98 protein-coding genes and 2 pseudogenes (1 of these 100 cut by a window edge) are annotated in these 112,876 nt (G+C 73.2%); 50 read left to right on the top strand and 50 right to left on the bottom strand.

Features of this window, described 5'->3' with window-relative positions:
* The 3 genes from ACIGXJ_RS27325 to zapE all read right to left on the bottom strand — a co-directional run.
* A protein-coding gene (locus ACIGXJ_RS27325) for a SulP family inorganic anion transporter (RefSeq protein WP_399650471.1) crosses the window boundary here: on the bottom strand, positions 1–219 show its beginning. 1,293 nt of this gene lie to the left of the window's left edge; the window shows 219 of its 1,512 coding nt (coding positions 1–219); it begins with the start codon at positions 217–219; its stop codon lies off the left edge, out of view.
* 25 nt (positions 220–244) lie between these two features.
* Positions 245–826 (bottom strand): carbonic anhydrase, encoded by a 582-nt coding sequence (locus ACIGXJ_RS27320; protein WP_399650467.1) that lies wholly within the window; start codon positions 824–826, stop codon positions 245–247.
* A 329-nt stretch (positions 827–1,155) separates the two neighbouring features.
* The gene (gene zapE, locus ACIGXJ_RS27315) at positions 1,156–2,259 is read right to left on the bottom strand and encodes a cell division protein ZapE (protein WP_399650464.1); all 1,104 of its coding nucleotides are present in this window, start codon (positions 2,257–2,259) and stop codon (positions 1,156–1,158) included.
* 37 nt (positions 2,260–2,296) lie between these two features.
* Here zapE and ACIGXJ_RS27310 point away from each other — a divergent pair, with 37 nt between their 5' ends.
* The 7 genes from ACIGXJ_RS27310 (at position 2,297) to ACIGXJ_RS27280 (ending at position 8,480) form a co-directional block, all read left to right on the top strand.
* Complete coding sequence (locus ACIGXJ_RS27310; protein ID WP_399650461.1) at positions 2,297–3,106, top strand: pyrimidine reductase family protein; 810 nt, start codon at positions 2,297–2,299, stop codon at positions 3,104–3,106.
* A gap of 154 nt (positions 3,107–3,260) precedes the next feature.
* The gene (locus ACIGXJ_RS27305) at positions 3,261–3,734 is read left to right on the top strand and encodes an indole-3-glycerol phosphate synthase (RefSeq protein WP_399650458.1); all 474 of its coding nucleotides are present in this window, start codon (positions 3,261–3,263) and stop codon (positions 3,732–3,734) included.
* A gap of 178 nt (positions 3,735–3,912) precedes the next feature.
* Positions 3,913–5,301: a UDP-N-acetylmuramate--L-alanine ligase gene (murC, locus tag ACIGXJ_RS27300; protein ID WP_399650455.1), complete on the top strand. Its 1,389-nt coding sequence runs from the start codon at positions 3,913–3,915 to the stop codon at positions 5,299–5,301.
* A gap of 28 nt (positions 5,302–5,329) precedes the next feature.
* Positions 5,330–5,737, top strand: coding sequence for a peptide-methionine (R)-S-oxide reductase MsrB (gene msrB / locus ACIGXJ_RS27295; RefSeq protein WP_399650452.1), 408 nt, complete (start codon positions 5,330–5,332; stop codon positions 5,735–5,737).
* A 255-nt stretch (positions 5,738–5,992) separates the two neighbouring features.
* Positions 5,993–7,150 carry an ABC transporter ATP-binding protein gene (locus ACIGXJ_RS27290; RefSeq protein WP_399650450.1) on the top strand — a complete coding sequence of 386 codons (1,158 nt, stop codon included), beginning with the start codon at positions 5,993–5,995 and terminating at the stop codon, positions 7,148–7,150.
* Positions 7,147–7,815: an ABC transporter permease gene (locus ACIGXJ_RS27285; RefSeq protein WP_399650447.1), complete on the top strand. Its 669-nt coding sequence runs from the start codon at positions 7,147–7,149 to the stop codon at positions 7,813–7,815. The genes ACIGXJ_RS27290 and ACIGXJ_RS27285 overlap by 4 nt, the downstream gene beginning before the upstream one ends.
* The gene (locus ACIGXJ_RS27280; protein ID WP_399650444.1) at positions 7,812–8,480 is read left to right on the top strand and encodes an ABC transporter permease; all 669 of its coding nucleotides are present in this window, start codon (positions 7,812–7,814) and stop codon (positions 8,478–8,480) included. The genes ACIGXJ_RS27285 and ACIGXJ_RS27280 overlap by 4 nt, the downstream gene beginning before the upstream one ends.
* A gap of 16 nt (positions 8,481–8,496) precedes the next feature.
* Here ACIGXJ_RS27280 and ACIGXJ_RS27275 read toward each other — a convergent pair whose 3' ends face one another.
* The 4 genes from ACIGXJ_RS27275 to ACIGXJ_RS27260 are packed head-to-tail and all read right to left on the bottom strand — an operon-like array spanning position 8,497 to position 12,686.
* Positions 8,497–9,096, bottom strand: a complete 600-nt coding sequence (locus ACIGXJ_RS27275) for a GTP-binding protein (RefSeq protein WP_399650441.1) — start codon at positions 9,094–9,096, stop codon at positions 8,497–8,499.
* Positions 9,083–9,511 carry a DUF742 domain-containing protein gene (locus ACIGXJ_RS27270; protein WP_399650438.1) on the bottom strand — a complete coding sequence of 143 codons (429 nt, stop codon included), beginning with the start codon at positions 9,509–9,511 and terminating at the stop codon, positions 9,083–9,085. Before ACIGXJ_RS27270 ends, ACIGXJ_RS27275 begins: the two co-directional genes overlap by 14 nt.
* Before the next feature lie 23 nt (positions 9,512–9,534).
* On the bottom strand, positions 9,535–10,029 hold the full coding sequence (locus ACIGXJ_RS27265) for a roadblock/LC7 domain-containing protein (RefSeq protein ID WP_399650435.1): 495 nt from the start codon (positions 10,027–10,029) through the stop codon (positions 9,535–9,537).
* Positions 10,026–12,686 carry an ATP-binding protein gene (locus ACIGXJ_RS27260; RefSeq protein WP_399650993.1) on the bottom strand — a complete coding sequence of 887 codons (2,661 nt, stop codon included), beginning with the start codon at positions 12,684–12,686 and terminating at the stop codon, positions 10,026–10,028. The genes ACIGXJ_RS27265 and ACIGXJ_RS27260 overlap by 4 nt, the downstream gene beginning before the upstream one ends.
* A 186-nt stretch (positions 12,687–12,872) precedes the next feature.
* Here ACIGXJ_RS27260 and ACIGXJ_RS27255 point away from each other — a divergent pair, with 186 nt between their 5' ends.
* Entirely contained in the window at positions 12,873–13,832 is a 960-nt protein-coding gene (locus ACIGXJ_RS27255) for an ABC transporter substrate-binding protein (RefSeq protein WP_399650433.1), read from the top strand.
* Positions 13,833–13,913: 81 nt separating this feature from the next.
* Here the strand turns inward: ACIGXJ_RS27255 and ACIGXJ_RS27250 are convergent, their stop codons facing one another.
* Together ACIGXJ_RS27250 and ACIGXJ_RS27245 are read right to left on the bottom strand one after the other, a co-directional pair.
* Positions 13,914–14,339, bottom strand: a complete 426-nt coding sequence (locus tag ACIGXJ_RS27250) for a DUF6114 domain-containing protein (RefSeq protein ID WP_399650431.1) — start codon at positions 14,337–14,339, stop codon at positions 13,914–13,916.
* A complete protein-coding gene (locus ACIGXJ_RS27245; protein WP_399650428.1) occupies positions 14,336–15,016 on the bottom strand; it encodes a DUF6230 family protein in 681 nt (226 codons plus the stop codon). The genes ACIGXJ_RS27250 and ACIGXJ_RS27245 overlap by 4 nt, the downstream gene beginning before the upstream one ends.
* Positions 15,017–15,410: 394 nt before the next feature.
* Here ACIGXJ_RS27245 and ACIGXJ_RS27240 point away from each other — a divergent pair, with 394 nt between their 5' ends.
* Both ACIGXJ_RS27240 and ACIGXJ_RS27235 read left to right on the top strand, forming a co-directional pair.
* The gene (locus ACIGXJ_RS27240) at positions 15,411–16,058 is read left to right on the top strand and encodes a Tat pathway signal sequence domain protein (RefSeq protein ID WP_399650425.1); all 648 of its coding nucleotides are present in this window, start codon (positions 15,411–15,413) and stop codon (positions 16,056–16,058) included.
* A gap of 313 nt (positions 16,059–16,371) precedes the next feature.
* Entirely contained in the window at positions 16,372–18,174 is a 1,803-nt protein-coding gene (locus ACIGXJ_RS27235; RefSeq protein ID WP_399650422.1) for a S8 family serine peptidase, read from the top strand.
* Positions 18,175–18,313: 139 nt separating this feature from the next.
* Here the strand turns inward: ACIGXJ_RS27235 and ACIGXJ_RS27230 are convergent, their stop codons facing one another.
* Together ACIGXJ_RS27230 and ACIGXJ_RS27225 are read right to left on the bottom strand one after the other, a co-directional pair.
* On the bottom strand, positions 18,314–19,513 hold the full coding sequence (locus tag ACIGXJ_RS27230) for a cytochrome P450 (RefSeq protein WP_399650991.1): 1,200 nt from the start codon (positions 19,511–19,513) through the stop codon (positions 18,314–18,316).
* 131 nt (positions 19,514–19,644) lie between these two features.
* The gene (locus ACIGXJ_RS27225) at positions 19,645–20,430 is read right to left on the bottom strand and encodes an alpha/beta fold hydrolase (protein WP_399650420.1); all 786 of its coding nucleotides are present in this window, start codon (positions 20,428–20,430) and stop codon (positions 19,645–19,647) included.
* 199 nt (positions 20,431–20,629) lie between these two features.
* Between ACIGXJ_RS27225 and cyc2 the strand changes: the two genes are divergently transcribed.
* Positions 20,630–22,786 (top strand): germacradienol/geosmin synthase Cyc2, encoded by a 2,157-nt coding sequence (gene cyc2, locus ACIGXJ_RS27220; protein ID WP_399650417.1) that lies wholly within the window; start codon positions 20,630–20,632, stop codon positions 22,784–22,786.
* Positions 22,787–22,879: 93 nt separating this feature from the next.
* Here cyc2 and ACIGXJ_RS27215 read toward each other — a convergent pair whose 3' ends face one another.
* Entirely contained in the window at positions 22,880–23,782 is a 903-nt protein-coding gene (locus ACIGXJ_RS27215; protein WP_399650415.1) for an RNA polymerase sigma-70 factor, read from the bottom strand.
* 230 nt (positions 23,783–24,012) lie between these two features.
* Between ACIGXJ_RS27215 and ACIGXJ_RS27210 the strand changes: the two genes are divergently transcribed.
* Entirely contained in the window at positions 24,013–24,585 is a 573-nt protein-coding gene (locus ACIGXJ_RS27210; RefSeq protein WP_399650412.1) for a PDZ domain-containing protein, read from the top strand.
* Here the strand turns inward: ACIGXJ_RS27210 and ACIGXJ_RS27205 are convergent.
* Positions 24,578–25,333: a metallophosphoesterase gene (locus ACIGXJ_RS27205; RefSeq protein WP_399650410.1), complete on the bottom strand. Its 756-nt coding sequence runs from the start codon at positions 25,331–25,333 to the stop codon at positions 24,578–24,580. The two genes, ACIGXJ_RS27210 and ACIGXJ_RS27205, sit on opposite strands and share 8 nt — an antisense overlap.
* Before the next feature lie 212 nt (positions 25,334–25,545).
* Here ACIGXJ_RS27205 and ACIGXJ_RS27200 point away from each other — a divergent pair, with 212 nt between their 5' ends.
* Both ACIGXJ_RS27200 and ACIGXJ_RS27195 read left to right on the top strand, forming a co-directional pair.
* Positions 25,546–26,673 (top strand): aminopeptidase P family protein, encoded by a 1,128-nt coding sequence (locus tag ACIGXJ_RS27200; RefSeq protein ID WP_399650407.1) that lies wholly within the window; start codon positions 25,546–25,548, stop codon positions 26,671–26,673.
* 63 nt (positions 26,674–26,736) lie between these two features.
* Positions 26,737–27,654: an aminoglycoside phosphotransferase family protein gene (locus ACIGXJ_RS27195; protein WP_399650405.1), complete on the top strand. Its 918-nt coding sequence runs from the start codon at positions 26,737–26,739 to the stop codon at positions 27,652–27,654.
* Positions 27,655–27,787: 133 nt separating this feature from the next.
* Here ACIGXJ_RS27195 and treZ read toward each other — a convergent pair whose 3' ends face one another.
* Complete coding sequence (gene treZ / locus ACIGXJ_RS27190) at positions 27,788–29,536, bottom strand: malto-oligosyltrehalose trehalohydrolase (protein WP_399650402.1); 1,749 nt, start codon at positions 29,534–29,536, stop codon at positions 27,788–27,790.
* A gap of 211 nt (positions 29,537–29,747) precedes the next feature.
* Between treZ and ACIGXJ_RS27185 the strand changes: the two genes are divergently transcribed.
* The 3 genes from ACIGXJ_RS27185 (at position 29,748) to ACIGXJ_RS27175 (ending at position 32,180) form a co-directional block, all read left to right on the top strand.
* Entirely contained in the window at positions 29,748–30,299 is a 552-nt protein-coding gene (locus ACIGXJ_RS27185) for an FHA domain-containing protein (RefSeq protein WP_399650399.1), read from the top strand.
* Positions 30,300–30,417: 118 nt separating this feature from the next.
* A complete protein-coding gene (locus tag ACIGXJ_RS27180; protein WP_399650988.1) occupies positions 30,418–31,770 on the top strand; it encodes a M14 family zinc carboxypeptidase in 1,353 nt (450 codons plus the stop codon).
* On the top strand, positions 31,767–32,180 hold the full coding sequence (locus tag ACIGXJ_RS27175) for an SSI family serine proteinase inhibitor (protein WP_399650396.1): 414 nt from the start codon (positions 31,767–31,769) through the stop codon (positions 32,178–32,180). The genes ACIGXJ_RS27180 and ACIGXJ_RS27175 overlap by 4 nt, the downstream gene beginning before the upstream one ends.
* A 27-nt stretch (positions 32,181–32,207) precedes the next feature.
* On the opposite strand, the gene ACIGXJ_RS27170 is transcribed toward ACIGXJ_RS27175, so the two are convergent.
* From ACIGXJ_RS27170 to glgX, 3 genes are all read right to left on the bottom strand, one after another.
* Positions 32,208–33,458, bottom strand: coding sequence for a M14 family zinc carboxypeptidase (locus ACIGXJ_RS27170; protein ID WP_399650394.1), 1,251 nt, complete (start codon positions 33,456–33,458; stop codon positions 32,208–32,210).
* Between the two features lie 498 nt (positions 33,459–33,956).
* Positions 33,957–36,323 carry a malto-oligosyltrehalose synthase gene (treY, locus tag ACIGXJ_RS27165; RefSeq protein ID WP_399650391.1) on the bottom strand — a complete coding sequence of 789 codons (2,367 nt, stop codon included), beginning with the start codon at positions 36,321–36,323 and terminating at the stop codon, positions 33,957–33,959.
* Between the two features lie 329 nt (positions 36,324–36,652).
* A complete protein-coding gene (glgX, locus tag ACIGXJ_RS27160; RefSeq protein ID WP_399650389.1) occupies positions 36,653–38,776 on the bottom strand; it encodes a glycogen debranching protein GlgX in 2,124 nt (707 codons plus the stop codon).
* Positions 38,777–38,967: 191 nt separating this feature from the next.
* Here glgX and ACIGXJ_RS27155 point away from each other — a divergent pair, with 191 nt between their 5' ends.
* From ACIGXJ_RS27155 to ACIGXJ_RS27140, 4 genes are all read left to right on the top strand, one after another.
* Positions 38,968–39,807, top strand: a complete 840-nt coding sequence (locus tag ACIGXJ_RS27155; RefSeq protein ID WP_399650387.1) for a Tat pathway signal sequence domain protein — start codon at positions 38,968–38,970, stop codon at positions 39,805–39,807.
* 78 nt (positions 39,808–39,885) lie between these two features.
* Positions 39,886–41,208: a copper amine oxidase gene (locus ACIGXJ_RS27150; RefSeq protein ID WP_399650386.1), complete on the top strand. Its 1,323-nt coding sequence runs from the start codon at positions 39,886–39,888 to the stop codon at positions 41,206–41,208.
* 103 nt (positions 41,209–41,311) lie between these two features.
* The gene (locus ACIGXJ_RS27145) at positions 41,312–42,559 is read left to right on the top strand and encodes an SAV2148 family HEPN domain-containing protein (protein WP_399650383.1); all 1,248 of its coding nucleotides are present in this window, start codon (positions 41,312–41,314) and stop codon (positions 42,557–42,559) included.
* 107 nt (positions 42,560–42,666) lie between these two features.
* Positions 42,667–43,398 carry a 3'-5' exonuclease gene (locus ACIGXJ_RS27140; RefSeq protein ID WP_399650380.1) on the top strand — a complete coding sequence of 244 codons (732 nt, stop codon included), beginning with the start codon at positions 42,667–42,669 and terminating at the stop codon, positions 43,396–43,398.
* A gap of 77 nt (positions 43,399–43,475) precedes the next feature.
* On the opposite strand, the gene ACIGXJ_RS27135 is transcribed toward ACIGXJ_RS27140, so the two are convergent.
* Entirely contained in the window at positions 43,476–44,339 is an 864-nt protein-coding gene (locus ACIGXJ_RS27135) for a phosphotransferase (protein WP_399650378.1), read from the bottom strand.
* A gap of 162 nt (positions 44,340–44,501) precedes the next feature.
* On the opposite strand from ACIGXJ_RS27135, the gene ACIGXJ_RS27130 reads away from it, so the two are divergent.
* The 4 genes and pseudogenes from ACIGXJ_RS27130 (at position 44,502) to ACIGXJ_RS27115 (ending at position 48,815) form a co-directional block, all read left to right on the top strand.
* Positions 44,502–45,434 (top strand): carbohydrate ABC transporter permease, encoded by a 933-nt coding sequence (locus ACIGXJ_RS27130; RefSeq protein WP_399650376.1) that lies wholly within the window; start codon positions 44,502–44,504, stop codon positions 45,432–45,434.
* A complete protein-coding gene (locus tag ACIGXJ_RS27125; protein WP_399650373.1) occupies positions 45,431–46,264 on the top strand; it encodes a carbohydrate ABC transporter permease in 834 nt (277 codons plus the stop codon). Before ACIGXJ_RS27130 ends, ACIGXJ_RS27125 begins: the two co-directional genes overlap by 4 nt.
* On the top strand, positions 46,264–47,541 hold the full coding sequence (locus ACIGXJ_RS27120) for an ABC transporter substrate-binding protein (protein ID WP_399650369.1): 1,278 nt from the start codon (positions 46,264–46,266) through the stop codon (positions 47,539–47,541). Before ACIGXJ_RS27125 ends, ACIGXJ_RS27120 begins: the two co-directional genes overlap by 1 nt.
* Positions 47,531–48,815: pseudogene (locus ACIGXJ_RS27115) on the top strand (glycosyltransferase). Before ACIGXJ_RS27120 ends, ACIGXJ_RS27115 begins: the two are co-directional and overlap by 11 nt.
* A gap of 52 nt (positions 48,816–48,867) precedes the next feature.
* Here ACIGXJ_RS27115 and ACIGXJ_RS27110 read toward each other — a convergent pair.
* The gene (locus tag ACIGXJ_RS27110; RefSeq protein ID WP_399650366.1) at positions 48,868–49,848 is read right to left on the bottom strand and encodes a hypothetical protein; all 981 of its coding nucleotides are present in this window, start codon (positions 49,846–49,848) and stop codon (positions 48,868–48,870) included.
* A 128-nt stretch (positions 49,849–49,976) separates the two neighbouring features.
* A complete protein-coding gene (locus tag ACIGXJ_RS27105; RefSeq protein ID WP_399650364.1) occupies positions 49,977–52,220 on the bottom strand; it encodes an MMPL family transporter in 2,244 nt (747 codons plus the stop codon).
* A gap of 352 nt (positions 52,221–52,572) precedes the next feature.
* Here ACIGXJ_RS27105 and ACIGXJ_RS27100 point away from each other — a divergent pair, with 352 nt between their 5' ends.
* From ACIGXJ_RS27100 to ACIGXJ_RS27090, 3 genes are read left to right on the top strand one after another with little or no spacing between them, the layout of a single operon-like run.
* Positions 52,573–53,121 carry a DUF1697 domain-containing protein gene (locus ACIGXJ_RS27100; protein ID WP_399650361.1) on the top strand — a complete coding sequence of 183 codons (549 nt, stop codon included), beginning with the start codon at positions 52,573–52,575 and terminating at the stop codon, positions 53,119–53,121.
* Positions 53,122–53,133: 12 nt separating this feature from the next.
* Positions 53,134–54,159 (top strand): ketopantoate reductase family protein, encoded by a 1,026-nt coding sequence (locus ACIGXJ_RS27095; RefSeq protein WP_399650359.1) that lies wholly within the window; start codon positions 53,134–53,136, stop codon positions 54,157–54,159.
* Positions 54,160–54,207: 48 nt separating this feature from the next.
* Complete coding sequence (locus ACIGXJ_RS27090; RefSeq protein WP_399650356.1) at positions 54,208–54,825, top strand: DsbA family protein; 618 nt, start codon at positions 54,208–54,210, stop codon at positions 54,823–54,825.
* Positions 54,826–54,865: 40 nt separating this feature from the next.
* On the opposite strand, the gene ACIGXJ_RS27085 is transcribed toward ACIGXJ_RS27090, so the two are convergent.
* Complete coding sequence (locus tag ACIGXJ_RS27085) at positions 54,866–56,143, bottom strand: MFS transporter (protein WP_399650354.1); 1,278 nt, start codon at positions 56,141–56,143, stop codon at positions 54,866–54,868.
* Positions 56,144–56,199: 56 nt separating this feature from the next.
* Here ACIGXJ_RS27085 and ACIGXJ_RS27080 point away from each other — a divergent pair, with 56 nt between their 5' ends.
* On the top strand, positions 56,200–57,180 hold the full coding sequence (locus tag ACIGXJ_RS27080; RefSeq protein WP_399650352.1) for a helix-turn-helix domain-containing protein: 981 nt from the start codon (positions 56,200–56,202) through the stop codon (positions 57,178–57,180).
* Here the strand turns inward: ACIGXJ_RS27080 and ACIGXJ_RS27075 are convergent.
* From ACIGXJ_RS27075 to ACIGXJ_RS27005, 15 genes are all read right to left on the bottom strand, one after another.
* Positions 57,177–58,019, bottom strand: coding sequence for a sirohydrochlorin chelatase (locus ACIGXJ_RS27075; protein ID WP_399650350.1), 843 nt, complete (start codon positions 58,017–58,019; stop codon positions 57,177–57,179). The two genes, ACIGXJ_RS27080 and ACIGXJ_RS27075, sit on opposite strands and share 4 nt — an antisense overlap.
* Positions 58,020–58,024: 5 nt before the next feature.
* On the bottom strand, positions 58,025–58,930 hold the full coding sequence (locus ACIGXJ_RS27070) for an ABC transporter permease (protein ID WP_399650348.1): 906 nt from the start codon (positions 58,928–58,930) through the stop codon (positions 58,025–58,027).
* On the bottom strand, positions 58,917–59,702 hold the full coding sequence (locus tag ACIGXJ_RS27065; protein WP_399650346.1) for an ABC transporter ATP-binding protein: 786 nt from the start codon (positions 59,700–59,702) through the stop codon (positions 58,917–58,919). The genes ACIGXJ_RS27070 and ACIGXJ_RS27065 overlap by 14 nt, the downstream gene beginning before the upstream one ends.
* A gap of 36 nt (positions 59,703–59,738) precedes the next feature.
* On the bottom strand, positions 59,739–60,845 hold the full coding sequence (locus tag ACIGXJ_RS27060) for an aliphatic sulfonate ABC transporter substrate-binding protein (protein WP_399650343.1): 1,107 nt from the start codon (positions 60,843–60,845) through the stop codon (positions 59,739–59,741).
* Positions 60,846–61,066: 221 nt separating this feature from the next.
* Positions 61,067–62,401, bottom strand: a complete 1,335-nt coding sequence (locus ACIGXJ_RS27055; protein ID WP_399650341.1) for a sulfate adenylyltransferase subunit 1 — start codon at positions 62,399–62,401, stop codon at positions 61,067–61,069.
* A 2-nt stretch (positions 62,402–62,403) separates the two neighbouring features.
* Positions 62,404–63,339 (bottom strand): sulfate adenylyltransferase subunit CysD, encoded by a 936-nt coding sequence (cysD, locus tag ACIGXJ_RS27050; protein ID WP_399650338.1) that lies wholly within the window; start codon positions 63,337–63,339, stop codon positions 62,404–62,406.
* The gene (cysC, locus tag ACIGXJ_RS27045) at positions 63,336–63,896 is read right to left on the bottom strand and encodes an adenylyl-sulfate kinase (protein WP_399650335.1); all 561 of its coding nucleotides are present in this window, start codon (positions 63,894–63,896) and stop codon (positions 63,336–63,338) included. Before cysC ends, cysD begins: the two co-directional genes overlap by 4 nt.
* Positions 63,893–64,603 (bottom strand): phosphoadenylyl-sulfate reductase, encoded by a 711-nt coding sequence (locus tag ACIGXJ_RS27040; protein ID WP_399650332.1) that lies wholly within the window; start codon positions 64,601–64,603, stop codon positions 63,893–63,895. The genes cysC and ACIGXJ_RS27040 overlap by 4 nt, the downstream gene beginning before the upstream one ends.
* A complete protein-coding gene (locus tag ACIGXJ_RS27035; protein WP_399650330.1) occupies positions 64,600–64,779 on the bottom strand; it encodes a hypothetical protein in 180 nt (59 codons plus the stop codon). The genes ACIGXJ_RS27040 and ACIGXJ_RS27035 overlap by 4 nt, the downstream gene beginning before the upstream one ends.
* Positions 64,776–66,476: a nitrite/sulfite reductase gene (locus tag ACIGXJ_RS27030; protein WP_399650327.1), complete on the bottom strand. Its 1,701-nt coding sequence runs from the start codon at positions 66,474–66,476 to the stop codon at positions 64,776–64,778. The genes ACIGXJ_RS27035 and ACIGXJ_RS27030 overlap by 4 nt, the downstream gene beginning before the upstream one ends.
* A 124-nt stretch (positions 66,477–66,600) precedes the next feature.
* On the bottom strand, positions 66,601–66,684 hold the full coding sequence (locus tag ACIGXJ_RS27025) for a putative leader peptide (protein WP_309486338.1): 84 nt from the start codon (positions 66,682–66,684) through the stop codon (positions 66,601–66,603).
* A 127-nt stretch (positions 66,685–66,811) separates the two neighbouring features.
* Entirely contained in the window at positions 66,812–67,384 is a 573-nt protein-coding gene (locus ACIGXJ_RS27020) for a GNAT family N-acetyltransferase (protein ID WP_399650325.1), read from the bottom strand.
* 131 nt (positions 67,385–67,515) lie between these two features.
* Complete coding sequence (locus ACIGXJ_RS27015) at positions 67,516–68,739, bottom strand: hypothetical protein (RefSeq protein ID WP_399650322.1); 1,224 nt, start codon at positions 68,737–68,739, stop codon at positions 67,516–67,518.
* Between the two features lie 148 nt (positions 68,740–68,887).
* Positions 68,888–70,162 (bottom strand): GAF domain-containing protein, encoded by a 1,275-nt coding sequence (locus ACIGXJ_RS27010; protein WP_399650984.1) that lies wholly within the window; start codon positions 70,160–70,162, stop codon positions 68,888–68,890.
* Positions 70,163–70,492: 330 nt separating this feature from the next.
* Positions 70,493–72,127, bottom strand: coding sequence for an acyl-CoA dehydrogenase family protein (locus tag ACIGXJ_RS27005; protein WP_399650319.1), 1,635 nt, complete (start codon positions 72,125–72,127; stop codon positions 70,493–70,495).
* A 112-nt stretch (positions 72,128–72,239) separates the two neighbouring features.
* On the opposite strand from ACIGXJ_RS27005, the gene ACIGXJ_RS27000 reads away from it, so the two are divergent.
* On the top strand, positions 72,240–73,391 hold the full coding sequence (locus ACIGXJ_RS27000; protein ID WP_399650316.1) for a YihY/virulence factor BrkB family protein: 1,152 nt from the start codon (positions 72,240–72,242) through the stop codon (positions 73,389–73,391).
* 47 nt (positions 73,392–73,438) lie between these two features.
* Here the strand turns inward: ACIGXJ_RS27000 and ACIGXJ_RS26995 are convergent.
* Positions 73,439–73,983 (bottom strand): annotated as a pseudogene (locus ACIGXJ_RS26995) (hypothetical protein).
* An 80-nt stretch (positions 73,984–74,063) separates the two neighbouring features.
* On the opposite strand from ACIGXJ_RS26995, the gene ACIGXJ_RS26990 reads away from it, so the two are divergent.
* Together ACIGXJ_RS26990 and ACIGXJ_RS26985 are read left to right on the top strand one after the other, a co-directional pair.
* A complete protein-coding gene (locus ACIGXJ_RS26990; RefSeq protein ID WP_399650314.1) occupies positions 74,064–74,999 on the top strand; it encodes a cupin domain-containing protein in 936 nt (311 codons plus the stop codon).
* Positions 75,000–75,004: 5 nt separating this feature from the next.
* The gene (locus ACIGXJ_RS26985; RefSeq protein ID WP_399650312.1) at positions 75,005–75,676 is read left to right on the top strand and encodes a helix-turn-helix domain-containing protein; all 672 of its coding nucleotides are present in this window, start codon (positions 75,005–75,007) and stop codon (positions 75,674–75,676) included.
* Here the strand turns inward: ACIGXJ_RS26985 and ACIGXJ_RS26980 are convergent.
* From ACIGXJ_RS26980 to ACIGXJ_RS26970, 3 genes are all read right to left on the bottom strand, one after another.
* Positions 75,665–76,066: a VOC family protein gene (locus ACIGXJ_RS26980; protein ID WP_399650309.1), complete on the bottom strand. Its 402-nt coding sequence runs from the start codon at positions 76,064–76,066 to the stop codon at positions 75,665–75,667. The two genes, ACIGXJ_RS26985 and ACIGXJ_RS26980, sit on opposite strands and share 12 nt — an antisense overlap.
* A 64-nt stretch (positions 76,067–76,130) precedes the next feature.
* A complete protein-coding gene (locus tag ACIGXJ_RS26975) occupies positions 76,131–76,757 on the bottom strand; it encodes a VOC family protein (protein ID WP_399650306.1) in 627 nt (208 codons plus the stop codon).
* A 104-nt stretch (positions 76,758–76,861) separates the two neighbouring features.
* Positions 76,862–77,905: a LacI family DNA-binding transcriptional regulator gene (locus ACIGXJ_RS26970; protein ID WP_399650305.1), complete on the bottom strand. Its 1,044-nt coding sequence runs from the start codon at positions 77,903–77,905 to the stop codon at positions 76,862–76,864.
* A gap of 296 nt (positions 77,906–78,201) precedes the next feature.
* Between ACIGXJ_RS26970 and ACIGXJ_RS26965 the strand changes: the two genes are divergently transcribed.
* On the top strand, positions 78,202–79,794 hold the full coding sequence (locus tag ACIGXJ_RS26965; RefSeq protein WP_399650303.1) for a carboxylesterase/lipase family protein: 1,593 nt from the start codon (positions 78,202–78,204) through the stop codon (positions 79,792–79,794).
* Between the two features lie 673 nt (positions 79,795–80,467).
* Positions 80,468–81,376, top strand: coding sequence for a homocysteine S-methyltransferase (mmuM, locus tag ACIGXJ_RS26960; protein ID WP_399650300.1), 909 nt, complete (start codon positions 80,468–80,470; stop codon positions 81,374–81,376).
* Positions 81,377–81,422: 46 nt separating this feature from the next.
* Here the strand turns inward: mmuM and ACIGXJ_RS26955 are convergent, their stop codons facing one another.
* Positions 81,423–83,102, bottom strand: a complete 1,680-nt coding sequence (locus tag ACIGXJ_RS26955; protein WP_399650298.1) for a rhamnogalacturonan lyase B N-terminal domain-containing protein — start codon at positions 83,100–83,102, stop codon at positions 81,423–81,425.
* 194 nt (positions 83,103–83,296) lie between these two features.
* Between ACIGXJ_RS26955 and ACIGXJ_RS26950 the strand changes: the two genes are divergently transcribed.
* From ACIGXJ_RS26950 to ACIGXJ_RS26940, 3 genes are all read left to right on the top strand, one after another.
* Complete coding sequence (locus tag ACIGXJ_RS26950) at positions 83,297–84,340, top strand: rhamnogalacturonan acetylesterase (protein WP_399650295.1); 1,044 nt, start codon at positions 83,297–83,299, stop codon at positions 84,338–84,340.
* 141 nt (positions 84,341–84,481) lie between these two features.
* Positions 84,482–85,243 carry an isocitrate lyase/phosphoenolpyruvate mutase family protein gene (locus ACIGXJ_RS26945; RefSeq protein WP_399650293.1) on the top strand — a complete coding sequence of 254 codons (762 nt, stop codon included), beginning with the start codon at positions 84,482–84,484 and terminating at the stop codon, positions 85,241–85,243.
* A 335-nt stretch (positions 85,244–85,578) separates the two neighbouring features.
* Complete coding sequence (locus ACIGXJ_RS26940) at positions 85,579–86,418, top strand: GNAT family N-acetyltransferase (protein WP_399650291.1); 840 nt, start codon at positions 85,579–85,581, stop codon at positions 86,416–86,418.
* Here ACIGXJ_RS26940 and ACIGXJ_RS26935 read toward each other — a convergent pair.
* The gene (locus ACIGXJ_RS26935) at positions 86,406–86,984 is read right to left on the bottom strand and encodes a TetR/AcrR family transcriptional regulator (RefSeq protein WP_399650289.1); all 579 of its coding nucleotides are present in this window, start codon (positions 86,982–86,984) and stop codon (positions 86,406–86,408) included. The genes ACIGXJ_RS26940 and ACIGXJ_RS26935 overlap by 13 nt on opposite strands.
* Before the next feature lie 186 nt (positions 86,985–87,170).
* Positions 87,171–88,400, bottom strand: coding sequence for an FAD-binding protein (locus ACIGXJ_RS26930; RefSeq protein ID WP_399650286.1), 1,230 nt, complete (start codon positions 88,398–88,400; stop codon positions 87,171–87,173).
* A 99-nt stretch (positions 88,401–88,499) separates the two neighbouring features.
* Between ACIGXJ_RS26930 and ACIGXJ_RS26925 the strand changes: the two genes are divergently transcribed.
* From ACIGXJ_RS26925 to ACIGXJ_RS26905, 5 genes are all read left to right on the top strand, one after another.
* Positions 88,500–89,171, top strand: coding sequence for a pyridoxamine 5'-phosphate oxidase family protein (locus tag ACIGXJ_RS26925; RefSeq protein WP_399650283.1), 672 nt, complete (start codon positions 88,500–88,502; stop codon positions 89,169–89,171).
* 58 nt (positions 89,172–89,229) lie between these two features.
* Entirely contained in the window at positions 89,230–90,567 is a 1,338-nt protein-coding gene (locus tag ACIGXJ_RS26920) for a radical SAM protein (RefSeq protein WP_399650281.1), read from the top strand.
* 222 nt (positions 90,568–90,789) lie between these two features.
* On the top strand, positions 90,790–91,887 hold the full coding sequence (gene rsgA / locus ACIGXJ_RS26915) for a ribosome small subunit-dependent GTPase A (protein ID WP_399650278.1): 1,098 nt from the start codon (positions 90,790–90,792) through the stop codon (positions 91,885–91,887).
* A gap of 80 nt (positions 91,888–91,967) precedes the next feature.
* Complete coding sequence (locus ACIGXJ_RS26910) at positions 91,968–93,377, top strand: DNA-3-methyladenine glycosylase 2 family protein (RefSeq protein ID WP_399650981.1); 1,410 nt, start codon at positions 91,968–91,970, stop codon at positions 93,375–93,377.
* Positions 93,374–93,988 (top strand): methylated-DNA--[protein]-cysteine S-methyltransferase, encoded by a 615-nt coding sequence (locus ACIGXJ_RS26905; RefSeq protein ID WP_399650275.1) that lies wholly within the window; start codon positions 93,374–93,376, stop codon positions 93,986–93,988. The genes ACIGXJ_RS26910 and ACIGXJ_RS26905 overlap by 4 nt, the downstream gene beginning before the upstream one ends.
* Here ACIGXJ_RS26905 and ACIGXJ_RS26900 read toward each other — a convergent pair.
* Together ACIGXJ_RS26900 and ACIGXJ_RS26895 are read right to left on the bottom strand one after the other, a co-directional pair.
* Positions 93,936–94,418: a DUF456 domain-containing protein gene (locus tag ACIGXJ_RS26900; RefSeq protein ID WP_399650272.1), complete on the bottom strand. Its 483-nt coding sequence runs from the start codon at positions 94,416–94,418 to the stop codon at positions 93,936–93,938. The genes ACIGXJ_RS26905 and ACIGXJ_RS26900 overlap by 53 nt on opposite strands.
* Before the next feature lie 54 nt (positions 94,419–94,472).
* Positions 94,473–95,456 (bottom strand): helix-turn-helix domain-containing protein, encoded by a 984-nt coding sequence (locus ACIGXJ_RS26895; protein ID WP_399650270.1) that lies wholly within the window; start codon positions 95,454–95,456, stop codon positions 94,473–94,475.
* 450 nt (positions 95,457–95,906) lie between these two features.
* Between ACIGXJ_RS26895 and ACIGXJ_RS26890 the strand changes: the two genes are divergently transcribed.
* The 3 genes from ACIGXJ_RS26890 (at position 95,907) to ACIGXJ_RS26880 (ending at position 99,973) form a co-directional block, all read left to right on the top strand.
* Positions 95,907–97,589 carry a protein phosphatase 2C domain-containing protein gene (locus ACIGXJ_RS26890; protein WP_399650267.1) on the top strand — a complete coding sequence of 561 codons (1,683 nt, stop codon included), beginning with the start codon at positions 95,907–95,909 and terminating at the stop codon, positions 97,587–97,589.
* Positions 97,590–97,663: 74 nt separating this feature from the next.
* Complete coding sequence (locus ACIGXJ_RS26885; RefSeq protein ID WP_399650264.1) at positions 97,664–99,406, top strand: pyruvate dehydrogenase; 1,743 nt, start codon at positions 97,664–97,666, stop codon at positions 99,404–99,406.
* Positions 99,407–99,541: 135 nt separating this feature from the next.
* Entirely contained in the window at positions 99,542–99,973 is a 432-nt protein-coding gene (locus ACIGXJ_RS26880) for an ATP-binding protein (protein WP_399650261.1), read from the top strand.
* Positions 99,974–100,078: 105 nt separating this feature from the next.
* Here ACIGXJ_RS26880 and ACIGXJ_RS26875 read toward each other — a convergent pair whose 3' ends face one another.
* Complete coding sequence (locus ACIGXJ_RS26875; RefSeq protein WP_399650258.1) at positions 100,079–101,125, bottom strand: DUF2637 domain-containing protein; 1,047 nt, start codon at positions 101,123–101,125, stop codon at positions 100,079–100,081.
* Positions 101,126–101,378: 253 nt separating this feature from the next.
* Entirely contained in the window at positions 101,379–102,212 is an 834-nt protein-coding gene (locus tag ACIGXJ_RS26870) for a (2Fe-2S)-binding protein (protein WP_399650256.1), read from the bottom strand.
* Between the two features lie 166 nt (positions 102,213–102,378).
* Between ACIGXJ_RS26870 and ACIGXJ_RS26865 the strand changes: the two genes are divergently transcribed.
* The gene (locus ACIGXJ_RS26865) at positions 102,379–103,182 is read left to right on the top strand and encodes a GntR family transcriptional regulator (protein ID WP_399650254.1); all 804 of its coding nucleotides are present in this window, start codon (positions 102,379–102,381) and stop codon (positions 103,180–103,182) included.
* Positions 103,183–103,272: 90 nt separating this feature from the next.
* Here ACIGXJ_RS26865 and ACIGXJ_RS26860 read toward each other — a convergent pair whose 3' ends face one another.
* Together ACIGXJ_RS26860 and ACIGXJ_RS26855 are read right to left on the bottom strand one after the other, a co-directional pair.
* Positions 103,273–104,049 (bottom strand): hypothetical protein, encoded by a 777-nt coding sequence (locus ACIGXJ_RS26860; protein WP_399650252.1) that lies wholly within the window; start codon positions 104,047–104,049, stop codon positions 103,273–103,275.
* A 147-nt stretch (positions 104,050–104,196) separates the two neighbouring features.
* Entirely contained in the window at positions 104,197–105,897 is a 1,701-nt protein-coding gene (locus ACIGXJ_RS26855; protein ID WP_399650250.1) for a PucR family transcriptional regulator, read from the bottom strand.
* 379 nt (positions 105,898–106,276) lie between these two features.
* On the opposite strand from ACIGXJ_RS26855, the gene ACIGXJ_RS26850 reads away from it, so the two are divergent.
* The 4 genes from ACIGXJ_RS26850 to ACIGXJ_RS26835 all read left to right on the top strand — a co-directional run bounded on the left by ACIGXJ_RS26850 (position 106,277) and on the right by ACIGXJ_RS26835 (position 111,781).
* Positions 106,277–107,170 carry an FAD binding domain-containing protein gene (locus tag ACIGXJ_RS26850; RefSeq protein WP_399650248.1) on the top strand — a complete coding sequence of 298 codons (894 nt, stop codon included), beginning with the start codon at positions 106,277–106,279 and terminating at the stop codon, positions 107,168–107,170.
* Positions 107,170–107,712, top strand: a complete 543-nt coding sequence (locus tag ACIGXJ_RS26845) for a (2Fe-2S)-binding protein (RefSeq protein WP_399650245.1) — start codon at positions 107,170–107,172, stop codon at positions 107,710–107,712. The genes ACIGXJ_RS26850 and ACIGXJ_RS26845 overlap by 1 nt, the downstream gene beginning before the upstream one ends.
* A gap of 2 nt (positions 107,713–107,714) precedes the next feature.
* Positions 107,715–110,102: a xanthine dehydrogenase family protein molybdopterin-binding subunit gene (locus tag ACIGXJ_RS26840; RefSeq protein ID WP_399650243.1), complete on the top strand. Its 2,388-nt coding sequence runs from the start codon at positions 107,715–107,717 to the stop codon at positions 110,100–110,102.
* Between the two features lie 212 nt (positions 110,103–110,314).
* A complete protein-coding gene (locus ACIGXJ_RS26835; protein ID WP_399650240.1) occupies positions 110,315–111,781 on the top strand; it encodes an NCS2 family permease in 1,467 nt (488 codons plus the stop codon).
* A 271-nt stretch (positions 111,782–112,052) separates the two neighbouring features.
* Here ACIGXJ_RS26835 and ACIGXJ_RS26830 read toward each other — a convergent pair whose 3' ends face one another.
* Complete coding sequence (locus ACIGXJ_RS26830) at positions 112,053–112,493, bottom strand: SRPBCC family protein (protein ID WP_399650237.1); 441 nt, start codon at positions 112,491–112,493, stop codon at positions 112,053–112,055.
* Positions 112,494–112,876: the final 383 nt, after the last annotated feature.

Raw genomic sequence — 112,876 nt, 5'->3', positions numbered from 1 at the left:
GGCCTCGAAGACCAGCACGGTCAGCCCGGCCGCCGGGCCGGACACCTGCAGGCTGCTGCCGCGCATCACACCGGTGACCAGGCCGCCCACGATGCCGGTGACCAGGCCCAGTTCGGCCGGCACACCGGAGGCGACGGCCACGCCGACGCAGAGGGGGAGAGCGACCAGGAACACCACGAGCGAGGCGAGGAAGTCCTGCTTGAGGTGGGGGTTCTTCATGTGGGGGTGTATGGACACGGTGGCCTCACAGAGCCTCGAAGGCGTCGGACTCGGCGCGGTGTTCGCGCACGGCCCCGGTGTGCACCTCGTAGTACCAGGCGTGGGTGCGCAACCGCCCTTCGGCCAGGGCCCGTTCCACACAGGGGTAGGAACGCAGCCGCATCAGCTGGGCGAGGACGTGGTGCTGCACCGCGTCGGCGACGGTGGGGTCGTCGCGGTCCGCGGCGGCCGGTTCCCCGGCCGCGTGCGCCAGCCAGTCGCGCACGGCGGGCACCGCGTCGAGGTCGTCGCCGCGGACCAGCGCCCCGACCGCTCCGCAGTGCGAGTGGCCGCAGACGACGACGTCCTGGACGCCCAGCACGTCCACGGCGTACTCGATGGTGGCCGCCTCGGCGGTGGGGCGGTGGGGGTCGTGGGGCGGGACGATGTTGCCCGCGGTGCGCAGCTCGAACAGCTCGCCGGGGCCCGCTCCGGTGATCAGGGCCGGTACGACCCTGGAGTCGGAGCAGGTGATGAAGAGAACGGTGGGCGACTGGCCCTCGGCGAGCCTGGCGAACTCCTCAGGGCGCTGTCCGAACGTACGGGCGTTGTCGATGAGGGGTTGCATGGTTGGCCTCCTGGAGGCACGGCAAAGCAGTATGCCGCGTCCCAATGGTTGGTCAACAGATGGTCAAGAAACACGTTAGCCGTGCAAAGTCGCTTGCAGGGTGAACGCCATGTTTCCGACCAGAAAGCGCCGCAGGAGCGCGGCTCGGTGGCCTGAACCCGCCCTTGAGCAGGCGGATTATCTGATGTTCCGAAAATCCGTCGGCTCGCTGAAGGGCGCCGTCGGCACTCGGTCCACCGCGTCGGTCGGTGCGTGAGCCGCGCTCGAGCCGGGACGCGAGCCGGGACGCGAGCCGTGGCGCGAGCCGTGACGCGGGCCGGAACCTCGCGTCAGTGCTCCACGAGGCGCTTGGCGTCGCGGGCCAGCGCGGTCAGACGGGAGATGGCCCGGAAGTACTTCTTCCGGTAGCCGCCGTTCAGCATCTCCTCGCTGAACAGCCGGTCGAACGGCAGCCCCGAGGCCAGCACCGGCACCTCGCGGTCGTAGAGCCGGTCGGCCAGGACGACCAGCCGCAGCGCCGTCGACTGGTCCGGGACGGGCGCCACGCCGGTGAGGCAGACCGCCTCGAGGTCGTCGGTCAGCGCGCCGTAGCGGCTGGGGTGGACCCGGGCGAGGTGCTCCAGCAGGTGCGGGAAGTCGTCGAGCGAGGCGCCCGGGGTGGCGTAGGCGGCCTTCGTCACCTGCTCGTCGGAGTACGGCGCCGGCGCCTCGGGCAGGCCGCGGTGGCGGTAGTCCTCGCCGTCGATGCGCAGGGGGCGGAAGTGGGCCGACAGGCCCTGGATCTCGCGCAGGAAGTCGGCCGCCGCGAACCGGCCCTCGCCGAGCTTGCCCGGCAGGGTGTTGGAGGTGGCCGCGAGCGCGACACCCGCCTCGACCAGCTTGCCGAGGAGGGTGGAGACCAGGACGGTGTCGCCCGGGTCGTCCAGCTCGAACTCGTCGATGCACAGCAGGCGGTGGCCGGAGAGGGTCTTCACCGTCTGCTGGAATCCGAGCGCGCCGACCAGGTTGGTCAGCTCCACGAAGGTGCCGAAGGCCTTCAGGGAGGGCTCCGCCGGGGTGGCGTGCCACAGGGAGGCCAGCAGGTGGGTCTTGCCGACGCCGTAGCCGCCGTCCAGGTAGACGCCGCGCGGGCCCGCCGGGGCCTTGGGCGTCCTCGCCCTGCCGAAGCCGAAGAAGCCGCGCCGCCCGGCGCCGGTGGCGTGCGCTCCGCCCAGTCCGGCCGCGAAGTCCTCGAGGACGCGGACGGCCTCGGTCTGGCTGGGCTGGTTCGGGTCCGGGATGTACGTGCTGAAGCGCACCGAGTCGAACCGCGGCGGCGGCACCATCTCGGCGACCAGCCGGTCCGCCGGGACGTGCGGCTCGCGGGCGCACAGGGACAGCGGAGCCGCGTCGGCTATCGGACGGAGGCCGGAGGAGGCGGTGGAGGACGACACGGTTCCCCAGCTTAAGCGGCGTGGAACACTGCGGAACATGCGACGCCTGTTCCCTGTGACCGACGAAACAGCAGCCCCGGCCCCGGACCCGGCCTCGAAGACGCCGGAAGGGGGCGACCACGAGTGGAGCCTCGGCGAGCTCGCCGCCGCCTACGCCTACCCGGCGACCGGCCCCGGCGGCCCCGAGGCGTGGCTGCGGGCCAACATGGTCTCCACGCTCGACGGCGCGGCCCAGCACGAGGGCCGCTCGCAGCCCATCTCCAACGCGACCGACATGCGGATCTTCGGCACGCTGCGGGCGCTGGCCGATGTGATCGTCGTCGGTGCTGAAACGGTACGCCAGGAGGGATACCGTCCGGCACGCGTGCGTGAGGAGTTCGCCGCCGCGCGCGAGGCCGCAGGTCAGGGCCCCGCGCCCGCGATCGCCGTGGTCACCGCGAGCCTGGACCTGGACTTCTCGCTGCCGCTGTTCACCTCACCGGCCGTACCCACGCTCGTCCTCACCGGCGCGGCCGCCGCGCCCGACCGCAGGGCCGCCGCCGAGAAGGCCGGCGCCCGGGTGGTGATCGCCGGCGACGGAATGGGCGTGGACCCGGTGCGTGCCGTGCAGGTGCTGGCCGGGCTCGGCCACACGCGGCTGCTGACGGAGGGAGGGCCGCGGCTGCTGGGCCAGCTGGTCGCCGCCGGCGTACTCGACGAGCTGTGCCTGACCGTCTCGCCGATGCTCACCGCGGGCGACGCGCAGCGGATCGCGGGGGGCCCGTCCGTGACCGTTCCGCGCCACTTCGAACTCGTGTCCCTGCTGGAAGAGGCCGGGTTCCTGTTCAGTCGCTACCGTCGGTCGTGAAATCAGCGGAATGTGTCGTTCCGTTTAGCTTCCGCTGGGCAAACTTAGACCGGCAGTACCCGTGCGATCACGGGGCAGGATGGTTTCCGCAGGGCCGTGCACGGCCCACGCAGGACGGAGGGCCCACGGGGCCCTCGAACAAGAAGGGGCGCTGGTGTTCACAAGCGTTTTGATGATCGAGAAGGCCCTGACGTCCGCCGACGTGGAGTTCGTCACGACCTTGCACGGGGACGAGCAGGTCTCCTTCCACGTGCTCCTCCAGCCGCGCGGGGAGCAGGCGGACCGGCTGCTGCGGGCCATCGACGACATCGCCCTCGGAGAGATCGACGAGGCGGTGCGGGAGGGCTCCACGCCGGAGGGCGAGGTGGCGATGACCGTCGGCGAGAAGGCGCTGGAGGTGTCCCTGACGGCACTGCGCGCCGCGGGGTCCGAGGCGGAGGGGCGGCTCGTGGACGACCACCCCCTGGAGGCGCTGAAGGGCCTGGTCGCCGAGGTGGGGGCCGATGAGGTCATCGTGCTGACCGACCCCCACTACGTGGAGGAGTTCTTCCACCGGGACTGGGCTTCCCGGGCCCGGCACAAGGTGGGGGTGCCGGTGCTGAAGCTGTTCTCGCACAGCAAGGCGTAACCGCGCGGGGCCCGTGCGGCGCCGGACGCGGGCGCGGGGCGACCGGTGCCGGCCCGCCGCGCCCGCGCGGCGGCGCCGCGGACCGCCGCAGCCCGCGCCCCCGGGCCGGCGCCCTCCCGCCAGGCAATAGGCTGGGAGCGCTTCAGTCTCGTACGCACCACTTCCTTGGAGATCTCGCATGGCACCCGGCATCCCTTCCGCCATGGAGCGGCCGCACTTCATCGGTATCGGCGGGGCCGGGATGTCCGGGATCGCGAAGATCCTCGCCCAGCGCGGGGCCCGGGTCGCCGGGAGCGACGCCAAGGAGTCGGCGACCGCGGAGGCGCTGCGGGCGCTCGGCGCCACCGTGCACATCGGGCACGCGGCCGAGCACCTGGCGGACGACGCGAGCTGCGTCGTGGTGTCGTCGGCGATCCGGGCGGACAACCCGGAGCTGGCGCGGGCGGCGGAGCTGGGAATTCCGGTGGTGCACCGGTCCGACGCGCTCGCGGCGCTGATGGAGGGCCTCAGGCCGATCGCGGTCGCGGGCACCCACGGCAAGACGACCACCACCTCGATGCTGGCGGTGTCCCTGAGCGAGCTGGGCCGTGAGCCGTCGTACGCCATCGGCGGCGACCTGGACGCGCCCGGCTCCAACGCCCTGCACGGCGACGGGGAGATCTTCGTCGCCGAGGCGGACGAAAGCGACCGCAGCTTCCACAAGTACGCGCCCGAGGTGGCGATCGTGCTCAACGTGGAGCTCGACCACCACGCGAACTACGCGTCCATGGACGAGATCTACGAGTCCTTCCAGACCTTCGCGGACCGGATCGTGCCCGGCGGCACGCTGGTGATCTCCGCAGACCACGAGGGCGCGCGGGAGCTGACCCGGCGGGTCGCGGGCACCGTGCGGACCGTGACGTACGGGGAGGCGGCGGACGCGGACGTGCGGGTGCTGTCCGTCGTGCCGCAGGGGCTCAAGAGCGAGGTCACCGTCCTGCTGGACGGCGAGGAGCTCACCTTCACGGTGTCCGTCCCGGGCCGGCACTACGCGCACAACGCCGTCGCCGCCCTGGCGGCGGGCGTGGCGCTGGGCGTCCCCGCCGCCGAGCTGGCGCCGGCGCTGGCCGCGTACACCGGCGTCAAGCGGCGTCTGCAGCTCAAGGGCGAGGCGAACGGCGTGCAGGTGATCGACTCCTACGCGCACCACCCGACCGAGATGACCGCCGACCTGGAGGCGATGCGGGCCGCGGCCGGGGACGCGCGCATCCTGGTCGTCTTCCAGCCCCACCTGTTCTCCCGCACCCAGGAGCTGGGCAAGGAGATGGGCCAGGCGCTGGCGCTCGCCGACGCGTCGGTGGTCCTCGACATCTACCCGGCCCGCGAGGACCCGATCCCCGGCGTCACCAGCGAGCTGATCATCGAGGCCGCGCGGGCGGCCGGAGCCGACGTCACCGCCGTGTCCGACAAGGGCGAGGTGCCCGAGACGGTGGCGGGAATGGCCAAGCCGGGGGATCTTGTTCTCACCATGGGCGCGGGCGACGTCACCGACCTCGGCCCGCGCATCCTGGACCGTCTGGCCCAGTGATCCCACGCATCCCGGAAGTGAGGGGCTCATGTCGTACGACGTCGAGAAGCCGGACGAGCAGTGGCGCGCGGAGCTGACCCCGTCCGAGTACGCGGTGCTGCGGCAGGCCGCCACCGAGCCCGCGTTCACCGGTGAGTACACCGACACCCGGACCAAGGGCGTCTACTCCTGTCGCGCCTGCGGCGCGGAGCTGTTCACCTCGGACACCAAGTTCGAGTCGCACTGCGGCTGGCCGAGCTTCTACGACCCGCGGGACTCCGAGGCGGTGGAACTGATCGAGGACCGTTCGCACGGGATGGTCCGCACCGAGGTGCGCTGCGCCCGCTGCGGATCCCATCTCGGGCACGTCTTCGAGGGCGAGGGCTATCCGACGCCGACGGACCAGCGCTACTGCATCAACAGCATCGCGCTGCGTCTGGCGCCGGACGCGGACTGACCCCGGGCAGGGCGGGCACCGGCGGGCGGGTCACCGGGTGAACCGCTTCCCGGACGACAGGGCGGTGTCCGCCGCTTCGCGCCAGCCGTGGTCGATCGTCAGGGCGTGGCCGCGGCCGGCCAGTTCCGTGATCTCGGTGACCGCGGACGCGTGGGTGCCGGGCAGTCACGGGACACGTGTCCACACCGCCGCAACACCCGCGGTCTAGACTCACCCGGCGACAACCCGCTGCCCCATCACCGGAGGGTCCCCGTCTTGATACGGATGGATTCAGTCACCAAGCGGTACCCGGACGGCACCGTGGCGGTCGACCGGCTCTCCCTCGACATACCCGACCGCGCGATCACGGTCCTGGTGGGCCCCTCCGGCTGCGGCAAGACGACGACCCTGCGCATGATCAACCGCATGATCGAGCCCACCGACGGCACGATCGAGCTGGACGGGGTCGACATCCGGCAGCAGCCCGTCAACGCCCTCCGCCGGTCCATGGGTTACGTCATCCAGAACGCCGGCCTGTTCCAGCACCGGACCATCCTCGACAACATCGCCACCGTGCCCCGGCTGCTCGGCTGGGGCCGGGCCAAGTCCCGCGAGCGCGCCCGCGACCTCATGGAACGGGTCGGCCTGGACGCCGCGCTCGCCCGGCGCTACCCCTACCAGCTCTCCGGTGGACAGCAGCAACGCGTCGGCGTCGCAAGGGCGTTGGCAGCCGACCCGCCGGTACTGCTGATGGACGAGCCGTTCTCCGCCGTCGACCCCGTGGTGCGCAAGCAGCTCCAGGACGAACTCCTCAGGCTCCAGGACGAGTTGGGCAAGACGATCGTCTTCGTCACCCATGACATCGACGAGGCCGTCAAGCTCGGCACCATGGTGGCCGTGCTGCGCACCGGCGGCCGGCTCGCCCAGTTCGCCCCGCCCGCCGAGCTGCTCTCGCACCCCGCCGACGCCTTCGTGGAGGACTTCCTCGGCGCAGACCGCGGCATCCGCAGGCTGTCCTTCTTCGGCTCCGCCGGACTCGGCCTGCTCACCGCGCCGATCGTCGCCGTCGACTCCACCGCCGAACAGCTCGCCGCCCGGGACGGCGCCGACTTCCCCTACCTCCTCGTCACCGACCTGGACGGCCGGCCGCTCGGCTGGGGCGAGCGGGGCGAGCTGGTCGCGGGGGAGATCGACACCGGCCGGCTCCTGTCGTACGGGAGGCCGTTCGTGCCGGGGGAGGACTCGCTGCGCGCGGCCCTCGACTGCGCCGTGCTGTCGCCGACCGGCTGGGCCGTCGCCGTGGACGCCGAGGGCCGTGCCGTCGGTGTCGTCTCCCAGACGGCCATCGGCGAGGCCATCCGCGGCGCCCACGCGGCCGGCCGGGACGGCGGGGCCGGGGCGTACGGCCGCAGCGACGCCAAGGTCGCCCGATGAACCGCTTCTTCGACATCCCCAGCGACCTTCAGCACAGCTGGGCCGGGCTGATCGGACTGCATCTGCGCGAGGCGCTGCTGCCGGTCCTCGCCGGGCTGCTGCTCGCGCTGCCGCTGGCCCAACTCTGCGTGCGCCTGCGCTGGTTGTACGCGCCCGTGCTCGCGGTGACGACCGTGCTCTACGCCATCCCCTCGCTGGCCTTCTTCGTCGTCCTCATCGACTACACCGGCCAGAGCGAGCTGACGGTGATGATCCCGCTCACCGTGTACACCCTCGTCGTCCTCGTCCCGGCGATCGTCGACGGGGTGCGCTCGGTGCCGCCGGAGACACTCGCCGCCGCCGAGGCGATGGGCTTCGGGCCGCTGCGCCGTTACGCACAGGTGCAGTTGCCGATCGCGGTGCCCGCGATCATCGCCGGACTGCGGGTGGCGACCGTCTCCAGCATCTCCCTCGTCAGCGTCGGCATGCTGATCGGCAACCAGGGCGCCCTCGGGAACCTGCTGCACGACGCGAGCATCTACAACCGGCCCGAGCTCGCCTGGAACGCCGTGCTCACCATGGCCGCCCTCGCCGTCCTCGCCGACGCCGCACTGGTCGCCGTACGCGCCCTGCTGACCCCCTGGATGCCACGAGGGGCCCACTCCGGGAAGGACAACGGCCGGTGAACATCCTCGACTTCGCCCGCGCCTTCTTCAGCGACGGCGCCCACTGGCACGGCTACGACGGCATCCCCACCCGGCTGGCCGAGCACATCCGGTACACCCTCCAGGCGCTGGCGCTCGCCGCCGCGATCGGGCTCCCGGTCGGGCTGGTCACCGGCCACTACGGCCGCGGCGGCAACGTCCTCGCCCTGATCGCCACCGCGGGGCGCGCCCTGCCCACCTTCGGCCTGCTGGTGCTGCTGACCATGACGCTGGGCTTCGGCATGCTCCCGGTGATGGTCCCGCTGGTCGTGCTGGCCGTCCCGCCGATCCTGGTGACCACCTACGAGGCCGTGCGCTCGGTCGACCCCGCCCCGGTGGACGCCGCCCGCGGCATGGGGATGCGCGAGCGGGACATCATGCTGCGCGTGGAGCTCCCCGAGGCGCTGCCGCTGGTCCTCGGCGGGCTGCGCACGGCCGCCGTGCAGATCGTCTCCACGGCCACCATCGCCGCGTACGTCAGCTTCGGCGGCCTCGGCCGTTACATCATCGACGGCCTCTACCAGCGCGACTACGAGAAGGTCGTCGGCGGCGCCACCCTGGTCGCGGGCCTGGCCCTCGCGACCCTCGCCCTGTTCTGGGCGGTGGGCCGGCTCGCCGTGTCACCGGGGGTGCGCAGAAGCGCCTAGGCCCTACCGGGAGCGGTCAGGCCTCCTGCCGGGCAAGGGCCACTTCCAGTACGGCCAGCAGCGCGTCACGCACCGAGCCGCGGTCACGGGCGTCGAAGACGAGGACCGGGACGCCCGCGGAGACGTCCAGGGCCCAGCGGACCTCCTCCAGGGTGTGCTCGACGCGTCCGTCGAAGGCGTTGACGGCGACCGCGAAGGGGATGCCGCGGTGCTCGAAGTAGTCGACGGCGGCGTAGCAGTCGTCCAGGCGGCGGGTGTCGACGACCACCAGCGCGCCGACCGCGCCCTCGGTGATGTCGTCCCACATGAACCCGAACCGCTCCTGGCCGGGCGTGCCGAACAGGTACAGCTTCAGCGTGGGGTCGATGGTGAGGCAGCCGAAGTCCATCGCCACGGTGGTGGTGGCCTTGCGCGGGACGTGGGTGAGGTCGTCCACGCCCGCCGCCACCTCGGTGATGGGGGCCTCGGTGGTCAGCGGCTCGATCTCGGAGATCGCGCCGACGGCGGTGGTCTTGCCCACGCCGAACCCGCCCGCGATCACCAGCTTCACCGGCAGCGGCGGGCGGGCCGCGGTCCGGCCGGCCGGGGAACCGGCGAACTGCTCAGTCGGAGTCACGCAGTGCCCCTCGGGAGTCGGGGATGGCGCGCAGGCCCTCGATGACCCGGCGCAGGACGGACGCGTCGTGGGTGGCGGCCGTGTCGGGCACGTGCACCGTCAACTGCCCGGCCGCGCGCAGGTCTTCGGCCAGCACCCGGACGACGTTCAGATGCAGCCGCAGCCGGGCCGCGAGCTCCGCGACGGACAGCGGCTGCCGGCAGGCGGCGACGATGTCGTGCCGCTCGAAGGAGAGCCCGTCGAGCGCGGCGAGCCCGTCCGCGGTGGCCACCACCTGGGTCTCGACGGGCATCGGCCGGCCGGTCGCGGTGGGCGCCACCCGGCCCGCGGTCAGCAGGAACGGCCGTACGGCGGGAACAGGGCCCTCGGGCTCGGGCAGGTGTCCCTCCGCACCGGTGCCGCGGTCCGCCGCCATGGGGGTCTGCGTCCTCCCGTCCGTCAGCCGGGCCGCACCGCGCCGACGCTGTTCTTCAGCTCCAGCACGAGCTGCGGGCTGAGCGCGGCACCGGCGCGGTTGGCGAACAGGGTCATCTCATAAGCGATGTTGCCGAGCTTGGCCTCCTTGTCGGCGACCACGCCGAGCACGGCTCCGGAGCCGATCGCCGAGACCAGCACATGGCCGCCCTCCAGGTCGATGATGACCTTGTTGAGCGCGCCGAGGCCGTAGTTGCCGGACGCCCCCGCCGCGAGGCTTGTCAGGCCCGAGACGATCGCCGCGAGCCGCTCGGAGTGGGCGCGCTCGCGCAGCTGGGCCACCGCGATGAGCAGCCCGTCGGAGGACACGGCGATGGCGTCCACCACGCCCGCCGTCTCCGTCGCGAACCGGTTCAGCAGCCAGGTGAAGTCCGCCGCGGCCGCCCGCAGGTCCTCCGGTGCCGCCGGTTCCTCTGGTGCGGCGCCCCTCGTCGGGCTGCCGCCTGTGGACGTGCTCACTGCTCCGCTCCTTCCGGGGGGTCGGCCTCTGGACGCGCGCTGCCACTCTGTCCGGCGCTGTCACGGTGGGCGCGCTCCACCGCGGCCTCGAACTCCTCCAGCTCACTGCGCACGACGTCCGCGTCGACCGGTCCCGCGCCGTCGCGGCCGCCGTCGCTCCGGCCGGGCGCCCGGTGGCCGGCCTCGGGAGCCGTGGTCGTACGAAGGGACGCACCCCGTACCCGGCGCCGCAGGGCCGTGCCCGGGGCCGGGCCGGCCTCGGTGCGGGCCCTCGGGATCAGCGCGGCCCCGCCCTCGCCCCCGGCAGGCTCCGCACGGCGCGGGACACGGCGGGGCAGCGGGGGGTTGTCCTGGACGGGGCCGTCCCCGGCGCCGGGGGCCTGGGCGGGGGGCCGCGGCGCAGCCACCGAGGCCGCCTCACCGGCGCCGGCACCGGCATCCCCATCCGCACCGGCACCCGCATTCGCGTCGGCACCCGTACGCGAACCGCCCCCCGCCGTCGCAGGGCTCGGGCCCGACGGCAGGCCGGCCTCGGCCGACGTACCGCTCGCCACCGTCTCGGACGCCGTGTCCCGAGAGACGTGCGCGTCCGCCGAGCCGCCCACGCGCGCCGAGCTCCCCGTCTCCGCCGGGGCCCCCGCTCCCGCGCCCGGCCCCTCCGGCACCAGCAGTGCGCCCGGTACCGCCACCTCCGCCGTGACGCCGCCGCCCCGGGTGCGGGACAGGGTCACGCCGATGCTCCAGCGGCGCGCCAGCGTGCCGACCACGAACAGGCCGAGCACCTTGGTGGGGACGAGGTCCAGCCGCTCACGCCGTACGAGACGGGCGTTCTCCTCCGCCAGCCGCTCGGCGCTCAGGCCCAGGCCGTGGTCGGCGACGGTGACGATCGCCCCGTCCGCGCCGGCGGCGACGGTCACTTCCACCGGGCTGCCCGAGGGCGAGAACCGTACGGCGTTGTCGAGGAGTTCGGCCACCATCAGGGTCAGGTCGCCGGACACGTCCGGGGACGCAAGAGCCTCGGTACCGGCGTGCAGGGCGACCCGCTGATAGCCCTCGATCTGCCCGAGCGCGGCCCGTACGACGTCGCTGAGCCGGACCGGGCCGGAGTCCAGGACGGTCTCGCGCAGGCCGGCCAGCAGCATCAGGCTGTCGGCGTTGCGGCGCAGCCGGACCGCGATGTGGTCGATGCGGTAGAGGCGTTCGAGCAGCGCCGGGTCGGTCTCGCCGCGCTCGACCGCGTCGATGAGGGCGAGCTGCCGGGTGGTGAGGTTGCTGACCCGGCGGCCCACGTTGCCGAACATCTCGGCGACGTTGCGGCGGCTGAGCACCTGGCGTTCCAGCAGGGCGGCCGCGGTGGTCTGCACGTGGTTGAAGGCGTCGGCGAGCTCGCCGATCTCGTCGCGCGCGGTGACGGGCATCGCGCGCAGCTTCGGCGGGCTCTCGTCCTCGGCGTCGTCGTCGGCGACCCGGGCCAGTTCCCGCCCGGCGACCTCGGCGACCTCCCGCGCGGCCGCGGTGAGGGACCGGACCGGGCGTACGACCGAGCGGCGCACGACTACCGACAGGGCGAGCCAGGCGAGACAGCCGAACACGGCGAGGCCGAGCAGCAGGCCCGCGCGCCACTGGGCGTCCGTGGCGGCGCGGTCGGCCCGGTCGGCGACCTGCCCGATCAGCGAGGTGGTGACGCCGAGCCGGACACCGGCCTGCGCGCGGTAGTCGGGGTAGTCGGCGAGAGCCCGGCGGAAGGCGGTGCGCACCTCGGGCGGGGACGCCGCCTGCACCCCGCTCGGGTCGATGCGCAGCTCGGCGTAGGTCAGGGTGATGGCGGCCTGGGCGCTGTTGTGCTCCATGCCGCGCAGCTCCTCGGCCTGCTCCTCGGTGGCCAGCCGGGTGAACCGGTCGGCCTGGTGGGTGTACAGCTCGAACGAGCCGACGGCGGCGAGGAGTTGGGTGAGCGCGTTGGAGTCGCGGGTGCTCGCGGCGAAGACACCGGTCTCGAAGGAGCCGTGCGCGGCACCCGCGCGCAGCAGGGAGTCCAGCAGGCTGCCGGTGACACCGGCGGCTAGCGCGGGGTCGCGGCCGAGGCCGAGTCCGTCGATGAGGCCCCGGGCGGCGCCCGCGTAGGCCGGGTCGATGTTGTCGGCCGGCAGATAGCCCTGCTCGACGGTGGCCCGCAGTCCGTCCAGGCCCTCGACCTCGCGCAGGGCCTGCGCCTCGGTGAGCGGCAGGCGGTCCCCGAACGCCCGGCGCACCTCGGCGATCTGCCGGTCCACGACCTTCTGCGCGTCGCGGTAGGCCGCGACGGAGGGCGGGGAGACGCCCTCGGCGGCCTCATGGCGCACCGACAGCAGGATCGCCTGCTGGTGCTCGGCCTCCAGCCGGTCCACCAGCCGGGCCACCTGGGTGCTGTCCCGCACCAACTGCGCCGCCTCGCGGGCGCGCCGGGACTCCTGGAGCAGATCGGTGACGAGATACGCCAGCAGCAGCGCGATGACGGCGAGCGGGACGCCGAGCAGCACGTCGAGCTTGCGGCGCAGCGGCCACCGATCGGCGAAGCCGCGCAGGCCGCTCCGCTCCTTCGGGGACACAGCGCCTCCTGGGGGGTGGGCGTCAACTCCCGGGAGAGTACCGCCTCTTGAGGCGGCCGGCGGTCCCATCTCAGACACAACCGGTCACTCCCCGATGCCAATTGGTGACCAGGCTGCTCTTGACTGACCGCAAACCCGCTGGATTGGATCGACGGGTGAGCGGAGCCCGCACCCCGCGCACGCCCACGGCAGCCCCGCACGCACGCACCGAACGCCCGGCCCCGACCACCGACTTCCGAGCCCGGAACGGACATTGTGACTTCTACCGAGAAGAGCAGCTGGACCCTCACGAGACACCCCGGCGTCGCCGTGGCGACGCTCGCCGTCATGGCGACGCTCGTCGCGGGATGCGGCTCGGACGACGGAACCTCCGACAACCCGCTCGTGGGCGGCAAGGCCGAGGGCGACTCGGTCGTCGTCGGCTCCAACAACTTCGCCGAGAGCATCCTGCTCGCCGACATCTACGGCGAGGCCCTGAAGGCCAAGGGCATCGAGGTCACCTACAAGCCCAACATCGGCAGCCGCGAGACGACGTACGGGCTGCTGAAGAACGGCACGATCACCGTGCTGCCCGAGTACAACGGCTCCCTGCTGGCCTATCTGGACCCCAAGGCCGAGCAGAAGTCAGCCGAGGCGGTGAACAGCGCCGTCAAGGCCAAGCTGGACCGCAAGCTGACGCTGCTCCGGTCCTCGCCGGCCGAGGACAAGGACTCCGTGTCCGTCAACGCCGAGACGGCGGAGAAGTACGGCCTCACCGAGCGGTCGACGCTCGCCGACCTCAAGGACATCGCGCCGGAGCTGGTGATCGGCGGCTCGCCGGAGTTCCAGACCCGCCACCAGGGCCTGGTCGGCCTGGAGTCCGAGTACGGGGTGAAGTTCAAGTCCTTCAAGGCGCTGGACGCGGGCGGTCCGCTCACCCAGGCGGCGCTGAAGAAGAACACCGTGCAGGCGGCGGACATCTTCACCACCGACCCGATCATCACCAAGGAGAAGTTCGTCGTCCTCCAGGACCCGGAGAACCTCTTCGGGTTCGCCAACGTCACCCCGCTGGTGTACAAGAGCGGGCTGTCCCAGGAGGGCGTCGCCGCGCTGAACGCGGTCTCCGCCAAGCTCGACACCAAGACACTGCTGGAGCTGGACTCCCAGGTGCAGCTGGAGAACAAGGACCCGCTGGACGTGGCGAAGGCCTGGCTGAAGTCGGCCGGTCTGGACTGACGCCCCGGCCGACCGCCCCGTACACGCACGGGAGGCAAGGCCGCGGGGAACGGCGTACGGCCTTCCCCGCGGCCTTCTCGTTCAGTGCGCGGCAGCCGCCCGCGCCTCCCTGCGGCGGCGGCGCCGGCTGCGGCGCGGTTCCTGGTCGGGCAGCCAGCCGAAGGCCAGGCAGCTGCCGGCGCAGCCGAGGAGCAGGCCGAGCAGGAAGCCGCCGAGGTTGGACGTGGCCCAGGTGCCGAGCGAGAGCAGCAGACCGGTGAGGGAGTAGAAGAGGCGCTGGCCGGGGCTGCAGAGCAGCAGCAGGCCGCACAGCACCATCAGCGCCGGCAGCAGGTAGCCGGCGAGGCCCTGCATGCCGACATGCAGGACGACCTTCAGCGACGCCTTCATGGTGAGCAGGATCTCCGCCCCGGCGAGGGTCAGCAGCAGCCCGCCCCAGAAGGGCCGGCGGCCCCGCCAGTGGCGGAACGCGGCCCGCGCCCCGGTGCGCTCGCCCGCCTGGCTCACGGACAACCCGACTCGCTGAAGCCGAGCTTGAGACCGGGAAGCCGGAACACCGCCGCCGTGGTGGCGTAGTTGGTCTGGCGCAGGTTGTCGATGTGCACGGTGTCGGCCTGCTGGCTGAACACGCCGATGGGGCCCTTGGTCCTGACCTTGTCCAGGGTGCTGGCGTCGTTGCCGATCTCGATGTTGCGGAACGCGGCGTCGCCGGACAGCTGGGTGGAGTCGGTGGTGAGGCCGCTCGCCTTCACCTTCTCCTTGCCCCAGCCTGCCTTGATCAGCAGGTTGGTGCCACCGAGGTCGACGCTCTGGCACAGGTCCGTCAGCGTGGCGTCGTCGATCACGGAGGTGACGACCAGCACCTGACCGCCGGTGTCACCCTCGTTGGGGCTGCCCTCCGCCATGTTGTCCAGCCCGCCGAACTGGGCGAAGCCCGTGCCGTCGAGCGAGCTGGCGGTGACGGTGAAGGGCATGCCGGAGATCGCGAACTGCACGCCGAGCGCGCCCTGCGCGGTGAGGATCGCCAGCGCGGCGACTGCGGCGACGGCCCCGACGGCCGGCACCGCGGCCCGCCGCAGCCGGACCCGGCCGTGCCTCTCGGGGCCCTGCGCGGGCGCCGCGGCGCTGTCGCCGTCCGGTGGTTCGGGCGTGGGGTGCGGGGTGTGGTCCGGGGACGAGGCCATGACTGCTCCCAGTGCGGATGAGTGCGGTGTGGGTTCCAGTGGCGCGGTGTCCTGGCGCGGACGCCGGCCACGGCGGTGCCTCCGCTCGCGAACTCCCGGTGTTCGCAAGGGCTTTCTCGTGCGCCGCTGTGGCCGTATCGGGGAAGTTACCCGGGGTTACATGTGCGGTCAACCGTTCGTGCGCAACTACTGGACTTCGCGTCAGCAGGAGCCGCCGATTTTATTGTCTCGGGGTCAAGTTCCGTTCGAACCATTGACGTTGACTGGTTGTCAGCTCTACAAACTCCCTTGCTTCTCCCGGATCCGTGGCGCCGGATCCGGACCGTCCCGCGGCACGGCCGCGTACCCGGACCGGCACGGCCGCCACCCCCATTCCGGAAGCAGAGGCATCCGCATGCGTACTCGCACCCTTCTCCCGATCGCCGCCGCAGCCGCGGCGTTAACCCTCCCGCTGGCCGCCCCCGCCGGCGCGGCCGCCGGACCCGTCCTCACCACGGGCGGACTCGGCGGCACCCCCGTCGCCACCGGCGCCGTGCTGAACGCCTCCCTGGCCTCCGGCACCACCGCCACCTTCTACTCCAGCACCACCGGCACCAGCGGGGTGAGCTGCGCGACCTCGCAGTTCTCGGCCACCGTCACCGCCAACCCGACCGCGCCGGGCACCGCCACCGAGTCGCTGACCGCGCAGACCTTCGGCTCCTGCACCAGCAATGTCACCGGGGTCACCGGCGTCAACGGCATCACCGTCCAGAACCTGCCGTACACGGCCACCGTGACGTCCGCCGGAGTCCTCACCGTGACCCCGCCGGCCGGCTCCACCATCCGCACCACGGTCTCGCTGCGCACCCTGCTGGGCAACGTCTCGTGCGTCTACCAGGGCTCCAGCCTGACGGGCGCGGCGAGCAACGCCGACAACAGCATCACCTTCTCCAACCAGCCCTTCACCAAGGTCTCCGGCTCGTCCCTGTGCTTCTCCAACGCGTACTTCAGCGCCAAGTACGCGCCGGTGACCACCGGAGGTGCCGCGGTCTACGTCAACTGACCCCGCGGAGCACGTGGATCCTCCGGCGCGTTCTCGCGCCGGGGGATCTGGATGAAGAGGGGCAAAGCAGGTCGGCCGGGGGACGGCAAGGGTGGGATTCCGGCCGGATCGAGGGTTTCCCCTGTACCCCTACGCACACGCCTTTCCCTATCGTTCGAACACAGCCGACCCCCAGGTAACCCCCACGACGGGTCGGCGTAACGCGCCTGGCCGGCCATACGCGAACGCTTTTCGAACAGCCCCCCTCCGCTTCGAGGACGAAGCGCCAGTCCACCGCTCCGCCCTGCTCGGAGCGGTCACGAAAGGCAAGCCCTTGCGTACCTCTGCCCCCACCCGGCGAAGACTGGTCTCCGCCGCCGCCGTCACCGCGGCCCTGTTCACCGCGGCCACCGCCACGGTCGCCGTCGCCCAGGACACCGCCTCCCCGACCCCCTCCGCCGACCTCGCGGCCCGCACCGAGGCCGCCCCCGGCACCCCGGCCGAGCGTCTGATCGTCGGCTACAAGTCCGGTGCCGCCGAGGCCAACTCCAACGCGGCCGCCGAGGCCGACGCCGCCGCCAAGGGCAAGGAGGCCGGCGAGGACCTCGACTTCCAGCGCCGCCTCGGCACCGGTGCCGCCCTCGTCGACCTGGGCGAGGACCTCACCCGGGCGGACGTCGCGGACGTCATCGCCGAGTACCAGGCCGACCCGCAGGTCGCCTACGTCGTCCCGGACCGCCTGAACACCCCCAAGGCCGACCCGAACGACACCGACTACGCCAAGCAGTGGGACCTGTTCGAGACCACCGCCGGCATGCGCGTCCCGGGTGCCTGGTCGACCGCCACCGGCTCCGGCGTGACCGTCGCCGTCATCGACACCGGCTACGTCGCCCACTCCGACCTCGCGGGCAACATCGTCGGCGGCTACGACTTCATCTCCGACACCGCCGTCTCCGTCGACGGCGACGGCCGTGACTCCAACCCGGCCGACCCGGGCGACTGGTACGCCGCGGGCGAGTGCGGCACGGGCGTCCCCGCCAGCAACTCCTCCTGGCACGGCACCCACGTGGCCGGCACCATCGCCGCGGTCACCAACAACAGCAAGGGCATGGCCGGCATCGCCTACGGCGCCAAGATCTCCCCGCTGCGGGTGCTCGGCAAGTGCGGCGGCTACGACTCCGACATCATCGACGCCATCACCTGGGCGTCCGGCGGCACCGTCACCGGCGTCCCCGCCAACACCAACGTCGCCAAGGTCATCAACATGAGCCTCGGCGGCGACGGCGCCTGCACCTCGGCCACCCAGTCCGCGATCAACGCGGCCGTCAACCGCGGCACCACGGTCGTCGTCGCGGCGGGCAACGAGAACGACAACGTGGCCAACCACTCGCCCGGCAACTGCAGCAACGTCATCTCCGTCGCCGCGACCGGCCGCACCGGCTCGAAGGCCTCCTACTCCAACTACGGCTCCCTGGTCGACATCTCCGCGCCCGGCGGCGAGATGAGCACCGGCACCGCGAACGGCATCTACTCCACGCTGAACTCCGGCACCAAGACGCCGTCCACCGAGTCCTACGCCTACTACCAGGGCACCAGCATGGCCACCCCGCACATCGCGGGCCTGGTCGCGCTGATGAAGTCGGCCAACTCCACGCTGACCCCGGCCCAGATCGAGTCGGCCATCAAGACCAACGCCCGCGCGCTGCCCGGCACCTGCTCCGGCGGCTGCGGCGCCGGCCTCGCCGACGCCACCAAGACCGTGCAGGCGGTCGCCGGCGGCACCAGCACCGGCACGACCTTCTCCAGCACCTCCGCGGTGGCCATCCCGGACGGCGGCGCGGCGATCACGTCCCCGATCACCGTCTCCGGCATCAGCGGCAACGCGCCCTCCACCCTCAAGGTCGGGGTGAACATCACCCACACCTACCGCGGTGACCTGGTCATCGACCTGATCGCCCCGGACGGGTCGGCGTACCGTCTGAAGTCCTCCAGCTCCTCGGACTCCGCGGACAACGTCAACACCACCTACACGGTGAACGCCTCCACCGAGGTCGCGAACGGCACCTGGAAGCTGCGCGTCCAGGACGTCTACTCGGCCGACAGCGGCACGCTCAACAGCTGGAACCTCACCTTCTGAGGCACCCGGCCCGAACGGGCCACCCGGCCCGGACGGGCCACCCGGACAGACGGGCCGGCCGGTGCGGATGGGCGCCGGCCGGCCCGTCATGAGACCTTCCCCGCCCAGGCCCGGGGCGGGGAAGGACGATTCGGCGGCGTCAAGTCACGTACAGGGGGAGTGACTTGACGCCGTTGATGAAGTTGGAGACCAGCCGCCTCGGCTCCCCGGCCGTCCACGGCCCCGGCAGCGCCCGCAGCGCCTCGCGGTACAGCACCCGCAGCTGGAGCCGCGCGAAGTGCGCGCCCAGGCAGACGTGCGGACCGTCCCCGAACGACACATGCGGGTTCGGCGCCCGCGACAGGTCCAGCCGACCGGGCTCGGCGAAGACCCGCTCGTCCCGGTTGGCGGAGGCGTGGAGGACGACCACCTTCTCGCCCGCCCGGATCCTCCGCCCGCCCAGTTCGGTGTCCCGTACGGCGGTACGCCGGAAGGTGAGGACGGGTGGATGCCAACGCAGCAACTCCTCGACCGCGCTCGCGAGTTCGTGCCTTCCGTCCCGCAACTCCTGCTGTGCGCCGGGATGCTCCGCCAGCGCAAGCAGTCCGCCCGGCGCGGCGCTGCGCACGGTGTCGTTCCCGGCGACCGTGAGCAGGAAGAAGAACATCTCCAGCTCGGCCCCGTCGAGTTCGGCGTCGTGCGCGAGCACGGTCAGCACGTCGTCGCCCGGCTGCCGCCGCTTGTGCGCGGCCAGTTGCCGCGCATAGCCGAACATGTCGCGCAGCATCGCGGGCGAGCGCGGGTTCACCGGCCGGCCCCGGTCGTCGAGCACCGGCGTCCCCGCCTCGTCCGGGTCCTGGTAGCCGATGACCCGCTGCGTCCAGTGCAGCAGCAGCCCCCGGTCGCTCTCCGGCACACCGAGCAGATCGGCGAGGTTGAGCAGAGCGTAGTCGTCGGTGACCGCGGCGACCACGTCGACCGCGCCGCCGTCCTCCCGGGCCAGGCGCACGGCCTCACCCCACAGGCCGCGGGCCCGCTCCTCCGCGACCGCGGTGAACCGCTCCATCCGCCCCGGTGTGAACGCCCGGCTCACCAGCCGCCGCAGCCTGCCGTGGTGCGGCGGATCCTGATTGAGCATCATCCGCCGGATGAACGGCAGGTCCTCCGGGTCGGGATCACGGATCTGCGTCGCTCCGGCGTACGACGAGAAGGAGGCGGCGTCCTTCAGCACCCGCACCACGTCCGCGTGCCGGGTGACCGCCCAGAACCCCGGCCCGGCCGGCCAGCCCAGCACCTCGGGCTCCTCCTGCCAGGCCACCGGGTGATGGTCGCGCAGGACGCGGTAGTCGCCGTAGGGCACGGCGGTGGCGTACCGGCGGGGGTCGAAGACGTCGGGGACCGGGAGACCTGCGGCCGGGGTCTCGGCTACCGGCGTCTCGGCGGCGGGGGGCTCGGGGGCCGGGGGGCGGCGGGGCGCGGTCCCGCGGTCCGTCACGCCCGGTCGTCCTCGTCGTCGGCGCGCAGGAAGTCCTCGGCCACGCGGACCAGTTCGAGGGGCGTCTCGTCCATGGCGTAGTGCCCGGCGGACGCCAGCTCGTGCAGGGCGGCGCGCGGGTACCAGGCCATCCACGTCTGCCGCATGACGTCCGCCGACAGGGCCGGGTCGAGCGCGCCGGTCAGCGCCAGCGCGGGTACCGGCGCGCCCTCCACCCGGGCGTGGAAGTCCTCCCGGGCCCAGGAGTCCAGCCAGACGCGGAAGGCCTTGGCGTCGCTGACCGCCAGGGACCGGGCGACCATGCGGTCCAGCCAGGCGCCGGGACGGCACCCGCCGGTGGTGAAGTCGATGATGGCCCGCCGGTTCTCCGGCCGGTGCGCGGCGTCCGCGAACAACTCCCACTGCTCGGGCGGCAGCGCGAGCCCCGACGCCGGGACCGGCGACACACCGACGATCCTGCGCAGCCGGTGCGGTGCCACGGCCAGCAGCCGCTGGGCGACCGCCCCGCCCATGGAGTGCCCGACCACCGAGAAGCGGTCCCAGCCCAGCCGGTCGGCGAGTTCCACCAGGTCCAGCGCCGCCTCGCCGGTGGTGTACGAGCCCGTGGCGGCGGCGGCCCGCCCGTAGCCGCGCAGATCGACCAGCGCGTACTGGAAGGACGTGCGGTCCAGATCCGGGACCACGGGCGCGTACGCGGACCGGTCGGCGAACCAGCCGTGCACCGCGAACACCTTGTGGGCACCGTCGCCGTGCAGCTCGTGCGGGAGCGTGAAGGAGGTCATGCGACCAAGGTGACCGTCGGGACGCGGCCCGGCAAGAGCGCGCGCGGGGGACCCGGCGCGGGACGCGCGAGAACCGCGCGAGGGCGCTCCGTGGCGCGGTCGCGTCGGAAAAGTACTGGTTTCGGCGGTTGTTCATGCGATGGAGTGATCATGTGGGGCCGGACGGATGCGGCTTCGGGCACGCGGGTAGGGCCCGGCCATGACGCAGCCGTTCGAACTCCCGCACTTCTACATGCCGCATCCCGCGCGCCTGAACCCGCACCTCGACCAGGCCCGCGCCCATTCGGCCGAGTGGGCCCGCGAGATGGGCATGCTGGAGGGATCCGGGGTCTGGGAGCAGGCCGACCTCGAAGCGCACGACTACGGCCTGCTCTGCGCCTACACCCACCCCGACTGCGACGGCCCGGCCCTCTCCCTGATCACCGACTGGTATGTGTGGGTGTTCTTCTTCGACGACCACTTCCTGGAGACCTTCAAGCGCAGCCAGGACCGGGCCGGCGGCAAGGCCCATCTGGACCGGCTGCCGCTGTTCATGCCGATGGACCCGGCGGCGCCGATGCCGGAGCCGGCCAACCCGGTCGAGGCGGGGCTCGCCGACCTGTGGACCCGTACCGTCCCGGCGATGTCCGAGGACTGGCGCCGGCGTTTCGCCGTCGCCACGGAACACCTGCTGAACGAGTCCCTGTGGGAGCTGTCCAACATCAACGAGGGCCGGATCGCCAACCCGGTCGAGTACATCGAGATGCGCCGCAAGGTGGGCGGCGCCCCCTGGTCGGCCGGGCTCGTGGAGTACGCGACCGCCGAGGTGCCCGCGGCCGTGGCCGGCTCCCGGCCGCTCAGGGTGCTGACGGAGACCTTCTCCGACGCCGTGCACCTGCGCAACGACCTGTTCTCCTACCAGCGGGAGGTCGAGGAGGAAGGGGAGAACAGCAACGGCGTGCTCGTCCTGGAGACCTTCTTCGGCTGCACCACCCAGGAGGCCGCCGACACCGTCAACGACGTCCTCACCTCCCGCCTCCACCAGTTCGAGCACACCGCCTTCACCGAGGTCCCCGCGGTGGCGCTGGAGAAGGGGCTCGGCCCGGCCGAGGTCGCGGCCGTCGCGGCGTACACCAAGGGACTCCAGGACTGGCAGTCCGGCGGCCACGAGTGGCACATGCGCTCCAGCCGGTACATGAACCGGAACGCCCTGCCCGGCTCGCCCTGGAACCGCCCCCTCGGCGGCGGCGCCGAACCGCGCGCCCTGCTCGCCTCGGCGGGTGCCGAGCGGCTGCGCGCCTACACCCACAGGCCGTTCCAGAAGGTAGGACCCTCCGTCGTGCCGGACATCCGCATGCCGTTCCGGCTGCGCCTGAACCCCGGCCTGGACGGGGCCCGCGGCAGCCTGCTGGCGTGGACACACCGCATGGGCGTCCTCAGCGAGGGCGTGTGGGACGAGGACAAGCTCGCCTCCTGCGACCTGGCGCTGTGCTCGGCGGGTCTCGACCCGGACGGCAGCCAGGAGGCCCTGGACCTCAGCGCCCACTGGCTCGCCTTCGGCACCTACGGCGACGACTACTACCCGCTCGTGTTCGGCCGCCGCCGCGACCTCGCCGCCGCCCGGCTCACCACCGCGCGCCTGTCCGCCTGTATGCCGCTCGACGGCGAGGAGCCGATCGTCCCGGTGAACGGCATGGAACGCATGCTGACCGACCTGTGGGCGCGCACCACCGCGACCATGGACCCGGCGGCCAGGCGCACCCTCAAGGCCGCGGTGGACGTGATGACCCAGGCCTGGGAGTGGGAGCTCGCCAACCAGATCCAGAACCGCGTCCCCGACCCCGTCGACTACCTGGAGATGCGCCGCGCCACCTTCGGCTCCGACCTCACCCTCAGCATGTGCCGCAGGGGCCACGCCCCCTTCATCCCGGCCGAGGTCTACCGCAGCGGCCCCGTGCGCTCCCTGGAGAACGCCGCGATCGACTTCGCCTGCCTGCTCAACGACGTCTTCTCCTACCAGAAGGAGATCGAGTACGAGGGCGAGGTCCACAACGCGATCCTGGTGGTGCAGACCTTCTTCGGCTGCGACTATCCGACGGGGCTGCGGATCGTCGCGGATCTGATGAACCGGCGCATGGAGCAGTTCGAGCATGTCGCCGCGGTGGAACTGCCCGTCGTCCACCAGGACTTCCGGCTGTCCGCCGAGGACCGCAAGGCGATGGAGGACTATGTGGGGGCGCTGCGGAACTGGATGTCCGGCATCCTCAACTGGCACCGCCACGTGGACCGCTACAAGGCCGACTACCTGGCCCGTCGCACCCACGGCTTGCTCCCGGACCGCCCGCCGGCCCCGGCCCTGTCCCTGCTGGGAGGCTGACCCGTCCGCCCCGGCGCGGGCGCCTCCCCGGCCGCCGTGGCCCGGGAGGAGCAGCAACGGCCCCGCGGACCGCCGGGACGGCCCCCGCCGCCCTCAGCGCAGGGCGAGCGGGGTCTCGGTGGTCATACGGGTCAGCTTGTGCGGGTTGCGGACGTAGTAGAGGCCGGTGATAGCGGAGCCCTCGACCTGGGCGGCCAGGACGCCGTCGACCTCGCCGTCCATGTGCACGAGGAGCGCCGGGGTGCCGTTGACCACGGTGGGGGAGAGGCCGATCGTGACGTCGCTGTTCTTCTCGAGCATCGCGAAGAAGAAGCGGGTGACCTTGTCGGCGCCGAGGATCGGCCGGGGCGCGGCCTGCTTGACGCCGCCGCCGTCGTTCACGAGGACGACCTCCGGCGCGAGCACCTCCAGCAGGCCTTGCGGGTCCATCGTCTCGACGGCGCGCCGGAAGGCCTCAAGAGCCGCGCGGGACGCGCTCGCCGGGACCGTCCGGCGCGGGCGCCGCTCGTCGACGTGGCGGCGGGCGCGGTGGGCGATCTGCCGGACGGCCGCCGGGGTCTTGCCGACGGCCTCGGCGATCTCGTCGTAGCCGACGTCGAAGGCCTCGCGCAGCACGAACACGGCCCGCTCGGTGGGCGCCAGCGTCTCCAGGACGAGCATCATCGCCATCGACACGCTCTCGGCGAGCTCCACGTCCTCGGCCACGTCCGGCGCGGTCAGCAGCGGCTCGGGCAGCCAGGGCCCGACGTAGGCCTCCTTGCGGCGCTTCATGCTGCGCAGCCGGTTGAGGGCCTGCCGGGTCGTGATCCGCACCAGGTAGGCGCGCTGGTCGCGCACCTGCTCCAGGTCGACGTCGCTCCAGCGCAGCCAGGTCTCCTGGAGGACGTCCTCGGCGTCGGCGGCCGAGCCGAGCATCTCGTAGGCGACGGTGAACAGCAGGTTCCGGTGGGCGACGAACGCCTCCGTCGCCGGGTCGGCGGTGGCGTGCTCGGTCATCTCTCGGCCCTTTCGCCGCAACGTTCCCGCCCTGGGCAGCCGTTCACCCGCCACCGGGATTCGGCGGCGCCCCACGATAAGCACGTCGCCGCAGGTCACGCAGCCCGATTCACGGATCCGCGAGCGGCTCAGCGGGTAAGGCTGCCCGCGGCCCGCCGCGGGGCAGTCTCACTCGTTCGTGGCTCGTCGCGCCGGGGTGCGCCGGGTAGAGCACCAGCCGGAGGCGAACCATGGAACAGACTGCGCTGCGTCCCAAGCCGATGCCCGGCCAGGAGCACGGGGGCACCAAGGGCCGGGAGGAGAGGCCGGCCCGGCGGCCGCACGCCGCGCGGCGCCGTGGCCGGCGGCTCACGACCCTGCTGTTCGGGACGTTCGTGGGCATCGTGCTGGTGCTGTCCGGGGTCGGTCTCGGCACGGTGGGCACCACCGTGATCGCCATGAGCAGGCTCGCCGAGCTCCAGCACCGGCTGCCGCCCCGGCCGCCCGCCCCTTCCGCGCGGCCCGCGCCCACGCGCGCCCCGGCCCCACCCGCTCCCGCGGGCGCCACGCTCGGCGTGGAGGCGGTCGACGCCGAGAAGGCGGGCGCCCTCGTCGTCGGCGTCCATGTGCCGGGGCCCGGCTACACGGCGGGCCTGGTGCGCGGGGACGTCCTGCTCACCTTCGGCGACGCCCGCGTCGACACGGCCGCGGACCTGGTCCGCGCGGTCGGCGCGGCGCGCCAGGGGCGGGCGGTCACCGTGACGGTGCGCCACGAGAGCGGCGCCTACCAGCAGTTGTCCGTCGTCCCGGGGGTCGTCACGTGACCACGCGGAAGTGGGTGGTCAGCCGGCCGGCGTCGTCCAGGATGTGGAAGGCCAGCCCCACCGGCGCGTCCCGGTCGGCGACCTGATCGTCCTCCCAGGGCAGATTCAGCGTCCAGGTCACGCCCGGCCCGACGAGCAGCGGCCGCCCGGCGAAGACGGTCGCGGCGGGCGTGTGCGCGTGGCCGGTGATCAGCCCGGCGATCTGCGGCCGGCGCTCCAGCAGCGCGGCCAGCCGGCCGGGGTCGGCCAGCTGGTAGGAGTCCGGCAGCGGGTGGTGCAGCCCGACGGGCGGGTGGTGGAAGGCGAGCAGCGCGGGCAGGCCGGGGTCCAGGCCGTCCAGGGTCCGCTCGATCCAGTCGTACGTCTCCTCGTCCAGCGCCCCCTCGTCCGCGCCCGGGATGCTGGAGTCGCACATCAGCACGGCCCCGCCCGGGAACACCCGCACGCTGTCGACCGGCCCGTCGGCGGCCGGTTCGCCCAGCAGCGCCTTGCGGTACGGCGCCCGGCTGTCGTGGTTGCCCGGGCAGGTCAGCACCGGGAAGGGCGCGTCGCCGTCGCGCAGGCCCAGCACGCGGGCGGCCTCCTCGTACTCCGACTCCTCGGCGTGATCCGCGATGTCCCCGGTGACCAGCAGGGCGTCCACCCGGCCCGGCAGCCGCCACAGCCGGTCGCGCACCCGCTGGGCGCGCTCGGTCGCGCGCGGGCTTCCGTCGAGGTGCAGGTCGCTGATGTGGGCGAGTACGAGCACGGTGGTGTGGCCCCCTGTGAACGGTCTAATGGATTGAGTCGATCAAACCATTAGGGCTAATGGTTGGGCAAGGGTATGGCGTTAGCCGCCCGTGGTGCGCGGCGACCGGCCCGCGCGACAGGCCCGGCCGGCCTCGCCAACCGGCTCGCGTCGCCCCTCCCGGCCGGGCAGGATGCTCCCCGTAGCCCCTTCGCCCGTCCAGGGAGGCCCGGATGACCGGCAGTACGCCCGCGCCCTTCACCGCCGACGACTACCGGGCCCGTATGCGGCGGGCCGCGCAGGCGGCCGCCGACGCGGGACTGGCCGCACTGCTCGTCGCACCCGGACCGGACCTCGTGTGGCTCACCGGCTACGCGCCCACCGCGATCACCGAACGGCTCACCGCGCTCGTCCTCGCCCCCGGTCACGATCCCGTCCTCGTCGTCCCCGCCCTGGAGGCCCCCGACGCCGCCAAGGCACCCGGCGCGCCCGCGCTGACCCTGCGCGACTGGACCGACGGCAAGGACCCCTACGCCCTGACCGCGGAGCTGCTGCGCGCGGACGGCCGGGTCGGCGTCAGCGACAACGCCTGGGCGCTGCACCTGCTGAACCTGCAGCGGGCGCTGCCCGGCACCTCCTACGCCGCCCTCACCGACGCCCTGCCCATGCTGCGGGCCGTCAAGGACGCGGCCGAACTGGAGCTGATGGCCGCCGCGGGCGCGGCCGCCGACGCCACCTTCGAGGACATCCGCACGCTGCCCTTCGCCGGCCGCCGGGAGTCCGACGTGGCCGCCGACCTGGCCCGGCTGCTGCTCGAGCACGGCCACGAACAGGTCGACTTCACCGTCGTCGGCTCCGGCCCCAACGGCGCCGACCCGCACCACGAGGCCGGCGACCGCGTCATCGAGCGGGGCGACATGGTCGTACTGGACTTCGGCGGCCTGCGGCACGGCTACGGCTCCGACACCAGCCGCACCGTCCACGTCGGCGAGCCCACCGAGGAGGAGCGCCGCGTCCACGACGTCGTGCGCGCCGCCCAGGAGGCCGGCTTCGCCGCCGTACGGCCCGGCGCGGCCTGCCAGGACGTCGACCGGGCCGCCCGCGCGGTCATCGCGGACGCCGGCTACGGCGAGTACTTCATCCACCGCACCGGCCACGGCATCGGCGTCACCACCCACGAACCGCCGTACATGATCGAGGGCGAGGAGCGGGAGCTGGTGCCCGGCATGTGCTTCTCCGTCGAACCGGGCGTCTATCTGCCGGGCCGCTTCGGCGTCCGGATCGAGGACATCGTCACCGTCACCGAGGACGGGGGCCGCAGGCTGAACGACACCACGCGCGAGATGGTCATAGTGGACTGACCGGGCCCCGCAACGGGCGCCCGCCCCCGGCCGACCACACCTCCGAGCGACAACGGCGCGACCATGACCCAGGCACCGACCCCCACCGCGGACACCGTCCGCCGGCTGGTCCAGACCCTCACCGAGGAGGGCACCAAGGACGCCGACGTGCGTGCCGTGCCCGAGAGCATCCGGCAGACCACCTGGTGGGTGGGCACCCGCCATGTGCTGCGCCTCGCGCCCGACCCGGACGCCTCCGTCCGGCTGCGCCGCGAGGTGCGGCTGCGCGACCTGGTCCGGCCGCACGTGCCGGTCGCCGTGCCGGTGAGCGTCGCCCAGGGCGAGTGGGCGCCCGGCCTCGCCTGCACCCTCGACACCAAGGTGCCCGGCGGCTCCGGGGACCGGCAGGACGTCTCCGCCGTCGGCGAGGCCGACCTCGCCGGGCTGCTCACCGGGCTGCGGGAGGTGCCCGCGCGCCAGGCCGAGATCCTCGGTGTGCCGCGCACCTCGCCGCGCTCCCTGGAGTCCCTGCGCCGGGCCGCCGGCCTCGCCGCGGAACGCCTCGCACGCGCCGACGAGTTCGACCCCGCGCGGCTGCACCAGCTCACCCCGCCCGCGGCCGTCCAGCTCGCCGCGCAGCCCGGCGCCGCCGTGCTGGTCCACCACGCGCTGACCGGCGACCACCTCGTCGTCAGCGCCGACGGCCGGGTGCGCGGCGTCCTCGGCTGGGGCGACGCGATCCTCGGCGACCCGGCCGAGGACATCGCGGGCCTCGCCCTCGCCGTCGGCTCCCCGGCCGCCGTGCGCGCCGCCACCCTCGCCGGCTACGGCGCCCGCCCCTGTCTGCGCGGCCTGTGGCTGGCCCGCTGCGACACGGTGATCCGCCTCGCCGCCGCCCTCGACGGCGACGACCCCACCCCGCTCCCCCTGCTGCGCACCCACCTGCGCCACGCCTGGGAGGCCATCCTCCTGGAACGGGTCACGGGCGACGACAGCCACTAGCCCCCGCCTCGGACGGCCCCGACCGGGGACGACGCCCTCACCCCGCACGCTCCGCGGTTGAGGGAACACGGCCACGTGCGCCGACCGGAGGGGCCACGGCTGGAGCCTCTGCCGGGGGCGGCGCCCTGGCCCGTCAGTCCTGGGTCAGCACCACGCACGACTCGCCCGGCAGGTGCAGCACCCCGTCCTCGCCGGGCGCCTCGACCGGCTCCCACGCGGCGAGGACGCGGACCGGGCGGGTGCCGAGCTGGAGCGGAGCGGATTCCTTGCCGAGGTTGACGGCCACACAGATGTCGCCGCGCCGGAAGGCGAGCCAGCGGGCCTCCTCGTCGTAGGCGACCTTGGTGTCGGAGAGGTCCGGGTCGGTGAGGTCGGGCAGTTCGCGGCGCAGCGCGAGCAGCTGCCGGTACCAGGCCAGCACACGCGCGTGGGGCTCGCGCCCGGGCTCGGACCAGTCCAGGCAGGAGCGCTCGCGGGTCGCCGGGTCCTGCGGGTCGGGCACCTCGTCCTCGGGCCAGCCGTACGCGGCGAACTCCCGCCGCCTGCCCCGCCGTACGGCCTCGGCGAGCTGGGGGTCGGTGTGGTCGGTGAAGAACTGCCAGGGCGTGCCCGCCGCCCACTCCTCGCCCATGAACAGCATCGGCGTGAACGGCGCCGTCAGCGCCAGTGTCGCCGCGCAGGCCAGCAGCCCGGGGGAGTCGGTCAGTGCCGCGAGCCGGTCGCCCTGGGCGCGGTTGCCGATCTGGTCGTGGGTCTGGGTGTAGCCGAGCAGCCGGTGCCCCGCGACCCGGGCGCGGTCCAGCGGACGGCCGTGCCGGCGGCCCCGGTACGTCGAGTACGTGCCGTCGTGGAAGAACCCGCCGGTCAGCGTCTTCGCCAGGGCGGCGAACGGGGCCCGCGCGAAGTCGCCGTAGTAGCCCTGCGACTCACCCGTGACCGCGGCGTGCAGCGCGTGGTGGAAGTCGTCGCTCCACTGCGCGTGCAGGCCCAGCCCGTGCTCCTCGCGCGGGGTGATCATCCGCGGGTCGTTCAGGTCGGACTCGGCGATGAGGAACAGCGGCCGCCCCAGCTCCGCCGCGAGATCGTCCACTCCCGCCGACAGCTCCTCCAGGAAGTGGTACGCGCGTGTGTCCACCAGCGTGTGCACGGCGTCCAGCCGCAGCCCGTCCAGCCGGTAGTCCCGCAGCCACGCCAGCGCGCTGTCCAGCAGGAACGCCCGCACCTCGTCGGAGCCGGGCGCGTCCAGATTGACGGCCTGCCCCCACGGGGTGTGGTGCGTGTCCGTGAAGTACGGCCCGAACACCGGCAGATAGTTGCCGTCAGGGCCGAGATGGTTGTGTACGACGTCCAGGACGACCCCGAGCCCCAGCTCGTGCGCCCGGTCCACGAACCGCTTCAGCGCCTCGGGCCCGCCGTACGGCTCGTGCACCGCCCACAGCGACACCCCCTCGTAACCCCAGCCGTGACGCCCGGGGAAGGGACACAGCGGCATCAACTCCACGTGGCTGACGCCCAGTTCAGCGAGGTGCTCAAGGCGTCCCGCGGCCGCGTCCAGGGTGCCCTCGCGGGTGTAGGTGCCCACGTGCAGCTCGTACAGCACCGCCCCCGGCAGCGGCCGTCCCTCCCAAGGTGTGCGCCAGGTGTAGCGCCCCTGGTCGACGACGGCGCTCAGCCCGTGCGGGCCGTCGGGCTGGCGCCGTGAGCGCGGGTCGGGCCGTACGGGGCCGTCGTCCACGGCGAAGCCGTAGCGCGAGCCGTCGTCCGCCTCCGCCTCGGCCGTCCACCACCCCTCGCGGCGCGGATCGCGCTCCATCGCGTGCGTGGCCCCGTCGCACTGGAGCGTCACTCGGCCGGCCTGCGGTGCCCACACCTCGAACTGCACGGACGGTTCCCCTTCGTCTGCTCAGTGATGGAGCGCTCGGTGATGCAGCGGCTGCGGTAGTTGTGACGCAGCCCCCACCATGGTGCGTCAACCGAGATCGATCCGGGTTCGAATCCCCGCCTTTCCCCGCAGGTGTCCTGAGGTGCACGCGCGTGGCCGCCGTTTCCCCCTCTCCTGGACACCCGGGGTTCACTGACCGACAATCACCTGCGTGACGTCGTCCTTCGAGTTCCCCACCTACCCCGCGCGGTTGTCCGACGCGGAGCGCGACAAGGCGCTCAAGGTGCTGCGCGACGGCGTCGCCATGGGCCGGCTGTCGCACGACACGTTCATCCGGCGCATGGAGCTGGCGCTGGCCGCCCGCAGATCCGACGAACTCGTGGCGCTCACCGCCGACCTGCCCCGGGAGAGCCGGGTCTCGCGGCTGGTGTTCGGCACCGTCGAGGCGGTGTCCGGGTTCACCGTACGGCTGCGCAGGGCCTGGCAGGCCGAGCGGCTGCCCAAGCTGCTGCTTCCTCACCCGGCCAACGGGCACGCCCTGCGCATCGGCCGCGACCCCGCCTGCGGACTGCGGCTGAGCCATGAGACGGTCTCGCGCGTGCACGCCGAGCTGACCCGGCAGGGCGGCATGTGGGTGCTGCGCGACCTCGGCTCCACCAACGGCACGACCGTGAACGGCCGCCGGGTGATCGGCGCGGCCGTCGTCCGCGAGGGAGACCTGGTCGGCTTCGGCCGCATGGCGTTCCGGCTGTCCGCGACCTGAACACCCCTCAAGATCCTTGTCGTGTCCGAGGTGTTGACGTACGCCATCGGCCGTGACTGACTGTGCGTACACCATGCACACCAGGTGAACCCCCGGTCCCACGCCACGGAGGTGTGCCCTGCCGCCCCTCCAGCGCTATCCCACCGCCGGTGAACTGGCCGCCCGTGCCGCCGGTCTCGTCGAACGCCGTCCCCGCGACGTCCGGCTGAGCCGGGCCGGCGCCTCCCGCGCGGGCGAGCCGCTGTGGCTGCTGTCCGTCGGGCACGGCGACCGGCAGGTCCTCGTGGTGGCGGGCCCGCACGCCAACGAACCCGTCGGCGGCGCCACCGCCCTGCGGCTCGCCGAGCGGGTCCTCGCCCGGCCCGAGCTCGCCGACGGTGTCACCTGGAACCTGCTGCTCTGCCTCGACCCGGACGGCCTGCGCCGCAACGAGGGCTGGCTGCACGGCCCGTACACCCTCGGCCACTACTTCCGCAGCTTCTTCCGGCCGGGCTTCCTGGAGCAACCCGAGTGGCTGCCGGACGGCGCCGGCGGGGCAGCGCTGCCGGAGACCCGCGCGCTGCTGCGCCTCCAGGACGAGCTGAAACCTTTCCTCCAGGTGTCGCTGCACGGCGTCGACGTGGGCGGCGGCTTCGTCGAGCTCACCCGGGAGCTGCCCGGCCTCGACCGCCGCCTCGCCCGCACCGCCGCCCGGCTCGGCGTGCCCCGGGAACTCGGCTGCTACGACGCCCTGTACTGGCCGCGTCTCGGCCCCGGCGTCTACCGCATCCCGCCGCCCAGCCGGGGCGACCTGGCCGCCGCGATCACCGAGGCCGCCGTCGAGTCGACCTGGTACCACCCGCACCGCCACGGCACCGTCACCGCCGTCGTCGAGGCGCCCATGTGGGGCGTGGCCGCCGTGGAGGACGCCTCGGAGCCCGCCGACGCGGACCGCGTGCTACGCGTCGTCAGCACGACCCTGCGCCACGACGCACGGCTGCTGGAGGTGCTCCTGACGCGGATCCGGCCGCACGTCGCCGGCGTGCCCGACGCCGCCCGGCTGCTCGCCCCGGTCGAGGACTATTTACTGGTCTGCCCCGGCCTCGCCGACGCCTGGGACCCCGACACCGGCCCCCGCGGCGGCACCCGCCCGCTGCCCGCCCTGAGCACCGCCCACGTGGCCGCCCTGCGCATCGCCGGACTGCGGCTCGCCCTGCGCACGGCGGGACTGCTGCGCCGGCTCGCGCGGGCCGCCGGACGCGGCGCGGCCCGTACGCTGCCCGAGCTGGACCGGCTCATCGACCAGCGCTGCGCCGACTACCGCGACGGGTGCGGGGCGCGCTGGATCCCGGTCGGCGTCCAGACCGAGTTCCAGACGCGGGTGGTCCTCGACGCGTTCGAACTGGCCACCGCACAGGACACCCGCGCGTGGTCCCGTTCGGGTGAGCAGGGGTGGGGGCCGCCGGAGGTCGTGCCGATGCATGGGGAATGACGTACACCATCACCAACGCGGTACGGGGCGGCCTGCTGGCGGCCGCGATCCTCGTCGCGGGCGCCGCCCCGGTCCAGGCGTCGCACCAGCACACCTTCTCCGGCGACTGGCTCTACCTCACCGTCACCCACGGCGACGGCCGCTCCGGCGACATGCGCGGCACCCTGCTGCTGTGCGACCCGCCGCAGGGCCACACCCGCGCGGCCGAGGCCTGCGAGCAGCTCGCCGCCGTCGACGGCCACTTCGAGCGCATCCCGCCCATGGCCGCCATCTGCCCCATGATCTACGCTCCCGTCACCGCCCACGCGCGCGGGACGTGGCACGGCAAGCCCGTGAGGTACACGCGGACCTTCTCCAACAGCTGCGAGATGGCGACCCTGACGGGACCGGTGTTCGCGCTGGACGGGTGAACGCCGGCGCGCACGGGCGGCCGCTCCTCAGGCCGTCCGTGCGCGCGCGTGCAGGGCCGCCGCGACCACCGTGCGGGACTGGTGCTCGATCTGGTGCTCCAGCGGCACCCAGCGGGCGTGGAAGCGCGCGGCGAAGGAGTCGCTCCAGTCGACCACCAGCCGCTCCAGCCGCGGGGCCGCGCGGTCGTCGGTCTCCCGCAGCACCCGCAGCAGCATGGCCGCCGCCCGCAGGGGCAGCCGCCGCGCGAAGGCGTCCACGCTGCCGACGTAGGCCATGGAGTCGTCCGCGGGCGTGGTGTGCATCCAGTCCGCGGCCAGCCCCGGCACCAGCTCCAGCACCCACTTCGCGGCCCGCAGCAGCGGGCCGTCCACGCCCTCCAGCCGGGGCAGCGCGTCGGCGAGCACCCGCTCCACCTCCAGCGTGTCCCTCAGCAGCCGCTCGGCGAGCCGGTGCAGTGCCGCGGCCGGCGCGGGGTGCGGCGCCACGTCGTCCACCAGGTCGCTCGCCCACATCGGCACCTCCACGACCGCGGTGAGACCGCCGTAGCGGTGCGCGTGGAACCAGGTGCTGTGGCGTGCGTCGTCCGGCATGCTCGGGTACGCCACCCCCGACTCGCGCGTCGGCAGCACATGCACGCCGGGGCCGGACGCGGGCCAGCCCGCGGCGTCCGACGCGCCCGTCTCCACCGGGATGTGCAGCTCCGCCGCCGACTTGGCGAACGGCTCCGCCAGCCCCGGGATGTCCTTCGTCAACTGCACCCAGCTGCCGCCCAGATCGGTGCCGTGCAGGGTCACCTGGAGGTACGGGCGCAGCTCGTCGATGAGGCCGGTCAGCGTGCGCGTCTCGGGCGGCAGCCGGTCCGGCGGCAGCACCGACGGCGACCACTCCGGCTGCTCGGGCCCGGCCGGCCGGTAGAAGCCGCGGTGGTAGTCGAGCAGGCTGCGCGGCGCGGGTGTGATGTGCAGGCTCGCCCCGTCCGGGTCCGCGCACAGCAGGAAGTGCCAGGACGTCCCGTCCCGCAACGCCCGCTCGTACAGCACCCGTTCGGCCAGCGCCAGCAGCGTCGGCCCGCCGGCCGGCTCGTTGGCGTGGGCGCCCGCGACGACCAGCACGGTACGCCGCGCTCGCCCCACGGACAGCAGATGCAGCGGACGCCCCTCCCGCGAGACGCCCACCTCGCGCAGGGCGCACAGACCGGGGTGGCCGACGGCCAGCGCCCGCGCGGACGACACCAGTTCGGGCACGGTGGGGTAGCGCAGCTCCGGCAGGAGACTCACCCCCGACTTGTTTCCGACCGGACCAGAACCCGCAGTACCCCACGGAGTTGAGCCCCTGTCAAGAAAACTGACAGCCCACCTGGGGGCGCCCGGAGGCACTCCCTGGCGGGCACCGGTGCCGGCGCGCCTCTCCGGCGCCACATGCCCGGAAGCACGTCCTGGTGGGGGACGGTGCGGGGCGTCTTTCCGGCCGGTCGTGCGCGGAGGCACCTCTCGGTGGGCGCCGGTGTTCCGGTACGCCGGCGCCCGGAGGCACCTCCGCGTGGAGGACGGTGTGGGCGCGTGTCTCCGGCCGGATGCGCCCGGAGGCGTCTCTTGGCGGGGTGCGCGTGTCCTGGCGGGGTGCCTGTGTCTTGGCGGGGTGCGCGTGTCCTGGCGGGGTGCGCGTGTCCTGGCGGGGTGCGCGTGTCTTGGCTGGGCGCCCGTCTCTTGGGCAGGCGCCCCCGTCAGCGCACCTCCCCGACCCGTTCGCGCCCCGAGGCCCCCGCCCCCGGCCCCTCAGCGCTCCTCCCCGACCCGTTCCAGCAGCGCCACCGGAAGGGGGTCGAAGAGGTCGGCCACACGGGTGTGGCCGCTGAACTCCCGTCCCGGGGTGAGCACGTCGGCCCAGCGGCCGGGCGGCAGGGAGAGCGAGGTGTCGCGCCAGCCGCCCGCTTCCGCCAGCCGCAGCGACAGCCGGGTCACGGCCGTGATGACCTGGCCGGAGCGCACGAACGCGGCGCAGTGCGTGGCCGCGTACCCCTCGGCGGCGAGCGGTGCGTACGTGGCCGACTCCCCGAACGCCTCCGGCCGCTGCGACCGCAGCCGCAGCGCGGCGGCCGTCACCGCCGTCTTGTCGCCCGGGTCCTCGGCCGGCAGCGCGACCGGCCGCCGGTTGTCCGGGTCGACCAGGGCCCGGTACTCGGCCTCCGTGCCCTGGTACAGGTCCGGCACGCCCGGCATCGTCAGCTGCACCAGCGCCATGCCCAGCACGTTCGCCCGGATGTGCGGCTCCATCCGCGCCCGGAAGGCCGCCACCCGCTCGCCCGGCACCCCGCAGGGCCCCGCCGCCACGAACGCCGCCACCGCCTCCTCGTACGGCGGCTCCTGCTCGGTCCAGCTCGTGTACAGCCCGGCCTCGCGCACATGCTTCAGCAGCGCGCCCTGCACCCGGTCGGGGTCCGCGGGGCCCAGCCCGAACACCGTCTGCCAGGCCGCCCACGCCAGCTGGGCGTCCGGCACGGCCTCCTCCGCACGCGAGACGTCGGCCAGGACGTCCGCCCAGCGCCCCGGGCACTCGGTGAGCACGGCCAGCGCCGCCCGCACATCGGCGCTGCGCTTGGTGTCGTGCGTGGAGACGACCGTCCCCGACACCGGCCAGTCGCGCTGCACGCGCTCGCAGTAGGCGTGGAAGTCCTCCGGCGGCACCGCGGGCACGCCCGGGTCGCCGCCCACCTCCGTCGCCGACAGCAGCGGCACGTACCGGTAGAACGCCGTGTCCTCCACGGACTTCGCCCGCAGCGCCGACGACAGCTGCGCGAACCGGGTGCGGAACTCCACCTCGTCGGGACCGTCCGTGTCGCCCCCGTGGCGCCCCAGCAGCAGATCCCGTACGACGTCCACGGCCCCGGCCTCCTCGGGCACCGCGAACGCGAGCCTGGCCTCGGCGGCGGCGCGCTCCGTGAGGGCGGCGTCCGCGCCCTCGGTGCCGTACGGCCGGTACACCTCCATGCGGACCAGCAGCTCGCGCAGCGCCAGGGCCAGCGCCCACGGCGCCCGGTCGCGCAGCGCCGGGTCCGGCGAGCCGGCGCACACCCGGACCGCCACGCGGGTGAGCCGGTCCAGCTCGGCCGCCAGCTCGTGCTCGACGACGCCGTACGCCGCCCGGCGCACCGTCGCGTCCCAGTCGCCGCCCCGGTCGGTCTGCGGGGCCGCGAACCTGCGGTAGTGGCCGAGGAGCTCCGCGGCCCCGCCCGGGTCGGTGAACAGCCCGTCGATCCGGCGCAGGGCGTCGTAGCCGGTGGTGCCCGCCACCCGCCAGGAGGCCGGCAGCCGTTCGTGGTCGGCGAGGATCTTCTCCACCACGGTCCAGCGGCCGCCGGTGGCCTCGTGCAGCCGCGCCAGATAGCTTCCGGGGTCGGCGAGGCCGTCCACGTGGTCCACGCGCAGCCCGTCGACCACGCCCTCGTGCAGCAGTGCGAGGATCTTGCCGTGCGTGGCCTCGAAGACCTCCGGGTCCTCCACCCGCACCCCGATCAGCTGGGAGATGCTGAAGAACCGCCGGTAGTTCAGCTCCGTACGGGCCAGCCGCCACCACGCGAGCCGGTACCACTGGGCGTCCAGCAACTTCGGCAGAGGCAGGTTCTCGGTGCCCTCGCGCAGCGGGAAGACGTGGTCGTAGTAGCGCAGGACGTCGCCGTCGACCCGCAGGGCGTCCAGTTCGCCGCCGAGCGGGCCGCCCAGCACCGGCAGCAGCAGCCGGCCGCCCTGGGCGTCCCAGTCGATGTCGAACCAGCGCGCGTACGGCGACTTCGGTCCCTCGCGCAGCACCTCCCACAGGGCGGGGTTGTGGGCCGGGGCCATCGCCATGTGGTTCGGCACGATGTCCACCACCAGGCCGAGCCCGTGCTCCCGCGCGGTGTGCGCCAGGGCGCGCAGGCCCTCCTCGCCGCCGAGCTCCTCACGCACACGCGCGTGGTCGACGATGTCGTAGCCGTGCGTCGAACCGGGGACGGCCTCCAGGACGGGCGACAGATGCAGGTGCGAGACGCCGAGCGAGGCCACGTACGGCACGGCCGCCGCGGCGGCCGCGAACGGGAACGCTGGCTGGAGCTGAAGCCGATACGTGGACGTCGGCACCGGCGGGACGGATCGCTCAGGTGTCATGTGGAGCTACGTACCCGCCCTGCCGGCTTTCGTGTCATCACCACGGGGACGTGATCACGACACGCGCACACGCGTGTGGCCGGTTTCGAGCGACGCAGGGCGCGACCGCGAGTCACGCGCCTCTCGTCGGGTCACCCCTGCCCGTCACCCGTCCGGGGGACGGATGACGGGTGTCGGGCGTCCGGGTGACGGATGACGGATGACGGGTGACGGGTGACGGGTGACGGGTGACGGGTGTCGGACGACAGGCGACGGGTGTCGTCCGACAGACCGGTAGCGCTGGTGGCTCCCGCAGGGCCGGCCCCGCTCAGGCGCACACGCGTGTGCGCCTAGGCGGGCCGCTGCAGCACCGTCAGGCTGCGGTCCACCAGCCGCAGCCGCTCCCCGGCCGCGACCTTGGGGCCGCTCCCCGGCGGGACGCCCTCCGGGCGGGAGGTGTCCACGACGACCTGCCACTGCCGCCCGTGGTCGACCGGCACCACGAAGTCCAGCTCCTTCGGCGAGGCGTTGAACATCATCAGGAAGGAGTCGTCCATGATCCGCTCCCCGCGCGCGCCCGGCTCGGAGATGGCGTTGCCGTTGAGGAACACCGTCAACGCCGACGCCTGCGCCGAGTCCCAGTCCCGCTGGGTCATCTCCCGGCCCGCGGGCGTGAACCACGCGATGTCGGACAGGTCGTCGTGCGTGCCCTCCACCGGCCGCCCGTGGAAGAAGCGCCGGCGCCGGAAGACGGGGTGCTCCTTGCGCAGCCGTGCCATCGCGCGCGTGAAGTCGAACAGAGTGCTGTCGGCCTTCTCGTCCCCGGGCTCCGGCCAGCGCACCCAGGCCAGCTCGCTGTCCTGGCAGTAGGCGTTGTTGTTGCCGTGCTGGGTGCGGGCGAACTCGTCGCCGTGGCTGATCATCGGTACGCCCTGGGACAGCATCAGCGTGGCGACGAAGTTGCGCATCTGCCGGGCCCGCAGCCGCAGCACGTCCTCGTCGTCGGTGTCGCCCTCCACGCCGCAGTTCCAGGACCGGTTGTGGCTCTCGCCGTCCCGGTTGCCCTCGCCGTTGGCGTCGTTGTGCTTGTGGTTGTACGACACCAGGTCGTTGAGGGTGAAGCCGTCGTGGCAGGTGACGAAGTTGATGGAGGCCAGCGGGCGGCGCCCGTCGTCCTGGTAGAGGTCGGAGGAGCCGGTCAGCCGGGAGGCGAACTCCGCGAGGGTGCGCGGCTCGCCCCGCCACATGTCCCGCACGGTGTCGCGGTACTTGCCGTTCCACTCGGTCCACAACGGCGGGAAGTTGCCCACCTGGTAGCCGCCCTCGCCGACGTCCCACGGCTCGGCGATCAGCTTCACCTGGGACACCACCGGGTCCTGCTGCACCAGGTCGAAGAACGACGACAGCCGGTCCACCTCGTGGAACTGCCTGGCCAGCGTCGCCGCGAGGTCGAAGCGGAAGCCGTCGACATGCATCTCGGTGACCCAGTACCGCAGCGAGTCCATGATCAGCTGCAGGACGTGCGGGGACCGCATCAGCAGCGAGTTCCCGGTGCCGGTGGTGTCCATGTAGTAGCGCTTGTCCGGCATGAGCCGGTAGTAGGACGGGTTGTCCAGGCCCTTGAACGACAGGGTCGGACCGAGGTGGTTGCCCTCGGCGGTGTGGTTGTAGACGACGTCGAGGATGACCTCGATCCCCGCCTCGTGCAGTGCCCGCACCGCCGACTTGAACTCCAGCACCTGCTGGCCGCGGTCGCCCCAGGAGGCGTACGCGTTGTGCGGGGCGAAGAACCCGATGGTGTTGTAGCCCCAGTAGTTGTTCAGGCCCATGTCGACCAGCCGGTGGTCGTTCACGAACTGGTGTACGGGCATCAGCTCCAGCGCGGTCACCCCGAGCTCGGTCAGATGCTCGATGACCGCCGGGTGCGCCAGGGCCGCGTAGGTGCCGCGCAGTTCCTCCGGCAGCCCCGGGTGGCGCATGGTGAGGCCCTTCACATGGGCCTCGTAGATCACCGTGTGGTGGTACTCGGTGCGTGGACGCCGGTCGTCGCCCCAGTCGAAGTAGGGGTTCACCACCACGGACGACATGGTGTGCGGGGCCGAGTCCAGGTCGTTGCGCCGTTCGGGTGCGTCGAAGTGGTAGCCGTACACCTCCTCCCCCCACTGGATGGAACCGCTGATCGCCTTCGCGTACGGGTCGAGCAGCAGCTTCGCCGAATTGCAGCGCAGTCCGCGCTCCGGGGCGTACGGACCGTGCGCCCTGAACCCGTACCGCTGTCCCGGCATCACGCCCGGCACGTACGCGTGCCGGACGAACGCGTCGGACTCCCGCAGCTCCACCGCCGTCTCCGAGCCGTCGTCGTGCAGCAGACACAGCTCTACTCGGTCCGCGGCCTCCGTGAACACCGCGAAGTTCGTGCCGGCGCCGTCGTACGTGGCACCGAGGGGATATGCCTCTCCAGGCCAGACCTGCATGGATACGACTCTTTCAGGTGTGCCGCCCTGCTGGGGGCGCCTTGACCCCGAGTCTCCCCGAAAGTGATGGAACCACCTATGACTTACGTCCCTCTTATCGGTCGACCAGTGCATACGGCCGGATACGGCCGATGCCGAAAGTGTGGGGCAAACACGTACTCCCGGGGATGAACGGGGAGTAGGGGGATGATGTGCGCACGATAGTGCACCGCCATCTGGGCAAGGTGGTGGCCGGGGCCGCCATAGCCGTGGCCGGGACCGCCGTGATGATCGGCGTGACCCTGCCGGGCACGGCCGGGGCCGGGGAGAACGGGGGCGCCGCGGGCGCCGGCGACGGCACCGCCGCGGCCGGGCGGACGGCGCAGGGAGAGACGTCGGAGCAGGGAACCGCGGGCGCGCCGGCCGCCGCGCCCGGAGTCGTGGAGGAGGCGCCGGCCGAGGGAGAGAAGGGCACGGGCCGCGACCCGCTGACCGACGACGAGATCGACCGCGTCGCGCGGCTCGCCATGAACCGGCAGCAGTTCGACGCGAGCGAGGACGTCGACGGCGACCGTGGTCCGCAGCGCCTCGCGGTGGACCTCGCCGAACCCGAGTCCGACACGGCGAGCGGGCCGCGCCGCGCCGAGGTGTCGTTCTACGACTACAAGAACGACACCCTGGTGACCAAGACCGTCAACCTCGACACGGGGAAGGTCGAGAAGACGGCCACCGAGCGCGGAGTCCAGCCGCCGCTGAGCCGCGCCGAGTACGCGGAGGCGGCCCGGCTGCTGATCACCGACCCGCTCGGAGCGGACCTGAAGGCCGACTACAAGGACGCCACCGGCAAGGAGCTCACCTCGCCGGACCAGCTGCTGCTCAACGGAGCGGTGTACCGGGCGGCTCCCGGAGCCCAGCCCGCCGAGCTCGACAAGTGCGGCGAACACCGGTGCGTGCGACTGTTCCCGAAGGTCAAGAACGGCCCGTGGATCGACGCCCGGGCGTTCGTCGTCGACCTCAGCGCCCGCAAGGTCGGCAAGCTCGACCTCGGCTGAGCGGCCTTCGGTTCGCTTTTCCAACTGACTCGTACCTCCGGTACTGACTTGAACTTCCGGTAAGGGAGCCACCTCTTCATGCGTGCCAACCGAATCCGTTCCGCCCGGCGGGCCGCCGTCGGCCTGTCCGTGGCCGCGCTCGCCGCCGGCGCCACGACCGCCGCCGGCCCCGCCTCCGCCCAGCCCGCCGCCCGGCCCCAGGCCGCCCCGGCGCCGGCCGCCGACTGCAGCGCCGCCTACCGCATCGAACAGAAGCTCACCAGCGGCACCACCTGGCGCATGTGCTGGCGCTACGACTCCAAGGCCGGCCTCGTCCTGGAGAAGATCTCCTACCAGCCCAAGGGCGAGACCAAGCCGATCCGCGTCCTCAACAGCGCCCGCCTCGGCCAGATCCACGTCCCCTACGACGACGGCAGCGTCGAGTACGACGACCTCACCGGCTTCGGCTTCGCCCAGGGCCTGGTCAACCTCGCGCCCGGCGAGTGCCCCGGCGGCACCATCAAGACCGTCAAGGTCCCCGACGCCTGGCAGGACCCCAACGTCAAGGGCCTGTGCACCACCACCCGCTCGCGCGGCCACGCCTACCGCATGCAGGGCGACACCGCGAACAAGGTCTACCAGGCCCAGGGCAAGGACCTGCTCGTCTACACCGTCAACCAGGTCGGCTGGTACGAGTACATGACGGAGTGGCGCTTCCAGGACGACGGCACCGTCACCATGAACGTCGGCGCCACCGGCAGTCTCTCCTACGAGGACTACGACGCCGGGGACGGCCGCGGCTGGCCCATCGGCAAGGGCGCCGACGCCGCCAAGGCCACCAGCCACAGCCACAACGTCTTCTGGCGGCTCGACTTCGCCCTGGACGGCTCCACGAAGAACCGGGTCGAGCAGTACGACTCCGCCGTCTCCGCGCCCGTCAGCGGCAACCGCGCCCCGACCACCAAGACCACCCGCACCAAGGTCACCAAGGAACTCAGCGGCGACTCCAGGAACTACCGCTGGTGGCGCGTGGTCTCCGCGACCGGCAAGAACAAGGACCTGCACCCGCGTTCGTACGAGATCGTCCCCGGCACCAGCACCAAGTACCCGGGCCGCAGCTACACCAAGCACGACCTGTACGTCACCCAGTACAACGCGTGCGAGAAGTTCGCCAGCCACAACCCCGGCTGCCCCGCCGGCCAGCCGAAGTCCGTCGACAAGTGGGTGAACGGCCAGGCCCTCACCCACCCCGTGGTCTGGATGAACGTCGGCTTCCACCACATCGCGCGCGACGAGGACCAGCAGCCGATGCCCGTCCACTGGCAGGGCTTCTCCATCGTCCCGCGTGACGTCACCGCTATGAATCCGCTCACTCCGAGCGACCTCCAGTGGCAGAACGGCCACTGGCAGCCGCGCAGTTGAGAAACGACCCTCTCCATCGGGCTGCACCGCCGACCGCTCCCGGAGTAGGCTTCCTTGATCGTTGGGACGGGGAGAGCTCGGGGGAGCGGAAGGCGGTGCGCGCGTGGGCTCGGGAGGGCTGGAGCTGCCCCCTGGTGACGAGGGTCACGAGGGGGACTCCACTGAGGTCCCGCCCGGCACGGTGTCACTGGCCCGTCCCATGGAGACGGGTTCCATCGGGCCGGAGCTGGAGTGGGACGCCGAGGCCTGGCGCGAGGTGCGCACCCGCGCCCAGCGGGCCGGCCGCGCCTACATCTGGCTGAACCTGGTCGAACAGCGGCTGCGCGCGGTCGTCGCCGCCGTCCTTCGGCCCATCTACGAACCGGTCCACGGCGACGACTGGGTCGTCGCCGCGGCTGGACCGGCCGGGCAGGAGTGGGTGCAGCGCGCCGTCGCCGTGCGTGAAGTCAGCCGCCGCAAGGGCTACTTGCTCGACCCGGCCGACGACAACGTCCTCAGCTTCCTCACGCTGCCCCAGCTGCGCGAGCTGATGGTCCAGCACTGGCCGTGCTTCGAGCCGTACGTCGACGACCGCCGTGACGTCGAACTCGTACTGGACGAGCTGGAGGTGACCCGCAACGTCGTCTCGCGCAACCGGGCCCTGTCCGAGGCGGTCCTCGGCCAGGCCGAGCGCGCCTCGGCCCGTCTGCTCGACGCGCTCGGCGCGGGCGGCGACGTGCCCTCCGCGCGCCGGCTGCCGGTGGACGCCGTCGAGGACCTCGTCGGCGACCGGTACGCGGACGTCGTCGCCGTGCACTCCGACCGGGTGCGGCTGCTGCGCCAGTTCCCCGCCGAGGACCTCTTCGGCGGCGCCCGCCGCCTGGACGCCCTCGGCATCGGCCTCAACCTGCTCGTGCAGAACTTCTCCGGCCGCCGCCTGGTCCGGCTGGCCGAGGCCGGCTGCCGGACGCGGCTGCTGTTCCTCAACCCCGCCTCCAGCGCGGTCAAGCGGCGCGAGCGCGAGCTCGGCATGAAGCGGGGGGAGCTGAGCCGGGCCGTGGAGATGAACATCCTGCACATGCGCCGGGTCCGCTCCCGGCTGCGCGACCCCGGCGCCTTCGAGATCCAGGTGTACGACGAGACGCCCCGCTGCACCGCCTACCTCGTCGACGGCGACGGCTCCGACGGCATCGCGGTCGTCCAGTCCTATCTGCGCCGCTCGCGCGGGATGGAGGCGCCGGTGCTGGTGCTGCGCGGCGGCAGCCGGGTGGTGAAGTCCGGCGCGGACGCCCTGGCCGACGACGGCGGGCTGTTCGCCACCTATCGCGAGGAGTTCGAGACGGCCTGGGCGGATTCGCGGCCTGTGTCGTGAAGTGTCCGCCCCTGGGTGGGGCGGGCGGAACGCGGACCTCGGATTGTCAGTGGCGCATGCGAAGGTGGAGGCCACTGGGGGAAGCACCACCAAGAAGGGGGGCCGCCATGGCCTGGCACCGGGAGCTGCTGATCGGCTTCGACCTGGAGACGACCGGGACCGATCCGCGTGAGGCGCGCATCGTCACGGGCGCGGTGATAGAGGTCCGGGCCGGACAGGTGCTGGGGCGCCGGGAGTGGCTGGCCGACCCGGGCGTGGAGATCCCGGCCGACGCCGTCGCCGTGCACGGCATCAGCAACGAGCGCGCCGCCGCCGAGGGCCGGCCCGCGGACGAGGTCGCCGACGCCATCGCAGACGTGCTCGTCGCCTACTGGCGGACGGGCGTCCCCGTCGTCGCCTACAACGCCGTCTTCGACCTGACCCTGCTCGCCGCGGAGCTGCACCGGCACGGACTGCCGTCGCTGCGCGAGCGGCTCGGCGGCCTGGAGCCCGCGCCCGTCATCGACCCGTACACCATCGACCGCCGCGCCGACCGCTACCGCCGAGGCAAGCGGAACCTGGAGGCGGTCTGCACCGAGTACGGCGTCCCGCTCGACTCCGCGCACGACGCCTCGGCCGACGCCCTCGCCGCGGCGAGACTCGCCTGCGCGATAGCCGACCGGCACGCGAAGGTCGCCGCCCTGGGGCCGGCCGAACTGCATCGGAGCCAGATCGGGTGGTACGCGGAATGGGCCGCGGACTTCCAGAGCTTTTTGCGCCGCAAGGGGGAGGCGGGGGCTGTGGTGGAGGGGGTCTGGCCGGTGCGGGAAGTCGTCACGGAGACCGTGCGGGCCAAGTAGCGCCGTCTGCCGTCCGCGGGCCGGGGTGGTTGCTCGCGCAGTTCCCCGCGCCCCTTGGGGACGTCCGCTCACCCTTCCTAGAACGGATACCACCTCACCTTCTCGTCGCCCTCCCGCAGCGACGCCACCCTGCGGTCGAACTCCGCCCGTGCCTTCGGGTTCGTCGGTGCGTGCTGGGCCACCCAGGCGCAGCTCGCCGTCTCGCGGGCGCCGCGGAGCACACCGCAGCCCTCCCACTCACGCACGTCCCAGCCGTACACCTCGGTGAAGGACTCGTACGCCTCGGCCGGCAGGCCGTAGCGGTCGTGGGAGAGGGCCATGACGACCAGGTCGTGCTCACGCAGGTCGGCCGAGAAGGTCTCCAGGTCGACCAGGACGGGACCGCCGGGGCCGATGTGGACGTTGCGGGGGAGCGCGTCGCCGTGGACGGGACCCGGCGGCAGATGAGGGGTGAGCGCGGCGGCGGCCGCCGCGAAGCCGTCACGGCGTTCGCGCAGGAACGCCGCGTCGGCCGGGTCGATCGCGTCCCCGGCCAGGCGCAGCCAGCGCTCCACGCCGCCCAGGAGGTCACGGGGCGGGAGGGGGAAGGGCGGGGAGGGCAGGGCGTGCACGACCCGGAGCAGTTCGGCCAGGTCCCGGGGCTCGGCGGGGCGGACGGGGTCCGGCATCCGGTGCCACACGGTCACCGGGTGGCCCTCGACGAGCAGCGCCTCCTCCGCGGCGGCCCGGACCGCGGGCACGTTCTCCTCGGCGAGCCAGAGCGCCACGGTCAGCTCATGGCGGGCCCGGTCCAGCAGTTCGGCGTCGCGGCCCACCTTGACGGCCAGGTCACCGGCGGCGAACACGGCGTTCTCGCCGAGCGCGAGCAGCCGCGCGTCCGCGGCCGGCCCGGGCAGGACCCCCGCCGCGGCCAGCACCTCCCGGGCTCGGGTCTCGTCCATCGTGCTCGCCTCCGTGCGGCCCTCGGTCGTGTGATCGTCCGTCGGCCAGTCTCGCATTCGCAAGCGGGGCCGGTGCGCGGGGCCTTGACGGGGCAGGGCCCCGTCACGACCATGACGGGGCCCAGTCCGAGATCGTGGCAAGCCGTCAGAGGAGCCGATCACGTGACCTTGGTGACCGCGACGAAGCGGCCCGCACGGCGATCACCGCCGCCTTCGCGGGGCGGGCCCGCGCCAGGAGGGGCCTGGTTCCTCGTCCTGCCCGCGCTGATCCCGATCCTGCTGCTGAGCGTGGGACCGCTGCTCTACGGCATCCTGCTGGCGTTCACCGACGCACAGTCGGGGCGCACCCAGGCCACCCGGTGGATCGGGGCGCTCAACTTCCGCGACCTGCTGCACGACACGCTGTTCTGGGAGTCGTTCCGGATCGGGCTGGTGTGGGCCGTCGGGGTGACCGTGCCGCAGTTCCTGCTCGCGCTCGGGCTGGCCCTGCTGCTGAACCAGGACCTCCGGCTGCGCTGGCTCGCGCGGGCCCTGGCGATCGTGCCGTGGGCCATGCCGGAGGTCGTGGTCGGGGTGATGTGGCGGCTGGTCTACAACCCGGACGCGGGCGTCCTCAACGACACCCTGCGCGGACTGGGCCTCGGCGACGGCCGGGACTGGCTGAGCGGACTGGCCACCGCGCTGCCCGCGGTGATCGTCGTCGGCGTGTGGGCCGGTATGCCGCAGACGACGGTCGCCCTGCTCGCCGGACTGCAGAACACCCCGGGGGAACTGCACGAGGCGGCCGCCCTGGACGGGGCCGGCGCCTGGAGGCGCTTCCGCGCGGTCACCTGGCCGGCGCTCAGACCGGTGGCGCTCGCCATCACCGCGCTCAACCTCATCTGGAACTTCAACTCCTTCGCCCTGGTCTATGTGCTCACCAGCGGCGGACCCGGCGGCCGCACCCGGCTGCCCATGCTGTTCGCGTACGAGGAGGCCTTCCGGTACGGCCAGTTCGGCTACGCGGCGGCGATGGGCTGTGTGATGGTCGCGGTGATCTCGGTGCTGCTGGCCGTCTTCCTGGCGGGGCGGCTCGGGGGAGGTGACGAGGCATGAGGACGGGGAAGGCGGCCCGCGGCGGGCAGTACCTCGCGCTGCTCGCGTATCTGGCGTTCCTGGCGCTGCCGTTCCTCTGGCTGGTGTCCACGGCGTTCAAACCGCCCCGGGAACTGGCCGGTCTGGACCCGGCCTGGATCCCGAGGGACCCCACGCTCGCCAACTTCCGGCAGGCCTTCGACGAACAGCCGCTGCTGCGCGCCGCGGCCAACTCCCTGCTGGCGGCGGGTGCGGCGGCGGTGATCGCCGTGCTGGTGGCCACGCCGATGGCGTATGTGCTGGCGCGGCACCGCGGCAGGCTGTCGCGGGCGGCGAGCGGCTGGGTGGTGGTCAGCCAGGCGTTCCCGTTCGTGCTGGTGATCATCCCGCTGTTCCTGGTGCTGAAGAACCTGCGGCTGATCGACTCGGTGGCGGGGCTGATCGCCGTGTACGTGGTGTGGGCGCTGCCGTTCGCGCTGTGGATGCTGGCCGGCTATGTCCGGGCGGTGCCGGTCGAGCTGGAGGAGGCGGCGGCCGTCGACGGGGCCGGCCGGCTGCGGACGCTGGTGTCGGTGACCGCGCCGCTGCTGGGGCCGGGGATCGTGGCGACGGGGCTGTTCGCGTTCGTCACCGCGTGGAACGAGTTCTTCTTCGCGCTGGTGCTGCTGAAGACCCCGGAGAAGCAGACCCTGCCGGTGGTGCTCACCCACTTCATCGGCGCGGAGGGCGTCGCCGACCTCGGCCCGCTGGCCGCCGCCGCGTTCCTCGCGACGCTGCCCTCGCTGGTCGTCTTCGCCGCAGTCCAGCGCCGGATCACGGGCGGTCTGGTCGCCGGGGCGGTGAAGAGCTGATGCGCGCACGACTGGTCCTGGCCGTGGTCATGGCCCTGCTGCTCACCGCCTGCGCCGGCGACGACCGTCCCGACTCCGGCCGTATCACCCTCCGCTTCCAGTCCCTCGCCTGGCAGGAGGAGTCCGTCGCGGTCAACAAGGAGCTGGTCGCGGAGTGGAACGCGGTCCACCCGGACATCCGCGTCGAGTACGTCCAGGGCAGCTGGGACAGCGTGCACGACCAGCTGCTGACCTCCTTCGAGGGCGGCGAGGCGCCCGACATCATCCACGACGCCTCCGACGACCTGGCCGACTTCGCCTACGGCGGCTATCTCGCCGATCTGACGGAGCTGCTGTCACCGCGGCTGAAGTCCGACATCCCGGACCGCAGTTGGGAGACGACGACCTTCGGGGACGGCGTCTACGGGGTGCCCTTCCTCCAGGAGCCCCGGGTGCTGATCGCCGACGCGCGCCGGCTGAAGCAGTCCGGTGTGCGGATACCGACGCCGGAACACCCCTGGACCTGGCCGGAGTTCCGGGAGGTCACCCGGCGCCTCAGCGGCGACGGGAAGTTCGGTGTGGCCTGGCCCCTGAGGGAGCCCGTGTCCGCCACGCTCAACCTCTCCTTGTCGGCGGGCGGCAGGCTGTTCCACCGGGGCCCCGACGGCAAGGTCACCGTCCGCTTCGAGGCGGGCGACGAGGTCGTGCCGAGCACGATCCACCATCAGGTCGGCACCGACCGCAGCGCCTCCGACACCACCCTCGGCAGCGGCGGCTCGGACACGCTGCCGGGGTTCTTCGGCGGCCGGTACGCGATGGTCCCGCTCGGCTTCTCCTACCGCCAGCAGATCGTGCAGCAGGCCCCCGAGGGCTTCGACTGGCAGGTGCTGCCCGCCCCCGCGGGCGCCGGCGGACTCGCGCAGGGCGTCAGCCCGCAGACCCTGTCCATCGCCGAGGACAGCCCGCACAAGAAGGAGGCGGCCGCGTTCCTGGACTTCCTGCTGCGGCCGCGGAACATGGTCCGCCTCGCCCTCGGCGACTGGATGCTGCCGACGGGCGAGCGGGCCCTCGCCGACCCCGCCCTGCACACCACGCGCCACGACTGGGCGACCGGCACCGCGCTCGCCGCCCATCTGCGGCCGGCGCCCGCGCAGTCCGTACGGGGCTACCCGGAGTGGAAGGACAAGGTGGCGACCCCGGCGTTCCAGGAGTACTACAGCGGTGCGATCGGGCTGGACGAGCTGAAGAGGCGGCTGGAGGAGGACGGGAATCTGGTGCTGGCCCGCTATCAGCGCTGACGGGGCGCACCGAGTTCTCGGCCGCTCCGGAAAAAGATTGTACGAGACGTCTCGTCTCGTCTAGTCTCGTGGGCATGATGACGCAGCCCGCACACATCGCCATGTTCTCCATCGCCGCCCACGGCCATGTGAACCCCAGCCTCGAGGTGATCCGCGAGCTCGTCGCGCGCGGTCACCGGGTGACGTACGCGATCCCGCCGATCTTCGCGGAGAAGGTCGCCGCCACCGGCGCCGAGGTCAAGCCGTGGAACTCCACCCTGCCCACCCCCGACGACGACCCGTCGGCCTGGGGGACCACTCTGCTGGACAACGTCGAGCCGTTCCTGGACGACGCCGTCCAGGCGCTGCCCCAGCTCATCGAGGCCTACGACGGCGACGAACCCGACCTCGTGATCCACGACATCACCTCCTACCCGGCCCGGGTCCTCGCCCACCGCTGGGGCGTCCCCGCGATCTCCCTGTCCCCGAACCTCGTCGCCTGGAAGGGCTACGAGCAGGAGGTCGCCGAGCCGATGTGGGAGGAGCCGAAGAAGACCGAGCGGGGCCGCGCCTACTACGCCCGCTTCGAGGCCTGGCTGCGGGAGAACGGCATCGACCTGCACCCCGACCCGTTCATGGGCCGCCCCGACCGCTCCCTGGTGCTGATCCCCAAGGCGCTCCAGCCGAACGCCGACCGGGTCGACGAGACGGTGTACACGTTCGTCGGCGCCTGCCAGGGCGACCGCTCCGACGAGGGCGGCTGGCAGCGGCCCGCCGGCGCCGAGAAGGTCGTCCTGGTCTCGCTCGGCTCGTCCTTCACCAAGCAGCCCGCCTTCTACCGCGAGTGCGTCAAGGCCTTCGCCGGCCTGCCCGGCTGGCACGTGGTGCTCCAGATCGGCAGGAGCGTGGACCCGGCCGAGCTGGGGGAGACCCCCGGCAACGTCGAAGTGCACTCCTGGGTCCCGCAGTTGGCGGTGCTCAAGCAGGCCGACCTGTTCGTCACCCACGCCGGGGCCGGCGGCAGCCAGGAGGGCCTCGCCACCGGCACGCCGATGATCGCCGTACCGCAGGCCGTCGACCAGTTCGGCAACGCCGACATGCTCCAGGCCCTCGGCGTCGCCCGGCACCTGCCGACGGAGGAGGCCACCGCGCAGGCCCTGCGCACCGCCGCCCTCGACCTGCTCGACGACCCGGAGGTGGCCCGCCGGCTGGCGGAGATCAGGGCCGGGATGGCGGAGGAGGGCGGCACGCGGCGGGCGGCGGACCTCATCGAGGCCGAGCTGCCCGCCCGTTGAGCGGGGACCGGACGGCCCCGCCCGTCGCGCGGGGCCCAGACCGGCGGAACTCCTACAGATAGTCCGGATCGAGGATCCGCGCCTTGTACACCACCGGGCTGCTGCCCACCCGCAGATCGCGGGCGCCCGCCGTGTTGAAGTGGACCCACTTGGTGCCGAAGGCGCTGCCCCCGTCCTCGGCGCCGGTCCACATCTCCTCGCCGGAGGCGTGCCGCACGAAGGACTTCACCTTGCGGCGGCCGTAGAGCTTCTTCACCGTCCTGGTGGCCTTGTCGTAGCTGTACACGCCGCCTGTGTCGGTGAACAGCAGCCGGCCGGGGCTGGTGCAGTCGGGCTGGACGTCGTGGCCCCGGGTCACCTCGACCTTGCGGTCGGGGTCGGCGACCAGCCTGGCGGAACTGGCCGTGGTCACGATCCGGTACGCCTGGAGCACACTGCCGCCGATGACCCACATGCGCTCCAGCTGCGGGTCCCACAGCAGTCCGTGCGCCTGGTGGAAGTCGAACTGCTGGGCCTTGACCAGCGAGCGGCTGTACCGGTCGGTGGGCCGGTAGACGTAGATCTTCCCGCCCCTGGTGGCGCCCCCGTCACCGCCCGGCGCGGGACCCCGGCTGCGGCCCGCGACCACCACGACACCGGTGCCGCGCGCCCGTTCGACGGCGTGCAGATAGGTGCCGAACGACGCCGACCACAGCAGCTTGTTGTCGCTGCGGCGGCGGATGCTCGCCACTCCGCCGTCCCGGGTGCCGGTCGCGATCAGCAGGACGCGGCCGTCGCCCGCGGTGTCGCGGAGCCGGTGCTCCATCGGGTGCCCGCCGGAGGGCTTGAACGACCACTTCACATTGCCCCGCGTGAAGGGCCTGTTCCGGTCGAACTGGTAGATCGTGCCCGAGGTGACGTCCCCGAGCAGTACGTCGAACGCCGCGGGCGCCGCTTCGGCGGTGCCCGTGGTCAGCAGTCCGGCGGCCGGTGCCGCGGCCGCTCCGGCGAGCGCGCCGCGCAGCAGCGTGCGCCGGTCCATGGTGACGTCCATGTGCCGTCCTCCCCCGAGGTGACAGACATTCAGCAGTTCGGTCGGCCGCTGTTCGGTCGGCCATGAGGACGTGCCGAAGGGCCCGCCGGTTCCCGAAGGAGCCGGCGGGCCCTCAGCGGTGCGCGGTGTCAGACCCGGACGGGCTCGCCCCCGCTCACCTCCTGCTCCTCGATGGCCTCCGGCGCCTCGTCGTGCGTGAGGTCGGGCAGCCGGTGCAGCCACTTGGGCAGGTACCAGTTGCGCTCACCGAGCAGCGCCATCACCGCGGGCAGGAGCACACCGCGGATGACCGTCGCGTCGATGAGGACCGCGGCCGCCAGGCCCACGCCCATCTGCTTCATCGACTGCATGGACAGCGTGCCGAAGATCGCGAACACGGCGACCATGATGACCGCGGCGCTGGTGACGACACCGGCCGTGGTGACCACCCCGTGGGCGATGGCGTCCTTCGTCGTACGGCCCCGCAGCCGGGCCTCGCGGATCCGGGAGACCACGAACACGTGGTAGTCCATCGACAGGCCGAACAGGATCACGAACAGGAACAGCGGCAGCCAGCTGACGATCGCGCCGACGCCCTCCGCGCCCACCAGGGACGCGCCCCAGCCGTGCTGGAAGACCGCGACGAGGATGCCGTACGCGGAGCCCACCGACAGCAGGTTGAGCACGATCGAGGTGATCGCGACCGTCAGCGAGCGGAAGGACAGCAGCATCAGCACGAAGGCGAACACCACCACGAAGGCGAACACCGGGGTCACCGAGCCGGCCAGCTGGTCGTTGAAGTCGCGGGAACCGGCGACCTGACCGGTGATCGGCGCCTCGACGCCCTCGACCTTGCCCAGCGTCGCGGGCCGCACCTCGTCGCGCAGCTTGTCCAGGCTCGCTCCGGCCTTGTCCATGTCGGAGCCGCCGACCAGCGGGACGTAGACGAAGGCGAGGTTCTGCTCGTCGTGCAGCTTGATCTCGACCGGGCCGCGGGAGGCACCGGAACTGACGGCCCGCTCGCGGAAGTCGGCGAGTGCGGCCTTCACCTCGGGGGCGTTGATGTCGTCGGCCTTGACGACGACCTCGGCCGGGTCGCTGCCGCCGGGGAAGGCCTCGTTCAGCCGGGTGTACGTCTGCACGATCGGCAGCGAGTCGCCGAACTCCTGGTCCAGGGTGAGCTGCTGGGTCTTCATGCCGACCGCGGGCGCGGCGACCGCCAGCAGCGCGCCGGTGGCGACCACCACGGAGACGACCGGCTTGGCCAGGACGCCCTTGAGGACGGCGCTCCAGAAGCGGCTCTCGCCGTTGCCGCCCTTGGTGCGGCGGCGCAGGAACGGCAGACGGCCCTTCTCGACGCGCTCGCCGAGCAACGACAGCAGCGCGGGCAGCACCGTGACCGAGCCGACCATCGCGACCGCCACGGCCATCAGCGAGGCCAGACCCATCGCCTCGAACTCGGCGAGGCCGGTGAACAGCATGCCCGCCATCGCCACGCACACCGTGACGCCGGAGACCACGATGGCCCGGCCGCTGGTGGCGGCGGCGATCCGCAGCGCGGTCTGCGGGTCACGGCCCGCCGCGCGCTCCTCACGCTCGCGGCGCAGGTAGAACAGGCAGTAGTCGACGCCGACGGCCATACCGACCAGCAGCATGACGGAGCTGGCGCTGTCACCCATCGGCACGACATGGCTCGCGAGGCCCATCAGGCCCATCGTCGCCATGATCGCGGTCATCGCCAGCACCACCGGCAGCAGCGCGGCCACCAGGGCGCCGAAGGCGATCAGCAGGATGCCGAGGGCGACCGGCACGGCGGAGTACTCGGCCTTCTTGAAGTCGTCGCCGAACGCGTCGTCGAACGTCTTCATCATGCTGGCGCCGCCGATCTCCTCGATCCGCAGCGACTTGTGGTCCTTCTGGACCTTCTCCACGGCGTTGAGCACGGGCTCCACCCGCTCGCCGGCGGTGTCCGCCTCGCCGCGCATGTCGAACTGCACCAGCGCGCTGCGGCCGTCCTCGGAGATGGTCCCGGTGTCGTAGGGCGAGGTCACGTCGGTGACCGCGCCGGTGCCCTCGACGGCCTCGACGACCGCGTCGACGGCGGTGCGGAACTCGGCGTCGGTGGACCTGACCGAACCGTCCCTCGACTGGATGAGGACCGTCTCGCCGGCCGGCTCGTCGATGCCGGCGTCCTCGGCGAGCTTCGCCGCGGTGTGCGTCTCGCCCTTGAGCTGGTCGCTGTCCTTGACCATCACCATCCCGGACGCCGAGCCGAGCCCCATCGCCAGCACGACGAACAGCACCCATACGCCCACGGCCGCCCATCGATGGCGGGCGCTCCAGCCGCCGGCCCGCGCGGCCAGGCCACGCACCCTTCTGTCTCCGTTCGCCATGACGGGCTTGCCCCCCTGTGAGCGGTGACAGCCCCCTGCCGCCACCTTTCTCCTCGAAGGTATGGGCCGGATAAGGACTTCTCGTCGTGCTGCCCGGTGAAGTGGGGCACCGGTGGATCATCCGCTCGGATACCTGTTCCCTCCCCTTCCAGGAGGAGGGTGTCCCCTACATCTGTTCGAGGATCTCGGGGAAGACGATCAGGGTGCAGACATCCGGTTTGTGATTACGAAACCTTGTTGAAGAAGTCACAAACGTGTGTAGGTGTTGATCCACGCCGACCCATCGGCCAGAGTTTCGCGAGGCCGCCGCGCCCGCCCCCACGGGGCACGGCGGCCGTCCTAGGGTGTGTCCATGACGACATATGCGGCGCTGCTGCGCGGGATCAACGTGGGCGGCAGCAGGAAAGTCCCGATGGCGGAACTGCGCACGCTCATGGAGGGTCTCGGGTACGACGGGGTGCGCACCTACCTGCAGAGCGGACAGGCCGTCTTCAGCAGCGGCCACGGCGACGAGGACTCCCTCGCCGCGGAACTGGCCGGCGCCATCGAGAAGCGGTTCGGGTTCGCCGTGGACGTGATCGTGCGCGACCACGCCTATCTCGCGGCCGTCGCGGGCGACTGCCCCTTCCCCGCCGCCGAGCTGGAGCCCAAGCAGCTCCACGTCACCTACTTCTCCGTCCCCGTCACCGAGGACCGCTTCGCGGAGCTCGACCGGGACGCCTACCTCCCCGAGGAGTTCCGCCTCGGCGACCGCTGCCTCTACCTCTACGCCCCGGACGGCCTCGGCCGCTCCAGGCTGGCCGGCGATCTCGCCCGCCCCCGCCTGACCAAGGGCCTGATCGCCACCAGCCGCAACTGGAACACCGTGGTGAAACTCGTGGAGTTGACCGCCGGGCCGTGACAGGGTCGGGTCATGCGCTACATCATCATCGGAGCGGGAGCCGTCGGCGGCACGATCGGCGGGCGGCTGGCCCAGGCCGGGCACGAGGTCGTCCTCGTCGCGCGCGGCGCCCACCAGCGGGCCCTGCGCGAGCGCGGACTGCGGCTCGTGACCCCGGACGGGGACCGCGTCCACCGGCTGCCGGCCGTCGACGGCCCCGACGCGCTCGGCGAACTGCGCGCCGACGACGTCCTGGTGCTCGCCGTGAAGACCCAGGACAGTGCCGCCGCGCTCGCCGCGTGGGCGCCGCGCCCGGTCGCGGGCGGCGCCACCGCAGCCGAGCGGCTGCCGCTGCTGTGCGCCCAGAACGGCGTCGAGAGCCAGCGCCTCGCCCTGCGCCTGTTCCGCCGCGTGTACGGCGTCTGCGTCTGGCTGCCCTGCACCTACGTCGAGCCGGGCGTCGTCTCCGCCGCGGGCACCCCCCTCACCGGCATCCTCCACCTCGGCCGCTTCCCGCACGGCACCGACGACACCGCCCGGCGGATCGCCGCCGATCTGGAGAGGGCGCACTTCGAGGCCCCCGTCGTGCCCGAGGTGACGCGCTGGCAGTACGCCAAGCTGCTCGGCAACCTCGGCAACGCCCTGGAGGCCGTCACCGGGCCGGTCGTCAGCGACGAGGCCGTGGCGCTGTACGAGAGGGTGCGCGCCGAGGCCGAGACCGTCCTGGACGCCGCGGGGATCGCCCACGCCGGCGCGGAGGAACAGCGGGCCGCGCGCGGCGACAAGGTCACCCTCGTCCCGCTGGAGGGCGCCCCGCGCGGCGGCGGTTCCTCCTGGCAGTCCCTCGCCCGTGGCACCGGCACCATCGAGGCGGACTACCTCAACGGCGAGATCGCCCTCCTCGGCCGTCTGCACGGCGTGCCGACCCCGCTCAACGAGCTGCTCCAGCACCTCGCCGACACCTTCGCGCGAGAGCGGCGGGAACCGGGCTCCCTTGCGGTGGCCGAACTGGTGCGGCTCGCGGACAAGGCGCGGACCGAAGTGGAGCAGGGAAACTGAGCCGGATCGGACCATGAACCCGTGCCGATCGGCCCGTAGGGTCGAGCCATGAGCAACGCAGCGCCCACCCGCGTCGACTTCTGGTTCGACCCCGCCTGCCCCTTCGCCTGGATCACCTCCCGCTGGCTCCTGGAGGTCGAGCGCGAGCGCCCGCTCGACCTGCGGTTCCACGCCATGAGCCTCTACCTGCACAACATCGGCAACGAACTGCCCGACTGGTACCGGGAACTGGTCGACAAGTCGATAGGCCCGGTGCGTGTCGCCGTCGCGGCGGCCGAGCGGCACGGCGAGAAGGTGCTGCGCGATCTGTACACCGCGTTCGGCACACGCATCCACGAGCGGAAGAACAAGGACTTCGACGCCGTCGTCGCCGAGGGTCTCGCCGAACTCGGCCTGGACGCCGACCTGGCGGCCGCCGCGCACGACCCGTCGTACGACGACGCGGTGCGCCGCAGCCACGAGGCCGGCGTGGAACCGGAGACCGGCGGCTATGTCGGCACGCCCACCCTGCACGTCGACGGCACGGTCTGGTTCGGCCCCGTGCTGCGGGCCGTCCCGCGAGGCGAGCGGGCCGCCCGGCTCTTCGACAGCTTCCGGGTGCTGGCGAACGACCCCGACTTCTTCGAGCTGAAGCGCACCCGCACCGGCGGCCTCTCCTTCGACTGAGTCCGGGCGCTGCACGCGCTCGCCGCCCGGATGTCCGGCCCTACGCCGGCTCGCCCCGCCAGGTGTCCTTCGACGCCCAGCGCACCGCGGGGGCCACCGCGAGTCCGGCGACGGCGAACAGCACGCCGAGCACCGCCCAGCCCGCGGTGCCGTGCTGGATCGCCGTCACCGTGACCAGCGCCGGCCCCGCCATCATCCCGGCGGACATGCCCGCCCCGAACACGCCCTGGTAGACACCGTGGGCGCGCGAGTCGGCCAGCTCGTAGCCCAGGGTCCAGCCGCCGGCCGCCATCAGCACCTCGGAGAACACCTGCACCACCGCGCCCACCGTCAGCGCCAGCACCGCCCACACCGGCGACAGCCCCGCCGACAGCGCGTACACCGCACAGGCCACCGCCAGCAGCAGCCCCGCCCAGCCCATCGCCCGTACCGCGGAGGGCACTCGGGAGGCCGAGCGGGCCACGCGCACCTGGAGCAGCGCCACCAGCACGCAGTTGACGATCATCAGCATGGCCGCCGTCCAGCGGGGCGCGTCCGTCCGCTCCACGATCCACAGCGGCAGCCCCACGTCGTTCAGCGTGTACTGCATGACCAGCACGGCGTTGAGGACAGTCACCGTGAGGAACGGCAGGTCCCGCACCGCCCGCCAGCGGTCCGCGGCGGGCGCGTCCTCGGGCAGCCGGTCCCGCTCCAGCGCATGCGGAGCCAGCGGCAGCCCGCGCAGCAGCAGCGCCGGCGCCGCGAACGACAGACAGTTGAGCAGGATGACCGTCACATACGCGCCCCGTGTGTCGAGTTGCAGGGCCACCGCACCGAACACGCCACCCACGCCCATGCCCACGTTCGTGATCATCCGCAGGTAGGCGCGCGCCTCCACCCGCGTCGCCGCCGGCAGCACGTCCGCGTACACCGCGCCCAGCACCGACCGGCTCGCCATCTGCAACGCCGTCGACACGATCACGGCCGCCAGGAACGCGGCGTACGAGTGCACCAGCGTGTACGTGGCCATGGCCACTCCGGTCCCGCCCCACAGCAGCGAGCCCACCTGCCGCGCGCCCCACCGGTCGGCGGCCCGGCCCGCGGGGATCCCCGCCGCCACCCCGAACAGCCCGGCGATCGTCAGGCCCACACCGACCGCGGTGGCGTCCAGCCCGACGATCCGGGTGAAGTACAGGACCCCCAGCGGGAAGTAGAGGCCGTTGCCGAGGGAGTTGAAGGCCGTCAGCACGGTGGCTCGACGCAGGGCGGCGTCCGTGGGGAGCAGCCCGCCCGCGCGGGTGACCTGCTCCTTCGGCGGAGTGGTGGGTGTCGTGGTCATACCGACAGCCAACCCGGCGGCGCTCATGCACCGGCATTGATTTAGCGTGGCACTCAATGATCGAGTTCCGCTTCGCCGTCGGTGACCTCGCCACGACCTCCTTCGCGTACTCGCCGCTGCAGGAGGCGGTGTTCTCGCTGCGCTGCCTGCGCGACCCGGCCCGGTATCCCCACCACCGGCCGTGGCTGCGGCGCATCCGCCCGCGGCTGGAGGGGCTCGACCGCGAACTGCTGACCGCCGTCGTCGCGCCCTGGCTGTGGGTGCCCGACTTCCTGACGCCGCGGCCGGAGCGGGCCCGGCCGTCCTTCGCCGAACAACTGGAGCAGGTGCGGGCCACACCGGCCGGGATCGTCGTCGCCGACTTCCACGCCGCCTACCGAGCTCACCCGCTGCCGCCGGCCGTCGCGCGCGGCCTCGCGGAGCCGTCCGCGTTCCTCACCCGGCTCACGGACGCGCTCGACGCGTACTGGCGGGTCTGCCTGGCCGCCGACTGGTGGCCCCGGGTGCAGAGCATCCTGGAGGCCGACCTCGCCCACCGGGGGCGGGTGCTGGCGGAGCAGGGCGCGGGTGTGCTGTTCGCCGGGCTCGACGACCGCCTCAGCTGGACGGGCAGCCATCTGGTGCTCTCCACACGGGACTTCGCCGTACCGGCGCCGTGGACCGACGTGGCCATCGAGGGGCGGGGGATGGTGCTGCTGCCGACGATGTTCGCCCGCGGGGCGCAGCCGTTGATCGACCCTTCCCGGCCGCCGGTGCTGATGTATCCGGCCCGGGGGAGGGCGACCCTGTCCGAGGAGCCGCCCCCGGTCACCGGCGACGCGCTGGTCCGGCTGCTCGGGCGGCCGCGGGCGCGGCTGCTGCTGTTGCTGGCGGAGCCGGCGTCCACGACGGAGCTCGCGCACCGGCTGGGGGTCACGGCGTCGGCCGTCAGCCAGCACCTGACGATCCTCTACGACGCCGGGTTGCTGCACCGGACGCGCAGCGGGCGGATCGTGCGGTATGCGCGCACGCGGCTGGGGGACGACCTGTGCCGTTAGGCGGTGCGCCTGAGGGGATGCCCCTTCGTTTCGTCCTGCGGGTGCCGCGTCGGCGCGGTTTCTCGCGCCCGCGCGGCGGTGGCCGCAGATCGAGTGAAGCCCCGCGCCCCCGAACGGAAAGCTGCGTTCTCGTAGCGCTCCAGCAACAGGTGCGCCACCTCCGGTGCCTCGCCCAGCACCTCCGCCAGTACGTCCGCCTCCTGCGCGCCCCGCGCGATGCGGTCCGGGAGGAACCCGGGGGCCAGGACGTACGGGGCCACGGCGACCTTCTCGCAGCCCAGGGCGCGCAGTTCGCGGACGGCGTCCTCGGTGCGGGGAAGGGATGCGGAGGCGAACGCGGGCCGCACGGCGCACCAACCGGTGTGCCGCCACTCCCGCGCGATTGCTGCGATCACCGCGATCGCCTCCGGGTCGGTGGAGCCCGCCGAGGCCAGGACGACCCCCGTGCGGGACTTGTCGGCGGGGCTCAGACCCGCCTCGTACAGCCGGCGCTCCAGGGCGGCCAGCAGCAGTGGCGACGGGCCGAGGACGTCCGCCTGGTGGACGCGCATTCCGCGCGGCGCGTCCCGCAGGACCGCCGGGATGTCGGCCTTCGCGTGGAAGGCGCGGGTCAGCAGGAGGGGGAGGGCGACGACATCACGCACGCCCTCCGCCGCCAGTGACTCCAGCACCCCCTGCACGGAAGGGATGTTGAAGTCCAGGAAGCCGGTCTCCACGCGCAGCCCCGGCCGCAGCGACCGCACCCGCTCCACGAGGGCGTGCACGGTCGCGGCGTGCCGCGGGTCACGGCTGCCGTGGGCGATGACCACGAGGGCGGGGAGAGCCGGCTTCACGGACATGGGGATCAGCCCTTCACCAGCAGACCGCGGCTGCGCAGCACCGCCCGCTCCAGCGGGCTGAAGATGAGCAGGTCGATCGCGATGCCGACGATCAGGATCAGCAGGATCGCCAGGAACACCATCGGCATGGAGCTGGCGTTGCGGCCGTTCTCCAGCAGCTGCCCGAGGCCCACACCGAGGTCCGGTGAGGAGGCGATGATCTCCGCGGCCATCAGCGAGCGCCAGGAGAACGCCCAGCCCTGCTTCAGACCGGCCAGATAACCCGGCAGCGCGGCGGGCATCACGATGTACCGGGCACCCCTGATGCCGGTCGCGCCCATCGTGCGGCCCGCCCGCAGGAACAGCGGCGGCACCTGGTCGATGCCGGACACCAGGCCGTTGGCGATGGACGGGACCGCGCCGAGCAGGATCACCGCGTACATCATCGAGTTGTTCAGGCCCAGCCACAGCACCGCGGGCGGCACCCACGCCACCGACGGCAGGGACTGCAGGCCGGACAGGATCGGTCCGATCGCGGCGCGCACGAACTTCACCCGGGCCACCAGCAGGCCCAGCGGGGTGCCGATCGCCAGCGCGAACAGGAAGCCGAGCAGACCGCGCGAGACGCTCGTCCAGATGTAGTCCAGCAGCGTGCCCTTGAGCCAGGCGTCCTGGACCTCGCCCCAGACCTCGCCGGGCGACGGCAGCTTGGTCGGGTCGTCGACGATCTTGAAGGAGACGAGCGCCTGCCAGATCACCAGCACCAGCGCGACCGCCACGATCGGCGGGAGGATCTTGTCGAGGAACGTCCTGCGGAACGGCGTACGGCCCGACGCCTGGGACTCCAGGGCGTCCAGGCCGGCCTCCAGGCCGCCGCTCCCGGCAGCGGGGACGTCCTTGACGGAGGCGTCCGTCGTCTCAGTGCTTGCCATGACGGCGGATCTCCCCACGCAGTACTTCGGTGATCTCCAGGGACAGTTCGGCCACCGGGGCGTCCTCGATGCGCCGCGGCTGCGGGATGTCCACCCGCCACTCGCGGGCGATCCGGCCCGGGCGGGAGGACAGCAGCACCACGCGCTGCGCGAGCCGTACCGCCTCGCGCACGTTGTGCGTCACGAACAGCACGGACAGGCCCGTCTCGGCCCAGATCCGGGTCAGTTCGTCGTGCAGCACGTCCCGGGTGATGGCGTCGAGCGCGGCGAACGGCTCGTCCATCAGCAGCAGCCGGCTGTCCTGGGCGAGCGCCCGGGCCAGCGCGACCCGCTGGCGCATACCGCCGGACAGCTCGTGCACCCGCTTGCCGAACGCGCCCTGCAGGCGGACGAGTTCGAGGAGCTCCTCGGCCCGGTCGCGCCGCTCGCTCTTGGGCACTCCCCTGAGCTTCAGGGCGAGTTCGATGTTCTTGCCCGCGGTCAGCCACGGGAACAGGGCGTGCTCCTGGAACATCAGAGCCGGACGCCCGTCGGTGGTGATGTGCCCGGCGGACGGGGCGTCGAGCCCCGCCACCAGGTTCAGCAGAGTGGACTTGCCGCAGCCCGAGGCCCCCAGGAGGGTGACGAACTCGCCCGGCGCGACATCGAGGCTGATGTCGTCGAGGACGAGCTGCTGCCCGGCGGGTGTGGCGAAGGACTTCGACACGTGCTCGATTCGTGCGGCGTGCTCGACCGACTCGGCGGTCTCGGCCTGTGCGATCGCGGTGGCCATGGTCGTCACCTCCTGGGAACTGTTCGGTCTACGGGGTTACTTCGCGCCGAGTCCGGCGTCGTCGACGGAGCTCTCGCCCGCGGCGGCGAGCACCTTGTTCAGCAGCGTCAGGTCGTAGATGCCGTCCAGCCGCGGGTCCTCCAGCAGACCGGCCTTCACCGCGTGCTGCGCCTCGGTGTTGAGGGTCGCCGCCAGCGGGTCGTCGGTGAACTGGATGGACTTCCACGCCGGGTCCAGGACCTCCGGCTTGAGCTCCTTGCCGGAGTCCAGGCCGAGTCGGGTGTTGGCCGCCTTCTTGGCCTCGTCCGGGTTGGCGTTGATCCACTTGTTGGTCTCGACCGACGCCTTCAGCACGGCCTCGACGGCCTTCGGGTGCTCCTTGAGGAACTTCTGCGACACGATGATGTTCGTGATCACGAACTTCTTGTCGGGCCACAGGTCCGCCTCGTCCAGCAGCACCTTCGCGCCCTCGGCGACCAGCTTCGAGGCGGTCGGCTCCGGCACCCACGCGCCGTCGATGGAACCCGACTTGTAGGCGTCCGGGGTGACCTTGTTGTCCGTGCGGACCACGGACACGTCGCCCTTGCCGCTCTCCGCGTCGACCTTCCAGCCCTGCTCCGCGATCCAGTTGAGCAGCGCCACGTCCTGCGTGTTGCCCAGCTGCGGGGTCGCGATCCGCTTGCCCTTGACGTCCTTCAGCGACTTGATCTTGTCCGGGTTCACCACGAGCTTCACACCGCCGGACGCGCTGCCGCCGATGATCCGCAGGTTGGTGCCCTTGGACTTGGTGTAGCCGTTGATCGCCGGGGAGGGGCCGATCCAGCCGATGTCGATGGAACCGGAGTTCAGCGCCTCGATCTCGGACGGGCCGGCGTTGAAGATCTGGTACTTGGCCTCGGTGGCGCCCAGAGCCTTCTGGAAGAAGCCCTTCTGCACGCCGACCAGCGCGGTCCCATGGGTCAGGTTGCCGAAGTAGCCGATCTTGACGGAGTCGAGGCCGTCGATCTTCTCGGCGCCGGCGGCGACCTTCTGCTGGGCGGGGGTCTCCTCGGCGTCGGAGCCGTAGCCGCAGGCGGCGAGGGTGAGCAGGGGGAGTGCGGTGACCACCGCGAAGGCGCGACGGAGAGCGGAGTTGGCAGGCACGGGAGGTGTTCCTCTCGTTGGCCCGGCGGTCACGGTTTCTTCAGGCCGTGGCCGGGAGATCGGCAGGTCTTCGTCTGGCGTGGGGGGTGCGGGCGCGCAAGCGGTGCGCGTACGTCAGCGCACACATCGCGCCACCCCGCCCTGCCCGCTGCCGACGGCGCCGCTGCCGACGCGGCCGCCCTCCTTGGCGAACGTGGAGTAGTAGTCGGTGGAGTTCATGCTCAGAAGTCCCACCCGTCGTCCTCGGCGCCGTCCTTGACGGGCTCCGGGGCGGCGAACGACTCGCCGACCATGCCCGCGGTGAGCGTGGTGCCGTCGGCCGGGTCGATCAGGATGAACGAACCGGTGCGGCGCGAGTCGGCGTAGGAGTCGACGGGCAGCGGCTCCGCGGTGCGGATCTTCACCCGGCCGATGTCGTTGGCGACGAGCTGTCCCGGGTGCGGGTGCAGGGACAGGTCGTCGAGGGTGAGCCGGGACGGGATGTCCTTGACGATCGCCTTCACCGTGCGGGTTCCGTGCTTGATCAGCACCCGGTGCCCGACGGCCAGCGGCTGGTCGGCGACATGGCAGACCGTCGCCTCGACGTCCTGGGTGGTCGGCGGCGCGTCCTTGGTCGGCACGATCAGGTCGCCGCGGGAGACGTCGATGTCGTCCTCCAGCAGCACCGTCACCGACTGGGTCGTCCACGCAACGTCGACCGCGCTGCCCAGCAGGTCGATCCCGGTGATCTTCGTCGTACGGCCGGACGGCAGGACGGTGACGTCGTCGCCGACGCGGAAGGTGCCGGCGGCGATCTGGCCCGCGTAGCCGCGGTAGTCGGGGTGCTCGGCGGTCTGCGGGCGGATCACGTACTGCACGGGCAGCCGCGCGTGGCAGTGCGCCAGGTCGTGGCTGACCGGGACGGTCTCCAGGTGCTCCAGGACGGTCGGGCCGCCGTACCAGTCCATATGGGCGGAGGGCTCCACCACGTTGTCGCCCTCCAGCGCCGAGATCGGGATCGCGGTGACCTCGGGGACGCCCAGTTCGAGGGCGTACGCCGTGAACTCCTCGGCGATCGCCGCGAACACGGGCTCCTGGTAGTCCACCAGGTCCATCTTGTTGACGGCGAGCACGACGTGCGGCACGCGCAGCAGCGCGGCGATCGCCGCGTGCCGGCGGGTCTGCTCCACCACGCCGTTGCGGGCGTCGACCAGGATCACCGTCAGCTCGGCCGTGGAGGCGCCGGTGACCATGTTCCGCGTGTACTGCACATGCCCGGGGGTGTCGGCCAGGATGAACCGGCGCCGCGGGGTGGCGAAGTAGCGGTAGGCCACGTCGATGGTGATGCCCTGCTCCCGCTCGGCGCGCAGGCCGTCGGTGAGCAGCGCCAGGTCGGGGGCCTCCTGGCCGCGGCTCGCGGAGACGCGCTCCACGGCCTCCAGCTGGTCGGCGAGGACCGACTTGGAGTCGTGCAGCAGCCTGCCCACCAGGGTGGACTTGCCGTCGTCGACGGAGCCAGCGGTGGCGAACCGCAGCAGGGTGGTGGCCGAGAGTTCCTCGGTCGTCGTCGTGCTCATGGCTAGAAGTACCCCTCGCGCTTGCGGTCTTCCATCGCGGCCTCGGACAGCTTGTCGTCGGCGCGGGTCGCACCGCGCTCGGTGAGCCGGGAGGCGGCGATCTCGGCGATCACCTTCTCGATCGTGTCGGCGTCGGAGTCGACCGCGCCCGTGCAGGACATGTCGCCGACCGTCCGGTAGCGGACGAGCCGCTGCTCGACGGTCTCGCCGTCCTTCGGCCCGCCCCACTCACCGGCCGTCAGCCACATGCCGCTCCGCAGGAACACGTCCCGGCGGTGGGCGAAGTAGATCTCCGGCAGCTCGATGCCCTCGCGGGCGATGTACTGCCACACGTCCAGCTCGGTCCAGTTGGACAGCGGGAAGACCCGGACGTGCTCGCCGGGGGCGTGCCGGCCGTTGTACAGGTTCCACAGCTCGGGCCGCTGACGGCGCGGGTCCCACTGCGAGAACTCGTCCCGCAGCGAGAACACCCGCTCCTTGGCCCGGGCCTTCTCCTCGTCGCGGCGGCCGCCGCCGAAGACCGCGTCGAACTTCTCCGACTGGATCTTCTCCGTCAGCGGCAGCGTCTGCAGCGGGTTGCGGGTGCCGTCCGGGCGCTCCTTGAGGACACCGCGGTCGATGTAGTCCTGCACCGAGGCCACGTGCAGCCGCAGGTTGTGCTTCTCCACCGTGCGGTCGCGGTACTCGATGACCTCGGGGAAGTTGTGCCCGGTGTCCACGTGCAGCAGCGAGAACGGCACCGGCGCCGGCGTGAACGCCTTCAGCGCCAGGTGCAGCATGACGATCGAGTCCTTGCCGCCGGAGAACAGGATCACCGGCTTCTCGAACTCGCCCGCCACCTCGCGGAAGATGTGGACGGCCTCGGACTCCAGCGCGTCCAGGTGGGAGAGGGCGTACGGGGTGTCGGTGCCCTCGTCGACAGTGGCGACGGTCGTCATGCCAGGCCCCTTTCGGTGAGCAGCGCGTGGACCGACGCCGCGGACTCCTGCACGGTCTGGTTCTGGGACTCGATCCGCAGATCGGGCGTCTCCGGCTCCTCGTAGGGGTCGTCGACCCCGGTGAGGCCGGTCAGCTCGCCCGCGGCCTGCTTGGCGTACAGCCCCTTCACATCGCGGACCGAGCAGACCTCCACCGGGGTCGCCACATGCACCTCGACGTACGCCGTGGAGTTCGCCTCGTGCCGCTTGCGCACGGCGTCCCGGCTGTCGGCGTAGGGCGCGATGACCGGGACGAGCACCAGCACGCCGTTACGGGCGAGCAGTTCGGCGACGAAACCGATGCGCTGCACATTGGTGTGCCGGTCCTCGCGGCTGAAGCCGAGGCCCGCCGAGACGAACTCGCGGATCTCGTCGCCGTCGAGCACCTCGACGCGGTGGCCCTCCTCGCGCAGCCGGCCGGCCAGCTCGTACGCGATGGTGGTCTTGCCGGCGCTCGGCAGACCCGTGAGCCAGACGGTGGCTCCGGTCGTCACGTGATTCTCCTCGGTGATGGTCATGCGTGCAGCCCGCACTCGGTCTTGGCGCGTCCGGCCCAGCGCCCGGCGCGCGCGTCCTCGCCCTCCAGCACCCGGCGGGTGCAGGGAGCGCAGCCGACGGAGGTGTAGCCGTCCATCAGCAGCGGGTTGGTCAGGACGCCGTGCTCGGTGACGTAGGCGTCCACGTCGTCCTGGGTCCAGCGGGCGATCGGCGAGATCTTGACCTTCTGCCGCTTCTCGTCCCAGCCGACGACCGGGGTGTTCGCCCGGGTCGGGGACTCGTCGCGGCGCAGCCCGGTCGCCCAGGCCGTGTAGTCCTTCAGGCCCTGCTCGAGCGGCTGCACCTTGCGCAGCTTGCAGCACAGGTCGGGGTCGCGCTCGTACAGCCGGGGGCCGTACTCGGCGTCCTGCTCGGCGACCGTCCGGCGCGGGGTGAGCGTGATGACGTTGACGTCCATCACGGCCTCGACCGCGTCCCGGGTGCCGATGGTCTCCTCGAAGTGGTAGCCGGTGTCCAGGAACACCACGTCCACGCCGGGCATGGCCCGCGAGGCGAGGTGGGCGACCACCGCGTCCTCCATCGAGGACGTCACGCAGAACCGCTTGCCGAAGGTGTCCACCGCCCACTGGAGGATCTCCAGCGCGGAGGCGTCCTCCAGGTCGCGGCCCGCCTGCTCGGCGAGCGCCTTCAGCTCCTCGGCCGTGCGCACTTCCTGAGCCGTCGTCATATCCGGTCCCCTCCAGACGAGTTGGGCTGAAGTCCCTGGGCGAGCAGCCCGAGGAACTTCAACTGGAATGCGCGGTTGCACGCCGCGCATTCCCATGCGCCGTGACCCTGCTCGTTCGGACGCAGGTCCTCGTCACCGCAGTAGGGGCAGTAGAAGGGGGCGGCGCGCTCGCTCACGACAGGGCCTCCTCGGAGGCGCGCGCGGCCCAGGCGGCGAACCGCTCGCCGTCCTCGCGCTCGGCCTGGAACCGCTTCAGCACCCGCTCGATGTAGTCGGGCAGTTCCTCGGAGGTCACCTTCAGGCCACGGACCTTGCGGCCGAAGCCGGCCTCCAGACCCAGGGCGCCGCCCAGGTGCACCTGGTAGCCCTCCACCTGCTCGCCCCGGTCGTCGAGGACCAGCTGGCCCTTGAGACCGATGTCCGCCACCTGGATGCGGGCGCAGGCGTTGGGGCAGCCGTTGAGGTTGATGGTGAGCGGCTCGTCGAAGTCCGGCAGGCGGCGCTCCAGCTCGTCGATCAGCTGCGAGCCGCGCTGCTTGGTCTCGACGATGGCGAGCTTGCAGAACTCGATGCCGGTGCAGGCCATGGTGCCGCGCCGGAAGGAGGACGGCCGGGCGGTGAGGTCCAGCGCCTCCAGCTCGTCGACCAGCGACTCGACCTGGTCCTGCTCGACGTCGAGGACGATCATCTTCTGCTCGACCGTGGTGCGCACCCGGCCCGAGCCGTGCGCCTCCGCCAGGTCGGCGATCTTGGTCAGGGTGGCGCCGTCGACCCGGCCGACCCGCGGCGCGAAACCGACGTAGAAGCGGCCGTCCTTCTGGCGGTGGACACCGATGTGGTCGCGCCACTGCTGGACGGGCTGCTCGGGGGCGGGCCCGTCGATCAGCTTGCGGCCGCCGAGGTACTCGTCCTCCAGCACCTGGCGGAACTTCTCCGCGCCCCAGTCGGCGACCAGGAACTTCAGCCGGGCGCGGTTGCGCAGGCGCCGGTAGCCGTAGTCGCGGAAGATCGAGATGACTCCCTCGTAGACGTCCGGGACCTCGTCGATCGGCACCCAGGCGCCCAGCCGCACGCCCAGCTTGGGGTTGGTGGACAGACCGCCGCCGACCCACACGTCGAAGCCGGGGCCGTGCTCGGGGTGGCGTACGCCGACGAAGGCCACGTCGTTGATCTCGTGCACCACGTCCAGCAGCGGCGAGCCCGAGATGGCCGTCTTGAACTTGCGGGGGAGGTTCGAGTAGGCCGGGTTGTTCAGCACCCGGCGCTTCATCTCCTCCAGCGCGGGCGTGGCGTCGATGATCTCGTCCTCGGCGATGCCGGCGACGGGCGAGCCGATCATCACACGCGGGGTGTCGCCGCACGCGGTGACGGTGGACAGGCCGACGGCCTCCAGCCGCTCCCAGATCGCGGGCACGTCCTCGATGCGGATCCAGTGGTACTGGACGTTCTGCCGGTCGGTGATGTCGGCGGTGCCGCGGGCGAACTCCTGCGAGATCTCGCCGATGACGCGCAGCTGCTGCGTGGTCAGGGCGCCGCCGTCGACGCGGACGCGCAGCATGAAGTACTCGTCGTCCAGCTCCTCCGGCTCCAGGATCGCGGTCTTGCCGCCGTCGATCCCGGGCTTGCGCTGGGTGTACAGACCCCACCAGCGCATCCGGCCGCGCAGGTCGTTCGGGTCGATCGAGTCGAAGCCGCGCTTGGAGTAGATCGTCTCAATGCGTGTCCGCACATTGAGACCGTCGTCGTCCTTCTTGAACTGCTCGTTGCCGTTGAGCGGGGTGAAGTGCCCCGCGGCCCACTGACCCTCGCCACGGTGACGGCTCACCTTGCGGCGGGGAGTCGCGGCGGCGGGGTTCTGCGGGTTGGCGGCCATGGTTGATACGTCCTTCGGGACCGGGGAAAGCTGTCTGACCTGCGCGTACGGGCGCACGGGAGCATGCCCGCGCATCATCGCGCAGGGGAAGCCGGGGGAACGGAACGCGGCGGTGCTGGTGGTGTCAGCTCGCCGGACAGATGGCGCTGGACATGCGGCCGAGGTCGACGTGCCGCCGACTCACCAAGGCAATTCCAGTTCCAGACATGACGGAAGCGTGTCACGGCGATCTGGACACAGTCCAGCTTCGTCCGGCATGTGGACACCCTTGTCCCGAAATGTGGAACAAGGGTGTCGTCGGTCACAACATCCGCGCGAGGTCTTGTCGGCGCAGGTCAGGCAGGGTATGCGCCGGGCCAGGGGCCGGGGGTGGGCCGGACCCGCTCCTCCTCGACCTTGGTGTCGAACAGCTTGAAGCCCCGGCGCAGGTAGTTGTCCATCGCGAACTCGCCGTCCTTGCTGCACGTGTGCAGCCACACCCGCTTGGTGGGCGCCCGGCCCGGCCAGCGGTCGGCGAGGTCCCAGGCGCGGGCGGTGCCGACCGACAACAGGTGCCCGCCGATGCGCCGGCCCCGGAAGGCCGGGATCAGCCCGAAGTACTCGATCTCCACCACACCGTCGTCCTGCGGGCTCAGCTCCACGTACCCGGCGGGCGTGCCCCGGTCGTACGCCACCCATGTCTCCGCCCCGGGCCGCTCCAGGTGCTCCCGCCACTGCGCGTACGTCCAGCCGAGCCGGTCGGTCCACAGGATGTCCCCGCCGACGGACGCGTACAGGAAGCGGCTGAACTCGGGGGAGGGCACCTCGGCGCGCACGATCCGCACGTCCCCCTGCGGCGCGTCGGCCGGGAGGAGGTCGGTGGGCGCGGTCTGCTCCAGGGACCAGGTGGTCACGGCGATGTTGGTCATGCCCGCCAGGGAATCATCTCGTCCGGATATCTGTCGATCGCGTCCGGAGCGCGGTCGCCGGCCGAGCGCCTTGCGCGCGACAGGACACCTGGTACGGCCTTACGGCCCTCGCCCGGTACGGCACTACGGGCTCAGTCCAGCGCCCCGTCGATCGCGCTCAGCGGGGTGGCGAACAGCACGCGTCCCGACTGGGCCCAGACCTCGCCGGTCGCGGCGGAGTAGGACAGGGAGGGCGTCGAGCCGCTCCAGCAGCGGGAGGAGCCCTCCGCGCCGCAGCGGACGGCCTGCGCGCCGCCGGTGTCCTGGCGCCACAGCGCCCCGGGGCCGTCGTCGCCGTCACCGCTGAGGTACCAGTGCCCGTCGTGCGACAGGACGCCCCGCACCCCGGCCGCCTCCGTACGGAACGCCTCCGTGGGGGTCGCCCGCCCCGCGGTGTCCGTGGCGAGCAGGCCGGGGCGCAGCGGGTCGGTGCTGAAGGGGTAGCGCCACAGGCGGGTGCCGCCCTCGCCCCGTGCGGAGGCCCGCTCGGTGACGACCAGGCTGTCGGGCGCGGTGCTGCGGTCCAGCGACAGCGTGCCGAGGCGGGGGCCGCCGGTGCCCGGGCGGTAGGCGCCGACCGCGGGCAGGACGTACCGCGGTCCGCGCGCGGGGGCGGCCGTGTCCGTGCGCAGCACCCGCCGGACGTCGTAGACGTAGAGGCCGTCGCCGGCGGTGACCAGCAGCTTGTCCTGGTACCAGACCATGCCGCCCAGGTCCGAGGCCAGCGGCCGGTAGCCGTGTCCGCCGCCGGCCGGGACGACGAGGAGGGCGGAGGTGGCGGCGAGCCGGCCACGGCCGTCGGAGCCGTCGAGGCCGACGAAGGCGACCCGGGCGAGCCCCGGCCCGCCGGTCCTGCTCCACCCGGAGGCGATCACCCGGTGGGCGCCCCAGCGGCCGTCGTCGTCCGCGTCCGCCGAGGTCGTCACGGCCCCCGCCCGCCAGCCCCGGGTGCCGGCCGCGTCCCAGCAGTGGGCGCGGGTCGCGGCCGGGGCGACGGGGAGCGCGGCCGAGTCGCCGGGGGCACACGCGGCGGCCGGGCGCAGGGTGGCGTCCGGGTCGGCGAGGAGGGTGCCGAGCGTGACGGGGCGGCCCGTGGCGGACATGAGCCGGTTCAGGGCGCGGGCCGGGACGGCGTCCTCCGTGAGCACCGGGCCCGTGGCGGTGAGGGGCTCCAGCGGGCCGGGGTCCTCGTCCACCGTCGCCTGGGAGGCGCTGATCATGGTCGCGGCGGCGGTCAGCGCCAGCGCGGTTCCGGTCAGGAACGCGCGCAGCGCCCTGCCCCGCCTGCGCCTGCGGTGTCTGCCGCGTTGCTTCATGACTTCCCTCTCCCGGCTCGCCCGGACCGGGTCAACTGCGCCTGCCGGTCCATACGTTGATCAAGGAACGGTCGTGACGGCCTGTAGGGATGCTACGGCAGCCGGGTGCGCCGGGGGGCGAGGACCGGGCAAACCGCCGGCCGGGCGGTCAGCCCGCCGCCGGGCGGCGGGCCTGCCGGATCGCCGGGGCGCTGGAGTGGGGCAGCAGGTCGTTCGGGTCGTCCGGCAGCAGGACCTGCACGTCCACGTCATCGCAGAAACGATACGGCCGGTGTTCCAGGAAACCCTCCAGATACCGCCGCACCCGGGACATCTCCGCCCGCACCGTCACCGTGCGCCCCGCGTCGCCGAACAGGTCCTCGGCCAGCCCCGCCGCGCTGCGCCCCGCCGGACGGCGGGCCAGCAGATACAGCAACTCGGCGTGGCGCGGGCTCAGTTCCCGGCACCATTCGCCCGCCCCGCCGCACACCGTCACCGTCCACCGGCGCGGCCGGGTCACGTCGAGCACGATCCGGGTACCGGCCCGCGACTGCGGCCGGTCCGCGGCGGCCCGCACCAGCCAGCCCCCCGCCAGCGGCTCCAGCGAGCACAGCCCGAGACCCGGCAGCCACCGCTGCCCCGCCGAAAGGGACTTGGGCAGCGCGGTCCGGTTCGTGTACGGCATGCCGGTCACGGCGGCGGTCCAGCCGTCCCGGTCCATCACCAGCGCCCGTCCGCCGATCCGGGCCAGTACCGGCGCCGCCACCGCCCGCAGCCGCTCCAGCGAGGTCAGATGCATCTCCCGCAGCCGCGCCTCGGCCAGCTTGGCCACCGCGTCCACCCAGGCCAGCGTGGCCGGGTGCATCGTCTCCAGCGGCCCGCTGACGTCCACCACGCCGATCAGCCGGCCGTCGCGCGGGTCCCTGATGGGCGCGCCCGCGCACGTCCAGGACGCGTGACTGCGCACGAAGTGCTCGGAGGCGAACACCTGCACAGGGTGACCCACCACCGCGGGCGTGCCCACGCCGTTGGTGCCGACCACGTCCTCCCGCCAGTCCGCGCCCAGTTCGAAGCCCAGGCCGTCCGCCTTGCGCAGCACCGGCACGCTGCCCTCCCGCCACAGCACCCGGCCCTCCGCGTCCGCCACGACCATGATGTGCCGGGCGGTGTCCGCGACCGACAACAGGCCCTCCCGCAGCACCGGCAGCACATGGCGCAGCGGCGACTCCTCCCGCCGTCTGCGCACCTCCTCCGGCGGCAGCAGCCCGGACCGGAAGTCGTGGTCGGGGTCGACCCCGCTGCGCAGCATGCGTCCCCACGAGTCCTCGATGACCGGCCGGGGGGTGACGGGCACCCGCTGCCCCGAGAGCGTCGCCTCGCGCACCTCGCTGAGCACCCGCGCCGCACGCGCCGTGTCGACGGCGGCCAGTTGCGTCACGTTCATCGGCGGGTTCGCCACGGGATCCTCCCGGGAAGAGCTTGCGGCGACCGGACGCAACGGCTGTCGGCAGGCCGGGGCCCTCGGCGTGTCAAGGCCCGTGGCCGCCGGTTTCCGGTCGTGTACTGACGGTTGCGTCCATACTGCCGCCCAACGGGGACGGAGGGGCACAGTCCGGTCACTGCTCCACACGGTTGCAACCCTCTGCAACCCTGGCGAACGGCAGGACGGTGGTTGAAACTTGAGCTACGCCGCCCGTGCGGCGTCCGTGGCCTTGTCAAGGGCCAGGTGTGCGGGGGTGGTGCCGTGTCGGCGCAGCACCACCCCCGCCGCAGGTCAGACGGCCGGCCGGGCCCGCTCCACGACGGACGCCAGATCCAGTGTGTGCGGCAGCGTCCCGAAGGCCGCGCCCCCGTCCCCGCCCAGCCGGGAAGCACAGAACGCGTCCGCGACCGCCGGCGGCGCGAACCGCACCAGCAGCGACCCCTGCAGCACCAGCGCCAGCCGCTCCACCAGCCGGCGCGCCCGCGCCTCGATGCCGTCCAGATCGGCCAGTTCGGTCAGCAGCCCCTTGATCGCCGCGTCCAGCCGGTGGTCGGCCCCGCGCGCCGGCCCCACCTCCTGGAGGTACGCGTTCAGCGCCTGCGGCTCGCGCTGAAGCGCCCGCAGCGCATCCAGCGCCTGGACGTTGCCCGCGCCCTCCCAGACCGAGTTCAGCGGCGACTCGCGCACCAGCCGGGGCATGCCCGACTCCTCGACGTAGCCGTTGCCGCCCAGGCACTCGGCGGCCTCCACCACGACCGGCGTACACCGTTTCGTCACCCAGTACTTGGCGGCCGGCACCGCGAGACGCAGCAACGCGCGCTCCTGCTCGCCGCCGTCGTCGTACGCCGCCGCGAGCCGCAGCGCGAGGGTCGTGGCCGCCTCCGACTCCAGCGCGAGATCGGCAAGGACGTTGCGCATCAGCGGCTTGTCGACGAGCTTCCCGCCGAACGCCTCCCGGTACGACGTGTGGTGCACGGCCTGCGCGACCGCCTGCCGCATCAGACCCGCCGAGCCCAGCACACAGTCCAGCCGGGTCGCGGCCACCATGTCGATGATGGTCCGCACCCCGCGCCCCTCCTCGCCGACCCGGCGCGCCCAGGTGCCGTCGAACTCGACCTCGGCGGAGGCGTTGGACCGGTTGCCCAGCTTGTCCTTCAGCCGCTGGATCAGGAACGTGTTCCGGGTGCCGTCCTCCAGCACCCGCGGCACCAGGAAGCAGCTGAGCCCGTCCGGAGCCTGCGCCAGCACCAGGAACCCGTCGGACATCGGCGCCGAGCAGAACCACTTGTGCCCGGTCAGCTCGTACGTACCGGCCTCGGCGAGCGGCCGCGCGGCCGTCGTGTTGGCGCGTACGTCGCTGCCGCCCTGCTTCTCGGTCATGCCCATCCCGAACAGGGCGCCCGCCTTCCGCCCGGCCGGCCGCAGCTCACGGTCGTAGACGGTGGACGTCAGCCGCGGCTCCCACTCGGCGGCCAGGGCCGGGTCGGTGCGCAGCGCGGGCACCGCCGCGTGGGTCATCGACAGCGGGCAGCAGTTGCCCGCCTCGACCTGCGTCCACACCAGGAACGCCGCCGCCCGCCGCACATGCCCGCCCGGCCGCCCCCAGGCCGCCGTGAGCCCCGCCGACACACCCTTGCCGAGCAGCCGGTGCCACGCCGGATGGAACTCGACCTCGTCGACCCGGTTGCCGTACCGGTCATGGGTGCGCAGCCGCGGCGGACACGCGTCGGCGAGCACCCCCCACTCCTGCACCTGCGCCGACCCCGCGGTGCGGCCGAAACCGGACAGCTCGCTCAGCGCCTCGTCGCGCAGCTCGGGTCCCAGATGCCGTTCGACGGCCGCCACGAGCGCGCGGTCGGCGCCGAAGACGTCGTAGCCGGTGAGCGGCGGCGGCTGGTTGGTCACGGTGTGGGTGCTGCGGGCCATGCCGGGAACGTACCCCGCGGTAGGGGATCGGTCACCACCGGGACACGACCCCGCGGAACCCGGCCGTCCCACCAGGGTGAGTGGACCGCTTCGCGGCGGATACCTTTGGGTCGTGCAGCCAGCAAGTGAAACCCCTCCGAGGCAGCCCTCCGGGCGTCTCCACCGCGCGCGAGCCCTCTACCGGAACGTCTCCAAGCGCAGGACCGCCTGGCTGCTGCTCAAGGACACCGTCAATTCGTGCATCGAGTACCGCATCCTCGGCCTGGCGGCGGAGGCCGCGTTCTTCACGCTGCTGTCCGTGCCGCCGCTGCTGCTGAGCATGATCGGCCTGCTCGGCTACGTCGACGGCTGGACCGGCACCGACACCATCACCAGCCTGGAGACCAACCTCCTGGAGGCCTCCCGCACGGTGCTGTCCGACAAGGGCGTGCAGCAGATCGCCCGGCCGATCCTGGACGACGTGATGAAGGGCGGCCGGCCCGACATCATCTCCATCGGCTTCCTGTTCTCCCTGTGGTCCGGGTCGCGCGCGGTGAACGTCTTCATCGACACCATCACCGTCATGTACGGCCTCGACGGCGTCCGCGGCATCGTCAAGACCCGGCTGCTGGCGTTCCTGCTGTTCATCGTCGCCCTGCTGATCGGCTCGGTCGCGCTGCCGCTGATGGTGGCCGGCCCGGACGCGGTGCTGCGGATCCTGCCCTGGTCGACGACGGTCGTGCAGGTCCTCTACTGGCCCGTGGTCATCGTCCTGTCGATCGCCTTCCTCACGACCCTCTACCACGTGTCCGTGCCCGTGCGCTCGCCGTGGATCGAGGACGTGCCCGGCGCGCTGGTCGCCCTCGGCATGTGGGTGCTGGGCAGCTTCCTGCTGCGGATCTACCTCACCAACACCGTCGAGGGCGCGACGATCTACGGCTCCCTGGCCGCCGCCGTCGCCGTCCTGCTGTGGATCGGCGTGTCCGCCTTCGCCGTGCTGGTCGGCGCCGCCGTCAACGCCGCCATCGACCGCGTCTGGCCGGCCGCCGCCACCGCGGCCGCCCGTGAGGCGAACGAGCGCATGCGCCAGGCCCAGGTCGCCGAGTACGTCGCCCGCGCCGCCGCCCACCTGGACACCGACCCGGACGACCCGGACATGCCCTCGGAGTTCCCCGAGCGCTGGTCCCGCTTCCTGCCCCCGGAGGACGTCACCTCCCGGCTGCGCACCCACGCGAAGCCCGCGAGCAAGACCCACGGGCCAGGGGAGACACCGCCGGAGAAGTGACGGGCCCGGCCCGGTCGCCTCTGCCCGGTCGCCTCAGCCCTGCCGTCTCAGCCCTTCCACGCTCCCGCGGCCTCCCGCGCGTAGTCCGAGAAGTCGCGCGGCGCCCGGCCCGGAACCCGCCGGACCCCGTCCGACAGACGCGCGTTGCGGCCGTCCAGCAGGGTGGCGAACAGCTCGACGAGGAAGCCGGCTTCCCCGGGCGGCAGCCCGGACCCGGTGAGGTGCTCCCGGTAGCCGGCCCGTGCCACCGGCCGGTAGGCCGGCTCCCGCCCCGTCGCCAGGCCCGCCTCGGCGACGGCCTCCCCGAAGGTCAGCAGCCGCGGACCGGACACCTCGACCGCCTCCCCGCCGGCGCGCCGACCTCCTCGGCGGCCTGCGGCGAGCCCACGTCGGCGGGGTGCACCAGGTAGGCGGCGTCCGCGCCGCGCAGGGTGCCCGGCCAGGTCGCCGGGTCGCTCCAGTCGAGGTCATGGGCCCGTGAGGCCGGCCGCACCTCCAGGCCAGCGGCCCGCGCCGCCTCGGCCACCCGGCTGCCGGTCCGTCCGGAGGCACCCGTCACCACCACGGTCGTCTGCTGCGTCCTCTTCGTCATGCCCTCAGTCGACTGCCGGGCGTCGGCCGGGCCCATCGCCGAGCCGCTCACGCCCATGAGCGGGCGTCTACGCTGCCCTCATGGACCCACTCGCCGGACTCCTGGACGGTCCCCGCGCCCGCGGCGCCTTCATGATCCGGGCCTGCTTCGACCCGCCCTGGTGCGTGCGCGTGGAGGACCGGGCGCCGCTCACCGTGATGCTGATGGTGCGCGGCGAGGCGTGGATCCTGCCGGACTCCGGGGAACGGGCCCGGCTGCGCGCCGGGGACCTCGCCATCGCCTGCGGCCCCGACGGCTACACCTGCGCCGACGACCCCGGCACCGCCCCGCAGGCGCTGATCCTGCCCGGCGGCGAGTGCAGCTACCCCGACGGGCGGCCCCTCAACGGCTCCATGGACCTCGGCGTGCGCACCTGGGGCTCCGCCGCGGACGGGGAGGCCCTGGTGCTCATCGGCACCTACATGTGGCCCGGCGAGGTCGGCGGCCGGCTCCTCGACGCGCTGCCGCCGCTGCTCACCCTGACGTCCTGGGACTGTCCGCTGACCCCCTACCTCATGGCGGAGATCGTCCGCGACGAACCCGGGCAGGAGGTCGTCCTGGACCGGCTCCTCGACCTGCTGGTCATCGCCGCGCTGCGGGCCTGGTTCTCCCGGCCCGGCGCGGAGCCCCCCGCCTGGTACCGGGCGCTGGCCGACCCGGTGGTGGGGCGGGCGCTGCGGCTGGTGCAGGACGACCCCGCGCACCCCTGGACGGTCGCCGCGCTCGCGGCGAAGGCCGGGGTGTCCCGCGCCGCGCTCGCCCGGCGGTTCGCGGAGCTGGTGGGGGAGCCGCCGATGACGTACCTCACCGGGTGGCGGCTTGCTCTGGCCGCGGACGCGCTGCGGGAGAGCGACCGTACGCTGGAGGCCATCGCCCGGGAGGTCGGGTACGGGAGCGCGTTCGCGCTGTCGAGCGCGTTCAAGAGGGTGCACGGGACGAGTCCGCAGGAGTTCCGCGCCCGAGCGGTGGGGAGCTGAGCGCCGTGTACAGCGAACGGCCCTCCCTCGTCGCGGGCGCGGTCGTGTGGACCAACGTCCCGTCCGGCCCCGGCGAGGGGCGCGTCCTGCCCGACGGCTGCATGGACCTGCTCTGGCACGACGGGCGCCTGCTGGTCGCCGGACCCGACACGCGGGCCCACGTCACCGGGGGCGCGGGCGGCGCCTGGGCAGGGGTGCGCTTCCGGCCCGGCGACGGGCCCGCCTTCCTCGGGGTGCCCGCCCACGAACTGCGCGACCTTCGGGTCGGCCTCGCGGACCTCTGGCCGGCCCGTGAGGTCGCGCGGCTCACCGCACGCGTGAACGCCGCGGCCGATCCGGGCAGCGGCCTGGAGGCGGTGGCGCTGGAGCGGGCGGCCGCCGGCGATCCGTTGCTGCACCGTCTGGTCGCCGGGCTGGACGCGGGGCGCCCGGTCGGCGGCCTCGCGGACGAACTCGGCCTCGGCGCACGGCAGTTGCACCGCAGGTCGCTGGCCGCCTTCGGGTACGGCCCCAAGACGCTCGCGCGGATCCTGCGCCTCCGGCGGGCCCTGCGGCTGGCCCGCTCGGGCGTGCCGCTCGCCGAGACCGCCGCCCGTGCCGGATACGCGGACCAGGCGCATCTGACCCGCGAGGTGCGGGAGTTGACGGGAACGACCCCGGGCCGGCTACTGCGCTGAGGGCGTCGGGGCGAACAGGTCGACGGCGTTGCCGTCGGGGTCGTGGACGACGGCGTAGCGCTGCCCCCAGAAGGCGTCCCAGGGCTTGAGCTCGCCGTGGTACCCGGCGCCGACCAGCTCCTCGTACACGGCGTCCACCTCGGCCGGCCCGTCGCACAGCAGGGCGAGGGCCGCACGGCTGCCCCCGGAGGGCGCCGGCCGGCCGGGGTGGAAGGACCGTACGGCCTCCTCCGTGTCCAGCAGCAGACGCGTACCGCCAGGCAGCGGCGCCTCGGCGTGCGGCTGCCGCTCGGCGCCCTCGGGGAAGGCGAAGCCGAGGCGGCGGTAGAAGGCGACGGAGGCGGCCATGTCGGCGACGACCAGGCCGATGGCATCGAAACGTGGAGTCATGCCGGCACCGTAGGCACGGCCCGGCGGGGCCGTCTTGAAGGAATCGGACCCGCCCCGGTCCGGGTCAGCCGAAGGTCACCGGGCCGCGCGGGGTGCCGACCGTGAAGGAGATCCCCAGCGGGCCCTCGGTGAGCGGGAGTTCGACGTCCAGGGCGGCCAGCGAGGGGCGCAGCGCCTCGGGATCGGGGGCGGTCGCGGACAGCGCGAGCAGCGGGGCGACGGGCAGACCGGTCTCCGTCGGATGGGGTGAGGAGCCCCAGTCGATGAGGAAGGGCACCAGGCCGGAGGGGTGGGTGCCGTCGGTGAGGCGCCAGCTCAGCAGGGTGCCGTCGGGGGCGCGGCGGCTCATCGGGCGGGCCGGGCCGGGGTCGTAGCCGCGGGCGCGGGCGGCCGCGACGGCGGCGTCGATGTCGGTGGTGCGGATCGCCCAGGTGAGGGTGCGCGGCACGGGCAGCGCGTCGACGCCGAACGGGCGCGGACCCTCGGGGTCGGGCTGCCCCGGATCCGGCCCGATGATCTCCAGATAGCCCGAACCGCCCAGCGACACCAGGTGGTTCCTGGTGCCCAGACCCACATGGACACCACCGGGCGCGGGCCGCACCCCGGTGCGCCGGGCGAAGTCGTCGACGGTGACCGCCAGATCGGGCGTCGCGAGGACGAGATGGTCGAGATGTGCGGGAATCGTGTTCATCGCGGACGAGGCTACGCAGTCCCGGCCCGGGAGGGGCACACGTGTGCGGAAATGGGGGGTTGCCCCGCGGCCGGGCCGTGCCCCGCTGAGCCGGACGGCCTCCGTCAGCCGCTCGGCGGTGCCGTGCTCGCCCGCTCCACCAGCGTCGTCGACAGCTCCGTGCGGGTGCTCTCGGGGCGGTCGCCGTCCATCATGCGCACCAGGAGGCGCAGGGCCGTCGCCGCCATCTCGGCGACCGGCTGGCGGACCGTCGTCAGCGGCGGGGCGGTCCAGCGGGACTCCGGCAGGTCGTCGAAGCCGATCACGCTGATGTCGTGCGGGACGCTCAGGCCGCGCTCGGCCAGCGCGTCGTAGACGCCGAGCGCCATGCGGTCCGAGCAGACGAACAGGGCCGTCGGCGGTTCGGGGAGCTCCAGCAGTTCCTGCGTACGGCGGCGGGCGAGGGCCGGGTCGAAGCCCGCGTGGACGACGTACTCCGGGCGGTTCTCGAGGCCGGCCGAGGTCAGCGCCGAGCGGTAGCCGGCCACCCGGGCCGCGCTGCACGGCGTACCGCTGTGCCCGGCGACGACGGCGATGCGCTCATGGCCGAGGGCGAGCAGGTGCTCGGCGGCGCTCACGCCGCCCTGCCAGTTCGCCGCACCCACCGAGACCGTGCCGGGCGGCGGTTCGAGGACCGGGTCGATCACGACGTACGGGATGCCGTGCTGTTCCAGCCAGGTGTACTGGGAGTCGGTGAGCTCGGCGAGGCCGAGCAGCACCCCGGCCGAGCCGCGGACGGTCAGCCGGTCCAGCCAGTCGCGCTCCGGGCGGTCCCCGCCGCTGCGCGGGAGCGCGGCCGACACCACCAGGTCCAGGCCCGCCTCGCGCGCCGCCCGTTCGGCGCCCCGCAGCACCGCCCCCGACCAGGAGGCGTCCAGCGCGTGCACCACGAGGTCGACGAGCCCCGGGGCGCGAGAGGTGTCGAAGCGGGGCCTGCGGACGTAGCCGAGCCGGTCCAGCGCCTCGGTGACCCGGCGGCGGGTCTCGGGCGCCACGTCCTCGCGGCCGTTGACCACCTTGGACGCGGTCGGCACCGACACCCCGGCCTCGCGGGCCACGACCGCCAGGGTCGGTCCGGCGGTCGCACCCGCACCTGCCGTACGGACCATCGGGAACCACCTCTCCGGCCCGCCCGAAGGGCCTACGAAAGCTGGACAGCGGGACAGCGGGATAGAAAGCGCTTCCTACCCTAGGTCGGCGGAGGGGCGGCGTGAAGAGGGGCCGATCATCCGGCTGTCCGCCGGATGGCCCGAGGCGTAGCCCCTTCGGCGGAGTCGGGCGGAATACGTCCGGGCGGTGTGATGCTCTGATGAGAACACGGCGCTGGATGGCGCGGGACGGCGCCGAACGGCACCTAACGGCGTCGGACGGCGACGGACGGGGCGGGGGAAGGGCTGGTGGGCTGATGCCGGAGGACCGGTCGGAGCCGGTGGTCGCGACGCCCCACGGGGCCGTGCGCGGCCGGTACGAGCACGGCGTCGCCGTGTTCCGCGGCATCCCCTACGCCGCGCCGCCCTTCGGGCCCCGGCGGTTCCGCCCGCCGGAGCCGCCCGAGCCGTGGGACGGGGTGCGGGACGCGGGCGCGTTCGGGCCGACGCCGCCCAAGCCGCCGTACTCCGACGCCTTCGCGCAGTACCTGTCCGACCCGGTCGTGCCCGGCGACGACTGCCTGAACCTCAACGTGTGGACGCCCGCGCCGGACCCCGGGGCTCGGCTGCCGGTGCTGGTGTGGTTCCACGGCGGCGCACTGACCCGGGGGTCCTCCGCCGTGCCCGTCTACGACGGGCGGGCCTTCGCCCGCGACGGCGTCGTGGTCGTCTCCGTGAACTACCGGCTCGGCGTCGAGGGCTACGGGCTGTTCCCCGACGCGCCCCCCAACGCCGGGCTGCGCGACCAGCTCGCCGCGCTGCGGTGGGTGCACGAGGCCGTCGCCGCCTTCGGGGGCGACCCCGGCCGGGTCACCCTCGCCGGGCAGTCGGCCGGGGCCATCAGCGTCGGCGCGCTGATCGCCGCCCCGCAGGCACAGGGGCTGTTCCGGCGGGCCGTGCTGCAGAGCGGGCCGCCCGAGGCGAGCGAACGGGACAAGGTGCGGCGGATGGTCCGCAGGATGGCGGCCCGGCTGAAGGTGCCGGCCACCGCGGAGGGCTTCGCCGGGGTGGACCGGGAGCTGCTGCTGCGGACGCAGGCGGAGGTCGGGCGGCTGAGCAGCCCCGTGCTGGGCGGGCCCGCCTTCGGGATCGTGGCCGACGGTGACCTCGTGCCGCGTGATCCACTGGACGCGCTGGTGGAGGGGTCCGTCGCGGTGGGGGCCGAGCTGCTGCTGGGCTGGACCCGTGAGGAGTACCGGCTGTGGCTGGTGCCGGGTGGTCTGCTGGAGCGGGTGGACCGGCTGGGGGCGGTCGCGCTGGCCGGGGCGCGGGCGCGGTGCCGGTGCGGGCCCGAGGTGGCGCGCGGGTATCGGGCGCTGCATCCGGCCGCGCGGACTGCGGAGGTCGTCGGGCAGATGGTGACCGACCATCTGCTGCGGGTGCCGTTGCAGCGGCTGGCGGACGCGCGGGTGGGGTCGGCGTACGTGTACGAGTTCGCCTGGCCGTCGGGGCTGCCCGAGCTGGGGGCCTGTCATGCGCTTGAGCTCGGGTTCGTGTTCGACACCGGGGAGGTGCCGGAGTCGGCGAAACTGGCGGGGGAGGGGGCGCCGCAGGGGTTGGCTGATGCGATGCACGGGGCCTGGGTGCGGTTCGTCTCCGACGGTCGGGCGGGCTGGTCGGCGTGGGACGGCCGGCATCCGGTGCGGGTGTTCGGGGAGACCGCGGAGGACGGGGCGGTGCTGCCCCCGTACACGGCCCTCGGTCCCCGTGACCGGGAGCTGGCGCTGTGGGACGGCGCGGGCGCTGCCGGGGTGGAGGCGTCCGACTCCCCCGAGCCCGAGCTGCGCGGGGCCGAGCTTCGCTCGGTGATCGGCCGGCTGCGACGGTCTGCGACCGTGCGGAGACATTGAGCCGCCGCGGGATGCCTGCGGCGGCCTGCGCGGGTCGGGTGGCCGGTTGCGGTAGCGCGCCGGGTTCGGTGGATGGGCCGGGGCCGGGCCGGGGGGTTGTCCGTCCTCGGACCGGCGATCTGGTTCCTCGGTTTCGTTCAACCGGGTTTCCGCCGGCCGCTGCGGGCGGACAACCCCCCGTCCCGTCCCGTCCCCTTCCCGCCGTACGCGGCTTGCGGCTTCCTCGCCCACCCGTGCCGTCCCTCTCCCGCCGCAGGCGGCCGGGCGGCCGGGGGGGGGGCGCTTCCGCTCGTACGCGCCTGACGCCAGCCCCCCAGGGGCGCGGGGAACTGCGCGACCGGCCACGCACGGCCCGCACCCGCGCACGGCGGTACGAGCCCGGCCGGGTGGGCGGCCTTTCAGGGGCGCGGGGAACTGCGCGACCGGCCACGCACGGCCCGCACCCGCGCACGGCGGTACGAGCCCGGCCGGGTGGGCGGCCTTTCCGGGGCGCGGGGAACTGCGCGACCGGCCCCGCACGGCCCGCACCCGCGCACGGCGGTACGAGCCCGGCCGGGTGGGCGGCCTTTCCGGGGCGCGGGGAACTGCGCGACCGGCCACGGGCGGCCCGCGGTCGCGTACGGCGGGGAGGGGCGGGGCGCTGCGCGGGGGGCGGGCCCGTTAGCGTCGGGGTATGACCAGTTCTGACTCGCTCGCCGATGCCCTTGCCGCGGGGACCGTCGTCCTGGACGGAGGCATGTCCAACCAGCTGGAGGCCGCCGGGCACGACCTCGGCGACGAGCTGTGGTCGGCCCGGCTGCTGGCCGATCAGCCCGACGCGCTGGTCGAGGCGCACCTCGCCTATTTCCGGGCGGGAGCCGACGTGGCGATCACGGCGAGTTACCAGGCGAGCTTCGAGGGGTTCGCAGGACGGGGGATCGGGCGGGAGCGTGCCGCCGAGCTGTTCGGCGTGAGTGTGCGGGCGGCCCGGGAGGCGGCCCGGCGGGCCGGGGCGGGTCGGCCGTTGTGGGTGGCGGCGTCTGTGGGGCCGTACGGGGCGATGCTGGCCGACGGCTCCGAGTACCGGGGCCGGTACGGGCTGAGCGTGGGGGAGCTGGAGCGCTTCCACCGGCCGCGGGTCGAGGCGCTGGTCGCCGCCGGGCCGGACGTGCTGGCCCTGGAGACGGTGCCCGACGCGGAGGAGGCCGAGGCGCTGCTGCGGGCGGTGCGGGGGGCCGGGGTGCCCGCCTGGCTGTCCTACACGGTCTCCGGGGACCGTACGCGGGCCGGGCAGCCGCTGGAGGAGGCGTTCGCCCTCGCCGCCGAGGCGCCGGAGGTCGTCGCGGTGGGGGTGAACTGCTGCGCGCCCGAGGACGTGGCGGGCGCGGTCGCCGTCGCGGGGCGGGTCACGGGTAAGCCGGTCGTCGTGTACCCCAACAGCGGGGAGAGCTGGGACGCGCGGGCGCGCGCCTGGGACGGGCGGGCCACCTTCGCGGCGGAGCAGGTGCTCGGCTGGCAGGCGTCGGGGGCGCGGCTGATCGGAGGGTGCTGCCGGGTGGGGCCGGAGGGCGTGGCGGCGATCGCCGGCGCCTTGCGGGGCTGAACGCACACGGGACCGCCGACCTCGCGCGCCGGGACGCCGCACGTGATCAGGCCAGCAGGTCGATGGCGTCGATGGACGTGCCCGCGCTGAGGTAGGAGGTCGTCCCCGAGCCGCTCACCACGTTGATCTTCAGCGTGTTGTAGGCGTTCGGGTCCGTGAGCCAGGCGGACGCCGGGACGCTGTAGGTGAAGGTGTGGTTGTTGCCCCGGTAGGAGCCGTTGGTCAGGGACCGGGTGCTCGGCTGGGCGGGCGGGGAGGGGACGGCCGACGTCCAGGTGTCGTTGACGACGACCTGCGGGCGGCCGTTCGCGTAGGCCGTCGTGACGCCGATGCGCAGCGTGTGCGCGGCGGCGGCCTGGGCGGCGGTGAGGCGGAAGTAGACCGTGATGCCGCTGTTGACGTCCTTCCAGAGGTAGCAGGGGAAGCCGGACGTCTCGGTGCCGCTGCCGATCACCACGTTGCCCGTCCAGGGGGCCGCCCGGACGTCGGAGGGGTGCGCGTACGTCATCAGGTCGGCGTTCTTGAAGCCGGCGGGCGTGCCGGTCCAGTCGTTGATGCGCCAGATCGCGGTCGCCTCGGACGGGTCGTTGGAGGCGGGGATCGCCAGCGTGTTGAGGGTCGTCGTGGTGCCGGCGGTCACCGTCACCGATGTGGTGTACACCGCCAGTTCGTCCTTGTGGACCGTGAGGGTGTACGTGCCCGGGAGGACGCCCGTGAGGGAGAAGTAGCCGTCCGAGGCACGGGCCGGACCCCAGTACTGCGCGTTCGGGTTGGCCAGGCCGACCGTGTACGGGTGCGCCGTGTCGCGGCCGGTGATCCCGACTCCGGCCACCCGCCCGCGGCCGCCCGCGCCGGTGTACCCGGCGAGGCCGAGGGAGTCCGCCCACGGCGTGGTGAGGTTGGCGTGGTACAGGGCGGGGGAGGGGGCGCCGCCGTCCGTGAGGGCGATGACGTACGGGCCCTGGAGGCCGAAGCGTTCGGGCTCGGTCTGGTTCTGGCCGTAGTGGAGGATCTCGTACAGGCCGCCGCCGTCCGCGCTGCGGTGGCGCAGGAGCGAGCGGTAGAACGGGCCTCCGGATGCCTTCTCGTGGTTGCTGCGCACGATCCACAGGCCGACGCCGCCGGTCGTCCAGCCGATGTGGTCGTAGTCCTTCACGCGCAGGCGCGAGTAGTGCTTGGAGCGCGTCTGGCCGTCGCTCTTGGCGAACACGTCCGACGCCTCGACGGCGGTGGGCGCGTAGGTGTAGGAGTCGGGCTCGTCGTTGGGGAACAGGCCCTGCTTCACACGCAGGATGAACCGGGTGGCCGGGACGGAGGTGTCGGCCTTGTGGGTCCACAGGTAGATGTTGGCCTCGCCGCTGCGGGCCGCGTAGTAGTGCCTCAGCGTCCCGTACGTCACCGAGATCAGGATCGTCGAGCCGGACCGGGTGAGCGTCACGCCGGAGGGGCCGAGGCCGGACTCGATGTGCGAGTTCTTGCCGCCGTAGCCCTGGTACTCCACACCGCGGTGGACGAGTGAGGTCAGGTCGCCGTTGGTCTTGCTGACCTTGAACACGAGGTTCGCGCCGGTGTCGACGACGTAGTTCGAGCCGTCGTCGCTCCAGCCGAAGGCCGCGGCGCGCGCGGTGCCGGACAGCGGCCCGGCGAGGGCGGCGGTGCCGGCGGTGGCCGCGGCGCCGAGGACGAAGGCGCGGCGGGCGACCGGTCGGTGCGCGGTCTCGGACATGGGGGGTGCCTCCTTCGGGAGGGCTGGGGAGTGCGGGTGCTAGGCAGGGTGACAGTTGAATCGTTTTTTCGTAAGGGCTTGCACAGCGGGAATGTCGGGGTGCCGTGAAAGATGTGCCGGAGGGGGTGGAAAGCGCTTGTTGCAGCCGGTACGGTCCCAGCGCCGGGCACATCGCACCGACCGAGGAGCCGCGAATGAGACGTTTCACCGCCGCCGCGCTGATCGCCGCGACGCTGGGGGCCGCCACCCTGACGGCCGGACCCGCCGCCCATGCCCGGGAGGCCGCGCCGGGGCCCGGCCGGTGCACCGCCGACGCCTGCCACTTCGACCTGCCGCCCGGCACGTACGACGTGCGGGTCCTCCTCGGCGGCGACACCGACTCCAGCACCGCCTTGTCCGGCGAGACCCGGCGCGCCCTGCTCCCCGAGACGGCCGTCCCGGCCGGTGAGCGCGTCGCGCGCAGCTTCACCGTGGACGTACGCACGCCGGAGGGAGAGCCGACCGGGGCCGCCGGTACACCCGGCCTCGACCTGGTGATCGGCGGCTCGGCGCCCGCTCTCGCCGGCATCCGCGTCACGCCCGCCCGGCACGCGCGCCAGATCCTGCTGATCGGCGACTCCACCGTCTGCGACCAGCCCGGCGACCCCTACACCGGCTGGGGCCAGCGGCTTCCGCAGTACCTGCGCAAGGGCCTGTCCGTCGCCAACCACGCCGACAGCGGCGAGAGCACGGTCACCTTCCTGTCCGACCCGCGGCTGTGGGAGACGGTCGAGGCACGCGTCCAGCCGCGCGACCTCGTGCTGATCCAGCTCGCCCACAACGACAAGACCACCGACGAGCCCACCTACCGGGCCAACCTGGAGGCCCTCGTGGCGGGCGTCCGCGCCAAGGGCGGCGAGCCGGTGCTCGTGACCCCGGTCGTGCGCCGCTGGTTCAACCCCGACGGCACCCTGAACAACAACACCGCCCTCCTCGTCAACGGCCTCGGCGTCGACCACCCGGCCGTCATCCGCTCCGTCGCCGCCGCGCGGGACGTGCCCCTGATCGACCTCACCGCGAGGTCGAAGGCCCTCGTCGAGGAGCTGGGCCCGGAGGCGTCCAAGTCGCTGTACCTGTCCGTCGAGAAGCGCGACAACACCCACACCTCCGTGCGGGGCGCCACCGCCTACGCCGCCCTCGTCCGCGACGAACTCGTCGCGCTGGGGCTGGTGCCGGAAGGGCTGGTGCGCCTGGGGTGAGCGGACGCGGGGCGGACGTGCGGGGCCGGGGCGGGGGAGTCGGGGGGCGGGTTCCGGTCGCTTCTCGCGCCGTTCCCCGCAGCCCTTCGGCTGCCCGATCGTTCGGTCACCGGCGAAGTGTCGGGCGGCTACGGTCCCCTCATGAGTGAGACCGCCTCCGGCACCTTCGCCTCGCTGCACCGGGCCGGTGCTCCGCTGCTGCTGGCCAATGCCTGGGACCACGCCTCCGCCTCGGCCCTCGCCGCCGAGGGGTTCCCCGCGATCGGCACGACCAGCCTCGGCGTGGCCGCGGCCGCCGGCCTGCCCGACGGCGACTCGGCCACCCGGGACGAGACGCTGCGCCTCGCTCTGGCTCTCGGGTCGGGGCCGTTCCTGCTGTCGGTCGACGCGGAGGGCGGGTTCAGCGAGGACCCGGAGGAAGTGGCCCGGCTGGCAGTGGAGCTGGCCGCCGTCGGGGCGGTGGGGATCAACCTGGAGGACGGCCTCGGGCCCGTCGCCCTGCACGCCGAGAAGATCGCCGCCGTCAAGGCCGCCGCGCCGGGGCTCTTCGTCAACGCCCGTACCGACACGTACTGGTCGGCGCACGGAGAGGGCACCGCGGAGCGGGTGGCCGCCTGTCAAGAGGCCGGGGCGGACGGTGTGTTCGTACCCGGACTCACGGACCCCGGCGAGATCGCCGCCGTGCTCCGCGATCTCGACGTCCCGCTGAACGTCCTCTACACCCCCGGCGGCCCCTCCGTCCCCCGGCTCACCGACCTCGGTGTCCACCGCATCAGCCTCGGCTCCCTGCTCTACCGCCGGGCACTGGGCGCCGCGGTGGAGGCGGCCCTGGCGGTCAGGGACGGGCGGGAACCGGCGGGCGGGCTGCCGTCGTACGGGGACGTGCAGCGGTTCGCGAGGTGACGCTCAGCAGGGGCGGGTCTGGCCGTCTCCTTGTCCGGGCGGGACGGCTCCTCGGTGGCGTCGGACGCGTGGAGGCCCGTGTGTGCGCCGCCCCGGCCGGCTGACCGGCGGGGAAAAGGTGTTGAGGGGCCGAGAGCGGTGTGCGCAGAGTTGCGCCCGTGACCACCTCGCCCACCGCCCCGCCCCCGTCTCATGCTCCTTCGCCCACCGCTCCGCCCCCGTCTCATGCTCCTTCGCCCACCGCTCCGCCCCCGTCTCATGCTCCTTCGCCCACCGCCCCGCCCCCGCGGCTCACCGCCCTCGTCGACCCCGCGCCCGGTGGTTCCCGCAGGCTCGTGTGGCTGGCCTCCGGGCCGGACGGCGCCCCGCTCGGCACCGCATCGCTCCGCCTCTTCGACAAGGAGGGACAGCGGCATCTCGCCGAGGCCGACGTCCGGGTCCATCCGGCCGAACGGCGGCGGGGCGTGGGGTCGGCCCTGCTCGACGCCGCCGTGGAGGCCGCGCGGCAGGACGGCCGGCGCAGCGTCGTCGCCCAGGCGGACGGAGACAGCGCAGGCGCCGCCTTCCTCGCCGCGCGCGGCTTCGCCGTGGCCATGACCCTGATCCACGCCCGTCTGCCCCTGGTCGAGGCCGATGTGCCCGCGCTCACCGCGCTGGTGGAGGCGGCACCCGCCGGATACGCGCTCACCGCGTGGGAGGGCACGGTCCCCGACGACCTCGCCGACCGCTACGTCGCCTCGCGCCGGGCGATGGACGACATGCCCATGGGCGCCGTCGACTACGGCAGGGTCGTCTGGGACCTGGACCGGGTGCGCGCGGCGGCCGCGGCCGTCGCCGAGCGCGGCGACGTCCTGCACACCGTCGCCGCCGTCGACACCTCGGACGGCTCCCTGGTGGGCTTCACCGAGCTCGTCGTGCCCGGCAGCGGTGAGGGCGACGGCCTGCACTACGGCACCGGCGTCCTGCCCGAGCACCGCGGGCACGGCCTCGGCACCTGGATGAAGGCCGCCTCGATCCTGCACGCCCGCGAGCGCCACCCCGGGCTCGGCGCACTGCTCACCGACGTGGCGGACGCCAACCCGCACATGCGCGCCGTCAACGACCGGCTCGGCTACCGGCCCACGCACACGGCGTACGAGTTCCAGCTCACGCTGCGAGTCCCTCAGGACTCCTGATCCCGGGGCCAGTTCTCCAGGGCGATGTGCAGCGCGTCGACCGCCCGCTCCCAGGACCGCCGCACATCGCGCGGGGCGCCGAAACCGCCGGACGCCTCCAGCGCGCAGTAGCCGTGGAAGGTGCTGCGCAGCAGGCGTACGGCGTCGGTGAGGTCGGGTTCGGCCAGGCCGTAGGCGCGCAGCATGCCGTAGGTGATGTCGGCGGTGCGGCGCAGGGCCGGGGAGTCGGCGACGAGGGCCTGGTCGACGCGGATCTGGGTGGCGGCGTACCGGCCGGGGTGCCGGAGGGCGTACTCCCGATAGGCGTCGGCGAAGGCGACCAGCGCGTCCTTGCCGGCGCGGCCCGCGACGGCCTCGGCGATCCGGTCGATGAGCTCACCGCCCGCGTACAGGGCGAGCCGGGTGCGCAGGTCCTGCAGGCTGCGGACATGGGCGTACAGGCTCGCGTCCTTGACGCCGAAACGACGAGCCAGCGCGGACAGGGTGACCTTCTCGAAGCCCTCCTCGTCCGCGAGTTCCGCCGCTGCGGCGACGAGCCGCTCCGCGGTGACGCCGACGCGCGCCATGCGGCCCGCCTCCTTCGAAGAGAACCCGGGTGTCCGGGCGTAAGCCTAGGCGCCCGTGCAGGTGCGGGCCGCCCGCGGGGCCGGGGCGGCCCCCGGCGGCCCGGTGCCCCCGTCGGCACCGGGCGCGCCCGCGGCGGGCGTCCCGGCCGCCCGGCCCGGCGTCCGCCGGCCGGGCGGTGCAGGGCGTCACCCTTCGAGGATCCGCCGCACGAAGGCGTTGCTGAACTTCCCCGCCGGGTCCAGTTCCCGGACCAGCCGCGCGAAGTCGCCGGTGCGGGGGTACCGGGCGGGCGTCTCGAAGACCTTCCCCCAGTGCGGCCGGGCGTCGAACGGCTCCAGCGTCTCCTCCACCACCCGCACCACCGGCAGCACGGCGGTGGTGTCGGCGATCCAGGTGAAGTGCACGGCGACCGAGTCCCGCCCGTAGGCCGGGCTCAGCCACTGCTCGTCGGCGGCGACCGTGCGCACCTCGCAGATCTGCAGCACGGGCGCCACCCGCTCCCGCACCCGGTCCAGCGCCGCCAGCGCCTCCGGGGCGTCCGACCGGGCCATCAGGTACTCGCTCTGCAGCTCCTCCCCGCTGCTGGGCGTGAACTCGGCCCGGAAGTGGGGCAGTCGCTCGTGCCAGGGGCCCGGCACGCCGAACTGCTCGGTGCAGTTCACCGCGGGCATCCCGGGCACCGGGTGCATCTTCTCGGTCGCGGGCGTGGCCCAGGGGAAGTCCGCGAGCGGCTGATCGGTGCGCCGCTTCAGCCACACCTGCCGGAAGCCCGGCGCCCGCCAGTCGGTGAACAGGCTCACGCTGTACGCGGCCCCGGCGACCTGCTCGAAGTCCAGCCCGGCGAGCGGGAGTTCGGTGTACACATACTGCTCGACCTCGAACGCGGGCTCCAGGTCCAGGGTGAGCGCGGTGACCACGCCGAGCGCGCCCAGGGCGGTGACGGCGCCGCCGAAGCGCTCCTCGCCGCGCCGGATCACCTCGGTCGAGCCGTCGGCCGTGACCAGCTCCACCTCCCGCACGGCCGCGGCGAGCGGCCCGTTGCCGACGCCCGACCCGTGCGTGCCGGTCGCCACCGACCCGGCGACCGAGATGTGCGGCAGCGAGGCCATGTTGGCGAGCGCGAGCCCGTGCGCGTGCACGGTCTCGGCGAGCCGGGCGTACCGCACGCCACCGCCGACCCGGACGGTCCTCGCCGAGGTGTCCACGTCGATCTCGGCGGGCAGTCCGTCCAGCGAGAGCAGCGCCCCGTGCGCCCCCGGCTCGGCGATCTCGTTGAACGAGTGCCCGCTGCCCAGCACCCGCACCGCCGTGCCCGCGGCGACCAGCGCCCTGAGCGCGTCGAGCGAGTGCGGGCGGTGCAGCTCCTCGGCGGCGTAGGTGATGTTCCCCGCCCAGTTGGTCACCTTTGTGGCCATTGACGGCTCCCTCCACTGATTTCGTCGGGCATGCTCGTTCATCTCACCGTTTCCGCAATGAGATGGCGCTGGCCATGCGAATTCGGTAGCTTCCGGCGTGTGACCTCACAGCCGTCCGCCGCCCTCCCGCAGACCGGGCTGACCCGGCACCGCCGCCTGCGCGAGCAGGGCAGCCTGTCCCGGAACGATCTCGACGCGATCCTAGACGCCGCTTTCGTCTGCCACCTGGGCGTGGTGATCGAGGGACGGCCGCTGGTCCTGCCGACCGTGTACGGGCGCGACGGGCGCAACCTCTACCTCCATGGCTCGGTGGCCGGCCGGAGCCTCGCGGGCGGGGGACCGGTGTGTGTGACCGTCACCCACGTCGACGGGCTCGTCCTCGCCCGGTCCGTGTTCGAGCACGGCGTGAACTACCGCAGCGCCGTGATCCACGGCGAGGCCCGCACGGTCACCGACCCCGACGAGAAGCTGGCGGGACTGCGCCTGCTCACCGAGCACGCCGCCCCGGGCCAGTGGTCGTACGCCCGCGGCCCCAGCCGCAAGGAGCTCGCCGCCACCACCCTCCTCGCCGTGTCCCTGGAGGAGGCATCGGTCAAGATCCGCACCGGGGCACCCGACGACGGCACCGGCCCCGACGCGGAGCTCGGCCTGTGGGCCGGCACCCTGCCGCTGACCACCGTCTGGGGCGCTCCCGTGCCCGACCCCGTGCTGCCGCCGGACACCCCCGTCCCGGCCCACATCGCGCGCCGGGAGGGGACCCGGCAGGGATGAGGTCCAGGCGGGGGCATACCGTGAGGAGTCGTACGTCCGAATCGGGAGGAGACACGGGATGGGCAGCCGCACCGCGCTCGTCGAGGATCTGATGGAGCGCTTCCCGCACGTGCCGCGGGAAGCCGTCTTCAAGGAGGACCTGCTCCGCGGAGGTGTGGCCTTCGACGCGTCCGCCCTCAGCGACAACGAGGGCGGCGAGGTGAAACCGAAGTCCTACTTCATCTTCTCCTTCGACCACGGCACCCTCCCCGAGCTGGGCGAGGCCGCGCTGCGCCGCCCGCCCGAGGAGATCATCCTCACCGGCGGCCCCTACGACCTGCGCCGCACGGTCGTCTCCGTCCGGGTGAACCCCGCCTCCCCCTACCGGGTCGCCGCCGACGAGGAGGGCCTGCTCGGCCTCTACCTCGACGGCAGGCGCATCGCCGACGTCGGTGTGCCGCCGATGCCGGAGTACTACCGGCACAAGCTCTCCAACGGCAAGTCGGTCATGGAGGTCGCCCCCACCATCCAGTGGGGCTACCTGATCTACCTCACCGTCTTCCGGGTCTGCCAGTACTTCGGCGCCAAGGAGGAGTGCCAGTACTGCGACATCAACCACAACTGGCGCCAGCACAAGGCGGCCGGCCGGCCCTACACCGGCGTCAAGGACGTGGAGGAGGTCCTGGAGGCGCTGGAGATCATCGACAGGTACGACACCGCCAAGGCGTCCACCGCCTACACCCTCACCGGCGGAGCCATCACCAAGACGGTCTCCGGCCGAGACGAGGCCGACTTCTACGGGCACTACGCCAAGGCCATCGAGGAACGCTTCCCCGGCCGCTGGATCGGCAAGGTCGTCGCCCAGGCGCTGCCCCGCGACGACGTGCAGCGGTTCAAGGACTACGGCGTGCAGATCTACCACCCCAACTACGAGGTGTGGGACGAGTACCTGTTCAAGATGTACTGCCCCGGCAAGGAGCGCTACGTCGGCCGCGACGAGTGGCACAGGCGCATCCTGGACTCGGCGGAGATCTTCGGCGCGCGCAACGTCATCCCCAACTTCGTGGCGGGCGTCGAGATGGCCGAGCCCTTCGGCTTCAAGACGGTCGACGAGGCCATCGCCTCCACCACCGAGGGCCTGCGCTTCTTCATGTCCCACGGCATCACGCCCCGCTTCACCACCTGGTGCCCCGAGCCCACCACCCCGCTCGGCAAGGCCAACCCGCAGGGCGCGCCGCTGGAGTACCACATCCGCCTGCTGGAGGCCTACCGCGCCACCATGGACGACTTCGGCCTCAGCTCCCCGCCCGGCTACGGCGAGCCCGGCCCCGGCCGCGCGGTGTTCTCCGTCAGCTCCTTCATGGACAGCCTCCCGGCGGTGGAGCAGCCGGCGCAGGACGCGACGGCCGTCGGCTGAACGAAGGCGTGGGAAAAACCCGTTGACGGGCCTGCGGGGGGCCCGGATACGGTGTGCGTGTTCTTACCGAGCGACGGTGAGTCCTTAGAGGAGGTGTCGACCGATGGCTGTCACTGCGATGAGCGCTGCTCGCGTCCAGATCATCACGTCCACCTCCGTGGCCACCGGCTGACCTCGACTTCCGCATCTCCACGCCGGGGCCGCCCTTCGAAGGGTTCCCCCTTGTCCTCCAGCATCTCCGCTGCCGCTTTCTCCGCTCTCGCTCCCTACGGCTGGGACGAGGCATGGGCGGACGCGTTCGCCCGCCACGACGCCGACGGCCTGCTGCCCGGGCGGGTGATCCGCGTCGACCGGGGCCAGTGCGACGTCGTCACCGCCGACGGGATCGTGCGGGCCGACACCGCGTTCGTCACACCGCACGACCCGCTGCGGGTCGTGTGCACCGGCGACTGGGTCGCCGTCGAACCCGACGGCAACCCCCGCTACGTACGCGCGTACCTGCCGCGCCGCACCGCCTTCGTGCGGTCCACCTCCTCCAAGCGGTCCGAGGGGCAGATCCTCGCCTCCAACGTCGACCACGCCATCGTCGCCGTGTCCCTCGCCGTCGAACTCGACCTCGGCCGCGTCGAGCGCTTCCTCGCCCTGGCCTGGGAATCGGGCGCCCAGCCCGTCGTCGTCCTCACCAAGGCCGACCTCGTGCCCGATCCCGTCACCCTGGCCCACCTCGTCCAGGACGTGGAGACCAGCGCGCCCGGCGTGACCGTGCTGACCGTCAGCTCCCTCGACCGCACCGGGCTCGACGTCCTCTCCGCGGTCGTCGGCGGCGGTACGTCCGTGCTGCTCGGGCAGTCCGGCGCGGGCAAGTCGACCCTCGCCAACGCACTGCTCGGCGAGGACGTCATGGACGTCCAGGCCACCCGGGACGTCGACGGCAAGGGCCGCCACACCACCACGACCCGCAATCTGCTGCTGCTCCCGGGCGGCGGCGCGCTCATCGACACGCCGGGACTGCGGGGTGTCGGGCTCTGGGACGCCGAGACCGGCGTCGGGCAGACGTTCTCCGAGATCGAGGAGTTCGCCGCACGCTGCCGGTTCCACGACTGCGCCCACGAGGCCGAGCCCGGCTGCGCCGTGCTGGAGGCCGTGGAGAGCGGGGAGCTGCCCCTGCGGCGGCTGGAGAGCTACCGCAAGCTGCTGCGGGAGAACCAGCGGATCGTGGCCAAGACCGATGCGCGGATGCGGGCCGAGATCCGCAAGGAGTGGAAGCGCAAGGGGGCCGAGGGGCGGGCGGCGATGGAGTTCAAGCGGGGGCGACGTTAGCCGCCCCCCAGGGCGTCGAGAACGCCATGTCCGTTTTCCGCTAGCAGCGGTCTGCGTCCTCTCGGACACTTGACCGTGTGATGGACGAGGACAGCAGGTACGAGGCCGTGCGGAGCAGGGACGCCCGGTTCGACGGCGAGTTCTTCTTCGCCGTGTCGACCACCGGGATCTACTGCCGGCCCAGCTGTCCGGCGGTCACCCCGCGGCGGCGGAACGTGCGGTTCTTCGCGACGGCCGCCGCCGCGCAGGGCTCGGGCTTCCGGGCCTGCCGGCGGTGCCGGCCGGACGCGGTGCCCGGGTCGGCCGACTGGAACGTACGGGCCGACGTCGTCGGGCGGGCCATGCGCCTGATCGGCGACGGCGTCGTCGACCGGGAGGGCGTCGCCGGACTCGCCTCGCGGCTGGGGTACAGCGCACGGCAGGTGCAGCGACAGCTCACCGCCGAGCTGGGGGCCGGGCCGGTCGCGCTGGCCCGGGCCCAGCGGGCGCACACGGCACGGGTGCTGCTGCAGACGACCGAGCTGCCGGTGACCGAGATCGCCTTCGCGTCCGGGTTCGCGAGCGTGCGGCAGTTCAACGACACCGTCAAGGAGGTGTACGCGCTCACCCCGAGCGCGCTGCGCGCGGCGGCGCCCCGGGGCGGGCACCGGCCCCGGCGGGCCGGCACCCCGGCCGCCGGGATCCCGCTGCGGCTCGCCCACCGCGGGCCCTACGACGCCGCCGGTGTCTTCGACCTGCTCGCGCGGGAGGCCGTGGCCGGGGTGGAGGAGGTGAGCGGGGCCACGGGGTCGCGCGTGTACCGCCGTAGCCTCCGGCTGCCCTACGGCACCGGGATCGCGGCCGTCGAGGAGCGGCCCGGCGGAGCCTCGGCCGGACCGTCCGCCGCGCACCCGGGTGGCTGGCTGGACGCCCGGCTGCACCTGACCGACCCGCGCGATCTGACGACCGCCGTGCAGCGGCTGCGCCGGCTGTTCGACCTGGACGCCGATCCGTACGCCGTCGACGAGCGGCTCGGCGCCGATCCCCGGCTCGCCCCGCTGGTCGCGGCACGGCCGGGACTGCGCTCGCCGGGCGCGACCGACCCCGAGGAGTTCGCGGTGCGGGCGCTGGCCGGGCGGGCGGAGGCCGAGCGGCTCGTCCGGGCCTACGGCAAGACGCTCGACGCGCCCTGCGGCAGCCTCACGCACCTCTTCCCCGAGCCGGCGGCCCTCGCCGAGGCCGAGCCGGACGGCGCGGTGGGCGTGCTCGCCGCCGCCCTCGCCGACGGTGCCGTACGGCTGGACGCGGGCGCGGACCGGGACGACGCCGAGGCGGCCCTGCTCGCGCTGCCCGGCATGGACCCCGCGACCGTCGCCGCGATCCGCACCCGCGCCCTCGGCGACCCGGACGTCGCGCCGCCCGGCGGGGACGTCCCCGACACCTGGCGCCCCTGGCGCTCCTACGCCGTACGTCATCTGCGAACGGCCGAAGACCTGGAGAAGCACGCATGACCACGCACTGGACCCGCCTCGACAGCCCGCTCGGCCCCGTCCTGCTCACCGCCGGCCCCGACGGCACCCTGACCTCGCTGTCCCTGCCCGAGCAGAAGGGCGGACGGAGCGTACGGGAGGGCTGGCGGCACGACCCTGAGCTGTTCCGGGAGGCCGAGGAGCAGCTCGCCGCGTACTTCGCGGGCGACCTGAAGGAGTTCCGGCTGCCGATGCGCGGCGAGGGCACCGCGTTCCGGGAGCGGGTGTGGCAGGCCCTGGACTCGGTCCCCTACGGGTCGACCGTGACCTACGGCGAGATCGCCGCCCGCATCGGCGCCTCCCGGGCCGCCGTAAGGGCCGTCGGCACCGCCGTCGGAGCCAACCCGCTGCTCGTGCTGCGCCCCTGCCACCGGGTGATCGGTGCCGACGGCTCCCTCACCGGCTACGCGGCGGGCCTGGACCGCAAGCGGCACCTGCTCACGCTGGAAGGCGTGCTCCAGAGCTTCTCGGGGCCAGGGCCGTACGCTCACCGCGTCGTCGACGACCGGATCTCGCCCTACGCCCAGCGGCCCGCTCCGGTCACCCCCACAGCACCGCGCCGAGCCACGCGCCCGCGATCAGCTGGCAGGTGAACAGTTCCACCAGCACGCTGGAGCCACCATTGCGCATGGCCGTGCGCAGGGCCGCCCGCGCCGCGCCGTGCCGGCCGAGGCGCAGCCGCTCGTAGACGTAGATGCCGGCGACGAAGCCGGGGACCGCCCCCAGGACGGGTATCAGGAAGAACCCGAGGAACGACCCGGCTCCCGCGTACACGCCCATGCGGGGTGTCGCGCCGCTCTCGCGCAGCCGGCGGGGCGGCAGCGCCCAGCGCACCACCTGGGACAGGAAGAGCGCCACGGTGGCCCCGACCAGCACCGCCCAGGCCACCGGCTGGGGGTCCTTCAGCGCCCACCACAGCACCGCGGCCCACACCAGCCACGACCCCGGTACGCCGGGCACCAGCACCCCGCACAGGCCCAGCAGGATCACCGTGCCGACCAGCAGGAGCTCCCACACGCCCATCTGCCCAGCCTGCCGGACGGCGCCGGACGTCGCAGGTCGGACCCGGTCCCGGGGTCAGCGCTCGCGGGTGACCCAGCCGCGCTCGTAGGCGTGCCAGCCCAGCTGCAGCCGGGTCGTCACACCGGTCAGCTCCATCAGGCGCTTCACCCGGCGCTGCACGGTCCGCAGGCCCAGCTCGAGCTGCTTGGCCACGCTCGCGTCGGTCAGGCCCGCCAGCAGCAGGGAGAGGATCTCCAGGTCGGCGGCGTCGGGCCCGTCCGGGCGCTGCTCGGTGACCCCGTGCGCGCCGAGGCGCAGCGGCAGCGCCTCCCGCCACACCGACTCGAACAGCCCCGACAGCAGCTCCAGAAGGCCGCTGGCGTGCACCACCAGCGCGGCCGGCTCCGCGGTGTGCGAGGTCAGCGGCACCAGCGCCAGCGCGCGATCGACGACGACCAGCTTCGTCGGCACCTCGTCCACCACCCGCACCTGCTCGTCCCGGCCCAGCGCGGCGCTCAGCTCGGTCATGCCCTCCGGCCGGTCCAGCACCGCGCGCTCCAGCACCACTCGGTAGCGCACCCCGCGCTCGGCGGCCCGGTCCTCGGCGTCGTTCTCCACCCCCGTGACCGCCACCGGGTTGCCGGTGACCAGGGCACACACCTCCTCCTGGGCGCCCAGCTGGAGCTGCAGGAAGCGCTGTGTGACGGCGGCCGCGCCGATCACCACCTCGACCAGGTCGTGCACGGCGGGCACCGCCGCGGCCGCCCGGTACTCCTCGGCGAGCAGCGCCGCCGCCAGCTCGGCCTGCTCCAGCTCGTGCCGCCGCTGGGTCAGCAGCGCGCCCAGGGCCACGCCCGGCGGGGCGGCGACCCAGCGGCCGGGGCGGGCCGGGGACTGCGCGGCGAGGCCGTGCCGCTCCAGCCCGCGCAGCACGCGCTCGGTGTCCCGCTCGCCGAGGGTCAGCCGCCGGGCCAGGTCCGGCACATCGGCCGCGCCCACCGCCACCAGGGCCCGGTACGCCGACTCGTGCGCCTCGTCCAGCCCTATCGCCGCCAGCATCAAGGTGTCGCCCTCCCGAGGTCGCCGACTCCTCGCGGGCGCCCGTGGCGGGAAGCAGCCACGGCACAAACCCGCCACACCTATCATCCCCGTACGCCCGGCGGCTCTGCCAAGGTGGGGCCACGGCCGCGGCGGCCGGTGCCCCGGCCCGGCCCGCCCGACGGTGTCCGAGGCGGCCGTTCCCAGACGGTGGCCCGGGTCCGCGACGCGTTCTGCGCAGGGGATCCGGACCTGGGTCACTCCCGTGTCGCCGGGCGGTTCTCCCGTGGGGGGCGGAACCGCCCGGTGGCCCGTCGCCGGCTCCGACGCCCGGGCAGCGCCGGCACCCACCGCGCCACCCCCGTACGGCTGTTCGGCCCGTCCCCCGACACGCCGTCAGCCGAGCACGGCCCCGCGGGTTTTTCCGGATGCCCCGTTTTCAACCCGCCCGTGCGGTGGACAATGAGGGTCATGAGCCAGCAGGGGGGAAGGCCCACCGGTCCCGGTCCCGAGGAGGACTGGTGGCGGCAGCTGTACGACGACTCCACCCACGACACCGGCCCCGCGCCCACCCCGGACTCCCTCGACGACCGCTTCGCCTCGGCGTCCGGCCTGACGGAGGCCCCCGGAGGAGCACCGACGGCCCCGCCGCACCCGGCCCCGCCGACCCCATCAGTCCCACCGGCCCCGATACCGCCGCCGCCGGACCAGCCGCCGCCGGTCCCACCGGCCCCCCGCCCCGGCGGCGACCCCCAGGACATGCGCCCGGGCCCCGCACCCGGGGCTTCCGGTCCGCCGGCGCAGGACCCGCCGGCCGGCGGTCCGGCCGGCTCGGCCCGCCCTGTCCCGCCTCCTCGCGCCGACGCCGACGCCTGTGCCGGTCCGGCAGGTGCGACCCGTGAGCCGGACCCCCTCCCCGGCGCCGGCCCCCGGAGCGCGCCGGCTGCCCCTCTCGCCGGTGATCCGCACCCGGCCGCCGGTCCGCCCGCCCAGCCCCCTCCGCTCCTGCCCCGCGCCCCCTGGGAGCCTTTGCCCGCCGGGCCGGCCGGGCCTACGACGTTCCCGCCAGGGCCCCGGCCCCCGGCGGGGAGCACCACCGCGACCACGGGCGAGGCGCCCGCGCCGGACCGGCCGGACCCGGGGGACAGCGGTGGGTCCGTCCTGGCTCAGGACAGGCCGCGGGTCCCTCATGTGGGGTCCGGGCCGCCTACCTACGAGGCGGAGCCCACGGCGTTGCCGCCGGCCGACCCCGACGAGCTCGCGGAACTGGTCGCGGACACGGTGCTGGACGGCGCGCGGTGCGGGAGCGGGACGCTCAGGGCGGTGTCGGTGCGCGGCGACTCGGCGCGCTACCGGGGCGAGCCGCGGCGCGACTCGCTGCTCGTGGCGAGGTTCGGAACCGGGGAGCAGGCGCTGGTGCTGGTCGCGATGGCGACCGGGGCGCGGGCCACGCCGGGGGCGCACCGGGCCGCCGCCGAGGTGTGCCGGTGGATCGGGCGGGCCGTCGGCCGCAGCCACGCCCGGCTCGCGGAGGACATCCGGGGGGCCCGGCGCGGTGACCTGAAGTCCGGGCTGCACCGCCTCACCGACCGCAGCCTCGGCAGGCTGCGCGCCAGCGCGGTCGAGCAGGGCGTCTCCCCGGAGGAGTACGCGGCCACCCTGCGCTGTCTGCTGCTCCCGGCGGACCCCGAATGCCGTACGCGCGTGTTCTTCGGGGTCGGCGCCGGCGGGCTGTTCCGGCTGCGGGACGGCGTGTGGCAGGACATCGAACCCAAGGCCGGGGACGTCACCGGCGAACCGGTCGTCGGCTTCGGCTCACCCCCCTCCCAGGCGCCCGCCGAGACTCCCGAGGGGGACCGGCTCACCATGGACCTCGGCATCCCCACGCCCCCGAGCCCCTACGAACCCGCCCCGCAGCCACCCCGCGAGCCCTTCCGCTTCCGCGCCTCGGTAGCCCGGCCGGGTGACACCCTCCTGCTGTGCACCGGCGGCCTCGCCGAACCCCTGCGCGGCGAACCCGACCTGACCGCGTACCTCACCGAGCGGTGGTCCGGCCAGGAGCCGCCGGGCCTCGCCGCGTTCCTCGCCGACGCACAGGTCCGGGTGAAGGGGTACGCCGACGACCGTACGGCGGCCGCCGTGTGGGAGGCGTAGCGGCGCCGGGTGTGGATTGATGGAAGGCGCGAAGCCGCAGCGAGCCTTCCGCCGGACCGAAGGGGTTCACAGCCATGGCCAAGCAGAACGTCGCCGAGCAGTTCGTGGACATCCTCGCCCGCGCCGGGGTCAGACGCCTGTACGGAGTGGTGGGCGACAGCCTGAACCCCGTCGTCGACGCGGTCCGCCGCCACACCGCCATCGACTGGGTGCACGTACGCCATGAGGAGACCGCCGCCTTCGCGGCCGGCGCCGAGGCGCAGATCACCGGGAAGCTCACCGCCTGCGCGGGCTCCTGCGGGCCCGGCAACCTCCACCTCATCAACGGCCTGTACGACGCCCATCGCTCCATGGCCCCGGTCCTCGCCCTCGCCTCGCACATCCCCTCCGCCGAGATCGGTCTCGGCTACTTCCAGGAGACCCACCCGGACCTGCTGTTCCGCGAGTGCAGCCACTACAGCGAGCTGATCTCCAACCCGCGCCAGATGCCGCGGCTGCTGCAGACCGCCATCCAGCACGCGATCGGCCGCGGCGGCGTCAGCGTCGTCTCCCTGCCCGGTGACATCGCCGACCAGCCGGCCCCCGACAAGGCCGCCGAGACCGCCCTGGTCACCGCCCGGCCCACCGTGCGCCCCGGCGACACCGAGATCGACCGGCTGGTCGACCTCATCGACCGCGCGGAGAAGGTCACCCTGTTCTGCGGCAGCGGCACCGCGGGCGCCCACGCCGAGGTGATGGAGTTCGCGCAGAAGATCAAGTCCCCGGTCGGGCACGCCCTCAGGGGCAAGGAGTGGATCCAGTACGACAACCCCTTCGACGTCGGCATGAGCGGTCTGCTCGGCTACGGCGCCGCCTACGAGGCCACCCACGAGTGCGACCTGCTGCTCCTGCTGGGCACCGACTTCCCGTACAACGCCTTCCTGCCCGACGACGTGACCATCGCCCAGGTCGACGTACGCCCCGAACGCCTCGGCCGCCGCTCCAAGCTGGACCTCGCCGTGTGGGGTGACGTGAAGGAGACCCTGCGCTGTGTCACCCCGCGGGTGAAGGAGAAGCAGAACCGGCGCTTTCTGGACCGGATGCTGAAGAAGCACGCCGACGCGCTGGAGGGCGTCGTCAAGGCCTACACCCGCAAGGTGGACAAGCATGTGCCGATCCACCCGGAGTACGTGGCCTCGGTGCTCGACGAACTCGCCGACGACGACGCGGTGTTCACGGTCGACACCGGGATGTGCAACGTCTGGGCCGCGCGGTACCTCTCGCCCAACGGGCGACGCCGGATCATCGGCTCCTTCTCGCACGGCTCGATGGCGAACGCGCTGCCGATGGCGATCGGAGCCCAGTGCACCGACCGCCGCCGCCGCGTGGTGTCGATGTCCGGTGACGGCGGATTCTCCATGCTGATGGGCGACTTCCTCACCCTCGTGCAGTACGACCTGCCGGTGAAGGTGGTGCTGTTCAACAACTCCTCGCTCGGCATGGTCGAGTTGGAGATGCTGGTGGCCGGCCTGCCGTCGTACGGAACCACGAACCACAACCCCGACTTCGCGGCGGTCGCCCGGGCCTGCGGGGCCTACGGCGTGCGGGTGGAGAAGCCGAAGCAGCTCGCGGGCGCGCTGAGGGACGCCTTCCGGCACAAGGGGCCGGCGCTGGTGGACGTGGTGACCGACCCCAACGCGCTGTCCATCCCGCCGAAGATCAGCACCGAGATGGTCACCGGCTTCGCGCTGTCGGCGTCGAAGATCGTGCTGGACGGCGGTGTGGGCCGGATGCTCCAGATGGCCCGTTCCAACCTGCGCAACGTACCGCGTCCGTGATGACGACCTCCGAAACCTTGGCCGAACATCCGGTGGTTGCCCGGCCGGGATGACTGTCCCGGTGCCGACGGGGCATGGATCCCGTGAACGTGTTCGAGCAGGAGGGAAACCGGCGTCGGCGCGCAGGCGGGGGTCATGAGAAGGCAGGTACGTGAGGGTGCGCCCGTGACCAAGGGGGCCTCTTCGGCACAGCTCAGCCGCAGACTGGGACGCGCGGATCTTCGGGCGGTGCCCGAGGCCCGCCGGGAGCTGCGGGAACTGTTACGGCACTGGGGGAGGCCGGGACGATCGGACATCGCGGAACTGCTGACCACCGAGCTCGTCACCAACGCGCTCGTGCACACCGACCGCGAGGCGGTCCTCACCGCCACCGTCTCGCCGCGCGGACTGCGCGTGGAGGTACGGGACTTCACCGGCAGAAGGCCCCGGCCGCGGGTGCCGTCCGCCGACGACGGTACGCACGGCCGGGGCCTGCTTCTCGTCCAGGCCCTCGCCGACTCCTGGGGCGTGCGGGCGCACGGGGTGGGCAAGTCCGTCTGGTTCGAACTGGCCGCGGACGCCGCCTGAAGCCGCCGACCGCGAGCCGCACGGGAGCTCGCACGCCGGCCGCACACGGCAGGGGCACGGCTCCGGAGAGCCGTGCCCCTGCCGTGTGCGCGCACCGGCCCCGGGTCAGCCGTACTGCTGCTCCAGGTCCTTCAGCTTGCGCTCCAGGTCGTCCAGGCGCGGCAGCGCCATGGTGTCGTCCTCGGCGGTGAGGTCGACGGTGACCGGGTCACCGCTGCGGCGAACGGGCTGCAGGGAGGGCCGTGAGCGTACCGGCAGCTGCTCCGGCGCCGATATGGCAGGCTCCGCGGACACGCGCTCGGCGCCCTGCTCCACGGCCGGCAGCTCCGCCTGCCGGTTCGTGCCCCGGCCGGGGAACGGGCCGCGGTGGCCCCGGCTGATGGCCTTCAGCTGAGCCCGCTCGACCCGCTGCTGCTCGCGGCGGTGCATCCGGGTCTGCTCCTTCTGCCGCTGGTCCTCGCGGACCTCCTCGACCGCCTCGTCGAGGCTGCGCACGTTCTCCAGCAGCATCAGCGACCACGCCTTGTACGTCTCGCGCGGCGCCCGCAGCCAGCGGACGATGCGGATCTGCGGCAGCGGCCTGGGTACCAGACCCTGCTCGCGCAGGGCGGCCCGGCGGGTCTGCTTCAGGGCGCGGTCGAAGAGCACGGCCGCCGACAGGGACATGCCCGCGAAGAAGTGCGGGGCGCCCGCGTGGCCCAGGCCGCGCGGGGCGTGCACCCAGTTGAACCAGGCCGCGGCGAAGGCGAAGGTCCACACGAGTATCCGCGATCCCAGCGCGGCGTCGCCGTGGCTGGCCTCACGCACGGCGAGGACGGAGCAGAACATGGCAGCCCCGTCCAGGCCGAACGGGACCAGGTACTGCCAGCCGTCCGAAAGGCCGAGGTTCTGTTCGCCGAAGCCGACCAGGCCGTGGAAGGACAGCGCGGCGGCCACCGCGGCACAGCAGAACAGCAGCACATAGGAGACCGTGCCGTATATGGCCTCCTTGCGCCTGCGGCGCTCCTCGCTGCGCTCCCACGAGTCCTCCGTGCCAGAGTCCTTCCCCGAGGAGCGCTTGCCGCGCGCGAGCACCGCAACCGCTGCCAGCATGCCCAGGAGCAGTACGGCGCCGGGAAGCAGCCAGTTCAGCGATATGTCGGTCAGTCTCATCTAGGGGTCCCTTGCATTGGGATAGGGCGTAACGCCCGTCATAGTGGCCCAAACCCGCCGGTCCTCAGGGGGTTTCGGGGCAAGAGGCCGCCAACGAAGTGCAAGGGGATGCCCAGGACGGCGTTCTGCTCGAACTGCCGAGTGAGGTCCGGTAGTTGAGTTCGAGCAAGACTACTCGTACGGGTGGTTCCACGGGAACTTCCCGCGGCCCGTGGGGAAATCGTGAAGTGCCTGTGATCAAGCGGCCGGTGGGTCAGGCCGCCGTGGCCGCCGTCAGCCGGGTGACCCGGTCGGCGTCGCAGGTGCGCGGGCAGGTGGCGCAGGTGTCGTCCGGACGCAGGGTGTAGAAGAGGCAGCAGCTGATCCGGTCCCGGGTGCGCAGGGTCTCGCCCCGCGGCCCGGCCAGCTCGCGGAAGGCCGCCGAGCCGGCGTAGGGGGCGGTCGCGCCCGGCAGCAGCAGCCCCAGCTCGCGCCGGGCCCGTTCCTCCTCGCCCAGCACCCGGGCGACGTACCAGAGGCCCTCGACCACCTCGTCGGTGACCATGCCCCACAGTGCCCGGCCGCGCCGCCGCATGCGCGGGCCGAAGACCGCGAGGAGCGGCTCCAGGTGCTCGGCCACCGCCGCGCGCACCTCGGCGCGCAGCGCCTCCTCGCCGTCCACCACCCGGGCGCCGGGCAGCGCGGCGGCCGGGTCACCGGGCAGGCAGGCGAAGGAGGCCGTGCGGACGGCCATGCGGCCGGCCGCGCGGTCGTAGGAGACGTCCGTCACGCGGTGGCGGGGCACCCGGCGGTGCAGGAACCACGGGACGGTGAAGAGGAGGCAGGCCGGCCAGGCGTAGCGGTGCAGTGCGAAGCTCGCGACGACGTCCGGGCGGCCGCGCTGTCCGTAGTCCCGCAGGATCTGGGCGTCGTCCCACGCCAGGAACGCCTCCAGGGCCTCTCCGCCCGCCGCCAGGGAGGCGGCCGTGACCCAGGCGCCGCCCTCCGGGAGGGGCTCGCGGGCCGTGAGCTCGGTGATCGCCAGGCCCGGGTAGGCGTCGGTGAGGCGGGCGTGGGCGTCCGCGAGGGGCGACGCGGGGACGGGCATGAGGGACCACCGATTCGCGACGGGGACGGGACGACAAGTAGGCAAGGCTTACCTTACTCGTTCGCTCGGGAGTTTGAACTGCCGGGCTGTGCGCCTAAGGTGCTTGACGGCCGAGTGACAACCGGCCGTAATGACCCCAAGTACCGACAAGCCCGGAGGAGGACCCGTGAATCAGGGCGCGCAGGGCTCCGCCGCCGGAACGGGCATACCGGAGCAGGACGCCGGCGCCGCCCGGGTGCCGGAGCAGCAGCGCGCCACGGACCCGGTCCGCGAGCACGGCGCCACCGGCCCCTCGGCGCGCGGCGAGCACCCCTGCCCCGAGGCTTCCGTACCGCACCCGCGGCCCGTCGTGCAGCGCTCCTCCGTGCGCGGGCAGATCCTCGACGCCCTGCGCACCGCACTGGTCACCGGCGAGCTGGCCCCGGGCGCCGTGTACTCGGGACCGGCGCTCGCCGAGCGCTTCGGGGTCTCGGCCACGCCCGTGCGCGAGGCGATGCAGCAGCTCGCCCAGGAGGGCGCCGTCGAGGTCGTCCCCAACCGCGGCTTCCGGGTGGTCCGGCGCGACGCCCGCGAGCTGGCCGAGCTGGCCGAGGTCCGGTCACTGCTGGAGGTGCCGGTGCTGCTGCGGCTCGCCGCCACGGTCGCGCCCGAGCGCTGGGCCGAGCTGCGCCCCCTCGCCGAGGCCACCGTCCGCGCCGCGTCCGCCGGCTGCCGGGCGGGCTACGCCGAGGCCGACCGCGCCTTCCACCGGGCCGTGCTGTCACTGTCCGGCAACGACCAGCTCGTCCGTATCGCCGACGACCTCCACCGCCGCGCCCAGTGGCCCCTCACCACCGGCCGCCACATCCGTACGGAGCTGATGGCCGACGCCGCCCAGCACGCGGCCCTGCTGGACGCCCTGATCTGCCGGGACACGGACCGGGTGCGGACGCTGCTGGACGAGCACTTCGGGGCGCGGCGGCAGCAATAGCGCCAGGAGCAGGTCGGCTCGGCTCGCTCCGGCGGAGGGGGCCGTGCGCGGAAGTCCGCCGCCCCAGGGCACCCGCCCCCTCCGCCCCCGCTACGCCGTCGCCGTCGGCGGCACCGCCAACTGCCGGGCCAGCCAGGTCGGTACGCCCCCCAGCAGCCGGAACAGCCGACGCGCCTCCTCGCGCAGCCGGGACGCCTCCGGCTCGGTCTCGGCGTCGGCGAGGGACGCCAGCGCCGGGGCCGTGCCCACCAGGTAGCCCAGCTCCTCGCGCAGCCGCAGCGATTCGGTGAAACCGTGCCGGGCCTCGGCCAACTCCCCGTCGCGCAGGGCGAGTCCGGCGAGGTGGCGCCAGGTGAAGGACAGCAGCAGGGCGTCCGCGTGCGCGGTGGCGCCCGCGTGGGCCCGGCGGAACGCGGCGCGCGCGGCCTGCGGCGAGCCGCTGAGGTTCTGCGCGATCAGCCCGCGCCGGAAGTCCAGCAGGGCCCGGTCCGCGGCGTCCGGCGGGATCAGCGCGGCCGCCCGGCCGAGCGCCGCTCGCGCCTCGTCGGCCCGGTCGCGCACCCCCAGCAGCGTGGCGGCGTAGGCCAAGTACCCGCGTTCACAAGCGGCCGCGCCCCGCTCCTCGTCGCTGTCCGCGAGGGCCTCCGCGACCCGCAGTGCGTCCTCGGCGTCCTCCCAGCCCTGTTCGGTGTACAGACACCGCTCCACCAGCAGCGCGGCCCGCTGCAGCGCGCTCGCCGCGGAGGCCGGCCTCAGCAGGGCCGCCGCGTCGGCCCAGCAGGCCCGCGAGCGCAGCCGCCATACCGCGGTCTGGAGTGGATCGTCACCGGCGGTCGTTCCGTTACCAGACATGGCGGTATCCGCCACATTGCCCTCCCCGAGCGCGCCGTCGAGCTTTGAGTGGTGGCCGCATCTCAGCATGAATCGCGGGGCCCGGCCAAGAGGGTGGGTGAAGGATTTCACAAAGTCGTGGGCCGCGGCGCACACTTCAGGTTTCGGCGCCGCCGGCGGGCCTCAGCTCATCCGCAGCGCCAGGAAGAAGTCCAGCTTGTCCTCCAGGCGGGACAGGTCACGGCTCGTCAACTGCTCGATCCGGCCGACGCGGTAGCGCAGCGTGTTGACGTGCAGGTGGAGCCGGGAGGCACAGCGGGTCCAGGAGCCGTCGCACTCCAGGAAGGCCTCCAGGGTGGGGATCAGCTCGGCGCGGTGCCGGCGGTCGTAGTCGCGCAGCGGGTCCAGCAGCCGGGCGGTGAAGGCCCGGCGCACGTCGTCCGGCACGAACGGCAGCAGCAGCACGTGCGAGGCCAGCTCCTGGTGGCCCGCCGCGCACACCAGACCGGGCCGGGCCGCGGCCACGCGCCGGGCGTGCCGGGCCTCCTCCAGCGCGCCGCGCAGCCCCTCCGCCGAGTGCACGGCCGCGCTCACGCCCAGCGTGACCCGGCCGTCGCCGTCGAGGCCGGCCGCCAGTGGTTCCCGTACGGCCGCGAGCAGGGTGTCGGCGACGATGCCGGTGTCGGAGCCGTCGTGCTCGCCGCCCACGGCCTGGAGCGGCACCAGCGCGATCGCCTCGTCGCCGGTGTGGGCGACGGCGATCCGGTCGGAGGGCTCCGTGCCGGTGCTCAGCGGGTCGACCAGGATCTCCTCCAGGAGCGACTGGGCGACCGGGCCGCCCTCCAGGCCGCTGCCCTCCCACTCCACGCGCGCCACGACCACCTGCCAGTGCGGCGCGGCCCCGAGCCCGGGCAGCAGCACCGGCGCCGCGACCCTGAGCCGGGCCGCGACCTCCGCGGGCGCCGCGCCCGACTGCACCAGCTCCAGGACCTCCTGGGCGAGACGGCGGCGGACCGTGCGGGAGGCGTCCCTGCGGTCGCGCTCGACCGCGATCAGCTGGGTCACCCCGTGCACCAGGTCGAGCCGCTCCTCCGGCCAGTCCCCGGCGTCCGCCTCCACGGCCAGCAGCCAGTCCGACAGCACGCTCTCACGCACGTCCCGGGACCCCTGCGGCGCCCGCGCGGCGGCACCCGCGGGCGCGCGGTGCCCCCAGCTGCGGATCGGGAACAGGCTGTACGTCGTCGAGCCGACCAGCACCCGGTGCGGACCGCGCCGCCCCGTGCGTACGGCCGCCAGGTGCTCGCCGGCGAGCTTGGCGCACACCTCGGCGGGCAGCGCCGGGCCCGCCACCTTGGGGCCCGCGATCAGCCGGCCCGCCGGGGACAGCACCCAGGCGCGCAGGTCCAGGTCCGAGCCGAGCAGGTCAAGGACCACGTCCGGGCCGCCGCCCGCCGGGCCCGAGGTCATCATCCGCCGGTGCCGGTCCACGACCGCCGCCAGGTCCCCGGCGCGCTCGCCGCTGACCTGCCGTACGACATGCTCGGTGATCGTCGCGAACGCCACCGACTCGTGCACCGCGAACAGCGGCAGCCGGTGCCGCGCGCAGGCCGCGACCAGGTCGTCCGGGATGTCCCCCAGCTCGGCCTCACCGGCCGCCAGCGCCGCCACGCCGGCCTGCGACAGGATGCGCACGAAGGGCTCGGAGTCGGCGGCGTCCCGGCGCCAGGCCAGGCCCGTCAGGACCAGCTCGCCGCCCGACAGATAGCGGCTCGGGTCCCGCAGGTCGGTCGTCATGACCCCGCGCACGGTGCGGTCCAGCTCGTCCTCGCCGCCGAGCAGCCTGAGGCCCAGCGCGTCGGTGTCCAGCAGTGCGCGCAGCCGCATTTCGTCGCCGCCGTTCTTTGTCTCGAAAACTACGATGAATCTTGACGGGCCGGATCGCGGAAGCCCGCCCGGCGGGCGGACGTCCCGCCCCTGGCCTTCGCCGGACCCGCGGTCCGGGCCGTGCCCCAGGTCACGTGGGCTGTGCCGCACGTTTCCACTGGAGAACGAGGAGGTTCCTGATGACCCCCGTTCATACGAATCTACAAGATGGTCACCGTGGCCAGCCAACTCCTTCATGGTTTCGGTGACTGACCGCACCGGAGCGGCGCCCTGTGTACTGGCTCCACTTCGCGTGAACAGCAGATGAACGAGCCGGGCCCGCCTCACCCGGAATGGCTCGATCTGTACGACCCCCGACAGACGAGGAAGAGAGCCGGTCATGGACTTCCTTCGCCCCGCCAGCTGGGAGGAGGCGCTCGCCGCCAAGGCAGCGCATCCCACGGCTGTGCCGATCGCGGGTGGCACCGATGTCATGGTCGAGATCAACTTCGACCACCGCCGGCCCGAGTACCTGCTCGACCTGGGCCGGGTCGGCGATCTCTACGAGTGGGAGGCCGGCCAGGACAGCGTGCGCCTCGGCGCCTCCGTCCCGTACACGCGCATCATGGAGGACCTCCGGGCCGAGCTGCCGGGCCTCGCGCTCGCCTCGCACACGGTGGCCTCCCCGCAGATCCGCAACCGCGGCGGCGTCGGCGGCAACCTCGGCACGGCCTCCCCGGCCGGTGACGCCCACCCGGCGCTGCTCGCCGCGGGCGCCGAGGTCGAGGTGGCGTCCGCGTCCCGGGGCACCCGGCTCATCCCGATCGACGCGTTCTACACCGGCGTCAAGCGCAACGCGCTCGCCCCCGACGAGCTGATCCGCGCCGTCCGCATCAGGAAGGCGGACGGGCCCCAGCAGTTCTCCAAGGTCGGCACCCGCAACGCCATGGTCATCGCGGTGTGCGCCTTCGGCCTCGCCCTCCACCCCCGGTCCCGTACCGTCCGCACCGGCATCGGCTCGGCCGCCCCGACACCCGTCCGGGCGAAGACCGCCGAGGAGTTCTTGAACGCGGCCCTCGAGGAGGGCGGCTTCTGGGACAACGGGAAGATCGTCCCCCCGTCGGTCGCGAGGCGGTTCGCCCAGTTGTGCTCCGGCGCCTGCAACCCGATCGACGACGTCCGGGGCACCGCGAGCTACCGCCGCCACGCGGTCGGCGTCATGGCCCGCCGGACGCTCGCCTGGGCCTGGGAGTCGTACCGCGGCACCCGCCGCGCCCCGGAAGGAGCCGCGTGATGCGCGTCAACTTCACCGTCAACGGACGCGAGCAGGTCGCCGACGACGTCTGGGAGGGCGAGAGCCTGCTCTACGTCCTGCGCGAGCGCCTCGGCCTGCCCGGCTCGAAGAACGCCTGCGAGCAGGGCGAGTGCGGCTCCTGCACGGTCCGGCTCGACGGCGTGCCGGTCTGCGCCTGCCTGGTCGCGGCCGGCCAGGCCGAGGGCCGCGAGGTCGTCACCGTGGAGGGCCTGGCGGACCACGCCAGGCAGCGCTCCCGCGGTACGTCCCCCCAGGATGCCCGGGGCACGGACTCGCAGACCGGCGAGGGCGAGGAGCTCTCCCCGATCCAGCAGGCGTTCATCGACGCCGGCGCCGTCCAGTGCGGCTTCTGCACCCCCGGCCTGCTCGTCGCCGCCGACGAGATGCTGGAGCGCAACCCCGACCCGACCGACGCGGACATCCGCGAGGCCCTCTCGGGCAACCTGTGCCGCTGCACCGGCTACGAGAAGATCATGGACGCGGTCCGCCTCGCGGCGGCCCGGCAGGGAGAGGCGGTCTGATCATGGCTTCCCCCAGCGGGACCCCGGCGAAGATCACCCAGGGGTCGCAGACCAAGGGCGGCATCGGCGAGTCCACCCTCCGCCCCGACGGCACCCTCAAGGTCACCGGCGAGTTCGCCTACTCGTCCGACATGTGGCACGAGGACATGCTCTGGGGCCAGATCCTGCGCTCGCCCGTCGCGCACGCCGAGATCGTGTCCGTCGACACGGGCGAGGCCCTCGCGACGCCCGGCGTGTACGCCGTCATGACGTACGACGACCTGCCCACCGAGGTGAGGACCTACGGCCTGGAGCTCCGGGACACCCCGGTCCTCGCCCACGGCAAGGTCCGCCACCACGGCGAGCCCGTCGCGATCGTCGCCGCCGACCACCCGGAGACGGCCCGGCGCGCCGCGGCCAAGATCCACGTCGAGTACCGCGGGCTGCCCGTCGTCACCGACGAGGCGTCCGCGACCGCGCCCGACGCGATCCTGATCCACGAGGACCGCGACGACCACCACGCCGCCCACGTCCCGCACCCCAACATCGTGCACCGCCAGCCGATCGTCCGCGGAGACGTCCCGGCGGCCCGGGAGCGCGCCGACGTCATCGTCGAGGGCGACTACACCTTCGGCATGCAGGACCAGGCATTCCTCGGCCCCGAGTCCGGCCTCGCCGTACCGGAGGAGGACGGCGGTGTCCACCTCTACATCGCCACCCAGTGGCTCCACTCCGACCTGCGCCAGATCGCACCCGTCCTCGGTCTGCCCGAGCGGATGGTCCGCATGACGCTGTCCGGTGTCGGCGGGGCGTTCGGCGGCCGCGAGGACCTGTCGATGCAGATCCACGCCTGTCTGCTGGCGCTGCGCACCGGCAAGCCGGTGAAGATCGTCTACAACCGCTTCGAGTCCTTCTTCGGGCACGTCCACCGCCACCCGGCCAGGCTCCACTACGAGCACGGCGCCACCCGCGACGGGAAGCTGACCCACATCACGTGCCGGATCGTCCTGGACGGCGGCGCCTACGCCTCCGCCTCCCCGGCGGTCGTCGGCAACGCCTCGTCCCTGTCGGTGGGGCCGTACGCCGTCGACGCCGTCGACATCGAGGCCATCGCCCTGTACACCAACAACCCGCCCTGCGGCGCCATGCGCGGCTTCGGCGCGGTCCAGGCGTGCTTCGCGTACGAGGCGCAGATGGACAAGCTGGCCAAGAAGCTCGGCATGGACCCGGTGGAGTTCCGGCAGCTGAACGCGATGGAGCAGGGGACGCTCATGCCGACCGGGCAGCCGGTCGACTCCCCGGCCCCGGTCGCCGAACTCCTGCGCCGCGTCAAGGCGATGCCCATGCCCCCTGAGCGCCAGTGGGAGTCCAGCGAGGGCGCGGACGTACGGCAGCTGCCGGGCGGCCTGTCGAACACCACGCACGGCGAGGGCGTCGTCCGCGGGGTCGGCTACGCCGTCGGCATCAAGAACGTCGGCTTCTCCGAGGGCTTCGACGACTACTCCACCGCCAGGGTGCGCCTGGAGGCCGTGGGCGGCGAGCCCGTCGCCACCGTCCACACCGCCATGGCGGAGGTCGGCCAGGGCGGCGTCACCGTCCATGCCCAGATCGCCCGTACCGAACTGGGCGTCACCCGGGTGACCATCCACCCGGCCGACACCCAGGTCGGCTCCGCGGGCTCCACCTCCGCCTCCCGGCAGACGTACGTCACCGGCGGCGCCGTGCGGAACTCCTGTGAACTGGTCCGGGAGAAGGTGCTGGAGATCGGCCGCCGAAGGTTCGGCTCCTACCACCCCGCCTGGGCGACGGCGGAGCTGCTGCTGGAGGGCGGCAAGGTTGTCACCGACGCCGGCGAGGTCCTCGCCGACCTCGCGGACGTCCTCGAAGGGGAGGCCGTGGAGGTCGAGGCCGAGTGGCGGCACCGGCCGACCGAGGCTCTCGACCTGCGCACCGGCCAGGGCAACGGCCATGTCCAGTACTCCTTCGCCGCCCACCGCGCGGTCGTCGAGGTGGACACCGAGCTCGGCCTGGTGAAGGTGATCGAGCTGGCCTGTGCCCAGGACGTCGGCAAGGCCCTCAACCCGTTGTCCGTCATCGGCCAGATCCAGGGCGGCACCACCCAGGGTCTCGGAGTCGCGGTGATGGAGGAGATCATCGTCGACCCGGTGACGGCGAAGGTGCGGAACCCCTCCTTCACGGACTACCTGATCCCCACGATCCTCGACACGCCGACCATCCCTGTCGACGTGCTCGAACTCGCCGACGACCACGCCCCGTACGGGCTGCGCGGCGTCGGCGAGGCCCCCACCCTGTCGTCCACCCCGGCCGTCCTCGCGGCGATCCGGGACGCGACCGGGCTGGAGCTCGACCGCACGCCGGTACGTCCGGAGCACCTGACCGGCACCGCGTGAGAAAGACCCTCCGGGCGGCGCACGGAACGTCACAGCCTCCCCGCGCCGCCCGGAGCACTCCGGAAAGCCGCACCGCTCGCGGCACCGGAAACAGACTGGAATCGTTCGTCTCGGGCCGTCCCCCGGGTCGTGCGGCCGAAGCACCATCCCAAATCCCGCAGCCGTGAAGGCGGTTGCCCGGGTGCCCCTTTGAACCTTGGGAGTAGGCCCACATGACCCAGCAGTCACTGGAGCCGAAGACCGTCGCGGAGGACGCGGGTACCGGTACCCGCGTCCCTGCCGGACGCTCTTGGCTCGACCGTTACTTCCACATATCCAAGCGGGGATCCACCGTCGCGCGTGAAGTGCGCGGCGGCGTCACGACCTTCATGGCGATGGCGTACATCCTGCTGCTCAACCCCCTGATCCTGTCCGGCGAGGACGCGGCGGGGGACATCCTCAGCCAGAAGGCCCTGATCACCGCGACCGCCTTCGGGGCGGCCCTCACCACGCTGCTGATGGGTTTCGTCGGCAAGGTGCCCCTGGCGCTGGCCGCGGGCCTCTCCGTCTCCGGAGTCCTCTCCTCGCAGGTCGCTCCCGCGATGACCTGGCCGCAGGCCATGGGCATGTGCGTGATGTACGGCGTGGTCATCATGCTGCTGGTCGTCACCGGCCTGCGCGAGATGATCATGAACGCGATCCCGCTCGCCCTCAAGCACGCGATCACCATGGGCATCGGCCTGTTCGTCGCCCTGATCGGCCTGGTGAAGGCCGGCTTCGTGCACGAGAACCCGGCGCCCGGCGGCGGTCCCGTCCTGCTCGGCCCGGGAGGTGAACTCGCGGGCTGGCCGGTGCTGTTGTTCTCCGCCACCCTGCTCGCCATCTTCATGCTCCAGGCGAGAGGCGTCCCCGGCGCCATCCTGATCGGTATCGTCGGCGGCACCGTGATCGCCGTCGTCCTCAACGCCGCCGGCGTCATCGACCCCAAGCAGTGGGCGTCCGGCGCACCCGAACTGCACGGCAGCGCGGTCTCGATGCCCGACTTCTCCCTCTTCGGCGAGGTCGAGTTCGGCGGCTGGGGCGAGGTCGGCGCGATGACCGTCGGCATGATCGTCTTCACCCTGGTGCTGGCCGGCTTCTTCGACGCGATGGCCACCATCATCGGCGTCGGCACCGAGGCCAAGCTCGCCGACGAGCAGGGCCGGATGCCGGGCCTGTCCAAGGCGCTGTTCATCGACGGCGCGGGCGGCGCGATCGGCGGCGTCTCCGGCGCCTCCGGCCAGACCGTCTTCGTCGAGTCGGCCACCGGCGTCGGCGAGGGCGCCCGCACGGGCCTCGCGTCGGTCGTCACCGGCCTGTTCTTCGCCGCCTGTCTGTTCTTCACCCCGCTCACCGCGATCGTGCCCGGCGAGGTCGCGGCCGCGGCCCTGGTGGTCATCGGCGCGATGATGATGATGAACGCCCGGCACGTGGACTGGTCCGACCGGGCCACCGCCATCCCGGTGTTCCTCACCGTGGTGATCATGCCGTTCACCTACTCCATCACCGCGGGTGTGGCGGCCGGTGTCATCGCCTACGTCGCCATCAAGATCGCCCAGGGCAAGGCCCGCGAGATCGGTGCCTTCATGTGGGGGCTGACCGCGATCTTCCTGGTGTTCTTCGCCCTCAGCCCCATCGAGGGCTGGATGGGCATTCACTAGCCGGGGGAGCCGGCCGGGCGCCCCACTCGCCCGGACGGCGCCGACACCCCTTCGCGCGGCCGCCACCGGGGACGACCCGGTTCCCGGCGGACGTGCGGAGGGCGTCGCGGCACAACAGGCCGGCACCTCCGCCGTGGGCCCGTCCCACGGCGGCGCCGTCGCATCCCGGTCAGGTCCGCCCGGCCCGGATGCGGTCCCGGGCGTCCACGAGAGGCCCGAGGGACCTCCCCGCACGTGTCCGGCCCGCGAACCCCCGGGCCGCGCGGCCCGGTCAGGGGCTCCCGAGCAGCCGGTCCACCGCCCGCCCGAACACCGCCCGGCCCGCAGCCCCCAGCAGCGGGTCGAAGAACCCCGGCAGGAACCGCACCCCCAGCTCCTCCCGCCACACCACGCGGGTCCGCCCGTCCGGCCCCGGCAGCACCTCGATCTCGGCCCAGCCCAGCACCACCCGGCCGCGCTTCTCCAGGCGGCACCTCCCCGGCTCGCCGTCTCCCGGGGGCCGCCACACGGTGACGTCCATACGGTCGTCGAAGGCGAGCGGGCCGAGGCCGGAGCGGGCCACGACGACGGTGCCCTCGCGGGTGGGCGGACCCGGTGCCACGGTGACGCGGGTCAGCGGCACCACGTCCCCGTGCCGCGGCCACTGCGTGAGCCGCCGCCACGCCTCGCCGAGGGGGAGCGGAACCGTGCGATGAACCTGGAAGAGGACCACCCGTCGATCCTAGGCAGCCCTGGGGCCTGTCGTCTGGATCAGGTCGGCCGAAAGGGACTGTGCTTCTCGGCCGGGTCGAGCGGGGTCCGGTGCGTGCAGCTGCAAGGCGGGGGAGGGAGTCGACGCGATGGGGGCCCCGCTCGAGCGAAGCCGAGAGCGGGGGAGTCGGTGACCGACGACAACGCCGCTGGGGGTCCCCCCACGCCCTTGAGGCAGTGGGGGAAGTGCGTGCCAGACCTTGCGACGCCGACATGATCCGAACGACAGGCCCTAGCTGTATTGATCACGAGCGTTGTTAACGCCGGCAGGTCTTGATCATGGCGAAGACCTCCGGTGTGGTGGAGGTGTCTAGGCTCCACACCACGCACGGAGGTCTTCGTGCC

The sequence above is a fragment of the Streptomyces sp. NPDC053367 genome (genome assembly GCF_044545925.1).
GTDB lineage: Bacteria > Actinomycetota > Actinomycetes > Streptomycetales > Streptomycetaceae > Streptomyces.
The sequence above is the reverse complement of the archived record's forward strand: the minus strand, read 5'-3'. Positions and strand labels throughout refer to the sequence as shown.

Bases quoted from the DNA above. Each gene is read 5' to 3' on its own strand.
- ACIGXJ_RS27320 (WP_399650467.1), bottom strand. From the start codon at position 826: ATGCAACCCCTCATCGACAACGCCCGTACGTTCGGACAGCGCCCTGAG.
- ACIGXJ_RS27310 (WP_399650461.1), top strand. From the start codon at position 2,297: ATGCGACGCCTGTTCCCTGTGACCGACGAAACAGCAGCCCCGGCCCCG.
- murC (WP_399650455.1), top strand. From the start codon at position 3,913: ATGGCACCCGGCATCCCTTCCGCCATGGAGCGGCCGCACTTCATCGGT.
- msrB (WP_399650452.1), top strand. From the start codon at position 5,330: ATGTCGTACGACGTCGAGAAGCCGGACGAGCAGTGGCGCGCGGAGCTG.
- ACIGXJ_RS27285 (WP_399650447.1), top strand. From the start codon at position 7,147: ATGAACCGCTTCTTCGACATCCCCAGCGACCTTCAGCACAGCTGGGCC.
- ACIGXJ_RS27270 (WP_399650438.1), bottom strand. From the start codon at position 9,511: ATGGCGGCGGACCGCGGCACCGGTGCGGAGGGACACCTGCCCGAGCCC.
- ACIGXJ_RS27260 (WP_399650993.1), bottom strand. From the start codon at position 12,686: ATGGGACCGCCGGCCGCCTCAAGAGGCGGTACTCTCCCGGGAGTTGAC.
- ACIGXJ_RS27245 (WP_399650428.1), bottom strand. From the start codon at position 15,016: ATGGCCTCGTCCCCGGACCACACCCCGCACCCCACGCCCGAACCACCG.
- ACIGXJ_RS27240 (WP_399650425.1), top strand. From the start codon at position 15,411: ATGCGTACTCGCACCCTTCTCCCGATCGCCGCCGCAGCCGCGGCGTTA.
- ACIGXJ_RS27225 (WP_399650420.1), bottom strand. From the start codon at position 20,430: ATGACCTCCTTCACGCTCCCGCACGAGCTGCACGGCGACGGTGCCCAC.
- cyc2 (WP_399650417.1), top strand. From the start codon at position 20,630: ATGACGCAGCCGTTCGAACTCCCGCACTTCTACATGCCGCATCCCGCG.
- ACIGXJ_RS27215 (WP_399650415.1), bottom strand. From the start codon at position 23,782: ATGACCGAGCACGCCACCGCCGACCCGGCGACGGAGGCGTTCGTCGCC.
- ACIGXJ_RS27210 (WP_399650412.1), top strand. From the start codon at position 24,013: ATGGAACAGACTGCGCTGCGTCCCAAGCCGATGCCCGGCCAGGAGCAC.
- ACIGXJ_RS27200 (WP_399650407.1), top strand. From the start codon at position 25,546: ATGACCGGCAGTACGCCCGCGCCCTTCACCGCCGACGACTACCGGGCC.
- ACIGXJ_RS27195 (WP_399650405.1), top strand. From the start codon at position 26,737: ATGACCCAGGCACCGACCCCCACCGCGGACACCGTCCGCCGGCTGGTC.
- ACIGXJ_RS27175 (WP_399650396.1), top strand. From the start codon at position 31,767: ATGACGTACACCATCACCAACGCGGTACGGGGCGGCCTGCTGGCGGCC.
- treY (WP_399650391.1), bottom strand. From the start codon at position 36,323: ATGACACCTGAGCGATCCGTCCCGCCGGTGCCGACGTCCACGTATCGG.
- glgX (WP_399650389.1), bottom strand. From the start codon at position 38,776: ATGCAGGTCTGGCCTGGAGAGGCATATCCCCTCGGTGCCACGTACGAC.
- ACIGXJ_RS27150 (WP_399650386.1), top strand. From the start codon at position 39,886: ATGCGTGCCAACCGAATCCGTTCCGCCCGGCGGGCCGCCGTCGGCCTG.
- ACIGXJ_RS27140 (WP_399650380.1), top strand. From the start codon at position 42,667: ATGGCCTGGCACCGGGAGCTGCTGATCGGCTTCGACCTGGAGACGACC.
- ACIGXJ_RS27135 (WP_399650378.1), bottom strand. From the start codon at position 44,339: ATGGACGAGACCCGAGCCCGGGAGGTGCTGGCCGCGGCGGGGGTCCTG.
- ACIGXJ_RS27125 (WP_399650373.1), top strand. From the start codon at position 45,431: ATGAGGACGGGGAAGGCGGCCCGCGGCGGGCAGTACCTCGCGCTGCTC.
- ACIGXJ_RS27120 (WP_399650369.1), top strand. From the start codon at position 46,264: ATGCGCGCACGACTGGTCCTGGCCGTGGTCATGGCCCTGCTGCTCACC.
- ACIGXJ_RS27110 (WP_399650366.1), bottom strand. From the start codon at position 49,848: ATGGACGTCACCATGGACCGGCGCACGCTGCTGCGCGGCGCGCTCGCC.
- ACIGXJ_RS27105 (WP_399650364.1), bottom strand. From the start codon at position 52,220: ATGGCGAACGGAGACAGAAGGGTGCGTGGCCTGGCCGCGCGGGCCGGC.
- ACIGXJ_RS27100 (WP_399650361.1), top strand. From the start codon at position 52,573: ATGACGACATATGCGGCGCTGCTGCGCGGGATCAACGTGGGCGGCAGC.
- ACIGXJ_RS27095 (WP_399650359.1), top strand. From the start codon at position 53,134: ATGCGCTACATCATCATCGGAGCGGGAGCCGTCGGCGGCACGATCGGC.
- ACIGXJ_RS27090 (WP_399650356.1), top strand. From the start codon at position 54,208: ATGAGCAACGCAGCGCCCACCCGCGTCGACTTCTGGTTCGACCCCGCC.
- ACIGXJ_RS27085 (WP_399650354.1), bottom strand. From the start codon at position 56,143: ATGACCACGACACCCACCACTCCGCCGAAGGAGCAGGTCACCCGCGCG.
- ACIGXJ_RS27080 (WP_399650352.1), top strand. From the start codon at position 56,200: ATGATCGAGTTCCGCTTCGCCGTCGGTGACCTCGCCACGACCTCCTTC.
- ACIGXJ_RS27075 (WP_399650350.1), bottom strand. From the start codon at position 58,019: ATGTCCGTGAAGCCGGCTCTCCCCGCCCTCGTGGTCATCGCCCACGGC.
- ACIGXJ_RS27070 (WP_399650348.1), bottom strand. From the start codon at position 58,930: ATGGCAAGCACTGAGACGACGGACGCCTCCGTCAAGGACGTCCCCGCT.
- ACIGXJ_RS27065 (WP_399650346.1), bottom strand. From the start codon at position 59,702: ATGGCCACCGCGATCGCACAGGCCGAGACCGCCGAGTCGGTCGAGCAC.
- ACIGXJ_RS27055 (WP_399650341.1), bottom strand. From the start codon at position 62,401: ATGAGCACGACGACGACCGAGGAACTCTCGGCCACCACCCTGCTGCGG.
- cysD (WP_399650338.1), bottom strand. From the start codon at position 63,339: ATGACGACCGTCGCCACTGTCGACGAGGGCACCGACACCCCGTACGCC.
- cysC (WP_399650335.1), bottom strand. From the start codon at position 63,896: ATGACCATCACCGAGGAGAATCACGTGACGACCGGAGCCACCGTCTGG.
- ACIGXJ_RS27040 (WP_399650332.1), bottom strand. From the start codon at position 64,603: ATGACGACGGCTCAGGAAGTGCGCACGGCCGAGGAGCTGAAGGCGCTC.
- ACIGXJ_RS27030 (WP_399650327.1), bottom strand. From the start codon at position 66,476: ATGGCCGCCAACCCGCAGAACCCCGCCGCCGCGACTCCCCGCCGCAAG.
- ACIGXJ_RS27025 (WP_309486338.1), bottom strand. From the start codon at position 66,684: ATGTCTGGAACTGGAATTGCCTTGGTGAGTCGGCGGCACGTCGACCTC.
- ACIGXJ_RS27020 (WP_399650325.1), bottom strand. From the start codon at position 67,384: ATGACCAACATCGCCGTGACCACCTGGTCCCTGGAGCAGACCGCGCCC.
- ACIGXJ_RS27015 (WP_399650322.1), bottom strand. From the start codon at position 68,739: ATGAAGCAACGCGGCAGACACCGCAGGCGCAGGCGGGGCAGGGCGCTG.
- ACIGXJ_RS27010 (WP_399650984.1), bottom strand. From the start codon at position 70,162: ATGAACGTGACGCAACTGGCCGCCGTCGACACGGCGCGTGCGGCGCGG.
- ACIGXJ_RS27005 (WP_399650319.1), bottom strand. From the start codon at position 72,127: ATGGCCCGCAGCACCCACACCGTGACCAACCAGCCGCCGCCGCTCACC.
- ACIGXJ_RS26990 (WP_399650314.1), top strand. From the start codon at position 74,064: ATGGACCCACTCGCCGGACTCCTGGACGGTCCCCGCGCCCGCGGCGCC.
- ACIGXJ_RS26980 (WP_399650309.1), bottom strand. From the start codon at position 76,066: ATGACTCCACGTTTCGATGCCATCGGCCTGGTCGTCGCCGACATGGCC.
- ACIGXJ_RS26975 (WP_399650306.1), bottom strand. From the start codon at position 76,757: ATGAACACGATTCCCGCACATCTCGACCATCTCGTCCTCGCGACGCCC.
- ACIGXJ_RS26970 (WP_399650305.1), bottom strand. From the start codon at position 77,905: ATGGTCCGTACGGCAGGTGCGGGTGCGACCGCCGGACCGACCCTGGCG.
- ACIGXJ_RS26965 (WP_399650303.1), top strand. From the start codon at position 78,202: ATGCCGGAGGACCGGTCGGAGCCGGTGGTCGCGACGCCCCACGGGGCC.
- mmuM (WP_399650300.1), top strand. From the start codon at position 80,468: ATGACCAGTTCTGACTCGCTCGCCGATGCCCTTGCCGCGGGGACCGTC.
- ACIGXJ_RS26955 (WP_399650298.1), bottom strand. From the start codon at position 83,102: ATGTCCGAGACCGCGCACCGACCGGTCGCCCGCCGCGCCTTCGTCCTC.
- ACIGXJ_RS26950 (WP_399650295.1), top strand. From the start codon at position 83,297: ATGAGACGTTTCACCGCCGCCGCGCTGATCGCCGCGACGCTGGGGGCC.
- ACIGXJ_RS26945 (WP_399650293.1), top strand. From the start codon at position 84,482: ATGAGTGAGACCGCCTCCGGCACCTTCGCCTCGCTGCACCGGGCCGGT.
- ACIGXJ_RS26935 (WP_399650289.1), bottom strand. From the start codon at position 86,984: ATGGCGCGCGTCGGCGTCACCGCGGAGCGGCTCGTCGCCGCAGCGGCG.
- ACIGXJ_RS26930 (WP_399650286.1), bottom strand. From the start codon at position 88,400: ATGGCCACAAAGGTGACCAACTGGGCGGGGAACATCACCTACGCCGCC.
- ACIGXJ_RS26920 (WP_399650281.1), top strand. From the start codon at position 89,230: ATGGGCAGCCGCACCGCGCTCGTCGAGGATCTGATGGAGCGCTTCCCG.
- ACIGXJ_RS26910 (WP_399650981.1), top strand. From the start codon at position 91,968: ATGGACGAGGACAGCAGGTACGAGGCCGTGCGGAGCAGGGACGCCCGG.
- ACIGXJ_RS26905 (WP_399650275.1), top strand. From the start codon at position 93,374: ATGACCACGCACTGGACCCGCCTCGACAGCCCGCTCGGCCCCGTCCTG.
- ACIGXJ_RS26900 (WP_399650272.1), bottom strand. From the start codon at position 94,418: ATGGGCGTGTGGGAGCTCCTGCTGGTCGGCACGGTGATCCTGCTGGGC.
- ACIGXJ_RS26895 (WP_399650270.1), bottom strand. From the start codon at position 95,456: ATGCTGGCGGCGATAGGGCTGGACGAGGCGCACGAGTCGGCGTACCGG.
- ACIGXJ_RS26890 (WP_399650267.1), top strand. From the start codon at position 95,907: ATGAGCCAGCAGGGGGGAAGGCCCACCGGTCCCGGTCCCGAGGAGGAC.
- ACIGXJ_RS26885 (WP_399650264.1), top strand. From the start codon at position 97,664: ATGGCCAAGCAGAACGTCGCCGAGCAGTTCGTGGACATCCTCGCCCGC.
- ACIGXJ_RS26880 (WP_399650261.1), top strand. From the start codon at position 99,542: ATGAGAAGGCAGGTACGTGAGGGTGCGCCCGTGACCAAGGGGGCCTCT.
- ACIGXJ_RS26875 (WP_399650258.1), bottom strand. From the start codon at position 101,125: ATGAGACTGACCGACATATCGCTGAACTGGCTGCTTCCCGGCGCCGTA.
- ACIGXJ_RS26870 (WP_399650256.1), bottom strand. From the start codon at position 102,212: ATGCCCGTCCCCGCGTCGCCCCTCGCGGACGCCCACGCCCGCCTCACC.
- ACIGXJ_RS26855 (WP_399650250.1), bottom strand. From the start codon at position 105,897: ATGCGGCTGCGCGCACTGCTGGACACCGACGCGCTGGGCCTCAGGCTG.
- ACIGXJ_RS26850 (WP_399650248.1), top strand. From the start codon at position 106,277: ATGGACTTCCTTCGCCCCGCCAGCTGGGAGGAGGCGCTCGCCGCCAAG.
- ACIGXJ_RS26845 (WP_399650245.1), top strand. From the start codon at position 107,170: ATGCGCGTCAACTTCACCGTCAACGGACGCGAGCAGGTCGCCGACGAC.
- ACIGXJ_RS26840 (WP_399650243.1), top strand. From the start codon at position 107,715: ATGGCTTCCCCCAGCGGGACCCCGGCGAAGATCACCCAGGGGTCGCAG.
- ACIGXJ_RS26835 (WP_399650240.1), top strand. From the start codon at position 110,315: ATGACCCAGCAGTCACTGGAGCCGAAGACCGTCGCGGAGGACGCGGGT.